This is a genomic window from Clostridium felsineum DSM 794, from assembly GCF_002006355.2.
Classification (GTDB): Bacteria; Bacillota; Clostridia; order Clostridiales; family Clostridiaceae; genus Clostridium_S; species Clostridium_S felsineum.
On sequence record NZ_CP096980.1, the window covers coordinates 346,029 to 461,371 of the forward strand.

Annotated in this window: 103 protein-coding genes, 3 pseudogenes and 2 riboswitches (1 of these 108 only partly in view); of the genes and pseudogenes, 69 read left to right on the plus strand and 37 right to left on the minus strand. The window is 30.1% G+C overall.

Going from position 1 to position 115,343, the window contains the following annotated elements:
• Positions 1-114, plus strand: partial view of a right-handed parallel beta-helix repeat-containing protein gene (locus CLFE_RS01735; RefSeq protein ID WP_077894211.1) — the final stretch only. The gene continues 1,191 nt to the left of window position 1, outside the view; 114 of the gene's 1,305 nt are visible here — the last part of the coding sequence; its start codon lies off the left edge, out of view; the stop codon is at positions 112-114.
• Positions 115-281: 167 nt separating this feature from the next.
• Positions 282-365, plus strand: a riboswitch (cyclic di-GMP riboswitch).
• A 31-nt stretch (positions 366-396) separates the two neighbouring features.
• On the plus strand, positions 397-837 hold the full coding sequence (locus tag CLFE_RS01740) for a hypothetical protein (protein ID WP_077894210.1): 441 nt from the start codon (positions 397-399) through the stop codon (positions 835-837).
• A 206-nt stretch (positions 838-1,043) separates the two neighbouring features.
• Here CLFE_RS01740 and CLFE_RS01745 read toward each other — a convergent pair whose 3' ends face one another.
• Together CLFE_RS01745 and CLFE_RS01750 are read right to left on the minus strand one after the other, a co-directional pair.
• The gene (locus tag CLFE_RS01745) at positions 1,044-1,562 is read right to left on the minus strand and encodes a nitroreductase family protein (protein ID WP_077851440.1); all 519 of its coding nucleotides are present in this window, start codon (positions 1,560-1,562) and stop codon (positions 1,044-1,046) included.
• Positions 1,563-1,611: 49 nt separating this feature from the next.
• Complete coding sequence (locus CLFE_RS01750) at positions 1,612-2,862, minus strand: siderophore synthetase (RefSeq protein WP_077894209.1); 1,251 nt, start codon at positions 2,860-2,862, stop codon at positions 1,612-1,614.
• A 154-nt stretch (positions 2,863-3,016) separates the two neighbouring features.
• Between CLFE_RS01750 and CLFE_RS01755 the strand changes: the two genes are divergently transcribed.
• Together CLFE_RS01755 and CLFE_RS01760 are read left to right on the plus strand one after the other, a co-directional pair.
• The gene (locus CLFE_RS01755) at positions 3,017-4,375 is read left to right on the plus strand and encodes an MATE family efflux transporter (protein ID WP_077894208.1); all 1,359 of its coding nucleotides are present in this window, start codon (positions 3,017-3,019) and stop codon (positions 4,373-4,375) included.
• A 69-nt stretch (positions 4,376-4,444) separates the two neighbouring features.
• On the plus strand, positions 4,445-5,086 hold the full coding sequence (locus tag CLFE_RS01760; protein WP_077894207.1) for a TetR/AcrR family transcriptional regulator: 642 nt from the start codon (positions 4,445-4,447) through the stop codon (positions 5,084-5,086).
• Here CLFE_RS01760 and CLFE_RS01765 read toward each other — a convergent pair.
• Positions 5,060-6,073 (minus strand): LacI family DNA-binding transcriptional regulator, encoded by a 1,014-nt coding sequence (locus CLFE_RS01765; protein ID WP_077894206.1) that lies wholly within the window; start codon positions 6,071-6,073, stop codon positions 5,060-5,062. The genes CLFE_RS01760 and CLFE_RS01765 overlap by 27 nt on opposite strands.
• Positions 6,074-6,201: 128 nt before the next feature.
• Here CLFE_RS01765 and CLFE_RS01770 point away from each other — a divergent pair, with 128 nt between their 5' ends.
• The 3 genes from CLFE_RS01770 to CLFE_RS01780 all read left to right on the plus strand — a co-directional run bounded on the left by CLFE_RS01770 (position 6,202) and on the right by CLFE_RS01780 (position 9,243).
• Entirely contained in the window at positions 6,202-7,164 is a 963-nt protein-coding gene (locus CLFE_RS01770; protein WP_077833609.1) for an L-lactate dehydrogenase, read from the plus strand.
• A 167-nt stretch (positions 7,165-7,331) separates the two neighbouring features.
• Complete coding sequence (locus CLFE_RS01775; protein WP_077894205.1) at positions 7,332-8,048, plus strand: ABC transporter ATP-binding protein; 717 nt, start codon at positions 7,332-7,334, stop codon at positions 8,046-8,048.
• 16 nt (positions 8,049-8,064) lie between these two features.
• The gene (locus tag CLFE_RS01780; protein ID WP_077894204.1) at positions 8,065-9,243 is read left to right on the plus strand and encodes an ABC transporter permease; all 1,179 of its coding nucleotides are present in this window, start codon (positions 8,065-8,067) and stop codon (positions 9,241-9,243) included.
• 224 nt (positions 9,244-9,467) lie between these two features.
• Here the strand turns inward: CLFE_RS01780 and CLFE_RS01785 are convergent, their stop codons facing one another.
• Entirely contained in the window at positions 9,468-10,661 is a 1,194-nt protein-coding gene (locus CLFE_RS01785) for a S8 family peptidase (protein ID WP_077894203.1), read from the minus strand.
• A gap of 130 nt (positions 10,662-10,791) precedes the next feature.
• Between CLFE_RS01785 and CLFE_RS01790 the strand changes: the two genes are divergently transcribed.
• Positions 10,792-10,983, plus strand: a complete 192-nt coding sequence (locus tag CLFE_RS01790) for an FmdB family zinc ribbon protein (RefSeq protein WP_077833605.1) — start codon at positions 10,792-10,794, stop codon at positions 10,981-10,983.
• Positions 10,984-11,033: 50 nt separating this feature from the next.
• Here the strand turns inward: CLFE_RS01790 and CLFE_RS01795 are convergent, their stop codons facing one another.
• From CLFE_RS01795 to CLFE_RS01810, 4 genes are all read right to left on the minus strand, one after another.
• A complete protein-coding gene (locus CLFE_RS01795; protein WP_077833604.1) occupies positions 11,034-11,465 on the minus strand; it encodes a DMT family transporter in 432 nt (143 codons plus the stop codon).
• Between the two features lie 50 nt (positions 11,466-11,515).
• A complete protein-coding gene (locus CLFE_RS01800) occupies positions 11,516-13,543 on the minus strand; it encodes a thioredoxin domain-containing protein (protein ID WP_077894202.1) in 2,028 nt (675 codons plus the stop codon).
• Positions 13,544-14,010: 467 nt separating this feature from the next.
• Positions 14,011-14,481 (minus strand): dUTP diphosphatase, encoded by a 471-nt coding sequence (locus CLFE_RS01805; RefSeq protein WP_077833599.1) that lies wholly within the window; start codon positions 14,479-14,481, stop codon positions 14,011-14,013.
• A gap of 219 nt (positions 14,482-14,700) precedes the next feature.
• Positions 14,701-15,249: a 2'-5' RNA ligase gene (locus CLFE_RS01810; protein ID WP_077850822.1), complete on the minus strand. Its 549-nt coding sequence runs from the start codon at positions 15,247-15,249 to the stop codon at positions 14,701-14,703.
• Between the two features lie 143 nt (positions 15,250-15,392).
• Between CLFE_RS01810 and CLFE_RS01815 the strand changes: the two genes are divergently transcribed.
• The 6 genes from CLFE_RS01815 to CLFE_RS01840 all read left to right on the plus strand — a co-directional run bounded on the left by CLFE_RS01815 (position 15,393) and on the right by CLFE_RS01840 (position 20,966).
• Positions 15,393-15,554, plus strand: a complete 162-nt coding sequence (locus CLFE_RS01815; protein ID WP_077833597.1) for a DUF1540 domain-containing protein — start codon at positions 15,393-15,395, stop codon at positions 15,552-15,554.
• 236 nt (positions 15,555-15,790) lie between these two features.
• Positions 15,791-17,047, plus strand: coding sequence for a UDP-N-acetylglucosamine 1-carboxyvinyltransferase (gene murA, locus CLFE_RS01820; RefSeq protein WP_077833596.1), 1,257 nt, complete (start codon positions 15,791-15,793; stop codon positions 17,045-17,047).
• 32 nt (positions 17,048-17,079) lie between these two features.
• Positions 17,080-17,865: an MBL fold metallo-hydrolase gene (locus tag CLFE_RS01825; RefSeq protein ID WP_077894201.1), complete on the plus strand. Its 786-nt coding sequence runs from the start codon at positions 17,080-17,082 to the stop codon at positions 17,863-17,865.
• Positions 17,866-18,116: 251 nt separating this feature from the next.
• Positions 18,117-18,617, plus strand: coding sequence for an SEC-C metal-binding domain-containing protein (locus tag CLFE_RS01830; protein WP_077833594.1), 501 nt, complete (start codon positions 18,117-18,119; stop codon positions 18,615-18,617).
• A gap of 94 nt (positions 18,618-18,711) precedes the next feature.
• The gene (rlmH, locus tag CLFE_RS01835; RefSeq protein ID WP_077850824.1) at positions 18,712-19,191 is read left to right on the plus strand and encodes a 23S rRNA (pseudouridine(1915)-N(3))-methyltransferase RlmH; all 480 of its coding nucleotides are present in this window, start codon (positions 18,712-18,714) and stop codon (positions 19,189-19,191) included.
• Positions 19,192-20,555: 1,364 nt separating this feature from the next.
• Positions 20,556-20,966: a peptide deformylase gene (locus CLFE_RS01840; protein WP_077894200.1), complete on the plus strand. Its 411-nt coding sequence runs from the start codon at positions 20,556-20,558 to the stop codon at positions 20,964-20,966.
• Between the two features lie 236 nt (positions 20,967-21,202).
• Here CLFE_RS01840 and CLFE_RS01845 read toward each other — a convergent pair whose 3' ends face one another.
• Together CLFE_RS01845 and CLFE_RS01850 are read right to left on the minus strand one after the other, a co-directional pair.
• Positions 21,203-21,439: a hypothetical protein gene (locus tag CLFE_RS01845; protein ID WP_242951659.1), complete on the minus strand. Its 237-nt coding sequence runs from the start codon at positions 21,437-21,439 to the stop codon at positions 21,203-21,205.
• Positions 21,440-21,463: 24 nt separating this feature from the next.
• The gene (locus tag CLFE_RS01850) at positions 21,464-22,120 is read right to left on the minus strand and encodes a pentapeptide repeat-containing protein (RefSeq protein ID WP_077894199.1); all 657 of its coding nucleotides are present in this window, start codon (positions 22,118-22,120) and stop codon (positions 21,464-21,466) included.
• Positions 22,121-22,746: 626 nt separating this feature from the next.
• Between CLFE_RS01850 and CLFE_RS01855 the strand changes: the two are divergent.
• Both CLFE_RS01855 and CLFE_RS01860 read left to right on the plus strand, forming a co-directional pair.
• Positions 22,747-23,014: pseudogene (locus CLFE_RS01855) on the plus strand (23S rRNA (pseudouridine(1915)-N(3))-methyltransferase RlmH); the annotation flags it as partial.
• Positions 23,015-23,667: 653 nt separating this feature from the next.
• A complete protein-coding gene (locus CLFE_RS01860) occupies positions 23,668-24,078 on the plus strand; it encodes a peptide deformylase (protein ID WP_077894198.1) in 411 nt (136 codons plus the stop codon).
• An 88-nt stretch (positions 24,079-24,166) separates the two neighbouring features.
• Here CLFE_RS01860 and CLFE_RS01865 read toward each other — a convergent pair.
• Both CLFE_RS01865 and CLFE_RS01870 read right to left on the minus strand, forming a co-directional pair.
• Positions 24,167-24,898 (minus strand): annotated as a pseudogene (locus CLFE_RS01865) (IS256 family transposase); the annotation flags it as partial.
• A gap of 242 nt (positions 24,899-25,140) precedes the next feature.
• Complete coding sequence (locus CLFE_RS01870; RefSeq protein WP_077833590.1) at positions 25,141-25,686, minus strand: DUF3231 family protein; 546 nt, start codon at positions 25,684-25,686, stop codon at positions 25,141-25,143.
• 645 nt (positions 25,687-26,331) lie between these two features.
• Here CLFE_RS01870 and CLFE_RS01875 point away from each other — a divergent pair.
• From CLFE_RS01875 to CLFE_RS01915, 9 genes are all read left to right on the plus strand, one after another.
• The gene (locus tag CLFE_RS01875) at positions 26,332-26,730 is read left to right on the plus strand and encodes a MerR family transcriptional regulator (RefSeq protein WP_077894197.1); all 399 of its coding nucleotides are present in this window, start codon (positions 26,332-26,334) and stop codon (positions 26,728-26,730) included.
• A 131-nt stretch (positions 26,731-26,861) separates the two neighbouring features.
• Entirely contained in the window at positions 26,862-27,686 is an 825-nt protein-coding gene (locus tag CLFE_RS01880) for an EFR1 family ferrodoxin (protein WP_077894238.1), read from the plus strand.
• Positions 27,687-27,774: 88 nt separating this feature from the next.
• Positions 27,775-27,942 (plus strand): hypothetical protein, encoded by a 168-nt coding sequence (locus CLFE_RS01885; RefSeq protein ID WP_169850975.1) that lies wholly within the window; start codon positions 27,775-27,777, stop codon positions 27,940-27,942.
• A gap of 447 nt (positions 27,943-28,389) precedes the next feature.
• Positions 28,390-29,343, plus strand: coding sequence for a DUF5067 domain-containing protein (locus CLFE_RS01890; protein ID WP_139356189.1), 954 nt, complete (start codon positions 28,390-28,392; stop codon positions 29,341-29,343).
• A gap of 244 nt (positions 29,344-29,587) precedes the next feature.
• Positions 29,588-30,490 carry a helix-turn-helix transcriptional regulator gene (locus CLFE_RS01895; RefSeq protein ID WP_077894195.1) on the plus strand — a complete coding sequence of 301 codons (903 nt, stop codon included), beginning with the start codon at positions 29,588-29,590 and terminating at the stop codon, positions 30,488-30,490.
• 66 nt (positions 30,491-30,556) lie between these two features.
• Positions 30,557-30,997, plus strand: a complete 441-nt coding sequence (locus tag CLFE_RS01900) for a GyrI-like domain-containing protein (protein WP_077894194.1) — start codon at positions 30,557-30,559, stop codon at positions 30,995-30,997.
• Positions 30,998-31,030: 33 nt separating this feature from the next.
• Positions 31,031-31,903, plus strand: coding sequence for an SPL family radical SAM protein (locus tag CLFE_RS01905; RefSeq protein WP_077894193.1), 873 nt, complete (start codon positions 31,031-31,033; stop codon positions 31,901-31,903).
• Between the two features lie 96 nt (positions 31,904-31,999).
• Positions 32,000-32,161 carry a GNAT family N-acetyltransferase gene (locus CLFE_RS01910; protein WP_242951658.1) on the plus strand — a complete coding sequence of 54 codons (162 nt, stop codon included), beginning with the start codon at positions 32,000-32,002 and terminating at the stop codon, positions 32,159-32,161.
• 53 nt (positions 32,162-32,214) lie between these two features.
• Entirely contained in the window at positions 32,215-32,655 is a 441-nt protein-coding gene (locus CLFE_RS01915) for a GNAT family N-acetyltransferase (RefSeq protein WP_077894237.1), read from the plus strand.
• A 192-nt stretch (positions 32,656-32,847) separates the two neighbouring features.
• Here the strand turns inward: CLFE_RS01915 and CLFE_RS01920 are convergent, their stop codons facing one another.
• On the minus strand, positions 32,848-33,627 hold the full coding sequence (locus CLFE_RS01920) for an acyl-CoA thioester hydrolase/BAAT C-terminal domain-containing protein (RefSeq protein WP_077835912.1): 780 nt from the start codon (positions 33,625-33,627) through the stop codon (positions 32,848-32,850).
• Positions 33,628-33,657: 30 nt separating this feature from the next.
• On the minus strand, positions 33,658-34,338 hold the full coding sequence (locus tag CLFE_RS01925) for a TetR/AcrR family transcriptional regulator (RefSeq protein WP_077894192.1): 681 nt from the start codon (positions 34,336-34,338) through the stop codon (positions 33,658-33,660).
• A gap of 78 nt (positions 34,339-34,416) precedes the next feature.
• On the opposite strand from CLFE_RS01925, the pseudogene CLFE_RS01930 reads away from it, so the two are divergent.
• The 10 genes and pseudogenes from CLFE_RS01930 to CLFE_RS01975 form a co-directional block, all read left to right on the plus strand.
• Positions 34,417-34,806: pseudogene (locus CLFE_RS01930) on the plus strand (RrF2 family transcriptional regulator); the annotation flags it as partial.
• 96 nt (positions 34,807-34,902) lie between these two features.
• Entirely contained in the window at positions 34,903-35,439 is a 537-nt protein-coding gene (locus CLFE_RS01935; protein WP_077894190.1) for a hypothetical protein, read from the plus strand.
• 65 nt (positions 35,440-35,504) lie between these two features.
• Positions 35,505-38,078, plus strand: coding sequence for a leucine-rich repeat protein (locus CLFE_RS01940; protein ID WP_077894189.1), 2,574 nt, complete (start codon positions 35,505-35,507; stop codon positions 38,076-38,078).
• 133 nt (positions 38,079-38,211) lie between these two features.
• A complete protein-coding gene (locus tag CLFE_RS01945) occupies positions 38,212-39,069 on the plus strand; it encodes an AraC family transcriptional regulator (protein ID WP_077894188.1) in 858 nt (285 codons plus the stop codon).
• Between the two features lie 152 nt (positions 39,070-39,221).
• Complete coding sequence (locus CLFE_RS01950) at positions 39,222-39,725, plus strand: cupin domain-containing protein (protein WP_077894187.1); 504 nt, start codon at positions 39,222-39,224, stop codon at positions 39,723-39,725.
• 212 nt (positions 39,726-39,937) lie between these two features.
• The gene (locus CLFE_RS01955; RefSeq protein ID WP_077835110.1) at positions 39,938-40,279 is read left to right on the plus strand and encodes a PadR family transcriptional regulator; all 342 of its coding nucleotides are present in this window, start codon (positions 39,938-39,940) and stop codon (positions 40,277-40,279) included.
• Positions 40,276-40,998: a DUF2812 domain-containing protein gene (locus CLFE_RS01960; RefSeq protein ID WP_077894186.1), complete on the plus strand. Its 723-nt coding sequence runs from the start codon at positions 40,276-40,278 to the stop codon at positions 40,996-40,998. The genes CLFE_RS01955 and CLFE_RS01960 overlap by 4 nt, the downstream gene beginning before the upstream one ends.
• Before the next feature lie 114 nt (positions 40,999-41,112).
• Positions 41,113-41,937 (plus strand): linear amide C-N hydrolase, encoded by an 825-nt coding sequence (locus CLFE_RS01965; protein ID WP_077894185.1) that lies wholly within the window; start codon positions 41,113-41,115, stop codon positions 41,935-41,937.
• Positions 41,938-42,105: 168 nt separating this feature from the next.
• Positions 42,106-42,690 carry a TetR/AcrR family transcriptional regulator gene (locus tag CLFE_RS01970; RefSeq protein WP_077894184.1) on the plus strand — a complete coding sequence of 195 codons (585 nt, stop codon included), beginning with the start codon at positions 42,106-42,108 and terminating at the stop codon, positions 42,688-42,690.
• Positions 42,691-42,787: 97 nt separating this feature from the next.
• Positions 42,788-43,819 carry an epoxyqueuosine reductase gene (locus tag CLFE_RS01975; RefSeq protein ID WP_077894183.1) on the plus strand — a complete coding sequence of 344 codons (1,032 nt, stop codon included), beginning with the start codon at positions 42,788-42,790 and terminating at the stop codon, positions 43,817-43,819.
• Here the strand turns inward: CLFE_RS01975 and CLFE_RS01980 are convergent.
• Complete coding sequence (locus tag CLFE_RS01980; protein WP_077894182.1) at positions 43,816-44,706, minus strand: LysR family transcriptional regulator; 891 nt, start codon at positions 44,704-44,706, stop codon at positions 43,816-43,818. The two genes, CLFE_RS01975 and CLFE_RS01980, sit on opposite strands and share 4 nt — an antisense overlap.
• 219 nt (positions 44,707-44,925) lie before the next feature.
• Here CLFE_RS01980 and CLFE_RS01985 point away from each other — a divergent pair, with 219 nt between their 5' ends.
• The 7 genes from CLFE_RS01985 to CLFE_RS02015 all read left to right on the plus strand — a co-directional run bounded on the left by CLFE_RS01985 (position 44,926) and on the right by CLFE_RS02015 (position 51,668).
• Positions 44,926-46,872: an oxidoreductase gene (locus tag CLFE_RS01985; protein WP_077894181.1), complete on the plus strand. Its 1,947-nt coding sequence runs from the start codon at positions 44,926-44,928 to the stop codon at positions 46,870-46,872.
• 138 nt (positions 46,873-47,010) lie between these two features.
• Complete coding sequence (locus CLFE_RS01990) at positions 47,011-47,571, plus strand: TetR/AcrR family transcriptional regulator (protein WP_077894180.1); 561 nt, start codon at positions 47,011-47,013, stop codon at positions 47,569-47,571.
• 14 nt (positions 47,572-47,585) lie between these two features.
• Complete coding sequence (locus tag CLFE_RS01995) at positions 47,586-48,680, plus strand: radical SAM/SPASM domain-containing protein (RefSeq protein WP_077894179.1); 1,095 nt, start codon at positions 47,586-47,588, stop codon at positions 48,678-48,680.
• Between the two features lie 66 nt (positions 48,681-48,746).
• Entirely contained in the window at positions 48,747-49,421 is a 675-nt protein-coding gene (locus CLFE_RS02000; RefSeq protein ID WP_077835103.1) for a methyltransferase family protein, read from the plus strand.
• Positions 49,422-49,586: 165 nt separating this feature from the next.
• On the plus strand, positions 49,587-49,997 hold the full coding sequence (locus tag CLFE_RS02005; RefSeq protein WP_077894178.1) for a cupin domain-containing protein: 411 nt from the start codon (positions 49,587-49,589) through the stop codon (positions 49,995-49,997).
• A gap of 115 nt (positions 49,998-50,112) precedes the next feature.
• A complete protein-coding gene (locus CLFE_RS02010; RefSeq protein ID WP_077894177.1) occupies positions 50,113-50,928 on the plus strand; it encodes a MerR family transcriptional regulator in 816 nt (271 codons plus the stop codon).
• Positions 50,929-50,990: 62 nt separating this feature from the next.
• Positions 50,991-51,668: a DUF554 domain-containing protein gene (locus CLFE_RS02015; protein ID WP_077894176.1), complete on the plus strand. Its 678-nt coding sequence runs from the start codon at positions 50,991-50,993 to the stop codon at positions 51,666-51,668.
• A 9-nt stretch (positions 51,669-51,677) separates the two neighbouring features.
• On the opposite strand, the gene CLFE_RS02020 is transcribed toward CLFE_RS02015, so the two are convergent.
• Positions 51,678-52,046 (minus strand): winged helix-turn-helix transcriptional regulator, encoded by a 369-nt coding sequence (locus CLFE_RS02020; RefSeq protein WP_077851756.1) that lies wholly within the window; start codon positions 52,044-52,046, stop codon positions 51,678-51,680.
• A gap of 122 nt (positions 52,047-52,168) precedes the next feature.
• Here CLFE_RS02020 and CLFE_RS02025 point away from each other — a divergent pair, with 122 nt between their 5' ends.
• A complete protein-coding gene (locus CLFE_RS02025; RefSeq protein WP_077851757.1) occupies positions 52,169-52,822 on the plus strand; it encodes a flavodoxin family protein in 654 nt (217 codons plus the stop codon).
• A 107-nt stretch (positions 52,823-52,929) separates the two neighbouring features.
• On the plus strand, positions 52,930-53,646 hold the full coding sequence (locus tag CLFE_RS02030; RefSeq protein WP_077894175.1) for a 4Fe-4S double cluster binding domain-containing protein: 717 nt from the start codon (positions 52,930-52,932) through the stop codon (positions 53,644-53,646).
• A 38-nt stretch (positions 53,647-53,684) separates the two neighbouring features.
• Here the strand turns inward: CLFE_RS02030 and CLFE_RS02035 are convergent, their stop codons facing one another.
• Both CLFE_RS02035 and CLFE_RS02040 read right to left on the minus strand, forming a co-directional pair.
• Positions 53,685-55,280: a histidine kinase N-terminal 7TM domain-containing diguanylate cyclase gene (locus CLFE_RS02035; protein ID WP_077894174.1), complete on the minus strand. Its 1,596-nt coding sequence runs from the start codon at positions 55,278-55,280 to the stop codon at positions 53,685-53,687.
• Between the two features lie 24 nt (positions 55,281-55,304).
• Positions 55,305-56,906, minus strand: a complete 1,602-nt coding sequence (locus CLFE_RS02040; RefSeq protein WP_077894173.1) for a diguanylate cyclase domain-containing protein — start codon at positions 56,904-56,906, stop codon at positions 55,305-55,307.
• A gap of 234 nt (positions 56,907-57,140) precedes the next feature.
• Between CLFE_RS02040 and CLFE_RS02045 the strand changes: the two genes are divergently transcribed.
• From CLFE_RS02045 to CLFE_RS02065, 5 genes are all read left to right on the plus strand, one after another.
• Positions 57,141-58,274 (plus strand): hypothetical protein, encoded by a 1,134-nt coding sequence (locus CLFE_RS02045; RefSeq protein WP_077894172.1) that lies wholly within the window; start codon positions 57,141-57,143, stop codon positions 58,272-58,274.
• 54 nt (positions 58,275-58,328) lie between these two features.
• Positions 58,329-58,784 carry a hypothetical protein gene (locus CLFE_RS02050; RefSeq protein WP_139356188.1) on the plus strand — a complete coding sequence of 152 codons (456 nt, stop codon included), beginning with the start codon at positions 58,329-58,331 and terminating at the stop codon, positions 58,782-58,784.
• Positions 58,768-59,682: a hypothetical protein gene (locus CLFE_RS02055; RefSeq protein WP_077894170.1), complete on the plus strand. Its 915-nt coding sequence runs from the start codon at positions 58,768-58,770 to the stop codon at positions 59,680-59,682. The genes CLFE_RS02050 and CLFE_RS02055 overlap by 17 nt, the downstream gene beginning before the upstream one ends.
• 447 nt (positions 59,683-60,129) lie before the next feature.
• Positions 60,130-62,946 (plus strand): hypothetical protein, encoded by a 2,817-nt coding sequence (locus CLFE_RS02060; RefSeq protein ID WP_077894169.1) that lies wholly within the window; start codon positions 60,130-60,132, stop codon positions 62,944-62,946.
• 225 nt (positions 62,947-63,171) lie between these two features.
• A complete protein-coding gene (locus CLFE_RS02065; RefSeq protein WP_169851002.1) occupies positions 63,172-64,377 on the plus strand; it encodes an IS256 family transposase in 1,206 nt (401 codons plus the stop codon).
• Positions 64,378-64,599: 222 nt separating this feature from the next.
• Here CLFE_RS02065 and CLFE_RS02070 read toward each other — a convergent pair whose 3' ends face one another.
• Positions 64,600-65,619: an FtsZ/tubulin family protein gene (locus CLFE_RS02070; protein ID WP_077835090.1), complete on the minus strand. Its 1,020-nt coding sequence runs from the start codon at positions 65,617-65,619 to the stop codon at positions 64,600-64,602.
• Between the two features lie 450 nt (positions 65,620-66,069).
• Here CLFE_RS02070 and CLFE_RS02075 point away from each other — a divergent pair, with 450 nt between their 5' ends.
• Positions 66,070-66,894, plus strand: a complete 825-nt coding sequence (locus CLFE_RS02075) for a MerR family transcriptional regulator (RefSeq protein ID WP_077835089.1) — start codon at positions 66,070-66,072, stop codon at positions 66,892-66,894.
• 208 nt (positions 66,895-67,102) lie between these two features.
• Here the strand turns inward: CLFE_RS02075 and CLFE_RS02080 are convergent, their stop codons facing one another.
• Positions 67,103-67,867, minus strand: a complete 765-nt coding sequence (locus CLFE_RS02080) for a DeoR/GlpR family DNA-binding transcription regulator (protein ID WP_077851765.1) — start codon at positions 67,865-67,867, stop codon at positions 67,103-67,105.
• Positions 67,868-68,029: 162 nt separating this feature from the next.
• Between CLFE_RS02080 and CLFE_RS02085 the strand changes: the two genes are divergently transcribed.
• The 5 genes from CLFE_RS02085 (at position 68,030) to CLFE_RS02105 (ending at position 72,568) form a co-directional block, all read left to right on the plus strand.
• Positions 68,030-68,818 (plus strand): Cof-type HAD-IIB family hydrolase, encoded by a 789-nt coding sequence (locus CLFE_RS02085; RefSeq protein WP_077894892.1) that lies wholly within the window; start codon positions 68,030-68,032, stop codon positions 68,816-68,818.
• A gap of 186 nt (positions 68,819-69,004) precedes the next feature.
• The gene (locus CLFE_RS02090; protein ID WP_077894891.1) at positions 69,005-69,958 is read left to right on the plus strand and encodes a metallophosphoesterase family protein; all 954 of its coding nucleotides are present in this window, start codon (positions 69,005-69,007) and stop codon (positions 69,956-69,958) included.
• 110 nt (positions 69,959-70,068) lie between these two features.
• Positions 70,069-71,508, plus strand: a complete 1,440-nt coding sequence (locus tag CLFE_RS02095; RefSeq protein ID WP_077894890.1) for a WD40/YVTN/BNR-like repeat-containing protein — start codon at positions 70,069-70,071, stop codon at positions 71,506-71,508.
• A 146-nt stretch (positions 71,509-71,654) separates the two neighbouring features.
• On the plus strand, positions 71,655-72,188 hold the full coding sequence (locus CLFE_RS02100) for a biotin transporter BioY (protein ID WP_077894889.1): 534 nt from the start codon (positions 71,655-71,657) through the stop codon (positions 72,186-72,188).
• A complete protein-coding gene (locus CLFE_RS02105; protein WP_077832870.1) occupies positions 72,185-72,568 on the plus strand; it encodes a DUF1284 domain-containing protein in 384 nt (127 codons plus the stop codon). The genes CLFE_RS02100 and CLFE_RS02105 overlap by 4 nt, the downstream gene beginning before the upstream one ends.
• A gap of 45 nt (positions 72,569-72,613) precedes the next feature.
• Here CLFE_RS02105 and CLFE_RS02110 read toward each other — a convergent pair whose 3' ends face one another.
• Together CLFE_RS02110 and CLFE_RS02115 are read right to left on the minus strand one after the other, a co-directional pair.
• On the minus strand, positions 72,614-73,375 hold the full coding sequence (locus CLFE_RS02110; RefSeq protein ID WP_077894888.1) for an alpha/beta hydrolase family protein: 762 nt from the start codon (positions 73,373-73,375) through the stop codon (positions 72,614-72,616).
• 73 nt (positions 73,376-73,448) lie between these two features.
• Positions 73,449-73,991 (minus strand): phenolic acid decarboxylase, encoded by a 543-nt coding sequence (locus CLFE_RS02115; protein WP_077894887.1) that lies wholly within the window; start codon positions 73,989-73,991, stop codon positions 73,449-73,451.
• Between the two features lie 123 nt (positions 73,992-74,114).
• Here CLFE_RS02115 and CLFE_RS02120 point away from each other — a divergent pair, with 123 nt between their 5' ends.
• The 3 genes from CLFE_RS02120 to CLFE_RS02130 all read left to right on the plus strand — a co-directional run bounded on the left by CLFE_RS02120 (position 74,115) and on the right by CLFE_RS02130 (position 77,409).
• Positions 74,115-74,657, plus strand: coding sequence for a PadR family transcriptional regulator (locus CLFE_RS02120; protein ID WP_077832873.1), 543 nt, complete (start codon positions 74,115-74,117; stop codon positions 74,655-74,657).
• Between the two features lie 2 nt (positions 74,658-74,659).
• A complete protein-coding gene (locus CLFE_RS02125) occupies positions 74,660-75,595 on the plus strand; it encodes a tRNA dihydrouridine synthase (RefSeq protein WP_077832874.1) in 936 nt (311 codons plus the stop codon).
• A 31-nt stretch (positions 75,596-75,626) separates the two neighbouring features.
• A riboswitch (Lysine riboswitch) is annotated at positions 75,627-75,802 on the plus strand.
• A gap of 161 nt (positions 75,803-75,963) precedes the next feature.
• Positions 75,964-77,409 carry an amino acid permease gene (locus CLFE_RS02130; protein ID WP_077832875.1) on the plus strand — a complete coding sequence of 482 codons (1,446 nt, stop codon included), beginning with the start codon at positions 75,964-75,966 and terminating at the stop codon, positions 77,407-77,409.
• Between the two features lie 58 nt (positions 77,410-77,467).
• Here CLFE_RS02130 and CLFE_RS02135 read toward each other — a convergent pair whose 3' ends face one another.
• The 5 genes from CLFE_RS02135 to CLFE_RS02155 all read right to left on the minus strand — a co-directional run bounded on the left by CLFE_RS02135 (position 77,468) and on the right by CLFE_RS02155 (position 83,256).
• A complete protein-coding gene (locus CLFE_RS02135; protein ID WP_077894886.1) occupies positions 77,468-78,250 on the minus strand; it encodes an SDR family NAD(P)-dependent oxidoreductase in 783 nt (260 codons plus the stop codon).
• 28 nt (positions 78,251-78,278) lie between these two features.
• Entirely contained in the window at positions 78,279-79,115 is an 837-nt protein-coding gene (locus tag CLFE_RS02140; protein ID WP_077832877.1) for a methyl-accepting chemotaxis protein, read from the minus strand.
• 81 nt (positions 79,116-79,196) lie between these two features.
• Positions 79,197-80,798, minus strand: coding sequence for a glycoside hydrolase family 43 protein (locus CLFE_RS02145; RefSeq protein WP_077894885.1), 1,602 nt, complete (start codon positions 80,796-80,798; stop codon positions 79,197-79,199).
• Entirely contained in the window at positions 80,795-82,147 is a 1,353-nt protein-coding gene (locus tag CLFE_RS02150; RefSeq protein ID WP_250944710.1) for a glycoside-pentoside-hexuronide (GPH):cation symporter, read from the minus strand. Before CLFE_RS02150 ends, CLFE_RS02145 begins: the two co-directional genes overlap by 4 nt.
• Positions 82,148-82,332: 185 nt before the next feature.
• Complete coding sequence (locus CLFE_RS02155) at positions 82,333-83,256, minus strand: DUF2935 domain-containing protein (RefSeq protein ID WP_077832879.1); 924 nt, start codon at positions 83,254-83,256, stop codon at positions 82,333-82,335.
• Positions 83,257-83,432: 176 nt separating this feature from the next.
• Here CLFE_RS02155 and CLFE_RS02160 point away from each other — a divergent pair, with 176 nt between their 5' ends.
• Positions 83,433-84,446 (plus strand): tocopherol cyclase family protein, encoded by a 1,014-nt coding sequence (locus CLFE_RS02160; protein WP_077894884.1) that lies wholly within the window; start codon positions 83,433-83,435, stop codon positions 84,444-84,446.
• Here the strand turns inward: CLFE_RS02160 and CLFE_RS02165 are convergent.
• The 3 genes from CLFE_RS02165 to CLFE_RS02175 are packed head-to-tail and all read right to left on the minus strand — an operon-like array spanning position 84,439 to position 86,310.
• Positions 84,439-85,356 carry a tetratricopeptide repeat protein gene (locus CLFE_RS02165; protein WP_077894883.1) on the minus strand — a complete coding sequence of 306 codons (918 nt, stop codon included), beginning with the start codon at positions 85,354-85,356 and terminating at the stop codon, positions 84,439-84,441. The two genes, CLFE_RS02160 and CLFE_RS02165, sit on opposite strands and share 8 nt — an antisense overlap.
• A gap of 13 nt (positions 85,357-85,369) precedes the next feature.
• Positions 85,370-85,948: a GDSL-type esterase/lipase family protein gene (locus CLFE_RS02170; RefSeq protein WP_077832882.1), complete on the minus strand. Its 579-nt coding sequence runs from the start codon at positions 85,946-85,948 to the stop codon at positions 85,370-85,372.
• A complete protein-coding gene (locus CLFE_RS02175; RefSeq protein WP_077894882.1) occupies positions 85,945-86,310 on the minus strand; it encodes a winged helix-turn-helix transcriptional regulator in 366 nt (121 codons plus the stop codon). Before CLFE_RS02175 ends, CLFE_RS02170 begins: the two co-directional genes overlap by 4 nt.
• Before the next feature lie 127 nt (positions 86,311-86,437).
• Here CLFE_RS02175 and CLFE_RS02180 point away from each other — a divergent pair, with 127 nt between their 5' ends.
• A complete protein-coding gene (locus tag CLFE_RS02180) occupies positions 86,438-87,349 on the plus strand; it encodes a PhzF family isomerase (RefSeq protein ID WP_139356220.1) in 912 nt (303 codons plus the stop codon).
• A 59-nt stretch (positions 87,350-87,408) separates the two neighbouring features.
• On the opposite strand, the gene CLFE_RS02185 is transcribed toward CLFE_RS02180, so the two are convergent.
• Positions 87,409-88,461: a hypothetical protein gene (locus CLFE_RS02185; protein WP_077894880.1), complete on the minus strand. Its 1,053-nt coding sequence runs from the start codon at positions 88,459-88,461 to the stop codon at positions 87,409-87,411.
• Positions 88,462-88,641: 180 nt separating this feature from the next.
• On the opposite strand from CLFE_RS02185, the gene CLFE_RS02190 reads away from it, so the two are divergent.
• Positions 88,642-89,250 (plus strand): TetR/AcrR family transcriptional regulator, encoded by a 609-nt coding sequence (locus tag CLFE_RS02190; RefSeq protein ID WP_077894879.1) that lies wholly within the window; start codon positions 88,642-88,644, stop codon positions 89,248-89,250.
• Positions 89,251-89,275: 25 nt separating this feature from the next.
• Positions 89,276-89,896, plus strand: a complete 621-nt coding sequence (locus CLFE_RS02195) for a DUF998 domain-containing protein (RefSeq protein WP_077894878.1) — start codon at positions 89,276-89,278, stop codon at positions 89,894-89,896.
• A 47-nt stretch (positions 89,897-89,943) separates the two neighbouring features.
• Here the strand turns inward: CLFE_RS02195 and CLFE_RS02200 are convergent, their stop codons facing one another.
• The gene (locus tag CLFE_RS02200; protein WP_077894877.1) at positions 89,944-91,332 is read right to left on the minus strand and encodes an MATE family efflux transporter; all 1,389 of its coding nucleotides are present in this window, start codon (positions 91,330-91,332) and stop codon (positions 89,944-89,946) included.
• A 247-nt stretch (positions 91,333-91,579) separates the two neighbouring features.
• On the opposite strand from CLFE_RS02200, the gene polC reads away from it, so the two are divergent.
• Complete coding sequence (gene polC, locus CLFE_RS02205) at positions 91,580-95,935, plus strand: DNA polymerase III subunit alpha (protein WP_077832889.1); 4,356 nt, start codon at positions 91,580-91,582, stop codon at positions 95,933-95,935.
• Positions 95,936-96,072: 137 nt separating this feature from the next.
• Positions 96,073-98,958, plus strand: a complete 2,886-nt coding sequence (locus tag CLFE_RS02210; RefSeq protein ID WP_169851009.1) for a DEAD/DEAH box helicase — start codon at positions 96,073-96,075, stop codon at positions 98,956-98,958.
• Positions 98,959-99,025: 67 nt separating this feature from the next.
• Here the strand turns inward: CLFE_RS02210 and CLFE_RS02215 are convergent, their stop codons facing one another.
• Entirely contained in the window at positions 99,026-99,901 is an 876-nt protein-coding gene (locus CLFE_RS02215) for a HAMP domain-containing sensor histidine kinase (protein WP_242951702.1), read from the minus strand.
• 166 nt (positions 99,902-100,067) lie between these two features.
• On the minus strand, positions 100,068-100,748 hold the full coding sequence (locus tag CLFE_RS02220; RefSeq protein WP_077832891.1) for a response regulator transcription factor: 681 nt from the start codon (positions 100,746-100,748) through the stop codon (positions 100,068-100,070).
• 509 nt (positions 100,749-101,257) lie between these two features.
• Here CLFE_RS02220 and CLFE_RS02225 point away from each other — a divergent pair.
• Complete coding sequence (locus CLFE_RS02225; protein WP_077894875.1) at positions 101,258-103,639, plus strand: ABC transporter ATP-binding protein/permease; 2,382 nt, start codon at positions 101,258-101,260, stop codon at positions 103,637-103,639.
• Positions 103,640-103,701: 62 nt separating this feature from the next.
• On the opposite strand, the gene CLFE_RS02230 is transcribed toward CLFE_RS02225, so the two are convergent.
• Positions 103,702-104,214: a GNAT family N-acetyltransferase gene (locus CLFE_RS02230; protein ID WP_077894874.1), complete on the minus strand. Its 513-nt coding sequence runs from the start codon at positions 104,212-104,214 to the stop codon at positions 103,702-103,704.
• A 377-nt stretch (positions 104,215-104,591) separates the two neighbouring features.
• Between CLFE_RS02230 and CLFE_RS02235 the strand changes: the two genes are divergently transcribed.
• The 4 genes from CLFE_RS02235 to CLFE_RS02250 all read left to right on the plus strand — a co-directional run bounded on the left by CLFE_RS02235 (position 104,592) and on the right by CLFE_RS02250 (position 109,218).
• Complete coding sequence (locus CLFE_RS02235) at positions 104,592-105,185, plus strand: hypothetical protein (RefSeq protein WP_077894873.1); 594 nt, start codon at positions 104,592-104,594, stop codon at positions 105,183-105,185.
• Between the two features lie 463 nt (positions 105,186-105,648).
• The gene (locus tag CLFE_RS02240) at positions 105,649-106,023 is read left to right on the plus strand and encodes a BlaI/MecI/CopY family transcriptional regulator (RefSeq protein ID WP_077894872.1); all 375 of its coding nucleotides are present in this window, start codon (positions 105,649-105,651) and stop codon (positions 106,021-106,023) included.
• A gap of 62 nt (positions 106,024-106,085) precedes the next feature.
• The gene (locus CLFE_RS02245; protein WP_242951700.1) at positions 106,086-107,660 is read left to right on the plus strand and encodes a M56 family metallopeptidase; all 1,575 of its coding nucleotides are present in this window, start codon (positions 106,086-106,088) and stop codon (positions 107,658-107,660) included.
• Between the two features lie 187 nt (positions 107,661-107,847).
• Entirely contained in the window at positions 107,848-109,218 is a 1,371-nt protein-coding gene (locus CLFE_RS02250; RefSeq protein WP_077894870.1) for a methyl-accepting chemotaxis protein, read from the plus strand.
• A gap of 64 nt (positions 109,219-109,282) precedes the next feature.
• Here the strand turns inward: CLFE_RS02250 and CLFE_RS02255 are convergent, their stop codons facing one another.
• On the minus strand, positions 109,283-112,255 hold the full coding sequence (locus tag CLFE_RS02255) for an LPXTG cell wall anchor domain-containing protein (protein ID WP_077894869.1): 2,973 nt from the start codon (positions 112,253-112,255) through the stop codon (positions 109,283-109,285).
• Positions 112,256-112,390: 135 nt separating this feature from the next.
• Positions 112,391-114,898, minus strand: a complete 2,508-nt coding sequence (locus tag CLFE_RS02260) for an alpha-L-arabinofuranosidase C-terminal domain-containing protein (RefSeq protein ID WP_077894868.1) — start codon at positions 114,896-114,898, stop codon at positions 112,391-112,393.
• Positions 114,899-115,343 lie beyond the last annotated feature (445 nt).

Below are 115,343 nucleotides of genomic sequence, written 5' to 3' on the forward strand. Positions count from 1 at the left end.
AGTGGATATTTTGATAATGCTATATCATCAAAAGTGGAGTCACCGTTTTATAATGTTATAGGAACTGATAATACAATTAGTTTAATACCTCAACCAACATCACTTAACAAATAAAATTAAGTAATATTAACAATTTAAGGAGAAACGTCAGAAAAATTCATGCGTTTCTCTTTTTTTCTGCAAAAAACGATAAAAAAATATATTTTTTTTAAAATTACCTATTAAGTAAAAAGAAAAATATACGAAAAGAATATTGTTAAGAGTTTTACAAGGGTAAAAAATTAAGCGTTGGAAACTATGAAGAATTCCCTTTACTTGGGCACCTGGGAAATTCGGAGTTAGTGGTGCAACCGGCCAACAATAATTAGGAATTAATTATTGGAGGAGAGATGCAAAGTGAAGATTTTTAAAACCCTTATTCTTAAGAAACATAATAACGATAAAGGGGGTGGATGCGTAAAAACCCAAAATAATGATGTTTCTTCGAAATTTATGGATTTAGGATATTACAAAAGTAATTTTCAGGGTATAAATAAATTAGATAGAAACATTGAAGGTTCAAATGTAAAGGGTATTAGAGGATTCAATGAGAATTTACAATGGTATGCAGAGGGTGTTGAAGAATTTAATGAGATTTTAGATTTGAGTGAAGATGGTATTAGAGAATTTTATGAGATTTTGAGATTAGATAATAAAACAAGGGAATTTTATGAGAGTTTAGATATAGAAAGAGAAAAAACAGTAGATACAATTAAAAAACATAGAATTAATGTCACCAATAGTTTGGGTTCTGTAGTCGTCATCCCCACCGGAAACAATATTTATAAAACCGTATGATTTTTTAGATTATATACAAGGTAACTTATTAATTAAGAATTATCCCAAGCTATACTATCCAAACATATTGATGATAATTAATCACATTAGTAATATTATTATTGATATCGAAGATTTAACATCTATTTTGGGTGTACAGTTTTTAAGAATATAAAAAGAGGAAATAAGCTTTATTTAAGCTCATTTCCTCTTTGTTTTTATGGGTTTTAATATTTGTTGTTATGAAGTTTGTTATAAGGTAAGTTTTCATCAGTATAAGCAGGTCTTTTTTCATCTGGATAGCCTATTCCTATCATACATTCCACTTTTAGATTTTCAGGTATGTTTAAAAGTGCCTTTATAAAGTCTTCAGTAGTTTCGTTTTCATTTCTATCTCTGTTTCTTACATGACACCAGCAAGAGCCAAGACCAATAGAGTGAGTTGTAACTTGAATTAAAGTTGAAGCAATAGAGGCATCCTCTATATAAGCATCAGTAACTTCTGGATTTCCAACAACAACAATAACTAAAGGAGCGCCTTTAAGAAATTGACTTCCCATTTTTCTTGCAGTAGAAAGTTTTTCAATTAAATTTCTGTCTGTAACAGTTATGAATTCCCAAGATCTTTTACCCATAGAAGTTGGAGCTAAGAGTGCAGCCTTTAGAATAGTATTAATTTTTTCTTTTTCAATTTCTTTATCCATATATTTTCTTATGCTTCTTCTAGTTTTTAATAAATCTATCATTTTTTTACCTCCATTAAGTTTATATGAAAATTATAACATTTAATTGTTTTTACAGTAAAAGTTCATTATCAAAAATAGTGAAGAAATCATTGATATTTTTCTTGTCCTCTAGGGTACCATATAGGTTTATGCTTAAGGTAATAGTATTATCATAAGTTGTTGCAGCTAACTGAAAATAAGGTTTATATTTTATGGAGCCACATATAAAAGTATTTTGTATCTTAGTTCCATTAAAACAAAGCCTTTTACTATCTATAATTCCTATATTGGTCATTCCTATAAGGGGATTATTAAAATGAGAGGATAGTAATTTTTTCAATCTAGTATAACTAAGTACTTTGAAAAGAAGAGAGATTTTAACAAGACCATTTAAGCCAATGAAATTCTTCTTTTTCAAATTCATATTAGCATTCACTTTTTTTGCAGTATCGTAGAAGGTATCATTGTCTTTACATTCAATTGTACTTATAACTGTAGAAGTTAAATTACAAAGGGAATTTATATTCCTTGATTTTAAATGCTTTCTCATATCTACAGCAACAGAAATGCTTAGTTTTTGATTGTTTAAAATTTTATAAATTACCCTGTAAAAGGCGGCAAGGAGTACATCATTTATAGTAAACCTATTAGATTTGCAGTAGGTTATAATGTTTTTAAACCTATTACTATCTAAGGTATGTGTTAATATAAAAGCATTAAAAGACTCTTCTTCCTTCATAGGAAATTTTAAATCAATAAAGCCGTTACTTTCATGATTTTGAGTTATAAAACTTTTAAACTTATTAATTAAGTTAAACTCATTAGTTATTAACTTAATACTTCGATTACCATCTAGCACCAAAGTAGGGGAGTAATCAATATTAGCTATAAGTTTAGAGTATATGTCACATAAAGTATATAGGTACTTTTTAAAGCCAGCAGCATCACATATCATATGATTCATTAGTATAGCAAGCTTATGATTTTCTGATTTAAGTAAATAGGCTTTAACTTGAACTTCTTTTGCCTCATCAATTTTAGAAGTTAGCAATCTATTGAACTCATCTTCGGTAGTAGTAAGAGTTAGAATATTATCAAAGTCTATATTAGAGAGTTCTTCCCAATATGGTTCTGGTACGTTTTCTACATATCTGGTTTTTAAAATAGGAACTACGTCTAGAGTGGTTAATAGTGCTCTTTTCAGAACATTTACATTGATTTTTCCATCAAAATTTATAACGCAGTGTAGAACATGATCATTAAATTTATAGGTTTTAAACAGAAATTGAAGTTTATCAAAAATTTCAGCTTTAAATTTCATATAAAATCTCCTTTAGAGTGTAATCAATAAAATAATTATACTATAAAAGAATGGATTTAAGGAAAAATATTCAATAAAATAATTGACTTAAGTCAGTCAAAGAGTTAAAATATAATTGACTTAAGTCAGTCAAAGAATTTTAGGAGGAAAAAATATGTCTAAAGTTAATGAAATAGAAAATGAACAGGTTAAAAAACTTTTATTTAAATTTTCAATGCCAGCTATAATAGCTATGTTAGCAAATGCACTTTATAATGTTTGTGATAGATTATTTGTAGGTATGGGCGTAGGGGTACTTGGAATATCAGCTATAAGTATAGCCTATACTGTAACTTTAATAATAATGGGGTTTTCTATGTTAGTTGGATTAGGAGCAACTTCTCTTGTATCAATAAAATTAGGAGAAAAGGATACAGAGGCCTGTGAGAATATTGTTGGCAATACCTTTGTCTTGATTTTTATAGTATCAGGTATTTTAATGATTTTAGGATATGTTTTTTTAACACCTATTTTAGTATCGCTGGGGGCAAAGGGTAAGGTTTTATATTATACAAAAATATATACAGAAATAATAATACTAGGAATTCCATTTCAGGTTTTAAGTTATACAATGAATAACATTTTAAAAGGACAAGGAAGAGCTAAGAGAGCAATGGTAAATCTTTTGGTATCAGTTATTTTAAATACAATATTAAATCCGCTATTTATATTTGTATTTAAGATGGGAATAGCAGGATCAGCTTTAGCAACTGTAATTTCAACAGCAATTTCATCAACGCTTCCAACAAGTACCTATTTTACTAAAGGTGCGCTCATAAAGATTCATGTCAAGAATTTAAAGCTTAGAAAGAATATAATTAAGGAATCACTAAGTATGGGAATCTCGGGGTTTATAATGCAAATTTCTATGAGTTTAATAGTTATTATAATAAATAAACAATGTTTAGTTTATGGAGGAGATAATGCAGTAGCTGTTTTTGGAATTTTAAATAGCTTTAGCCTTCTAATATATATGCCTATATATGGTATAAGTCAAGGTATGCAGCCTATAATAGGATACAGCTATGGAGCAAAAAAACATGATAAATTATTAGAAACGCTTAAACTCTCAACAATATCTGCAACTATTTTTGCTGTAATAGCGTTTATTGTATTTGAAGTGTTTAGTAAAAATATTTTTTCTGCTTTTGCAAAAGGAACAGAGGCAATAATAAATATGGGAGTACCAGCAATTAGAATGTATTCAATAAGTATTCCTTTGTTTGGCATAATCATTATTTTTTCCACTTACTTTCAATATATAGGTAAAGCTAAGTATGCAATAATATTAACTTTACTTAGACAAGTGATAATTATTATACCCTTACTTTTTATAGTACCTAAGTTCATGGGTAGAAATGGGATATGGTTAGCAAATCCTATAACAGATGTTATTACAGCGATATTAGCTATTGGTTTAGTATACTTTGAAATAAAAAATATAAAAGCAGTAAAGACACAACTTTATATATAGAGGATTTGACTTATGTCAATCAATAATATATAATTTCAATCAGATTTATATATTAGGGAGGCCTTTTACGTGAGAATATCAAAAAATCCAGAGGAAAGAAAAAGTGAACTCATGGATGCAGCTGAAAAGTTGTTTGCTACCGTTGGATATAATAAAACGTCGGTAAGTGATATAGTTAAGAAAATTTCTGTTGCACAGGGTACTTTTTATTACTATTTTAAATCTAAAGAAGATATATTTATAGCTATTTTTGCTAGAAAATCAGATATTATTTTTAGTAAAATAAAAAGAGAATTAGAAAATGAAAAGTCAAATGCAATGGATAAGTTAATAAAAGCAGTAAAAATATATATAGAGGGTAAAAGTAAAAAATCTGATATTGATGACAAACTTATTGAAGCACTTCATTTAGAAGAAAATGCAGGACTGCATTATAGAACCATTATTTATACTATAAAAACTCATCTTCCTTTATTTGCAGATATAATAAAGCAGGGAGTTAAAGAAGGATTATTTAATACAGAATATCCAGAGGCAGTAGCAGAACTTTTAATTACTCAAATTAATTTTACCCTTGATCCAGGAGTTTTTAGACTTGATATGGAAACAATGCTGAATAAATCTGAAGCATTAATCAATATTATAGAGAAAGTTTTGGAAGTACCTAAAGGAAGCTTTATAATATCACTTACAGGATTCTCTGATAATTAAAGGTGCATCAAAGGTAAGTGAAGTTGGATTATAAATTTTTCCATTAAGTAAGTCAGATATAAGTTTTATAGAACCTTCTGCCATTTTTTCAATAGGTATATCAACTATAGTTATGGAGGGATTGCTAAATTCAGTGTAGTCATTGTCAGTCATGCCTATAGCTATGAGTTCAATATCGTCAGGTACATTTATTTTTTCTTTGTTTAGTACGTTAATTACACCTAGAGCTATGCTGTCGGAATTGCAGAATAATGCTTTAGGTGTATTTTTTAATTTAAGAAACTCTTTTGCAGCATAGGCTCCTCCTTTTATAGAATTATCAGAGCCTATTATATAATCTTCCGATAGTTCAATTCCATAGTTTTTACAAGTTTCTATAAATCCTTTATTTCTATTAGCCATAGATAAATTTAAAGATTTTGTTAGTATAGCGCCAACTTTTTTATGGCCATTCTTATTAAATAAATCTGCAGCTATTTTTCCCATATTATAATTATTAACATTTACAGAAGAATATTTTTTAGAGAGTCTGTTAAATAATATTATAGGTAGATTTAGGGAAGTATTGTTTAGATACTCTAAATCACAATTTGATACATTAGCAATAATTGCAGCATCAAAGCTATTCTCACTCTGAATACCTTTTTCAAGATGAAGACAGTTGGTTTTATATGGGCAAATAACAACATTATAGTCATTATCTGATTTTGTAAGTTCACTATAAAGTCCTCTTAAAAAGCGAGACATTATATTAACACTAATGTCTGAAGACCAATATAATGCTATTGTAGGCTTACTACGAGAGTCTTTGCTTCTAAGCTTTCTAGCTGCAATATTTGGGTGATAATTTAATTTTTTTACAGCGTCCATAACTTTTTTTTGAGTTTTTTCTGATATATTTCGTTTTGCCGAATTACCATTTAAAACTATGGACACAGTACTTGGTGAAACACCAGATAATTTTGCAACATCCTTTATTGTAGACATTTTATCACCCATTTCTTTAAAATCTTATTATATATTTTTGCACATTTTTACCTAAAAGTAAATAATATTGACTTGGGTATAACGTTATACTAAAATTATAGTTAGTATTTAACGAAGGGGGCAAAACAATGAATTTTGTTAAAAATAAGTTAGTCGTAGTTGGTGCAGGTATGGTGGGATCAGCAGTTTTAAATTCTGTACTTTCACTTAATCTTTTATCAGAAGTTGTTATTGTAGATATAAATGATAAAAAAGCTCAAGGAGAAGCGCTTGATGCAAGTCATACCACTTCTTTTGCATATAGTCCTAATGTAAAGGTTAGGGCAGGAAGTTATGAAGACTGCAAGGATGCTCAGATAGTTGTTATAACAGCAGGACCAAGCTTAAAGCCAGATGATAAATTAGATAGACTAGTTCTTGCGGATACAAATGTTAAGGTTACTGATTCAATAATGAAAAATATAGTAAAGTACACTAAAGATGCAATTATAATTGTGGTAACAAATCCAGTTGATATTGCAACGTATTATTGTCAAAATAATTTTGATTATCCTAAGAATAAGATAATGGGTACAGGAACACTTCTTGATACTGCACGTATGAGAAAAATTATTGGAAAGAAATATAATGTGGACAGTAAAAATGTTCATGGTTATGTTCTTGGAGAGCATGGTGGTTCTTCATTTACATCCTGGAGCGATGTTAATATTGCAGGAATTCCTTTTGATAAATTAGATGATATTTTCAAAGTAGAAGCACACGCAGATAAAGAACAAATAGACACTGAAGTTAGAGATTCAGGAATCGAAGTTCTTAAACTTAAGGGATATACAAGTGCAGGCATTGCAATGAGCGTAAGTAGACTTGTAAAAGCAATACTTTTAAATGAACAAAGTATTCTTCCAGTTTCATCAACACTTGAAGGGGAATATGGTATAAGTGATGTAGCATTGAGTATACCATGCGTTATAACTTCTAATGGAATAGAAAATAAGCTTGAAATTCCATTAAGTGAAGATGAAATTGATAAGTTAAATAAAAGTGCTGATAGTTTAAAAGAAATAATAAAGGGACTTAAAGATAATAAATAGGTTAATATATATAAGAGCATGTATTTTTATAATATGTGCTCTTTGTTTTTATAATTTTTATTAAAAAGTGACTTAAGTAACTTTTTGAATTACTTAAAGGACTACAAGGTTGTACTAGAATTTTATAGAATATATTCATCGGAAATAAATTTGAGGAGGATAAAGTTATGGTAGAAGTTAAAGGGCTTACAAAGAAGTTTAAAAATATAACGGCCGTTGATAATATAAGTTTTGAGGTTAAAGAGGGAGAAATTGTTGGACTTCTTGGTGAAAATGGAGCAGGAAAAACCACAACTCTTAGAATGTTAGCTACAATGCTAAGGATAACAGAGGGCAAGGCAATTATAAATGGATATGATACTAAGAAGGAAGCTGATAAGGTAAGAGGGGAGATCGGAATACTTTTTGGAGGCGAGGTTGGAATTTATGACAGACTTACAGCAAGAGAAAATATTATGTATTTTGCAGAATTAAATGGAATGTCAAACAAAGTTGCTAAAGAAAGTATAGAAAATTTAACTAGAAGTCTTCAAATGGAGGAGTACATCGATAAGAGGGTGGGCAAATTTTCCAGAGGCATGAAGCAAAAGGTATCAATCGCAAGGTCAATAGTTCATAATCCTTCAGTAGTGCTTTTTGATGAACCAACTACAGGATTGGATGTCAGTGCTTCAAGAATTGTTCAAGACTTTATATTACATTGTAAAGAGGAAAATAAAGCGGTGGTTTTTTCTAGTCACAGTATGCCAGAGGTAGAAAAGCTTTGTGATAGAGTTATTATAATTCATAAAGGAAAAATAGTTGAGCAAGGAAATATTGAGGCACTTAAAAAGAAACACAATAACAATAATTTAGAAGAAGTATTTTTAGAGTTAATAAAGTAGGTAAGGGGGAGATAATATGAAAAATACTACAATGATAGTTTTTAAAAAGGAAATTAAGGATATATTTAGAGATAGAAAGACGATTATTTTCAGTATACTTGTGCCAATGCTTTTACTTCCGCTGATATCATTTTTTATGTCTAATGTGGTTAATAAGAGTGAGAAAAATGTAAAAGAAAACTTGAAAATTGCCATAGTGGATAAGGGAAGTAGTTCGCTTGGAGGTTATTTAAAGAAACAAAAAAATATAAAAATAGTTAAATCGAACAATATAAAAAGCGATGTTAAAGATGGAAAAATATTAGTAGCTGTAACTATTCCAAAGAATTTTGATGAGGAGCTAAAGAAAGATACTAATACAAAAATCACTTTAACCTATGATAATTCTAGTACAGATGCTATGACAGCCTATGATATTATTAATTCTTATGTAGATGGATATTCAAAGTCAATAGTGTCTATGAGGCTTACTAAAAGAAATATAAATCCAGAAGTATTAACACCAGTAAAAGTTAATGTAGATAAAACTCAAAAGGATAGTGGAGCAGGAGCACTTATGGTTACTATATTAGTACCACTTTTATTAATGTTATATAGTGCAACTGGAGTTGTCGGACCATCTGTTGACTTAGGAGCAGGAGAAAAAGAAAGAGGAACTCTTGAACCACTTCTTACAACTAAAGCAAGTAGACTTTCAATATTATGGGGAAAGATTTTAGCAATAAGTGTGGTTGGAATAATAATATCCCTAGCATCCCTTGTTGGTGTATGTATTACTATAAATCAAAAGGGTGGAATGTTTTCAAGTGGAAGTGGTATAAATTTAGGATTAGAGACTATAGTACTTATAATGATTCTTCCAATTATAACTACAATTGTTTTTGGAGCTATTGAACTTGCTATAAGTATTTATGCAAGATCCTTTAAGGAAGCTCAAACTTATCTAAGTCCTGTAACTATTATATCTATAGTTCTTGTTTATTTAGTAATGATGAAAGATCCTAAGAATATAGAAATGCTTTATTTCAATATACCAATAACAAATGCAACCTGTCTAATAAAAGAGTTTTTAGTAGGAATACACAATTACACTCATATAGCAATTACCTTTGGTTGGATGATTGTTTATTTAGTAGCTGCACTTTCCTTTGCAAGATATATGTTTAATAGGGAAGAAGTTATATTTAGATCATAAATTATAAGATCCCCGAAATTATTAATTTCGGGGATAATATTTAGACAAATGATTTAACTAGAGTATACAACATGATAATTGGTTTATATAAAAATCTTTCTAGATAAATCATTTGATTGCAAAGTTGTTTATAAATAATATGTGCAAATTTCAAAAATTAATTCATGAATTACTGAAAAATAAAACATGTATATAATGTAGAAATATTTAAATATTACATATATTTAATTTAATAGAGAATTTATATCTATTAATCCTGCACCTTGCTGCCATTTTGGAATTTTAAGAAGATTGCAAGATGTTTTTAATATAGAAACTGCATCTTTATAAGATAAGTCTGGAGATTTCTCGAATAATAAGGCTAAAGCAGCGCTTACATAGGCAGCACTACAAGATATTCCCGTATATTTAGTATACGGTTTTTTTAATTCTCTAGGGTATATTTTTCTGTCGTTTCTCTCTGATATATAGCTATCATCGCAATTAAGTGAATTTAAATCTGTGCAAGGAGCACATAAATTTGGTTTTTCTAGCGCTGTAAGTGGGCCTGAAGCGGAGTAAGTATAAGATTTAAAACCTGAATGAATATTTATTCCGGACACTGTTACACAATGAGGCAAGGCTGCTATGGAACGTATGGAACTTTTAGTATTTTTATTACTTCCGCTTGGTAAAACAATAACTATATTTTTATCAGCCGCTGTTTTGAAGGTTTGTGAAAACATAGATAACAAAAATGAATTTTGAAAAAATCCCTCAAAGGGTAGACAAATTATTTTTATATTATGTTCACTACTTTCGTTTATTAAAATCTCTAATGCTGATAGCACTGAAGAAGTATACGCTCTACCGTTTTTTTCAAAAGCTTTTATCATGTATAATTTTGAATTATAGGCAAGTCCTTTAATGTCGCCTTTAGAACTTTTACCACTTCCAGCTATAAGCCCACTCATAAAGGTACCATGTCCGTTATCGTCATAAGGGTAATTTAGTCCATTTATTAAATCAACAAAGTTATCTATTTTAGGCATAGGGTATTTAAGGTCATAATGAGGATACACACCAGTATCAACAATACCAACACATACGCCTCTTCCAGAAAAGGTTGTGCTATTTTTTAAGCTAGAAGTGTAGTTTGAGGAAGATTCTGAGGCACATATAAAACAAAAATCATCAATGGTTATATAGTCAACCTCTGGATACTCTATAAGCCTTTTTATTGCATTTGAAGATATATCAGCAGATATACAATTATTAAGCTTTACAGAGTGAAAAATTGTACTTTTGTAGGATTTTAGTCTAGAAAGTATTCTATCTTGAAACTTTTTGCAGTGAACTATAACTCTTATGGATTTGTAAGTATTTTCATCAAGTATAGTTTTAAGGTTTGGATCTAATTTGTGTTTTAAAGATAACATAGTATTTCCTCAATAAAGTGCTATACTATATTATATTAACAAATTAAATAAATGACATTGTTTATTTGAATTTATAAAGCGAATGAAATATAATTAAGGGGAAATTACATAAGAAAGGGGAAGGATATAGGTGCCATTAATAGACTATAAATGTTCAAATTGTGGAAATCAATTTTTTGAGATAGTAAGCAGTCCTGATGAAAAAGCTAAATGCCCAGAGTGTGGTAGTGAGGATTCAGAAAGAATATATAAAGGTAAGTTTTACGGAAAAAATGGAGGCAATTGTACGGGAAACTGTGCTTCATGCGGAGGATGTCATTAGAAATTTAAAGCTAAACTTATTAATAACACTGTATAAGTTTAGCTTTTTAATTATCCCTTTATCTTAAAGAATATTATGCCTGCTAGCATAAGGATAACCCCTATGATTTTTGTTGTGCCAAAAGTAATTTTATCAGTATCAAATAAACCCAAAAGGTCAATTAAGGCAGCAGACAATAATTGAGCAACTAATATTACACTAATAGAGTAGGTAGGACCCAGGGAAGATACTCCCATCATAACAGTAAAAATAATTGCAGCACCAAGTATTCCACCTGTTAAATATAATTTATTAGCAGTCATAATCTGCTTGAAGTTACCATTTCCATATATTAAACAAATCACAAGAGTTACTAAAAGAGCTGTGCCTTGAACCCATGCATTCGTTTCCCATAAGCCTATTTTTTCACTAAGTCGAGTATTGAAAATTCCCTGAAGACTCATGCAAATACCAGAGATTATAGAGCATATAATGCCAATCATAAAAAATCACCTCAAGTATATTTTTACCTAAGGTGATTAAATTTATTATATCAAAGTAGTTTTTTTAAATCATTTATGTTTGTAATTGGATGTTTACAAGAGAAATTCTCGCATATATAAACAGTTGGTTTATTATCTATGGTAATATAATCAGAAATAAAACTACAGGTATTCTCTAAAGATTTATCACCTTTTATATAGTAAATAAATGTTGAAAGAGGATTATATTTTTCATTAATTATGTTAAGAAATTCCTTTGATTTACTATCATCACAGGATGAAACTAGAACAATTTCCTTGGATTTATTTTGTAAAAATAATATTGAAAGCAAAGAAAAAGAATATTGGATAGGAAAGTCTTCTATTTCCTCATTAAAAGCTTCAAGTAATTCTAAACACTTATTTTCTAAATCATAATTTCCTGTTAATCTAGATAATCTTATAAGATTTAAAGCAGCAGTAGAATTTCCTGATGGTAGTGCTCCATCATATATCTCTTTTGGTCTTAGTATCAATTTTTCACTATCAGTTCCGTAAAGGAAAAGTCCTTTATTCTTTTCATCCCAAAAGTACTTTATCATATCATCATTTAATTTTATAGCCATTTCTATATATTTTGCTTTATGAGTAGCTTCATAAAGCTCTATTAATCCCCATATAAAAAAAGTGTAGTCTGTTAAATAACCTTTTATATCAGCTCTGCCGTTACGATAACTTGATAGAAGTCTTCCATCTTCATTAATTAAGTTATTAAATATAAAATTTGTTGCTTTTTCAGCTGCGTTAATATAGGTCATATTTTTGAAGCTTTTTCCACCAAAAGCCATAGCTGCAATCATTAATCCATTCCAAGAGGTTAAAATCTTATCGTCCTTATGAGGATGAACTCTTTTTTCTCTGTACTCAAATAGCTTATTTCTACAATTATTTAAAAAATCTTTTTCCAATTCTACATCAGAGGAATTAATTAAATTTAGTATGTTTTTTCCTTCAAAGTTACCTTTATTTGTTACATTGAAATGTTTTGAAAATTTCTCACCAGCCTCTTTTCCAAGGATGCTAATTATTTCATCTTTAGACCATACATAAAATTTGCCTTCAATTCCTTCTGAATCGGCATCTTCACCGCAGTAAAATCCACCTTCATTGGAAGTCATATCCCTTAATATGTAGGTAAATATCTCTTCCGCAATATTTTTGTACTTATTATTATTTGTTATTTTAAAGGCTTCAATATAAGCATAAACTAAAAGTGCATTATCATACAGCATTTTTTCAAAGTGAGGGACAAGCCAAGTATCATCTACAGAATATCTACTAAAACCATAGCCAATATGATCATATATTCCGCCGCTATACATTGAATCTAAAGTTTTAAGTGCAATATTAAGAGCGGTTTTATTATTTGATAGATAGGAGTATCTCATTAAAAAAATTAAATTATGTGGAATTGGAAATTTTGGAGCAGATCCTAAACCTCCATGTATATCATCAAAATGTTCTTCAAATAGAGAAAAAGCTTCATTTAAAATTTCGGTTGATAGCTTTTTTGAAGTAGTTTGATGATGTGCATTTAGAGTAGCTACAATTTTATTTCCTATAGTTAACAGTTCTGTTTTGTTTTGAGTCCACTGATAAGCTATAGTTTCTAAAATACTTATCAGTCCTTCCATATGCATGTTGTCATTTTTAGGTATATAGGTTGCTGCAAAAAACGGTTTTTGCTCAGGTGTCATTATTATGGTTAGTGGCCACCCCCCACTACCTGTAAGAGATGAACATACTTTCATATAAATTTCATCTATATCAGGCCTTTCCTCTCTGTCTACTTTAATTGAGATGAAATTTCTATTTAAAATTTTAGCTACATCATCATCTTCAAAGCTTTCTTTTTCCATTACATGACACCAATGGCAAGTACTGTAGCCTATACTAAGAAATATTGGTTTGTTTTCTGATTTTGCTTTTGAAAATGCTTCATCACACCAAGGGAACCAATTTACTGGATTATGGGCATGTTGTAGTAAATAAGGAGATTTTTCATTAATCAATTTATTACATTGTATATTAGCTAACACGCTTATATCATCTTCCTTTCACTATAAAATATTTATCTTTTATTATTTGTTATTAGCTTATTAAATATTACATGTAATAAAGAAACCTTATTTTAATTATTAATATGATGCCAATTTTCAATTATTGGAATTATGGAAAAGGAGTATGGTTTTTGGGTAGGATTTAGCTTTAATTATTTTGCCATGAATCTTTTGGGTATTAGTAAGAAAAAAGGAGATTTGAAAAATTTAAATAAATATAAAAAGGGATGATTATAATAAGTTTGTATGCATATTAAAATATTATTTGTAAATGAATTGTCTATTTATGAGAGTATTATAAGATAGGGGGGTACAAAGAGCTATAAACGTATGAATTATAAATTGAAAGTCCTTAGGTATATAAAAAAATGGCGATTTTTCTGCAATTATTAATATGTAAGATAGTCTTGCAGAAAAATCCCTCGTAATTATCTCAAATAATAAAATTACATTTGCCTTATAAGTTCAGTTTTCTCTATATATTCATTTTCAATTTCAGAGTCATCAAAGCCTAAATTCTTACCTAGATTTATGAAATCTTGAAAAAGAGTTATATAGTTATCTTTTGAAGAGCATATTACAAAATCATTTATATCGATGAATAGACCTAAAAATTGGTCAACCATATTGGGAGAGAAGCTTGAATCAGGCAAATTAAATTCAATATACTCCTTATCGAGGCCGATACTTAGAATAAAATGCAAACAATTTATGTATTCTTTTAAAATTGCATTTCTTTCGCATTGAACTTCATTATTCCAATAATTAAAACATCGAGTTTTACCTGCAAGTTCACCAAATTGCACTTGAAGAGCTAAGGTTTTTTGTGAATATAGATTTTCATTAGATAAATTTCTTTGATTTATTAGTGTTTTGTCTAAATTTTTTTGTAAATGAAAAAGCTTATTTAAATTCATGAAAATGAGCCGCCTTTCTTTTACTCTTAGTATACTTATTATTTTATATTAAAGTTGAAAATAAGAAAAGCACTCCTAAACGATTACAATAAAAAACTTTTAAAATTGTTTGAAATTTATAAAAAGGGAAACAAAAATAAAAGGCACATAAACATAACAATATATTAAAATATTTTCACGTTTATATACCTTTATAATTATAATCAAATGAGGAGAATATTAAAAATCTCTAAGTTGATATTTTTTTACTAAATACATTTTTCTATGTCCTGCCATTTTACAAAGATCAAAACTTTCAATTTTTAAAAACGAGTAGTTTTTTTCTGGAATAGTTTCTAAAGTAGCAGCAGATTCTTGTTCTAGAATGTTCTTAAGTTGATAGTTCCCATTAGCAAGAGGAATAAATAAGTTATATTCCTTATGGGGCATTGAAAACTTAAAACCTCCGTAGTGAAGCTTTTCGTTAGTATTTCTAATTATTCTATTTATGTAACCTTTGTTTTCAACCTTTAAAGATACCATTTTACTTGATGAATTATATGCTAAATGTATTTTGTCTATTTGTACTTTGAACTTCTTATATATAGAGAGTTCATCTTTTATGATTGAGTCTAATTTATCAAGATTGGGTTCATCTAGCATCTGAAGAGAAACGTGAAGGTTTGGAATTCTTTTATATAATTTATACTTTTTACAGGCATTCCTTTGGATGGTTTCAACGTTTAAATAAGAGTCTTTTGTAAATGAAGCAATTAAACAATATTTCATCAGTATCCTCCACAATAAAATAAACTATAGTCTAAAAAATTTCTAATTACTATTATAACATACATAATAATAATTTGCTTAGAATAAAATCTACATTTTTTGCAATAATAATTTTGTACTAAAATTTTAAGGAGGGATTTTTCATGGATCACAATTCAAGTATAGGATGTAATGTTTCAGAGTGTAAATTTCATTGTAAGGATGACAATTACTGTACATTAGATCAAATAAAGGTAGTTAAGCATAGTAGCAGAGCTCAAGAGGTTGAGCATACAGATTGTGGAAGCTTTAAAGTAGAAGGTTAGTATAAAAATAAAACTCTTATAAAATATAGTAAAAGTGTATAAAAAAGTTACCCAAAAGTGTTAAAAAATGAGGGTAACTTTTCTTATTGATGTTAAATAATTGTAATTATATAAAAAATACATATAATGTTTTAAAATATTAAACAAGTATGATATAATATACTTTGTGATTGTGGGCAAAGAAATTTAACGAAAAGTTTACATAGATAAAAAAATTAATAAGGATGGATATTGTAATGGACAAGTTAGTTGTTAATGGAGGTAATTCTCTCTTTGGGAGTGTTGAAATCGGAGGAGCCAAAAACGCTGCAGTAGCTATACTTCCAGCAGCGATAATGGCAAGCCAAGGAATTAGTTGTATTGATAACATACCAGATATTCAAGACATTCAGCGTCTTGAAAGAATAATAACTAGTTTAGGCTGCAAAGTAAAGAGAGTGAAAAATACTCTTGAAATAGATAGTACTAGTGTTACTAGTGTAGATGCAGATACTGAAGATGGAAGCAAAATGAGAGCATCATACTATCTTATAGGTGCGTTACTTGGAAGATTTGGAAAAGCAAAAGTAGGTCTTCCTGGAGGCTGTCCTATAGGAGTTAGACCTATAGATCAGCATATTAAAGGATTTGAAGCGCTTGGTGCAACTGTAAAAATAGTTCATGGAACATTAGAAGCAGAAGCAGAAAAGCTTGTAGGAACTAATATATATTTTGATGTAGTTAGTGTAGGTGCAACTATAAATTTAATGCTTGCGTCTGTTTTTGCAGAGGGAACTACTGTGCTTGAAAACGCAGCAAAAGAGCCTCATATAGTTGATGTAGCCAATTTTTTAAATAGTATGGGAGCAAATATAAAAGGAGCAGGTACAGATGTTATAAGAATAGCTGGAGTTGAAAAACTTAAGGGCTGTAATTATAGTGTTATACCTGATCAGATAGAAGCAGCTACGTATATGATAGCAACAGCTGCATGTGGTGGATGTGTAACAGTTAAAAATGTAATACCAAAACACCTTGAGTCTATTTCTGCGAAGTTGATAGAAATGGGAGCAGATGTAAAAGAAGGAGACGATTATGTAACAGTAGAGTCACATAAGAATCTTAAGGGAGTTAATATAAAAACTCTTCCTTACCCAGGTTTCCCAACAGATGCTCAACAGCCAATGAGTACGTTACTTTCTATTTCAAAAGGTAGAAGTATAGTTAATGAAAGCATATGGGAAAGCAGACTTAAACATGTGGATGAGCTTAAAAAGATGGGTGCTAACATAAAGGTAGAAGGAACAGTGGCAATAATAGACGGAGTTGAAAAGCTTACAGGTGCTAATGTTAAGGCTACAGATTTAAGAGCTGGAGCAGCTATGGTAATTGCAGCATTAGCAGCAGAAGGTGTAAGTGAAGTGTCATGTATAGAACACATAGACAGAGGATACCCTCATATAGAGGATAAGTTTAGGGAACTCGGAGCGAATATAAGAAGAGAAAAAATATAAAGGACAATCATTGTCTAAGGTAGAGGATAATTATGAAATTTTGTTCACTTTATAGTGGAAGCAGTGGTAATAGTATATTTGTTGCGTCTGATAACTCGAAAGTACTTATAGATGCAGGACTTTCAGGAAAAAGCATAGAGAAGGCTTTAAAGGAAATAAATGAAGATCCGCATGATATAGATGGTATTTTTATAACCCATGAGCATTCGGATCATATAAAGGGTGTAGGAGTGCTATCAAGAAAGTACAATATACCCATATATGCAAATGAGCTTACATGGAAAGCAATGATAAATAACATAGGAAAAATAAAGGACGATAATATAAAGATACTATCGCAAGATTACATAGAGATAAAAGACATGAATGTTTTTAATTATAAGATACCTCATGATGCAGCTGCGCCATGTGGATATAAGGTTATAAGTAATACCAAATCAGTTTGCGTAGCAACAGATTTAGGGTATTTTTCCGAAGAAGTAAAAGCTACAATAAGTGATGCAGACGTAATTCTTCTAGAAAGTAATCATGATGTGGAAATGCTTAAATTTGGGCCATATCCATATCCGTTAAAAAGAAGAATTTTAAGTAATGTGGGTCATTTATCAAATGAAGATTGTGGTAAAGCTATTGTGGATATAGCTAAAAAAGGCAAGAAAAAAATTATCCTAGGGCATTTAAGTAAAACTAATAATTATCCTGATTTAGCATATAAAACAGTTGTTAATGAACTTAATGAAAACGGCATAGAAATAGATGGAGATATTTCTATTAGTATGGCAAAACGTGATATGCCTAGTAATTATATCGAATTCTAAGGTGGGTAGCTTTAACAAAATATTATCCTTTTTAGTAAAAAATATTAATAAATAGTGATGATATTAGCATTTTATATGGAAAATATGACATATTTAAACCTAGAAACAAGAAGCGTGTAAAATACTCAAAGAAGTTGACTAAATACTCAAAAACAAGTAAAAAATAATAAATCTTGGTTTCTATGTAAATTGAAAAGATTTGGAATTGTTATTATAATAATAGTAATATTAAGTCAAAAGGAGAATTAATTATGAGTTTATACAAAGATTGGACAGATAGAGTTGTGGATTATGTTAAACATAAAGGAGAAGCAGCGTTCTGGAAAGATTACGGCGAAGTAGAAGGTAATATATATAAAAAGCTTCTTGCAAGTCATAAAAAAGAAGTAGAAGGAACTATTGAAGCATTAGCTGCTGAATATGGTTCAGATTCAATATTTTTTATGGGTTTTCTTGATGGGATAAATGAAAGTATAAAAGAACCTTTAGATCTTGAAAAGCTAGAGGTAACTTCAAATATAAAATTCGAAATTGATTATGAAAAATTATATTTCAATATGTTAGAAGCAAAAGCAGAGTATTTATATGAGCTTCCTCAATGGGAAGGAATCTTCTCAAAGGAAAAGAGAAAAGAAATAAAAGACAGCTGGAAGAACTCTAAAACATACGTAAATAAAAACAAGGTTGGAAGAAATGATCCATGCCCATGCGGAAGTGGAAAGAAATATAAGAATTGTTGCGGAAAAAATTAGTACATAGTTAAATTTAAATGAAAAATTAGTATATATAAAAAGTGATAGATTTTTAGTCTATCACTTTTTGAGTATGTATAGTAAGGAGTCAGAGATGAATATAACACTTATAACAGTAGGAAAACTTAAGGAGAAATATTTAAAAGATGCAGTAAATGAGTATGCCAAAAGACTTCAAAAGTATTGCAAATTAAACATTATAGAACTTCAAGATGAAAAAACTCCAGATAGAGCCTCTGAAAAGGAAGAATTGCTTATAAAGGAAAAGGAAGGCGAGAAAATACTTTCTTCTATAAAGGACAATTCTTACGTTGTTGCTATGGATTTAAAGGGTAAGATGTTTTCGTCAGAAGAGTTCTCTAGTTTTATAGATGACTTAGGGGTAAGAGGAAATAGCAATATTGATTTTGTAATAGGTGGATCGCTTGGGCTTTCTGAGGCTGTTTTAAAAAGAGCAAATTATAAATTGTGTTTTTCAAAAATGACTTTTCCTCATCAGCTTTTTAGGGTTATGCTTTTAGAGCAGGTTTACAGGGCATTTAGGATTAGTAGGGGAGAACCATACCATAAGTAGACGTGAATTAATTTTTTCTCAGTACGTTAAAAAAAGCTTATAAACCTAAAATTGAAATTTCAAGAAAACTAATAACTTTAAATAACTCGCATACGCTCAGACAGATTTAAAGTTCTAAGCCTTCATGAAATTACAATTAAGATTTATTAAGCTTTTTTTAAATGCACATTCGAAAAATTCAATTCACTGGAGAGATGGTTGTATGAAGGGTGAGGTTGTAAGGGGAAAGTATATGGAGAGAGGGACTGTTCGCTCATTGCATTCGCGGAGGCGTGAACTGGGTGAGAGAATAAACTTCGAGGAAAGATAATAACTTTAAATAACTCGCATACGCTCAGACAGATTTAAAGTTCTAAGCCTTCATGAAATTACAATTAAGATTTATTAAGCTTTTTTTAAATGCACATTCGAAAAATTCAATTCACTGGAGAGATGGTTGTATGAAGGGTGAGGTTGTAAGGGGAAAGTATATGGAGAGAGGGACTGTTCGCTCATTGCATTCGCGGAGGCGTGAACTGGGTGAGAGAATAAACTTCGAGGAAAGATAATAACTTTAAATAACTCGCATACGCTCAGACAGATTTAAAGTTCTAAGCCTTCATGAAATTGCAATTAAGATTTATTAAGCTTTTTTTAAATGCACATTCGAAAAATTCAATTCACTGGAGAGATGGTTGTATGGGGGATGAGGTTGTAATGGGAAAAGTATATGTAGAGAGGGACTGTTCTCTCATTGCATTCGAGAAGGCGTGGACTGGGTGAGAGAATAAACTTCAAGGGAAGATAACAACTTTAAATAACTCGCTGCCCGTAACAGATTTAAAGTTCTAAGCCTTCATGAAATTACAATTAAGATTTATTAAGCTTTTTTTAAATGCACATTGGAAAAATTAATTCACTAGAGAGATGGTTGTATGAGGGATTGAGGTACTGTTCTCTCATTGCATTCGAGAAGGCGTGGATTGGGTGAGAGAATAAGCTAAGCTTCAAGGGAAGATAATAACTTTAAATAACTCGCTGCCCGTAACAGCTTTAAAGTTTTAAGCTCTCATGAAATTACAATTAAGATTTATTAAGCTTTTTTTAAATGTACATTCGGAAAATTCAATTCACTAGAGAGATGGTTGTATGAGGGGTGAGTTTGTAAGGTAGATAATAAAAGGCTATCCCTTACAACTGATACGGTGATCCGTATTATGTAAAAGGTATTAAACCCAATATGTCTTGTAGGCATAATAAAACATTCATGCAAGGTGATGGTTATTGTGAATACTTAATAACTGCTGAAGGTTAATATTTTTTGATTTAAGTATTCAAGAGTAGTGTGGAAAATTAGTAATTAAAGAATAAAGGGGTAATAAATTATGGTAAAGCCAATTGTAAAAGATATATTATTTTTAGGGCAAAAATCAGAGGAGACTACTAAAAATGATATATCAGTAGTTGATGATTTAATGGATACATTAAGAGCAAACTTAGAGATTTGTGTTGGGCTCGCTGGTAATATGATTGGAGTAAAAAAGCGTATATTGGTATTTGCGATAGGAAACTTTATTGTGCCTATGATAAATCCAGTTATATTAAAGAAAGAAAAGCCTTATGAAATAGAAGAGAGTTGTTTATCTTTAATTGGTTTTAGAAAAACAAAGAGATATGAAATGATAGAAGTGGAGTATCTTGATAGAAACTTTAAGAAGCAAAAACAAGTGTTTACTGGATTTACAGCACAAATAATTCAACATGAAATGGATCATTTTGAGGGGATAATAATCTAAGTGAATGGTTAAAACTTGAAGTTAAAATAATATTAATTATATTGTATATAGGGAAACATGGAATTATTTGTTTATGGTAAGGTGAACCATATCATAAATAAAGTAGACTTCTTTAAAACCGTTGATATCAATAGTTTTAAAGACAAGAATGTTTAAAGTCATAGCATAAACTAAATAAATTATATACTAAATAGTAGTGCCATTTTTTACAGGCAACTACTATTTAGTACTTCTTGTTAATAAATGTAAAACATTAAATATTCACTATCTCCATTTTGAAGCAAATAACTATTAAAATCCTTATGCCATTCGGCAAACCAAGTTCGCATGCGTTTAACCTTTTCTATATCATCAACGTCTATTTTACCTGTAAGATTAGAACCCTTCTTATTAAGTAAGGAGATTAAAGCTACATTTCCTTGAATTTCATATTTGTTTTCTACGTTTTTATAGTTCGTATTTATAAAAAGCACCTATTTCGCTATATATTAATTGGATTAAAGAGTTCCATCTACCTTATATTTTTTAAGTAGTTTGATTACATAACTTAAGGTGTGAAAAGATCTATTTTGTTGAACTGCAATGATATTTAAACCTTTGATTAACGTTGCTTCATCAAAGATATTTAATAAAATCATTAAACTTAATGGGTTGAAGGTTCCCTCTTTTGTATCAAGAACTCTTGCCTTTTTTACATATTCATTTTTCATTACGGTTTCAACAGCCTTTGCAAGTTCTGCACTAATTTCTAATTGAGGCATTTCATGAAAAATTTTAATATTTGGATTTTTAGAATCTAAATTTCTAGCTTTCTCAATATCAGTGGATAAAAATATAGTATTGTTAAATTTGGCATCTTTAAAATTAACTCCATCTAAATTTGCGGAGTCGAATATAGTATTTTCAAATACAGCATTGCTCATACTGCTCCCTTTTAAATTTGTGCCAATGAATTCTGACCATCTAAAAGTACACTTAAAAAAACCACATGACTTAAAATGCGCACCCCTAAAACTTACATAATCAAAATTTGAATTTGAAAAGTTGGTATTATAGCAATTGCTTCTCTGAAGATTTTGATACATAAAGTTCTTATCTTTCTTCTCTATATTATTGTAATGAAAGTTCCCCTTAACACTTTGATTCCTAGCCATTTCTACTGTTACCTCCATGGCAAATTTATTTTTGCCTTTTATTATTTTAATATACAAACTTTTAGTGATCCATTTTAAGTACCTACCAATGTTCTATTCATTATAATTGGTAAAGTCAGCATATTTTGAAATCTAGATATAATTATATACTATCTTTATAAATAAACAAAATAAATATGCACTTAAACAAATACTTTTGTAGCCACAAGGGCATTACTTGCGGCAACACAGCTTCAATTTGCACCAATATTTGTAGAGAGATAAAGTGTTTAAAAATTCACTTGCAGTAGTTACGGAAAACCATACAATAAGTGAATTGATTTTTTCTCAGTACGTTAAAAAAAGCTTATAAATCTAGAATTGAAATTTCAAGAAAACTAAGAACTTTAAATAACTCGCTGCCCGTAACAGATTTAAAGTTCTAAGCCTTCATGAAATTACAATTAAGATTTATTAAGCTTTTTTTAAATGCACATTCGAAAAATTTAATTCACTGGAGAGATGGTTGTATGAGGGATTGAGGTTTTAAGGGGGAAACTATATGGAGAGAGGGACTGTTCTCTCATTGCATTCGAGAAGGCGTGAACTGGGGATTTAATGATGTATTTAAATAGTTGGGTTATCTTATAAAGGATAATTTTTATGCTGTTGTTATAGATTTAAAAGGTTAGAAGGATTCGCTAGTTTTATAGATGATTTAGGTATAAGAGGAAACAGCAATATTGATTTTGTCATAGGAGAATTACTTGGGCTTTCTGATGCTGTTTTAAAAAGAGCAAACCATAAGTTGTGTTTTTCAAAAATGACTTTTCCTCATCAGCTTTTAGGGTTATGCTTTTAGATCAGGTTTACAGGGCATTTAGGATTAGTAGGGGAGAACCATACCACAAATGACGTAAATTGATTTTTTCTCAGTACGTTAAAAAAAGCTTATAAATCTAGAATTGAAATTTCAAGAAAACTAAGAACTTTAAATAACTCGCATACGCTCAGACAGATTTAAAGTTCTAAGCCTTCATGAAATTACAATTAAGATTTATTAAGCTTTTTTTAAATGCACATTCGAAAAATTAATTCACTAGAGAGATGGTTGTATGAGGGATTGAGGTACTGTTCTCTCATTGCATTCGAGAAGGCGTGGATTGGGTGAGAGAATAAGCTAAGCTTCGAAGGAAGATAATAACTTTAAATAACTGGCATACGTTCAGATAGATTTAAAGTTCTGGAGCTTCTAAAAATTATAATTAAGATTTAGTAAGCCTTTTTTAAATGCACATTCGAAAAATTTAATTCACTGGAGAGATGGTTGTATGAGGAGTTGAGGTTGTAAGGTGGATAATAAAAGGATATCCCTTACAACTGATACGGTGATCCGTATTATGTAAAAGGTATTAAACCCAATATGTCTTGTAGGCATAATAAAACATTCATGCAAGGTGATGGTTATTGTGAATACTTAATAACTGCTGAAGGTTAATATTTTTTGATTTAAGTATTCAAGAGTAGTGTGGAAAATTAGTAATTAAAGAATAAAGGGGTAATAAAATATGGTAAAGCCAATTGTAAAAGATATATTATTTTTAGGGCAAAAATCAGAGGAGACTACTAAAAATGATATATCAGTAGTTGATGATTTAATGGATACATTAAGAGCAAACTTAGAGATTTGTGTTGGGCTCGCTGGTAATATGATTGGAGTAAAAAAGCGTATATTGGTATTTGCGATAGGAAACTTTATTGTGCCTATGATAAATCCAGTTATATTAAAGAAAGAAAAGCCTCATGAAATAGAAGAGAGTTGTTTATCTTTAATTGGTTTTAGAAAAACAAAGAGATATGAAATGATAGAAGTGGAGTATCTTGATAGAAACTTTAAGAAGCAAAAACAAGTGTTTACTGGATTTACAGCACAAATAATTCAACATGAAATGGATCATTTTGAGGGGATAATAATCTAAGTGAATGGTTAAAACTTGAAGTTAAAATAATATTAATTATATTGTATATAGGGAAACATGGAATTATTTATTTATGGTAAAGTGAATGATATATAGTTTTTAAATCTTTTGCAAATTCCTTTTTATCTTTATCAGCAACATACTTTAATGTATTTCTTACTTGATGAACTATACAAAGTTGATATTCAGTATTTGGAAAAGCTGTTGATATAGACTCCCTTATTCCTGTAAGACCATCTGCACAAAGGATAAGAATAATCTTGAACACCTCTATTTTTTAATTCATTGAGAGTACTAAGCCAATATTTACTGTTTTCATTTTCTCCAATATTTATAGAAAGCACTTCTTTTCTGCCTTCATTATTTATCCTAAGAATAATGTAAGCTGCAAGTTTACGTATAATGTTATTTTCCCTTACGGAAAAATGAACTGCATCAATGAAAACAATTGGATATACTGTAGATAACGGTCTATGTTGCCATGCTTCTATTTTAGGAAGAAGTTTATTTGTTATATTTGAAACCATTCCTTCACTAACTTCAAACCCATATATGTCTTCAATTTGTTCTGAAATTTGCCTGGTACTTAATTCTTTAGAATACATAGAAATGATTTTTTCTTCTATACTAGAAATATCTTTCTGGTGTTTTTGTACTACTTTAGATTCAAAAGAACTTTCTCTATCGTGTGGTACATCTATAGTCATCTCACCATAGTTACTTCGAATCCTTTTTCATTTCTTGAGTTTGTAGTTTCAGCTCGTTCATATGGCTCATAGCCTAAATGCGCGTCCATTTCACCTTCATTCATTAGTTTTACCTTATAAATATCTTTTTTCTTGCTATAATAAAAGGCCTCCTATGATTTTTATTTTCCCATAGAAAGCCTTATGATTTTTATTTACAGACTTTTTTTCACACGCTCCTAGGCGAATCCATTATTTTTAGGATTCGCCTTCTTTTCCTCTACAACTAACATCTTACGTTAGTTAAATAATATAAAAAAAGTAGAAAGCAGATATTTGTATCTGTTTTTCTATTCTTTTACGAACTTGTTATTAATTATTGTTGTTTTGTTTCATGATGAAGTGGTGGTGGAACTAGCCAACCTTTATCTTTCATGATTTGTAATAATGCTGCTCCATCTTTTGCTTTTTTTGCACCCATTTGGCCAAATAATAATCCAACATCTTCACGAATTGATTGACTCATTCCTTGACTACTTGCTACAACACCTGATGCTATATCAGCAGCTACTATATAAGCTATTTGTGCATCTTGCAATCTCGCTCCAACTGGAATTTGTTCAAGGTCTGCTTCAGGTCGTTCTGCTGGTGTGGGTGGAACCGCGATATCGTTATGCTGTAATATTTCTTCTATTTCTTTTATTGATGGTTTGATTGATGATTTAATTACTTGTTTTAAAAATGCTTTTAACTCTTGGTCACCAGTATGATTAATAAAAACTTGATAATTGTCTAATGCACCTTTTGCAACTGATAAAGAGCTCCATAGTCCAAATACTTCTCCATAATGTAGAGGCTCATCTTGAGGATTTCCACTTAAAATTCCCATAATAATATTACTTCCTTTCGTTATTAGATTCATACAACTCTCCTTGTCTTTGAATAATCACAAAACTATTATTTGACTAATAGTAGATTTTATACATATGATGTGGTAGAAGAATTGTTAATTATGGGAGAGAAAGTAAGTAGTAGTAACTACCAAGATGCAGAAGATAAACAAACTGTTTAATAATCGGGTTAAATCGATATTCTTTGATTTTACAGATATTAATACCTTTTACAAAGCACTAAAAGATGTAGGTAGAGTATTTCTTATGGGTACTACACATGTTGGAAAACCAAAAAAGTTATTTTTATGGGGGCAACATGACTATTGAAGTATTATGGAAAAGAATAAAGAATTCGAAAAAATCAATTCACTGGAGAGATAGATGTATGAGGGATTGAGGTTGTAAGGGGAAAGTTAAATGGAGAGATGGACTGTTCTCACATTGCATTCGAGAAGGCGTGAACTGGGTGAGAAGATGGAAGCTTAAAGAAACTAATAACTTTAAATAAATTGTATACACTCAGACAGATTTAAAGTTCTGGGGATTCTTCTTCAGTTTTTGCTATAACAATATAGCAAAAGTATATTATTAGATAATCTTGGAGTTGATATATTTGAGAGTATATAATATTAATTAAGAAAATAGTGTTATTGAAATTGAAAGGAAAGATGTATATGGAAGGTGATTATACTATTGGGGATTTGGTAAAGAAGTTAAACATAAATAAGGAGACTATAAGGTACTATGAAAAAATCGGCTTACTTTCTGAGCCTAAAAAGAATGCAAACGGATATAGAATATATTCAGAAAAAGATATAGAGATGATTAGATTTATATGTATAATTAAAAATTTTGGTTTCTCGTTGAGGGAAATAAGTATATTAATACACGACGAAATATTATGTGGAAATATTGAAGATATCAAAAGGATTGTTGAAGGTAAAATAAATGAATTAAGTGTAAAAATAAATAAATTAGAAGAAACTAAGAAGCTACTTGAAAAAGTTAAGAGAAGTTTATTATCAAAAGATATGGAAGGTTGTAAAGACATGGAGATTTATTTGAAGAAATAGTCTTGACTGTGTACCATAGTACTTAGTCTATAATACCATTAGAGACCAGAATATCCGTTTTAGAAAAAGTAATTTTTTAAATACGATAAGGTGAAAATTACTTGAAAATATTAATAAAAGGAGAGGCTTTTATGGTAATAGATAAGGATACAATACTATATTATTCAGGAACAGGTAATAGTTTTCAAGTAGCTAAGGATATAAATAGTGAACTAAGAGGATTTAAGTTATGTAATATATCTTCAATTATTACAGAAGAGAAAATAAAAATTGAAGGGAAAGTACTTGGAATAGTTTTCCCAGTAGTTTATGCACGGTTACCATTGATATTAGAAAGATTCTTAGAAAAGCTAGAAATTACTAAAGATATATATGTTTTTGCAGTAGCAACCCATGGAGGAGCTCCTGCTGAAGTATTAATTAAATTGAGAAAAGCATTAAAAAATAAAGGTATAGTATTAAATTCAGGCTTTTTAATCCATATGCCAGGAAACAATATTTTCGCATATGGGGCAAATTCTATTAAAAAACAAAACAAGGCTTTTGAAAGGGAAAAGAAAAGAATAAAGAAGATAGCTCATTTAGTTAGTGAAAGAAAAAACTGCAAATGTGAATTAAGTAAAATAATGATTGATACATTAATCGATAGAGTTTTTATTAATATGACAGATAAGATAGTAGGAAATCTTCATTTAAGGGATGAAGATTTTTGGGTTAATGATAATTGTAATAGTTGTAAATTATGTGAAAGAATTTGCCCAGTTAATAACATAGAATTTATTACTGATAAACCAATATGGAATCATAATTGTGAGCAATGTGCAGCTTGTATTCAATATTGCCCTAAGCAAGCCATTCAATGGAGAAATAAAACTTCTAAAAGAAGGCGCTATAAAAATCCTAATATTAATGTGATTGAGATAACTCACTGGAAAGATGGCAGTATGAGGAGTTGAGCTTGTTAAAGTATATGAAGAGAGGGAATGTTCTCTCATTGCATTTGAGAATACGTTAGATTTATATGATATAAAACGTGCAGACAAAATGAAGTATACAAGAGGTAGAGATGTAGAATTACCACAATGCTGCATTTTAAGTGAACATGGGCATTTTCTTTTATATTATAATGGCTTTTTTTATGATAATATACATGGAATTTTTACGGAATATGATTTTTCTAGGTTAGTAGCATATTTAGAAATAAATATTTGATATCATAAATTTAAATAAAAAATAGTAGCCTTCAATTACTAGGAAGGTATACTATTTTTTTTATAGGTAATATTTAAATTTCTAATAAATATTAATGTGGTAAATGTAACATATTATTAATTAAATTACAAATAAAATATACAAATTTTTGAAAAGAACATTTATAACGAATTAAATAAATGTTATAATAAAAATATACAAGAAAAAAGTATTATATTGACTAATTGTGGAGCTGAGTTGTAAAAATTTCAAAGTATAAAACCTATAGCTTGTATATTTTTTAATAGGCTTTTTTTGTTTTTAAATAAATTAAGAATAAAAAGAGAGTCAACAAAGATATCCGGTGAAAAATATAAAACCCTATCCAATATAAAGATAGGTAAAGCTAGATTTTAAGAATTATACAAGACACTAAAAACAAAGGAAAAAGGGAGAAAGATGGACAAAATGAAAATAAAAAAATTATTTCAGGTATTTACTATTATTTTTGCTAGTTTTATGCTACTAACGGCTTGCACTAGTGGGAATAAAGACTCAGAAGCAAAACTATGGGACTCTAAAACCAAAACTTACACTGATGATGTAGTGAAAATGACATATATCAAAACTCGAGTGCACGATATTGAGTATAATGCTTGGGAGGAAAATAAGGATGTAGACCTTAAGACTATTAACCTTGATGGAAAAGATAGAATTGCAGTCCGTGTTTATTGGAAGTTAGAGAATAATTCTGGAAGTACAATTTCTTTTAAAAGACTTTATGCGCACGCCATTAATGGTATTCCTTCAGTCAGTTCTGTAACCCAGGGTGGTAAAAAAAAGACTTTGGTACGTATTACAACTAGTGCTTGGCCAATTGAAAAAGGATATGATAAAAGCCACGAAGATTTGAAGCCTGGTGAATCCGTTAAGACATTTGATACGTATATACTAGATGATACAACAACTCCAATTGTAGTTTATTTTAATAAGTATGGAGAAGACAAAAGCGAGGGCAGTTATAAGATAAGTTGGGAAGGATCACAAATTACTACTAATCAATTAACATTAGATGCTATTAATAACTCAAATAAAATGGCAGAAACCAATAAAAAGAAGGAAGCAGACATAGATGATAAAATTACAAAAGTCTTTGATGGTATTGCAGTAGATAAGGATGCTAAATCAACATGGACAAAAGCAGATTATGATGCACTGGTAAAGGACTATGGTTCTGGTACTAAGCTGACAGATATTATTGCGAAATACCCACATCCTAGTTATAAGTATAAGGATGGAGGAGATATTTCGTTGCAATATGGAAAGCCAGAAGGTGATAATTTTGTATCTCTTAGTTTTCAACGAATAACAGGAACGTCTGATTTTGAATTGGTTAGTAAAAAAGAAAATGGTCTAAGGTAAAAACAAAGGTAGAGTAAGGTAATTATTCAAATTTAATAAGCCTCAGTAGTGGTATAGTTTGACTGCTACTGAGGCTTATGGTTTATGTATTTTTTACTAAAATCATTAAGCTATATATAAAAAAAGTATTAGTGTATAATTACAATATTGAAGTGGTGTTTAATTATCACCTATTTTAATTGAATACAGTTACGGTGGGGCAATAGTATAAATCAAATCCATATATAACAAAGGGGAAAGCATTATGCAAGTAAATAGATTATTTGAAATCATATATATTCTTTTAGAGAAAAATATTGTAACAGCAAAAGAATTATCAGAACGATTTGAAGTATCGCAAAGAACTATTTATAGAGATATTGAAGCACTTTCTACAGCAGGAATCCCAGTATATATGAGTAAAGGAAAAGGTGGAGGCATATCTATATTACCGAACTTTATATTGAATAAAGCTATACTAACAGAAGAAGAAAAGTCAGAAATATTATCATCTATAAGAGCTGTTAATGCTGTGAGTTTTAATGCTTCGGAATCTGAAAAGGTTCTTAGAAAGTTAAATAATATGTTAGGTGAAAATGATACTGATTGGATAGAAGTTGATTTTTCAAATTGGGGAAATGCAGGAAAAGAAGTGGAAACTTTTAATAATATTAAAGCTGCAATATTAAGTAAAAAAGTAGTAAAGTTTGATTACAGCAGTGGGAAGGGTGAAAATATTAGTAGGGAAGTATGCCCATTAAAGTTGTATTTCAAGGGACAAAGTTGGTATATGTATGGATATTGTAAAATGCGAAAAGATTATAGATTTTTTAAATTAAGAAGGGTGAAAAATTTATATATGATAGAAGAGAGTTTTAATATGAAATCGCCAAAAAATATAAAGAAGGAAGATAATATTTTTAATGATGAATTCATTACTTTAAAAATGAAAATTTCTTCTAAAATGGAGTATAGAATATATGATGAATTTGAAGATTTTAAGAAGCTAGATGATGGAAGTTTTATTGTTACTACTAAATACCCAAAGGGGGAATGGCTTTTTGGTTATATATCTTCATTTGGAGAGGAATGCGAGGTTTTAGAGCCACAAGAAATAAGAAAAGAAATAAGAAATAGAATTAAAAGAATGCTTTTTAATTATTCTTAATATGACATGTAGTTGTCATATTAAGCTTAGTATAATAACCTTATCAAATATATGGAGGTTATGAATATGAAGTATGAGATTGTTAGCTTAAAAGAAAAAATAGTAGTTGGGGTTAGTGCTATTACAGGTAATGATGATCCTAATATGGGAAAAACTATTGGAGGTCTTTGGGAAAAGTTATATCAAGGTGGTATTAATAGAACAATAAGAAATAAAGTGAATGAATATGCTATAGGACTTTATTCAGATTATGAAGATAATAAATATTTAGTTACAGCAGGAAATGAGGTTAGTAAGGCTGAAAATGAAGGGCTTACAATAAAGAAAATTCCTGCAGGCAAATATGCTAAGTTTTCTATTGAAGGACATATGGAAAAAGCGGTTGCAGAAGCTTGGAATAAAATTTGGGAAATGGATTTAGAGAGAACCTATAAAGCGGATTTTGAAGAGTATTTGAATTCAGATTTTGATAATGCTAAGATTGATATTTATATTTCGCTTAAATAATAACAGATGGTTGTTTAGAAAGGAGTTACGATTATGCATAATGTATTGGTAAAGGGGATACTATCCAGTAGTAATGGAATGAATATTTATAGAGGATGTACTCATGGATGTATATATTGTGACTCCAGAAGTCTTTGCTACGGAATGGGCCATATTTTTGAAGACATAGAGGTTAAGGTTAATGGGCCACAGATATTAGAGGATACGCTTAGGAGAAAAAGAAAAAAGTGTATGATTGGAACTGGTGCAATGACTGATCCTTACATTCATCTAGAAGAAAAACTTAAAAACACAAGAAAATGTTTAGAGATAATTGATAAGTATGGATTTGGATTATCGATATTAACTAAATCAAATAGAATATTAAGAGATTTGGATTTGCTAAAAAGTATAAATGATAAAGCAAAGTGTGTTGTGCAGATGACCTTAACAACTTATGATGAAGAATTATGCAAGGTTATTGAGCCAAAGGTTTCTACAACAAAAGAGAGATTTGAGGTTTTAAAGATAATGAGGGATAACAAAATTCCTACAGTGGTTTGGCTAAGTCCTATTTTACCTTATATAAATGATACAGAGGAAAATATAAGGGGAATTTTAGATTATTGTATAGAAGCTAAAGTTAAAGGAATTATAGTATTTGGTATTGGATTAACCTTAAGAAATGGAAATAGGGAATATTATTACAAGAATTTAGATAAGCATTTTAAAGGTTTAAAAGAAAAATACATAAGACAATATGGTAATAGTTATGAAGTAATAAGTAATAACCACAAAAAACTTATGAAAATTATTAAAGAAAGCTGTAATAAGAATAATATTGTTTGTGACATAAGAGAAGTTTTTAATTATATAAGAACTTTTGAAGAGAAAAATAATGAAGTACAAATGGGTTTTGATATATAGGAAATTTAAAATTAGAGTGAAGTTACTATGTTATAATAAAAGAATTAAATAAGTTATACGCAAAAGACAAATAGTAATTTCAAGAGGTGATTTTAAATGATGGAATTAAGAACGGATCGATTGATAATACGTAGATTTTCAGAAAATGATGGTGAGGATTTATACGAGTACTTTTCCAACCCTAGAGTACTAGAGTTTGAACCATATAAGCCATTTACAAAAGATGAATCTTTTATGCAGAAGCAAAAAGGCATGTGAGTGACGAAAGATTCCTTGCCGTATGTCTAAAAGAGGGAAAGTGGTGGAGAAATATGGAGTTAGAGGTAACTAAGTTATCAGAAGAATATTTGGAGGAATGTGTAGATTTATTTATAGATACATTCTCAAGAGAACCTTGGAATGATGAATATAATTCAAGAGAACAGGTAAAGGATTTTTTTATAAACCATATGAAAAATAATTACTTTTTAGGATATGTAGGCTTGATAGATCAAAAAGTTATAGCGTTAAGTATAGGAATGAAAAAGCCTTGGCTTTATGGATTGGAGTATTACATAGATGAGTTTTGCATAGGACATGATTTTCAAGGAAAAGGTATTGGAAGTTTGTTTTTGAAAAATATAGAAGAGTTATTAGCTGATGATAAGGTAGAAGGGATGATACTTAATACAGAAAGAGATTATCCTTCTTATGAGTTTTACAAAAAAAATGGCTTTAAAGTTATAGGGAATTTAATTGTTTTGGGAAAATAATCAATTGTAGAAGCTGATTGATGAATTAGCAAAAGGAAAAGCAATTATAAGATTTTAAGGAAATGATGATCAATAGAGAAGAACACTGATTCAATATATAAAACAATCAGTGTTCTTATTTTTGGAAAGTTATGACATTAATACAAAATGCATAAGCAAAACTTCTGCAGATAAGTGTATGACTTATTTAAGTCATTTTACATTTGTCTTTAAATAACTTATTATTTCGCTGACTGATTCTTTATACCATAAAAAGTAATGCCCTTCTAAGTTTAAAGGAATGTGCTTAATATTATCTTTACTTTTGCTATTTTTCACTAGGGTGTTGCACATATTTTTACTTGGCCAATATGTATCATTTTCAGATGAAAGTAGCATTACTTTACCTTTATAGTTATCGAGATTTATTAAGGCGTCTGGATTAAAATTTTTTTCTATGGAAGTTTCATGACACTTGCAGAAATTTTTGTTCTTTGCATAATTCATGGAAGTTTCATCAAAAGAAAATTTGATATAGGGTAATTCTTTATTGTTAAAAGACCACGAAGATTTTGGCGGTACTTTATATATGCTGAAAAGATCTTCTGGCAAGCCTTGAAAAACATATGAACTAGGAACTGTTGCTATAGTAATTGCTGATTTTATATAATTTGTTAATACTAAAGCGGCTTCGCCACCTTTAGATTGACCTATAATAATTACTTTATCATCAGGAATATTCTGTTTTTCTTTAATAAAGTTTATAGCATTTTCGAAATATTCTATTGGCACCATTTCTAAAGACTTTGGAAGTTCTCCAATTCCATAGTATGCTAAGAATAAAATATTAAAGTTCTGCTTTAAATAATTTAATAAATCATCACTTATATTAGTTGGAAGCCCAGGTAAGCTACCACTCATAATAACTACTAATGGTTTTCCTTCATTTTCGTAAAAGTCTGCATAAATTTTCTTTGATCTATATTGTTCCATTTTTAAATACCTCCGTATAATACTAATTTTTTATCCAAGAAGTTCTTTGTAATCTGAATTAATAACTTTCTTTATATATTTATGTACATTCTCAGCTTTGTGATTTATATTTAAAGCCTTGAGATGATAAGTGCACAAAGAGAAAATTATATCTTCTATACTGCATTTAAGTTTTTCATCAAGCCAATTGCTTATTACACCAAAGATACTATGTGTAAGAAGAACTGAGGTTATTTCTATATTGTCTATAATGCACAAATGATTTTTTCTTAAATGTTCTAGCATCGTTTTTAAATAAAAAGATGTTCTGTCTAGTATTTCTGAACGTTTTTTTTCAAATGATTCATTAATTCCCATAGATTTCACAAATAATATTTTAGCAAATTCTTTATTTTTGGCGTATATACATACTGCACTTGTCATTGATCTTGTAAATTGTTCGATTATATTGTCTTTTGAAAACTTTGAACTTTCAGAAGCAGCTTCTATACTCATATTTGAAATTTCCTCAAAGATATGTACTAATATCTCTTCTTTAGTGCTAAAGTAAGAATAAAAAGAGCCTACAGATATAGAAGCTTCATTAGTAATGTCTTTTATAGAAGTATCTATATAGCCCTTTTTTGAAAAAACATCTGCAGCTGCTTTTAAGATTGCTTTTCTCTTTAGTTCTTTTTTATCCTCTGTTTTTCCTAAAATAATATTATCCATAAAATTCACTCCCGAAGTAAATGATTGAATTTGAATTCAAATTCATTATAAATCCAAAAATATAGGTTGTCAATATAAAACAAGGTATATACAAAATTAAGAAAAGCATATATTGTGAAGTCAATTCCAGGAGTTAATGGAGGATATGGGTTGGCACGTAATCCAGAAGACATATCATTTTGGGATATAGTTGAAGCAGTAGAAGGGAGTTCTCCATTATTTCAATGTGCGGAAATTAGACAAAACGAGATATTGTTAGATAAGGATAACTTACCGGATACACATACAAAGTGTCCCTGCTTAATAAAGGTAGTTATGTTGGAAGCAGAGGAACAGATGAGACAATATTTAAGGACTAAGACTTTAGCGTGGCTGCACGAACAAGTAAAGAAAAAGCTTCCTGATGAACATAGTAAAGCGACAATTGAGTGGTTTAAGAATGTTAAGTCAAGGAAATCAGGGAGTTAGAAAAGTATATTTTGGTATGATAAACCGCACCCAAAATATTTCTAAATTAATTTTTCCTAGTACGGTAAGCTAGATATCAAAAGGAGAAAACAAAATATGAATATTGGTTATGTAGCGGTTGAAACATTTATTCCATGGAAAAAGTATAAGCAGTGGAGCAGACTTTTTCAAGTGAAAGAGATTATTTCGCTTGATTGTGCCTTATGCCCAAGTATTGTTAAGGATAGAGATATTGAGAGTAAATACAGATGTTTCCCAAAATACGGATTTTATTATGATATTCTAAATAATTTAAATGTACTCTTAAAGAATGTTGATAATAGAGAAGAAAAACAGATACTTGCAGTTGTAAGAAAACCTAAATATGATTGTAGTAATGTTTTATTGGATAAACGTTTTAAGTTTTATGGATACGACCTTATTGAGGATTCTACTAGAATAAGTGCTCTCACTAACTGTGGAAGATTTGATAAAGCTTTTAGTTCAAATGATATTTCTGAATTTGGTCTAATTAAGGAATATAAAAAAGCTAAAGAAATTCAATCATTACTTTTAGAAAATTATCCTGATGAGGAACATGTAGATTGTGTTTTGTGGGGTATATGGAGAATGGAAGATAATAGTCGTAGATAATTGCATTAACCTTATATGTATTTCATCGATAACTAAGATGATATATAAAATAAGGAGGAGTGCGTGTGAAATTCAACCAACTAATGAAAAAAGTAATGAATAACGCAAAAAATATGAAAACAAGCACAGTATCATTAGTGCTTATCTTTACAATTTTATTTTTGAACATCAATTTTGTAAAGGTATCAGCAATAACTATTACAGGCACAGATGTAAATGGTTTCTCATGGCAATCTGATGATGGAGTTACATATTCAATAACAGGTTATAATGGGAATAATACCAATATTACTATACCAGGTTCTATAGATGGGCATACAGTCACCAGTATTTCAAGTAATGCTTTTAATGGGAATAATGATATTAAGTATAAATCATTAACCAGTGTAACAATTCCGAATACTGTTACTAGCATAGGAAGTTTTGCATTTTATTACTGCTCATCTTTAGTAAGTATATCAATACCAAATAGTGTAACGACTATAGGAGATAGTGCATTTGCATATTGTATTTCTCTTCCTAATATAACACTTCCGACTAATCTTAGTAGCATAGGAAATTCTACTTTTCAGGATTGCAAAGCCTTTACAGGAATAACAATTCCAAGTAGTGTTACAAGTATAGGACATCATGCTTTTTTAGAATGTTTAAACCTTACCAGTGTAACAATTCCTAATAGTGTAGCAACTATTGGAGATAGCGCTTTTCAAGACTGTAAGGTACTTAATAATGTGGTAATGCCTGATAGTGTAATAAGTGTAGGAGATTATTTGTTTTATGATTGTTGGGCTTTAACAAATGTAAGGTTATCAAGTAATATCACAAGAATTAGCAACTTTATGTTTTATAGATGTTGGAACCTTGCAGGTATAACACTTCCAAATGGTATTACAAGCATTGGACAAAGTGCTTTTGAAGAGTGTGAAGTTCTTTCAAGCATAACAATTCCAAGCAGTGTTATAACAATTAAAGGTCGTGCTTTTCTTGCGTGCAAGGTTCTGTCAAACATAACAATTCCCAATAGTGTTAGAACTATAGAATTTAATGCCTTTGCCCACTGTTATGCTTTTACAAATATAATAATTCCAAGTAGTGTAACTAGTATTGGTGATTATGCATTTTATTATTGTACATCTTTAGCAGAAGTAACCATACCTCAAAGTGTAACTAGTATTGGTTTTTTGACCTTCAATAGTTGTGACCCAAATTTTAAGATAAAGGGTTTTATGGGTTCTTACGCTCAGGTTTATGCAAGCAGTAACTCCCTATCATTTGAAGAATTATCAATACCAAGTTATACAGTAACATTTAACAGTGAAGGTGGAAGCGTCATACAAAGTGTACAGGCAAATGATAATAGTTTAATATCAGCACCAGCAGTACCAATAAAGGCAGGATATACATTTGGAGGTTGGTATAAGGATGAAGGATTTACAAATGTATGGAACTTTGCAACGGATAAGGTTACTACAGCTACAACACTGTATGCAAAATGGACAGCAATTCCACCCGAAGAGATTTATACAGTGACATTTAATAGTGATGGTGGAAGTGTTATAGAAAGCGTACAGGCAAATGATAATAGTTTAATACCAGCACCAGCAGCACCGACCAAGACAGGATATACATTTGGAGGATGGTATAAGGATGAAGGATTTACAAATGTATGGAACTTTGCAACGGATAAGGTTACTACAGCTACAATACTGTACGCAAAATGGACAGAAATTCCAAAGGTAACCTACCAAAGTCACATACAAAGTATTGGTTGGCAAAACTGGTTTAGCAATGGAGAGATTTCAGGAACAAGTGGACAATCATTTCGACTAGAAGCAATGAAAATAAAGCTGGAGAACGTCGATGGAGGAATTGAATATCGCACGCATGTACAGAATATAGGTTGGATGAATTGGGTTAAAGATGGAGAACTAAGTGGCACAGAAGGTAAGTCATATCGCCTTGAAGCTATTGCTATTAGGCTTACTGGAGCGGCAGCAAATACGTATGATATATATTACAGAGTTCATGCACAGAATATAGGTTGGATGGATTGGGCTAAAAATGGAGAATCAGCAGGTACATCAGGATATGGTTATAGATTAGAAGCTATACAAATTATGCTTGTACCTAAAGGAGAGACAGCTCCTGGACAAGTTAGTACTCCCTTCGTTGATAAAAATGCACCACATCCAAATGTCATTTACCAAAGTCATGTACAAAATGTAGGTTGGCAAAACTGGTCAAGCAATGGAGAGGTTTCAGGAACAAGTGGAAAAGCATTTCGACTAGAAGCAATGAAGATAAAACTAGAAAATATTGATGGTGGAGTTGAATATCGCACACATGTACAAAATATAGGTTGGATGAATTGGGTTAAAGATGGAGAACTAAGTGGTACTGAGGGTAAGTCATATCGCCTTGAAGCAATTGATATTAGACTTACTGGGGTAGCAGCTGATATGTATGACATGTATTACAGAGTTCATGCACAGAATATAGGCTGGATGGATTGGGCTAAAAATGGAGAATCAGCAGGTACGTCAGGATACGGTTATAGATTGGAAGCTATACAAATTATGATTATACCTAAGGGGGGAGCGGCACCTGGGCCTACTACAAAGTGTTTTGTTCAGAAGTAAATTAAAAATATCATAATATTAATAAGTTATAATATAAATAGTAATCCTTTAGGCAAGACAAAATATAACATAAAAAGTCGGGAACAACCATTTGAAAAGATATAAGATATATGTACAGACAGGGGTGATTATTATGGAGTGGATTGAAGGAATCGGTGAGGCTATCAATTACATTGAGGACAATATTACTGAAGAAATACCAATAAAAGATATTGCTAAAAAGGTACTTATGTCTCCCTTCTATTTCCAAAAAGGGTTTGCAATGCTTTGTGGTTTTACAGTTGGAGAATACATCAGACAGCGAAGACTTACTCTTGCAGGCAGGGAAATTGTTTCTACTGATAAAAAAATTATTGATATTGCACTTAAATATGGATATTCCTCACCAGATAGTTTCACGAAAGCCTTTACTCGATTTCATGGTGTAACACCTAACGCTGTCCGAAAAGATGGAGCAATGATTAAATCATTTGCTCCTCTGAAAATTAAATTTTCATTGGAAGGTGGTTATATTATGGATTACAAAATTGTTGAAAAAGATTCGTTTACTATTATAGGTGTATCAAAGGTGTTTAAATATGATAATGCAACCAAAGAAATTCCACAGTTTTGGAAAGAACATTATGAAACAGGAAAAGGAAAAGTTGTATGTGGAATGTACGGAGTAAACATAGACGAGAGCATGAGTTTAGATGAATTTGAATATTTGATTGCAGACAATTACAATCCGACTATAGACATACCTAAGGGGTTTGTTACAAAGATTATTCCTAAATATACATGGGCTGTTTTTGCTTCTAAGGGACCGATGCCAAAATCCTTGCAAGATGTAAGTAAAAAAATATTCTCGGAATGGTTGCCTAATTGCAAAGATTATGAAATTGCAGCAGGTTATAATATTGAAATGTATACTGATCCGGCTAATTATTCCAAAGGTAGTGAAGATGAAAGCTACTACAGCGAAATGTGGATTCCTGTTAAGAAAAAATAATTATTTATAGAAAAAAGGCATAGTTTAGAGTTTATAGATTCAAATCTATAGATTTATAAACTATGCTTTTTTATTTATACTTTTTAAGAAGCACAGAATTAATGATACAATAAGTTTTGAGGTTAAACTAAACAGGTTTGGAAGGAGAATATATGTATACAGCAGACTATTTTATAAAAAATTTAGACATGATAGCACATCCTGAAGGTGGGTTTTACAAAGAAGTTTATGTTTCAGAGGAAAATATAACAGCAAGAGATTTAAAATCTGATTTTGAAGGTTCGAGAATACTTTGGACAAGTATACATTTCTTACTTCAAGATGGAGAGGTATCTAACTTTCATAGGTTAAAATCTGATGAAATGTGGTATTATCATTCAGGATCACCGTTAACTATCTACATGATTAGTCCAGAAGGAATGCTTATAACTGAGCAGCTTGGACTTAATATTGCACAAGGGGAAAAACCTCAAGTGTTAGTTCCTAAAAATTATATATTTGGATCAGCTATGAATAATAAGGGATATGCTTTAGTTGGCTGCATGGTTTCACCAGGATTTGAATTTAGAGATTTTGAGCTATTTAAAAGAAGAGAGTTGCTAGAAAAATATCCTCAATATAAGGAAACAATTTTTAAATTGACTCAAGATAATTAATATAAAAATTAGATATAAGGTAAGGGGTAAATAAGTTTTTAAAAATACCAATAAACACTATTATTAATGATGTAATGATAGTGTTTATTGGTGTTTTAATTATATTGACTAATAATACAATAGATATAAACTGTTGACATTTATATCATTCATTGATATATTATATTTAATGATATATCAATAAATGATATAAAAATGTGAGGGAGAATTTTATGCCAAGAAAAGACTCGATTGATATTGGAGAATTAACGGATTCTGCTTTTTATATTTTATCAAGTGTTATTGAGAAAAAGCATGGATATTTAATTATGAAAACCATTGAGAAGTTTACTAATAACGAAGTTACTATTGGTCCTGCATCTCTTTATACAACACTTAAAAAGCTGTTAGCAGCAAATTTAGTAGAGTTGAATTGTAGTGAAGATGAAAATAAAAAAGTATATAAAATAACAAGTAAAGGTAGAGATATGCTTGAGAAAGAGATTGAGCGTAAAAAACAGATGATTAAATTTGCGGAGAACTTTTTAAATTATGAGGAGGAGGGAAATTTATGAAAAATAAATATGTAGCAATCAGTGGCTTTTCATTTAGTGAAGAAGAGGATATGGCAAAATTATCAAACTATGCAAAAAGTGGTTGGATACTAGAAGATATAGTGGGAGTATTTTTCTATAAATTGAGAAAAGATAAGCCTCAAGATATAATATATAGCTTAGATTATCAATCAGATGTAGATGATGAATACTTTAATATATTTAAAGAGGCAGGATGGCAACTTGTTATATCTGTTGATAAGGGAACGCATATTTTTGTTGCACAAGCCGGAACTAAGCCTATTTATAGCGATAGAAAATCGGAAATAGATAAATATATAAATATAAGAAATCAAACAAAAAAAGGAACAATATATTCATTAATAATAGGAATCATATTATTAAGCTTATTAGCTTTGTCGGTAATATTTATAAAACCTATATTTTTAATTATTTTAGCATTATTAATAATTGATATAATTATTTTTGTTTTTAGTTATATGCCTTATTTGGCATATAATAGTAGAATCAAGCAAATGCAGAGAAATGGAATGTGTAAAAGTGGAGAGATAGATAATAAAATTTCCTATAAAGTAGATGCTTTTATAGGAAGTATATTTTTAGCGGATGGTATATTTTTTTTAATGAAGAAAAATTACTTTTCAATATTTTTTATAATTTTAGCAGTGTTCAATATTATTTTAAGTATAGTTCATTATAAAAAGTATAGAAAATATTAGTAGTAAAGGTTATGAGTTTACTCTTACTATATATTTTTTTGTATGTAATCCACAATTTGTATTATAATATAAATTGTGGTATTTGCATTTGAAATAAATTTGGAGGAATAAAAAATGTGTACAAGTGCTGTGGTATATAAGGATAGACCTATATATTTAATGAATTTTGATTTTTTTGAAGTAGAATCAAGAATTAGGATTGAAGATAAAGGAGATATTCCTGTATTCTTTTTTGAGATAAACCAAGGAGGACAATTTCTTGAAACGGCTGGAATGAATACAAATGGGTTCTTCGGCAACTTTCAAGGGAATTTATCTGATAGTCATAAGAATATAGTACCAGATAAAAACTGTATAACAATTGATAAGCTTTATAGAGAGTTTTTGAATTCAGATAAATCTATTGAGGAGTTGCTTAATGTAATTGAGAAGAAAACAGTAGTGTATCCACCTATTCCGCCAGAATACAATAAAATGCATAATATGTTTGCAGACGAATTGGGTAATGCTATTATTTTAGAAACTTCTAATGGAAAAAATGATGTGACTAAGATAAAAGAAAATTTTTTAGTTATGACAAATTTTCCGGTAGGTCAATTTAAAAATATTGATTATAAAAAAGTTTCTGGAGTTGGAAGTGATCGATACATAAAAGCGTATGAACATATATTAAGTATAGGTAATGATTTTAGTATGGATAATGCTTTCGATATATTAAAAAGTACGGCTCAAAAAGAAAAGGATTTTGAAACTATAATATCTATGGTGTTTGTTCCAAGTGAATTAAAGGTTTATGTTTCGATAAAAAGGCAGTTTGAAAAGATATGGATGGTAGACATAAGAAGAAAATGTGTGGAAACCTTTCGAGGCTTTGAAAGTAAACATATAATAAGTATTAATAAAGCTGGTGTAAGTATAGAAAGTTTAGATAGTATATAATGTATTATTTAAGATACTCATATAAGGTTAAGTCAGTTTGGATAATTTAAAGATATCTTTATTGGCTTTTTTATTGTTCTTAAAAGATAGTAAAAGAAAAACAGTTGACAAAACAGACTGAATGGTCTAATATTAAGCTAAATAAATTAAAACAAAGGAGATTGCAAAATGGCTAAGACAACTAAGGGAGAACAATCCAAAATAAAACTAATTGAAAGTGCTGCAAAATTATTTTTACAAAAAGGATATAACGGAACAGGTATCAATGATATTTTAATGGATACAGGTTTGCCTAAGGGGTCATTTTATTTTCACTTTGCTAGCAAAAAAGACTTAGCTATTAGTGTTTCAGAATACTTCGAAAAAAAGCTAATAGGATGGGCAATAAGGAATTCAAAAGATAAAAAGTGGGATGAATTCATAACAGATTTATTAAATATAATGATTAAGGGTGCAGAAAATGGAAAACATTACGGGTGTCCTTTTGCAGTTATGGGTTTAGAGATAGCTTTTTCCGATTCTGATATTTCAAAATGTTATTATGAGGCTATGAAAAAAGTAATAGATTTATTTGCTTTGAATCTTGAATATTCTGGAATACCCAAAGATAAGGTATATGAATTAGCCAATAGTGCATTTGCAATATACGAAGGATATTTAGTGTGTTACAGGATTGGTAAGGATATAAATGTTCTAAAGATGATGCAAAAAGATCTTATAAAAGTATATGAGGATTTTAAAATAGATAAATAATATTATGGCATAGTGTTGTCATATATTGAATAAGTAGCTTACAACTAAAATAAACAAACCGGTCTATTCTACTTATAATTTTAGGAGGTTTATTAATATGGATACAATTGAAAAAATGATTCAAAAGAAAGCTTATGAATTAGGGTATGAGAAGTGTGGGATTATATCAATTGATTTGATGGATGAATATGCTGAAAAATTTAATGAGCGTATTGAAAAAGTTCCAGAATCAAAAATGTTTTATCAAAGCCAACAGCGTTTAATAAAGCCTAAAGAGATATATCCATGGGCAAAATCTGTAGTAGTACTTACGGTAGCGTATGGAAAGTATAAGGTTCCAAAGGAATTAGAAGGGATTATAGCTAAGTCATATTTGTTTGATGTGCGTGTAGATAAAAACACAAAAGAGTATCAGAATAATCGCGAATTAGAAAAATATATGAAGGGGCTTGGTTTAAAGGTAGAGACGGATCAAAAATTCGGTGTAGTTGGAATGAGATGGGCGGCTATGCAAGCAGGAGTTGGCATTATTCGTAGAAATAATTTTTTATATACAGAAGCTGGTTCATGGGTTCATCTTGAAGCATGGATAACTGATAGAGAAATGGAATTAAAGGAAACAAATAATGTTCCTCAGTGTCCCAAGTCATGTAATCGCTGTGTAGCATCGTGTCCTACAAAATCTCTTTCTGCACCTTATACCATGTCACCAACTGAATGTATTTCTTTTCTAACTAGTTTTGGAGGTCGTGATTTAACTAAAGAACCATTAAGTAAAACCTTCGGAAAATGTGTTTATGGCTGTGATCTTTGTCAAGATGCATGTCCAATGAATAAGGGAAAGTGGAAGGGAGAAGAGGAATTTCCGGGACTTAAAGAATTAACAGAGTCGTTAACACCAGAGAATATTTTGAATATGAAAGAAGATTTTTATCGAAGGAAGGTACAACCTAAGTTTTTTTATTTATCGGAAGAAGAACTTTGGAAATGGAAGGTAGATGTATTGTGCTATATGCGTAATAATTATAAAGAAGATTATAAAGAACTTATTATAAATGAATGCAACAATGAGAATAGTAAAATAAGTGACATGGCATACTTTATTTGTGAGGAGCTTTCTTTACGTTAATTTGAGGAATTACGGGACAATTCTTGTATAAATTTTCTTATTGCAGGATTGTTATCTGTTTTTCTCCAAGCAGCAATAACGTCAAAGGAATACTCATCGCCTTTAAAAGGTATAAAGCAAAGGGTATTGTTTCTATCAGCTTTAAACATTTTCGGTATTATGGCAATACCTTCTCCTGCTTCAGCCATTAATAATGAGGAGTATATACATTCATAATTTAAAAGCATATCTTTGGATAAATTTTTTGAATTTAAAAGTTTGTTTGCAAAAGCACCGTATCCATTAAAGATTTCATTAGAAGGTAAGAAAATGCGTTCTGAAGTCAAATCATTAATTGATACGTTTTTTTGTTTTGATAGAGGGTGATTTTTACATACTGCTACGCAAAGAATATCTGTATACAATGGATATGTTTCACACCAGAATGAAATATCCTTATCTAAGTTAAGAGTAAGAATTAAATCCACAGTGTTGTTTTTAAGTTGAGGAGGTAGAGTTTCATACAAACCAGCCATTAGTGTTAATTTTGTATTAGGAAATTTTTGCCTAAATGAATGCACAGTAGGAACAAGAAGATTTTTGGTGTGTTCGTATAAATAGCCAATTTTTAATTCTTTTTCAAAATCCTTTATAGAAGTCTTGATTTTCTTAATACCGCTGTCATATTGATTTACAATAGCAGTAGCTTCAACTAAAAATAGTTTTCCTACCTCAGTTAGTTCAACGTTACGATGATTTCTTGTTAATAAAGCTGCACCAACTTCATTTTCTAATGAAACAATATGTTTACTTAACACAGACTGAGTAATATAGAGTTGTTTTGCTGTTTCGCTAAAATTTAAGTTTTTAGAAAGCATAATAAATTCACGTAATAAGTCAATTCGCATTTTATAATTCCTTTCTATTCTCGAATTTTCTGTTATAAGATTAACATAAAACTATAACAAAGTAAATTCATTAGTCATGTTTGGAATAACAAATCACTTTTTTTGAGTTTGAAAATGTTTTCTTATGGCGTTACAATTTAAATGATATTGAGAAAAAATTAACAAGATATTGATGAATAAAGTTTATTATGTACAAAAGTTAAAGGAGGAGTTATTAATATGAAGTCAAAATATCCTAATCTTTGTAAACCAATTACTCTAGGAAATGTTACTTTTAAAAATAGAATGTTCTCAGCACCAGTTTCTCTTCAGGAGATATCACCAGAATTAACTCTTAACCAAGAAAATATCGCTTTCTTTGAATTACGTGCAAAAGGTGGAGCAGCTAATTGTACTATTGGAGTGTCTAATGTACTTGCTTCTGGTAGTGGACATACTAAGGAACTTGCATTAGATAATCAACTAATATTACCGTCATTGGCTCATATGGCTCGTACAATTAAACGCCACGATTGCGTTCCTAATATAGAATTAACACATGCCGGTAAGTATGCAGGTGTTCCAAACTTAGAAAATCCTCATCCTAAATATAAGGCATATGGACCTACATATGAAATAGTTAATGGTACAGTTGTTCGTCAAATGGATGAAGGTATGATTTTAGACTTAGTAGATGCTTTTGGTAAAGGTGCTGCATTAGTAAAAAAAGCAGGTTTTGAAATGCTTATTATTCATGGTGGTCATGGATGGTTAATAAGTCAATTTTTATCTCCTACTAATAATCGTGAAGATAAATATGGCGGAAGTCTTGAAAATAGATTACGCTTTCCTATAATGATACTTAAATCTATTAGGGAAGCAGTTGGACCTGGTTTTCCAATTGAGTTTAGAATGAATGGTCTAGATTATTTCGAAGGTGGATATGGTTTAGATGAAGCTGTTGAAATAGCAAAAGGTATTGAAGACTATGTAGATATGATTCATATTAGTGTTGGTAATCAAGAAGTACAAGAAACCTTTGTACGTACACATCCAGATATGTTTTATCCTCATGGACTTAATGTAGAACTTGCAGCTGAAATTAAAAAGAACGTAAAGGTTCCAGTTGCAGTAGTAGGAGCTATTTCAGATCCAGAAAAGGCAGAAGAAATCATAGCTTCAGGCAAAGCTGATGTGGTTGAAATGGCTCGTGCGCTTATAGTTGATCCTTTCTTCCCAACAAAGGTTAAGGAAGGTAGAGATGAAGATATAAGAAAGTGTATGCGTTGTCATGTGTGTTTTGATACAATCATTAACATTAGAGACGTTGCATGTGCTCTAAATCCTGTAATAGGAGAAGAAGAACTATATTTCTCACCTCCAGCACCACCTGCTAAATTGAAAAAGGTATTAGTTGCAGGAGGGGGACCTGGTGGTATGCAGGCAGCTCTTACAGCAGCTAAGAGAGGACACAAGGTAATACTTTGCGAAGCCAGTGATAAACTAGGTGGACAAATACTTTGTGAAGCGCATGTTGAGTTTAAGAAAAATTATTATGGTTTTGCTAAGTGGCTTCAGTGTCAACTTAAAAAGCAGGATAATGTTGAAATTCGATTAAATACTAAAGTGGATGAAAAGCTTGTAGACGAAATAAATCCAGATTCATTAATTTGTGCTATAGGTGCATATCCTATTGTACCAAGAATACCTGGTATTGAAGATGAAAGAGTGGTATTCTGTGATGAGCTTGCAAAAGATAAACCTAAAATAGGCAACAAGGTTGTTATTATTGGAGCAGGACTTGTTGGATCAGAATCAGCAATTCATTTTAAACGTGAAAATAAAGAAGTAACGCTTATAGAAGCTAGAGGTGATTATGCCATAGATGCTAATCCATTCCATAAGATGGGATTAACTAGAGAATTACGTGAAGGTGTAGATGTAAGAGTTAGTACTTCTGTAAAAGCTATAACTAAAGAAGGTGTTGTAGCAGTTGATAAAGCTGGAAATGAAATTGTATTCCCAGCAGATACAATTTTATGTGCAGTGGGTATGAGATCACGTGCTGATGAGGTTAAAGCTTTAAGAGATAAGGTTATGGAATTCCGTGCAATAGGTGACTGTGTAAGACCTGGAAAAGCAATGACTGCAGTTCATCATGGCCATTATGCTGCTTTAGATTTATAAGTAATTCAATTATATAAAAAATGGACAATGGATATTTTTATCTATTGTCCATTTTTGTGATACTAATGTATTTACAAATAGAGATAAAAATCATATAATAAAACAAGTATAAAACATGTTTGAAAAAGAGGTGGTAATTTGAATAAATCTGATAAAACTAAGAATCAACTTATACAAGCAGTAATAGAATTATTAAGAGAATGTTATGATATTTCAGAACTGACATCGAGAAAAATAACAGAGAGAGCTAAAATAAACCTATCGACTATAAATTATCATTTTGGTTCAAAAGATGAACTAGTAAATATTGCGGTTAATAAGTTAATAGAGGAGGTATCTCACAGCTATTTTAAGGGCAATAATGCTGAAGAAAATCCTAGAAATAAACTTAAAAGTTTTCTGATTAGCATATGTGATATGGTTGTAGACTACAGAAAATATACAAAGGAGACTATTCCGTATATTTTATTGCAAGGCAATTTTAATGAAGCAATTCAAATATTACCATTAGTTAAGGCATGCTTTGAAGAAGGTAAAAGTGATGAAGAATGTAAAATTATTTCATATCAATTAATTTCATTTTTACAGTTGGTATTTTACAGATCGGATGAATTTAAATTATTTAGTGGAGTTAATATTATGAATAAAGAAGAAAGAGATAGATTTATAAACATGCAGACGGATTTATTAATTAGATAAGGAGTTTATTTTTAATGAGAGAGGATTTTAATTTAACACAATATATGAGCGATGGAATTGAGAACATAGTAAAAAATGTTTTGAAATCATCCATAAAAAATCCCAAAGAAACTGCTTTTGTAGTTAAACATGTGCTAACAGTAAAGAATGCAAGAAATAAGAGGATGATGCTTGAAAATAAAGGGGATCATGTGCCACCATTTTTAATGTTAAGTATTTCTACCAATTGTAACTTATACTGTAAGGGATGTTATGCAAGAGTAAATAAAGCCTGTGGAGATAATTTGAATAAAGATGAATTAACAGAGGAAAGATGGAAAGAAATATTTGATGAGGCTAAGGATATGGGTATCTCATTTGCATTACTACTTGGAGGGGAGCCTTTGATGAGAAGGGGAATTATTGAAAAAGCCGCTTCTGTGAGAGAAATAATCTTTCCTATATTCACTAATGGGACTATGATTGATGATAAATATGTAAAGTTATTTGATAAAAATAGAAATTTAGTACCTATGATTAGCATTGAAGGAGATAGATTACAAACAGATAAGCGTAGAGGAATAGGCACATATGAAGCTGTAAGCCATGCTATGAATAAACTAAAGAGAAAAGACGTTTTGTTTGGAGGTTCTGTAACTGTAACAACTGAAAATATAGGGACTGTAACAAGTAAAGAATTTGTACAAGAACTATATAATAAAGGAGCACGAGCATTAATTTATGTTGAATATGTACCAGTGACTAAAAATACAAAAAATCTTGCACCTGGAGATAAAGAACGCAAGAGATTAGAAAAAAATCTTCAAGAATTAAGAACAATTTTTAATGCGATGGTACTTTTATCTTTTCCAGGGGATGAAAAGTATTTAAAGGGGTGTTTGGCAGCAGGAAGAGGCTTTTTTCATATAAATGCAAGTGGTGGAGCGGAACCATGTCCATTTTCACCATATTCAGATGTTAATCTAAAAGAATGTAACTTAATGGAAGCTTTAAAATCACCTTTATTTAGAAAACTTCAAAATAATGAAATGTTGATTGAAGGTCATGTTGGAGGTTGTTTACTGTTTGAAAAAGAAGATAAAGTTAAAGAACTATTGAGACAACAATAGGTGAGAATATTTTATGTTAAAATTGGAATAATATAAATAAGTTTTCTTAAAAGAGAGGTTATATTATTGAAAAATAGTAATTTGTCATCAAAAGTAAAGGTATATGTAGTACCTATTGTACTCATCGTCTTTATGTGGCTTGTTTTATTTGTTCCGGCATTAACAATAAGGTTTTGGCAAGCATGGATTTTTTGGTGTGGCTTTGCTATAATAACTTTTTTTATTACGGTATATTTTACAAACAAAAATCCTGAATTTTTAAAAAGAAGGACTAAAACTAAAGAAAGTAAAGTAAGTGAAAAACCTCCTTCAATTTTAAAGCTATACTATATGGGTTTTATATTACCTGGCGTGGATTTTCATTTTAATATATCAAGGGAACCTGTATGGCTTGTGATTGTATCTAATATAGTTGCATTTATGGCATATATTTTTATATTTTATGTTTTTAAGGAAAATAGTTATGCCTCAACAGTTATACAAGTAGAGAAGAAGCAGCAGGTTATTTCATCAGGACCTTATTCAATGGTTCGTCATCCCATGTATTTAGGAATGGTGATAATATCTTTATTTATACCACTTGCACTGGGCTCGTATATTTCCATATTACCTATGTTTTTTATAATTCCTATAACTACATTTAGGATAAAGAATGAAGAAAAGGTACTTCTAAGGGAGCTTGGGGGGTATAAAGATTACTGCTCAAAAGTGCGCTATCGTTTAATACCACTAGTTTGGTAGGAGAATATATATAGGGAGAATTTCTATAATTGAAGTTCTCTTTTTTTTATATTCTCTTAAAGCTTTCTATTGACTTAAAGTTAGGTTTAAGTATTAAAATGTACTAGTATTAAGAGATTATATGTAAATCATGAAATTTATATAAATAAGAAAAGAGGAAAAAATATGGACAAAAAAGAATTAGAAAAGGTATCTGATTTTTCACTTGGAGAAGAAAATACTGCGTACGCTCAATATTTTATTGGAAAAAGTTATTTGAGTACTTTAAATAAGGAAGAGACATTTATAGCAAATGTTACATTCGAACCAGGTTGTCGTAATAATTGGCATATCCATCATGTTGGAGGACAAATACTTATTTGTGTTGGTGGTCATGGATGGTATCAAGAGTTTGGTAAAGAAGCACAATTGTTGAAGAGTGGAGATGTGGTATATATTGCGCCAGAGATTAAACATTGGCATGGTGCTGTAGCAGATGAGGCGTTTGCACATTTAGCATTATCTGTTCCAGTTGAAGGAGCATCCAACGAATGGTGTGAGCCAGTTACAGATGAAGAATATAATAAATTAAAATAAAATTTTAAATAGAGCTTACAGTATAAATATTTATATGGTAAGCTCTATTTTTATTGTATATAATATTTTTATAAAACTTGTATGTAATTAAGTAAAATACTAATGGGAGAAAATTATGAAAGATTTATTTACAATAGGAGAGCTTTCAAAACTGTTTAATATTAATATTAAGACATTAAGATATTATGATGAAATTAATCTGTTCAAGCCCATATTTGTAGATAGAATGAATAGCTATAGATATTATTCAACAGAGCAATTTGAACAGTTAAATACAATAATATATTTAAAAGCACTAGGTATGTCTTTAAATGCAATAAGCTTTCATTTGAATAAGAGGGGTATTGATAACATAACAGAATTATTAAAAAATCAAAGTGAAATAACAAAAGAAAAAATAAAAGAGCTGCAAAGAATTGAGAAAAAAATTGAAAATAGATTAAGTCAAATCAATTATGCAATACAGTGCAGCAGTTTAGACATGATTCAGGAACTTAAATTTAATAAAAGAACTGTTGTTTTACTAAAACAGAGAATAAAGTCAGATAGAGATTTAGAGTTATCTATTAGAAATCTAGAGAATAACACGAACAAAAGTGCGTCTATTTTTAATGGAAAAGTAGGAGTTTCCATTTCTAAAGCTAAATTAAAAAGTAGAATATTTGAAGAGTATGATTCAATCTTTTTATTTACAGAAGGAGAAGAATATAGTGATAAATTACTAAAAGTATTGCCTAAAGGCATTTATATTACTATTCGATTTAATGGAACTCATAAGAATTCTCCAAAATACTATTATAAACTTTTAAAATACATAGAAGAAAAAGGGTATACAATTGGTGATGATTCAATAGAAATAACACTTATTGATTTTGGATTAACTACTAAAAGATCGGAGTTTATAACTGAAATACAAATATTGATAGAATAATATTGACACTCCAGTTACTGGATACTTTATAATCCTTAATATAAGTTTCTGGAGGTGAAAAAATGATAGGAACTATAGTAAATTGTCTTTCTATTATTAGTGGAAGTATTTTAGGAACAGTATTTAAAAAGGGAATAAAAGAGGAATACAAGGATATAATGCTGCAAGCAATGGGATTGTCCGCAACAGTTATAGGTATTAGTTCAGCGGTTAATTGTATTCCTAAAAGTAAGTATCATGTCGTATTTATAGTAAGTATTGCAATAGGTGGACTAATTGGACAAAAGTTTGATTTAGAGAAAAGACTTGATAATGTTGGAGCAAGGTTTTCAGAAAGTAATTTAGTGGAAGGGCTATCTACAGCTATATTACTATTTTGTGCAGGCACATTGTCAATCTTAGGACCCCTTGAAAGTGCCCTAAAAGGTGATAATACATTACTGTACACAAATTCTATGCTGGATGGAATTACATCAATTGTTCTAGCCTCAAATTTCGGAATAGGGATAATGGCTTCTTCAGTTATATTATTTTTATGGCAAGGATTAATTTATCTATCAGCAAATGTAGTATCAGTATATATAACTGCGGATTTATTAAATGAAATATCGATAGTAGGTGGGATACTAATATTAAGCTCGGGATTAAACATATTAAAAATAAAGAAAATAAAGGTTTTGAATTTATTGCCAGCATTATTTATTCCAATTATTTTCTTTATTATTAAAGGATTAGTGTAGATATTGAGTCTATTTTTTATCATCAATTTCCATTTGTTCTTTTCCCCAGTCATACAATGCATTTAAAGCAGGAAGTAAGTCTTTACCTCTTTCAGTTAAACAATACTCAACTTTAGGAGGAATAGTATTATACTGCTTTCTTATTATGAGTTTATGTGCCTCTAATTCTTGTAGGGATTTCGTGAGCATCATATTGGTAATGCCAGTTACGCTGCGTTTTAGTTCGTTATATCTAGTAACTTCATTTTTAGCAAGATGCCACATAATAGGTAGTTTCCACTTTTGCCCTAGTATATTAAGTGCATATATTACTGGGCATTTTGATTCATATATGTTTTTTCCCGGTAATGATGTATTATAAAGTATAGTTTTATCCATATCAAAAGCTCCTTTTAAGTTAATAGTATCCTTTTTATACTTACACAGAAAAAACTGCATACTTGTCTATTTATGTTCATATTGATATATTAATTATATCAATATGAAGGGGAGTTTTAAATATGAAGATTTATGCAATTAACGGAAGTCCAAGAAAAAATAATAATACAGCGACATTACTTAAAAAGGCTCTAGAAGGCGCAAAACAATCTGTAAAAAATAAAGAAGTCCAAACAGAAATTATTAATTTATACGATTATAATTACACAGGCTGTAAGAGTTGCTTTGCATGTAAGAGAATTGGCGGAAAAAGCTATGGAAAATGCGCAGTAAAAGATGACATCTCAGAGGTTTTAGAAAAGATTTCCGATGCTGATGCACTTATTTTTGGATCGCCAGTATATTTAAGCAGCATAACAGGACAACTGAAATCATTTTTAGAAAGATTAACTTTTCCTTATTTAGTGTATGATAATTCATATTCATCAATCGCACCAAAGAAAATGCCAACAGCTTTTATTTATACAATGAATGTTAAAGAAGATGTTATGAAGAAAATAGGATATGAATTCAATTTCAGAATGATTGATGGCTTTATTGAAAAAGTATTTACAAAGCCATTGGTAATGTATTCAAACGACACGTATCAATTTGATGATTACTCAAAATATAAGGTTGAATGTTTTTCAGAAGAGGACAAAGCTAAGACTAGAAAAAATCAATTTCCTTTAGATTGTGAAAAGGCATTTAAGTTAGGAGAAAGTCTAATAAAATAATACAGTCAAATAAAGAAGAGCTTTCCTTAAAAACTTTAATAAAATAAATTATACTAAAGGAAAATTTTTGGTATAATGGTATTATTATGATTTCAAGGGGAGTGAATATGGAATTATTAGATAAAATAAAAGAGTTAGGCGATATACATGCTATTGATTTTATTGGAGTAGCAGGACTAACTAAAGTTAAAAATGACATAAAGGAAATAAGTGGTTCCTTAATAGACGAATATCCAAGAGCTTTATCTATTGGAATAGTACTTCAAGATAGCATTGTGGATCTTCTTTCTGGCAGTGATAATTATGAAAATGCACTAGAAAATAAGATACATGGTTATGATGTAATAATGAACAGACTAGATAACTTTGCATCAATAGTAGGATCTGTAATACAGCGTAATGGATATAAGGCAATGCCATTACCCGCATCAGAACGTATAGACAGTACTAGAGTCTGTGCATCATTATCTCATAAGCTTACTGCTAGATTAGCTGGATTCGGATGGATAGGTAAAAGCTGTCTTCTTATTAATCCTAAATACGGTCCGCGCGTAAGGTGGACATCAGTATTAACGGATGCTCCTTTTGAGGAGAATAAAGAAATATTAGAAGGTAGATGTGGAGACTGTAATAATTGTGCAAAAGCATGTCCATCAAAAGCAATACTTGGCAGAAATTATGTAGCTGATGAGCCTCGTGAAGTAAGACTTGATGTAAGAAGATGCGAAGAACACCTTTCAAAGCGCAAACAAGAAGGAAAATTTGAGATTTGTGGTAAGTGTATGTATGCGTGTCCATTTGGAATGCAAAAAATTACGTTGTAACTCATTATAATAAGTTACAACGTAATTTTTAGATAAATTTATCTTACTTTTGATTTTTTTTTATCTTCATACATTAATATATCTGCAATTCTCATTAATTCATCTAAATCCCTATTGCTTTGAGAATAAATAGATGTACCCGCTGCAATACCTAAATTGCAAATACAGCCATCAATATGCATGGGGCTAAGAAATAAAGTTTTTATTTTATTAATTCGTTCATTTATAGAGCTTGTATCAGATACAATAAGAACAAACTCATCACCGCCCATTCTGGCTAATACATCTTCATCATATGTACAAAGCTTAAGACGGCATACTGATTCAATAAGAGCCTTGTCTCCAATGTTATGTCCAAATTTATCATTGATAGGTTTAAAGCCGTTTAGATCCATAAAAATAACTCCAAAATCCTTACTTGTCTGTTCATATTGTTTGATTTTTTGCTTTATATTCTCAAAAAACAGACGTCTGTTTGCAATTCTAGTAAGAGGATCAAAATTAGCTATTTTATATAATTTATCAGCTGTTTTTCGATATTTACTATTTACAAATTTTAAGTTATCTTCAATCACTTTTATTTCAGTAATGTCTTTGAAGGTAATCATTATACCGAGAAAACCGTTAATTCTATCTTCTGCTGTTGATGCAGAGAAAAGTGAATTTATGACTTCACCTTTAGAGGTGATTACATTCAGCTCTTTATTTTTAAATTCTTTGGTTTCTAATAACTCCATAAGAATTTTGTTATTTATATCTGTATTACCTAATAAAAACTCCACCAAGTTTTTATTTTTCAAGTAACTACTAGAATAGCCTAAAATATTTTCGGCAGCAGGATTTGATCTAATAATCTTAAAGTTTTCATCAAGCACCATAACAGGATCCATAATTGTATTAATAATTAGTTCAGGAGATGCAATGTGATGTATATCAAACATGTTATATCTTCTTATTATGTATATAAAAAATAAAATAAATACAATGGTAAATAGATTAGCCATAGGTGGCAGAAAATTATCTATAAGTGGGTAAAAGAAATCAGTAATAGATCCTAACATTAAAATTGTAGCGTCAACCAATATAAATATTCTTGCTTGTTTTTTTTCACCAATATAATTGGAGTTTTTTCCCCATTTGTATAAGAGAAAAAAAGCAAAGTAGAAATAACAATACAAATATAATAAAGTAACCCAATATAGAATTGAATTTGTAGAATTAACATAAGTCCAACCGAGGCCACTTGAGCTTTGAACTAAAGCTTGAACTAAAGCTGTATTTTTACTAAAAAGACTTATTAATATTAAAATTGCTGGAACTAAGTAAAAAATAAAATAATGATATTTATTTTTAAAAATGGTATCTCTTTTAGTAAGAACAATAAAGAAATAAAGAGTAAATGCTGGAAAACAGTACATACCAATGAGAGCAAGTTTGTGCCATATTAAAGCAGTGGAACTATTGGGAGCAATATAAAAAAACACGTAACAGAGATTCCATTCCCCTAAAGCTAAGCAAACCCAAAAAGAATACTTATTCAACTTGGACCGTATAGGGCTAAATTGAATAGAATAAATTGACAATAATAAAAAAAGAACAAAATTTCCATAGGAAAATAAAGATAACAAATTCATATTAGGTCCTCCGTGTTTTTATGTTTAAACTCTGATGTTTTTGTTTTTTAGTTTGTCAGAATACATTTTAGAATCAGCGGTTTTTACTAAAGTGTTGATATTTTCATTGCAAATTGCGAATGTAGAGTACCCTATGGAGATACCAATATTTAGCGACTTTTCTCCCACTTTTATATTTGCTTCAAAGTTTTTTCTTATCATATTAATTTTATCATCAATTATTAATTTGGATGGTGAATTTGGTATAAGAATTACAAACTCATCGCCACCTAATCTGGACAAGATTTCAGGCTTTTTTATACAATCTTTTAATCTATTGGCAGCAGTTTTTAAAATATAATCACCGATATCATGGCCATAATTATCATTAATTTGTTTAAAACCATTTAAATCCATATAAATTACAACAAAATCTTGTTTGTGTCTTTTGTAGGAATTAGCTAACTTACTAAGCTTACTAAAGAATACTCTCCTGTTTGGAAGTCCTGTCAATAAGTCGTAATTAGCAGCTTTAAATAGATTAAATACAAGCTTTTTATATTTATAGTTACTGATTCTTAATTGATTTTCTATAGCTTTCCTGTCGGTAATGTCTTTGAAGGTAATAATATATCCTAAAAACTCATTGTACTTGTTTTTAGCCACTGAAGTAGAATAAATAGTGCTGATTAGTCTACAATCAGAGGTTAAAAGGGTTGCCTCTTGATATTTAAAGGGTTTATTAGAAAGAAACAGTTTTTTCTTGAATTCATCGTAATCAGAATTTGCAAGAATATAACTAAGTTCTTTATGTTCAATTTGTTTAAAGGTGTAGCCTAATAAATCTGTAGTAGCCTTATTTATTTTTATTATCTTGTAATTAGCATCAAAAACTAGTACAGGGTCTTTTATAGTGTTTAAAATAGTTTCTGCTGTGACAGTGTTTGCATCAGAAAATAAGTTATAGCGCTGAATAGCTACAAAACCAGTAACTGCCAATAGCACAATTATAATATTTGAAATAGGTGGTAAACGAATACCAATAGTAGGAGCTAGTATATCCGTGTATACACCAATTATTAATGTTATAGAAGAAACAATAAGTAGAGCCCATGCTTGTCTTTTTTCTGAAAAGTAGGGAGAGAGTTTACCCCATTTATATACCAATAATAGGCCATAAACGATAAAAGTTATTAAGTAGGCTGAATATGACCAAAACCATAAATCATTGGATCCAATATCAGTCCATCCAAAGCCAGCAGGATTTTTTATAATAGTTACTGCAAGTAATAACTTGGAGCTAAATATATTTTTTGTTAAAAAAATTATTGGAATTATATAAATAGCAATAATAATTTTTTTTTGCTTTGATTTATTAATAAATTTAGTTAATAAAAGAAAGAAGTGCAGTGCAGTTGCAGGAAAAGTAACCCATCCAATGCCTGCTAATTTATACCAAAATATTGCATTAGCTATAGTAGGAGCTGTATAAAAAAAAGTATCACCAAAGCACCAAATAGCCAAACTTGTAAAAACTAGCATAAAAGGAAGGGCTAATTTTGATTTACGAATATGTCCAAAACTATATAACGCTCCTCTTACGAATAGAATAAAGTTGGTAAAAGAAAGCATTGATAGTATATTCATCAATATCACCTTTCAATTCCACGAATAATTGTTTTTGTGGAAACATTATATCATATTTTGTAGAAGATTAGAATATATATATTTAATGGAACTTTATACGCAAAAAATATAATAATGGAGTTTTAAATTAAAAAAATGCGCTTAATATGCATTCGACAAAAGTAGCCTTACAGAAAAGCATATGTTAGAATGGTTAAGTAAAGTAGTTTACATCAATGGAAGGCAGTGGAAAATGTGAAAGCAAATATAATAAACAAATTAACAATCCAATTTAATGAACATTTTTATGAAAAAAATGAAGTATATTTAACTATTGCTATAAAATTTGGGTTTTGCACAAATAAAATGCTAATATTACCACAGAAGGAAACAAGGACTTTTAATAAGGCAAGTGGAAATGTATTAATAAAATATATACAGCTAGAAATGAAGGAAAAATACAATATTAGTGTTAAAGGTAATGTTAAAACGGGTATGATATATCTTTCCATAAAAACAAAGGTGAAAAATATGGACTATGAGGGTATGTGCTTGTTGAAAATGTTATATAAGGATAAAATAGATGAAAATATGTTTAGCATAGCTAAAGGAGTTGCAAAGAAAAGATTTTTTAATAATTATAAGGATGTTAAATTTAGAGCCTATTATAGAATGATGGAATTTGTTAATATCAACAAGGGATTCGTTTTAGGAAATTTAACAAAAGATTTTTTAGATATAAGCCTAAAGGATTTTAGGGATTTTTATGAAGAAGTTGTAGTACCTCAAAATAGTATACTTTTTGTTAATGGAGATTTGAGCGAATTAGATAAAAGTAAAATTTTGAAGTTTATAGAAGGCATTGAAACAAATGAAAGATATATTTTTTCAGCAATAGAGCTAGTAAATGAATACTTGCAAACTAACATGCATTTAATTGAGTCGGCTGAAGAAGCTATAGAGATTGGAGCAATAAACTTTAAGTTTTTTAATGAAAACATAAAAATGCTTGAAAAACAACTTCTGCTTGAAATACTAAGTGAAATTATATTTAAGGATAAGGGAAAGGTTTTGGTAGATGAGTTTGATAACAGTTTACTTTATTTTAATTGTAAGCTGGATAAATATAGCTTAAAGCTTTTAGATTATCTAAATGAGGAAACTATTCAACAAGCTAAAACAAATGCACTGTACAAGCTGTCTTATATTTTAAATAACATGCCTTATGTATTTAATAAGTATTGTATTGATTTGTATTCAAAAGGAATTGATATTGCCGAGTATTTTGAAGTTTTAAGCAAATGTGATTATAAATTAATAACAGATATATATGTAAAAGGAAATTTAAAAATAACAGATGGACAACTTGTTTATACAAAGCCTTTGTAAGCAGTAATTAATTATTCCATGGTGATAATTAAAAGATAGCGGAGAGTGATACAAATGAAGAGATTTGGAGGCTCGTGGTGGGTGTTTGCGCTAATAGGAACTGCTAGTGCATATTTAAATCCTTATGTTGGTATGTTCGGGTTATTTAACTTTGTGGAATTTTTTATATTGATTTGCATGATGATAAATATTGTTTTTAGGGTCAAAGCTTTTGAAAAGAATGGATATGATAATAGATTAAGGATAGAAATTAGAGCAGCAGGTATTGCTATTTATATTATGGCTATAGCATTTTTCTTTTTAAATCTATTTGCAAGTGGAGTTGTATTTCTTTTGGCATTTACAGATAAAAATCCAGCTACTCCTTTTCGAATTTGGAGTAATCCAGATAGTATGAGTGTAATATTGTTATTAATAGAATTTGTATTCTGTATATTATTATTAGTGTCCTTAATATGTAAAGGAATCACTATAAGGAGGTTAGTAAAGAATCATGCAAAGAATTTTTAAGTTATGGTGGCTATTTGCATTAATGGGCATTTTAGTAGTTAAATTAAATCCTTATGCTGATTTCCTTGCAGGAATAAATGCAGCAGAATTATTTGTTTTAGCATTAATGGAGGTAGCTAATTTTGCCTTAAAACAAAAGGAATCACAATATAGGGAAGCAGTTAGGCTGATTACAGCTATAGAATATGGAACAGCTTGTGTATTTTTTATTTTAAAAGTAATCACGGGAATACTAGGCGTAACTTTGATTAAAGAAGCATATACTTTAAAGCCTGATAGTATTTTTGGCAATCCGGATAAGGTGAGTTTAGTACTATTTGTAATATCTATGATTTGTAATGTAGTTGTGCTTTTAACGTTTATATACAAAAAAAGAGAATCAAAAAAATCTAGTAGCAGTAGAGTTCATGTTAATAGAGAAAAGTATAAGAAAATAAATAGACTATGTTTTATAGGTATAGTGATTTCATTGCTTGTGGGCTACATTAATCCTTATGAACATTATATAAGCTTCTTCGTGAACTTATGGTATCCTCTTGCTTTATTTATTTATTTAATAAATATAAAAGCTGCGACCAAAGCGGCAGAAAGTAAAATTTTCAAAAATGAACTAAATGCATTAGGACAAAATCATCTCAAAACTTTTTATAGTAAAAAAATTAAAATATTTATGATAGCAATGCTATGCTTTCTAAAAATTGTTTGGGCTATAGTAGAATATATTTTTTATATAGATAAAACGGACTTATCAATAAATCTTTTTAAGAATGATTTTTTAATGAAAAATGCATTTTGGATGTTCATATTAGCTACAATATCAGAAATAGTTGTTTTAATTATATATAGTATAAGGATTTGGAAGGAAAATAAAGAAGAAGTAACTGTTATATGTTCATAGAAAGTTTAATAAACTTGACGCAGAAGTTATATCTATAATTTTATAAAATAGAGAATGTAAATGATATTAATATGATTATTTATATTCTCTATTTTTATACAAATATTAAAAAAGTTATCTATTTTTAATTTAGTATAAAAGATAAAAATTAACGATGAAAATATAATTAAATTTAAAATATGATATAATAATGTTTATATTCAATATTTTGTAAATACAATATAATGCAATTTAACGTTAATATGTGAATTTTATAGAATAAAAACATGAAATGTAGAATTAATTGTAACAAAATAATTGTTAAATAAAATAATAAATAGTAAAATAAATCTTAGGAAGCGTTTCATTATGAGAAGCAAATTTAAAAGAAGGTTGATGTAAAAGAAATCTCATAGAAAGGGAAACGTTACACTCACTAATCATGAGGATAAAAAAGGAGATGAAAAGGTGGAAACAAAAGCTAATAAAAATACGCTAGAGATTATATTGGATAAAAAGTATGCAATTAGGCCATTTATGACCACAGACGAAATTAGAAATTCCAATTTAATGGAGATAATGGACGAGAAAAGCAAGATAAGCATTGAGGAAAAATTACCATACCCTATTTATATAAACCATGATGTAGATGGTGAAGAATTAATGCTTAAGCTAGAAATCACAGATGAAAAATTAAGCGGTATTTATATCACTGTTGAAAGGGACATGACATCTGAGGAATATCATAGTGGTAATATAGGAAATTATGCAGTTGTGGGCAATAAGCAAATTCCTAAATTAGCAGGTATAAATCAAGTAGAGTACAGAAAAGTAAGAGAATTATGTAAGATATATGGCAAGTTCCCAAGTGAGGGTAATTTGACTAGAAGCATAAAAAGCTTACAGGATAAAATAAAAAAGGTAAGTAATGAAATTGAACCTATTAATGCAGAAAAAGCAAAGCTAGAAGAAGTTATAAATGCATTCAAGGCTATTGATGAAATATATTCAAAATATGAATCCTCAGGCTTTGATGAGAACATATTAAATGAAAATTTAGAGAACATAGCGAGATATGAAAAGACTAAAGAGACTTTAAAAACAGAAGGCATAAAAGATGAAGTAGAGTTAGCAAAAAGAATTGAAAAATACGAAGAAGATATAGAGAAGTTAGAAAAGGTTAGAAACAATCTTATTTGGGAAAGCAATCAAATTTCAGACTCTTATATAGCATATCAAAAGTATAAAGAGATAGGTGCGAGAAAATTAAGAGAATTGAAAAAAGAATTTATTTGCAATCTTAAAGCTAAAGATGAATTAAAGAGTATATGTGCATATGATAAAGATAAAGTTACACAGTATTTCTATGATGAAAAAATAAAAGTAATAGATACAAATATAGAAAAGTTAAACAAAGAAATTGATGCAATAGGTATTGTAGACGAGCTTGAAAGCGATGACAATATAGATTATTTATTAGAAAAGATAAGCAATAATGAAAGATATACTAAAAAGAATCATCCTATGAATGATGTAAACAGAGAAAATGAAATAAATAAACTTGTTAGAAGTTCAATAGAGGATATTAATGAAAATCTATATGCTGATTTAAATGCTATAAGTGAACTATATAATATCGAAAGCAGAATGGTAGGAATTCAAAAAGAAATAGACTTAAAGAAAGACTTAATTGAATTACAAAATGAAGTAAAGGTTTTACAAGAAGCTAAAGCAAAACTAGAAATACTAGATAAGTACAAACCTATTATGGTTACTAGAGATAAGCACAAGGATAATGAATTATTTAAAAACTCCTATGAGAAAAAATATGAAAAAGAAATAAAAGAATACAATAAAGTTGAAAGTGAATTGAAATCACTAGGAATAAGTAATTGGGATGACTATAACAAAAAACAAAGTAATCATGATGCTAAGGAACAAGAGCTTCTAAAAACTAAAAAAATATCAGATAAATCAGGATTGGATAATGTAAGAGTTATAGACAAAATTACAAAATACAAAAGCAGAAGAGACGATATCATAAAGAACAACAGCAACTTGTTATATATTGATATAGACGCTTATTTTGAGCATAAAGTTAAGAAAGAAGAAGGAACTAAAGTAGTACGTGAAAGTAAAAGTGCTCGAAGAAGAAGAGAAGATTTTGATAAGATTTTAAAAGAAGTAAAAAATGTAGATGAAAAAGTAAAACCTAAGGAAGAAACAAAGGAACAAGCAAAAGAAGAACCTAAGGAAGAAATAAAACCTAAGGAAGAAATAAAACCAGTTGTAGAAGAAGCACCAAAGAAAATTGAAAATGATATAAAGAAAAATGAAGAATCTAATAAGACACTAAAAGCAGCAGAAGATGTAGGTAAAGTAAAGCAGCAGAAAAAAGAAGTTAAGGAAGGTAAGGCAAAACCTGCACAAGCTAAGAGTCAGGTTAGTAATGCAAAGGTTAAAAAGCAAAGACCAAAAAGAACCTTTGATCAACTAAAAAAAGAACTATTATGTACTCTTAAAGCTAAAGATGAATTGAAAATTATTTCTGAGTACACTAAGTATGATGAAGTGAGGAACTTCTGTGAAGGAAAATTAAAGCAAATAGAAACATCTATAAGAGAAGTAGAAAAAGAAATCAGTACTATGGGTGTTTACGGTAAAAGTAATGTTGATGACAAAATAAATTATATGAAAGAAAAATTTGTTTTTATGTCTCAAGTATACAATTCATCAGATAGAGAAAAATACTTAAAACAATATAATTCATTGAAAGAAAATCAAGTAAGAGAAGCTGTTAAAGAAGCAATAAGAGAAATGGATTTAGATACAGCTAATGAATTTAAAAACATAAATGAGCTATATACTATCGAAAGCAAATTAGCAGAAACTCAAAAGGGAATAGATTTAAAGCAAGAAATAATTAGCATAGAGGCTGAAGGAAAGTTATTAGAAGAAGTTAAAAAGAAGATAGATATAGTAGGAAAATACAGTTACTTTGCTGCTTTTGCTAGTGATGCATTTTACGGTAATGCATATGCAAAATCTTTCGAATCACAAATTGAAGTATATAAGAAAACACAAAAAGAATTACAGGAATTAAAAATAACTAATAAAAAACAATTTAAAGAAGCTAAAAAAGCATATGACATTAAAAGAAAGAAATTATCAACAGATAAAAATGCAGAACAAGTTATGAACCTAAATGTAAATAAAGAAATAGAAAAAATAGAGGGTTACAGAAGTAAACAAAATGATATTATTAAAAAACTTCAAACTGTATAAGATATAAATTTAACTCTCAATACTAATAAAACCTTCCAAACTAATAATTTTAGTTTGGAAGGTTTTACACTAAGTTTGGTAAATATTTTTGAATTTTGTATATCAAAAAACGAGCATGTGAAGAAAAGTCTGTAAATAAAAATAATAAGGCTTTCTATGGTAAAATAAAATCATAGGAGGCCTTTTATTATGGCAAGAAAAAAAGATATTTATAAGGTAAAACCAATGAATGAAGGAAAAAGAAATATTATATCAGCTCTTATAGACGAGTATGATATTCAGTCAGCTGAGGATATTCAGGAAGCTTTAAAAGATCTATTAGGTGGAACTATTCAATCTATGCTTGAAGGTGAAATGGACGAGCATTTAGGCTATGAACCATATGAACGAGCCGAAACTACAAACTCAAGAAATGGGAAAAAACAAAAAAGAATTCGAAGCAAATATGGTGAGATGAATATAGATGTACCACAGGATAGAGAAAGTTCTTTTGAACCTAAAATAGTACAAAAACACCAGAAAGATATTTCTGGTATAGAAGAAAAAATTATTTCTATGTATGCTAAAGGATTAAGTACCAGACAAATTTCAGAACAAATTGAAGATATATATGGGTTTGAAGTTAGTGAAGGAATGGTTTCAAATATAACCAATAAACTTCTTCCTGAAATAGAAGCATGGCAACATAGACCTTTATCTACAGTATATCCAATTGTTTTCATTGATGCAGTTCATTTTTCCGTAAGGGAAAATAACGTTATACGTAAGCTTGCAGCTTACATTATTCTTGGTATAAATAATGAAGGCAGAAAAGAAGTACTTTCTATAAATATTGGAGAAAATGAAAGCAGTAAATATTGGCTTAGTGCTCTCAATGAATTAAAAAATAGAGGTGTTCAAGATATCCTTATCCTTTGTGCAGATGGTCTTACAGGGATAAAGGAATCTATATCAGTAGCTTTTCCAAATACTGAATATCAACGTTGTATAGTTCATCAAGTAAGAAATACATTAAAGTATGTTTCTGATAAAGATAAAAAAGAATTTGCAAAAGATTTAAAAACTATATATCATGCACCTTCTGAGGAAATTGCATATAAGCAATTAGAAGAAATCACTGGAAAATGGGAAAAACATTATCCTAACTCAATGAAAAGCTGGAAATCAAATTGGGATGCTATTAGCCCTATTTTTAAGTTCTCTGCTGATGTAAGAAAAGTTATTTATACTACAAATGCAATCGAAAGTCTCAACAGCACATATCGTAGATTAAATAGACAAAGAACTGTATTTCCAAGCGATACATCACTTTTAAAAGCTTTATACCTTGCTACTTTTGAAGCTACAAAAAAATGGCGTTTGCCACTAAGAAATTGGGGTAAAGTGTACGGTGAATTATCCATTATGTATGAAGGACGACTTACTGAATAAAAAGCTTAATATGCCAAAAACGCCTGTTTTTAAAGGCGTTCTTGACATACATATTTTTAGAATGTATATTTAAAACAAGATAGAAAGTCACTTTTGACAATCTTGTCTTTTAAAACTTACCATAGAAAGTTATTTTACAGAAAGAATTTTACACTCTCCAAAAAACGCTCCCTTAAGTATCATGGAGCGTTTTTTGGATATATAGAATTTTAATAAATAATATTATTCGAAATTAAATTCTAATGGTTCACCTGAATCAGCATTGTCATCATCATCAAAATCAATAATAACGCTTCTTGCTTTTTCTCTAGCTTGTTTTCTTTTTGATTTGTCATCTAAAGCTAATTTTATTAATTTGATTGATTCAGTAGGAGTTTCACATCCTCCAAGAACAATTACATTAAATGAATTGTTGTAAGTTACATATGTACTTCTATAAACTTCAAAGCACTTGCTGATTTCATTTGCATCATAACCGTCCATTTTTACGTTTATACCTAAGTAATCACAATCATATACGTCAGGTTGTGAGAATACACTGTTCTTTATAGCGAAATCTATAGCTGTTTTCGCATCCTTTAAACCATCGTAAAGTTTTAAAACAACACCGGCACCAGCGGCTGTATTTATTCTGAAGGAGTCTTTTTTATCGATATTTCCATCTGCATGTACTCCCATTAAGTTATATGCTAAATCTAAACTTTCAACTACTTCATTATTTATTTCATTATAAGTGTTTCTTTTATTATTATCTACAAATTTTATGTCATTAATTAAATTCATAACGCTGTTTATGTCGTTCCAACATTCTAATGTATTCTTGAATGCTAACTGATCTTCTGATAAACTTGGTAAAATTCCTACTACATTAAATTTAGCAGTAGGTATAGCAGAAGCAGCGATTTGAATAAAAGTTTTTATTGCTCCAGAGCCTGTTCCACCAGCAAAACTTGCAAATATAACCATAACTTCTGTTTGAGGATATTTCTTTAACAAAGTTCCTATTGCATTTGCATTGTCCTTTATCATTTCTCTTGATTTTCTTCTATCTCTTCCTGAACCATCAGTGCCAGGATATAGGTAAACATTTTTGTCTATTTCAGCGTTTTTCAATGGTTTAATATCTAACGCACTGCTGTTAAAAAATAAACCATTATAAGAACTGTTTTTGCTTAATAGACCATCTACGATATTTCCAGCACCCTGTCCTAATCCAACTAATAGCATTTTGCTTTTTTCCATAATTAATCTAATCCTCCATTTTTGTACTGTTGTTTATTGTTTTATAAGAAGTTTAATTTCTTAAAACCTTGTTGATTAAATTATGATTATTAGTGCATGTATGTCAATCACCAAGATTGTTTGCAGAAATTAACATAATATTGACAAATTATATTATAATAACATGACTGATTACTATATTTGCTATCAATTAAAATTAATTTATATTAATTGGTTTATGTTATAAGAAATTATAATATAATAACATAATTTTATACTATATTTAAGAATTTTTAAAGTAGAATTATGAATTTTTAAATGAAAATTGTAAAAAATAATGTATTTTTGCGATAAATTATATTATAATGTAATGAGTGAGGCATTAAAGGCATTAGTTCGACCGTGTTTTTGATGGAAATTTATATTGTATTAGATTTAAATTAAAAATTTCGAAAGGGGATTTAAAACATTATGAATTCTGAAGAGAATAATATGGAACTTGAAGAAAATAATATGGAGCCCGAGCAGGTGGATGTTGTAAATAATAGAAGACGTGGTGAAATATTATACTATACAATTAACCAAGTTGCTAATTTGTTAGGACAAGATGAGGGCAGTATTTTGTACTTCACTAATGTTTTTGATGATATTTTAAACATAAAAATATCAGATAAAGAGTTGACATATACTGATAAAGACATAGATAAGCTTGAATTTTTAATAGGATTAAAAAATAAAGGTCTTACTATTAAAGAAATTCAAAAGTATTGTGAAGGATTATCTTTTGAAGGTGAAAAATCAGTAATAGCTAAAGAAGAGGTACCAATGGTATCTACTGAAGATATTTCTGAAACTATTTCAAAAGTACAAAATGAACAATTTGACAATTTAAAAGAGTATATTGATAACAAAATCAGTGAAAATAATGAAGTACTTTCTCAAAACATTGCAAAGTTAATAGAGGAAGCACAAGAAAAACAATTTAAATCATTAAAAGAAGAGTTACTAAGTGAAATTAATTCTAAATTTGAAGCTCAACCTAATTCAAATGCAGAATTAAATGAAGAGGCATATACAAAGCTTGATAAATTAATAACTGAAAAGCTTTCAACAGAAAATGGGTTGAAAGAAGAATTTGAGAAGTTAAGTGAAATGTATATATCTAGAGAAGAAAATATAATAGAGGAAATTAGAAAGTACCGTACTATAATGTCACAAGCATATTCTTTAGAGCAAGAAATGGACAAAACTAAGCCTGGTTTCTTATCTAAGATATTCTCAGGTAACGATAAATAACTTGCAATAACATGTAATAGCTGTAATTAAGGATAATTATAGGGCAGAGGCATGTTGTGTATTTATAAAATTACATAAGCATTTTAATTTTTTGAATTGATAATAAAAGATTACATTAGGAAATCACTTCGTTAGTAATCTTTATTTTTTATGATGTAATAAGCCTGAGATATTATAATAGTAATGTCTCAGGCTTATTATATTAAAACTACAACAAAATTACATCGTATTGATTAAGCAAGGTTAATATATTGGTATCAGGTTCTACTTCAGTAATGATACTGTGAAAATCAGATATATTTGAAAAATTAAAGGTCCCATCTAATTTAAAACGTTCATTAGGAGCCATTAAATAGGATTCTTTAGATATACTCATAATTGCCTTTTTGGTGCCTGCATCTTCAGAAAGGCAAGTACTAACAGTTCCATTTGTAAGGTCTATTCCACTACAGCCTAGAAAAGCTTTATTGCAGCGATAAAGCTTAATTTGCTCAATTGAATGAAAACCTATATTCCCACCCACAAAGCTGTTGTAATCACCACCTATAAAGATTACCTTCAGTTTTAAATCTAAATGAAGTAGTGAAGAGATTTCAACCATATTTGTTATTAAGGTAATATCCTTATTATTTTGTATAAGCAATTTTGTAAGAAGATAAGAAATACTAGAAGTATCTAAAAAAACTGTATCCTTATCATAGATTAACTTATATATTTTTTTAGCTATTATCATTTTCAGATCTATATCTTTTTCAACTCTAGTATATAACTTTTCAGCATTTACTAAAGTACGTTTTATACTAATTGCACCACCGTAAGTACGCTGCAAAAGATTATTCTTTTCTAAAACTTGAAGATCTTTTCTAATCATGCTTTCACTTACGCCAAATCGTAGACTTAAATCTTTTACCAGTACTTTACCGTCCTTAGTAAGTAAGTCTAATATATGCTTGTGTCTTTCTTCAATAAACATAATTTCCTCCAAAGCTGTTTTAAGTTACCTTTATTTTAGCAACTATAATACTAAAATGCAATTATAGTGTGATTGACAATTAATAGTAAGTGGGATAGAATGATATTAAATGATAATAAGTAATATTAAATAGGAATTAAGGCATAAGGAAGGGATACTATTATGAGAAAAGCAGTGTTTTTTGATATTGATGGAACTTTATTAGATTGTTTAAATGGAATAGATAAGATTACTCCGAGAGTAGAAAAAGCTATAAGAAGACTTAGGGCAAATGGAGATTATGTCTTTATAGCCACAGGAAGGCCGTTCGCTTTTTTAGATGATGAGCTTCTTAACTTTGGCTTCGATGGCTTTGTTTATACAAATGGTTCATATGTAGAAGTTAATAAAAATAACATATACAAGCAAGCTATGGATAAAGAAAGTTTAAAAAAGATTATAAATAATTTTGAAAGATTAAACGTTGAATATATATTGCAGGGAGAAAAGTACTCTTATACAAGAGCGGAATATAAAAAGCTTCATGCCTTTTATGATGAATTTGATATATCTAAAAAGTACATTTTGAATGATTATAATATAGATGATATAGATGTGTACAAGGTAGAGATGGTGTGTGATGATGAAAAAGGTATACAATATTGTTTATCATTAGAAGATGAAAACTACAATTATATTTATGATGAAGATATAAAACACCTCGAATTATATTCTAAAAACAATAGCAAGGCTTCTGGGATATTAAAGGTGCTTGAATTTCTAGATATCTCTGTTGAAAATAGCTATGCCTTTGGTGACGGAAAAAATGATATAGAAATGTTAGAGACAGTAGGATGTGGAATAGCCATGGGGAATGCGGGGGATTTTGTCAAAGGTTTCGCTAAAGAGGTTACGGATACGGTTCAAAACGATGGAGTTGCCCTTGGTATAGAAAGATTTATTTTGTCGTAAGTTATCTCAAATTTAAAGAGGGTTGTGATAAGCATTTAATTGAAGTGGACGTTAAACAGCAGCTTAAAATTGCTACTTCTTTTTTTAAAAGTACAACGCTCAATGATATTGACTTAGAGCCTACTTTAAGTGATAACATGTTTATTATGGTACATACCAAATAAACCACAAGAGAAGGCGATGAAAATGAAAAAGCTTAAATTGATAATTACTGGAATCATCATAGTTATTATATTAGCAGTAATAGCGATATATATTTATATACCTAAAACTATTTCCAAAGTAAAGGTGAAGGCAAAGCCCAAAGCACAGCTAACTTTTGCAGTACTTGGAGATGTTCACAATAGAACGGACAACCTTCAGAGAGCTATTAATGATCTATACACAATAGATCAAGATATTGATGCATTAATATTAAACGGTGACACTGTGGATCAAGGAATCGAAAGCCAGTACGATTCAGTAAAAAAGACTCTAAAGCGAAATAAAGATATATTACCTAAAACAATTATTGAAAACATAGGAAATCATGAATTTTTTGATTATAATATAGGGACAAATTCAAAGGCACAAGTTAAAACATTTATAAATAGATACCTTGGATTTTCTCAGGAAAAGAAAGTGTATCATGACAAATGGATTAAGGGCTACCATTTTATATCACTTGGGTCTGAAGATGGTAAATCTAAAACAACGAATTCCACAGAAGCATCTATATCAAATGAGCAACTAATCTGGCTTAAGGAAAAATTAGCTCAAAACTATACAAAAGGCAAACCTGTATTTGTATTTTTACATCAAAATTTAAAGCCATTCTGGAACTGGCAGGGAGTTAAGCAAAGTGAAGAAATTAATGAAATTCTATCAAAGTATCCAGAGGTAGTGTTATTTACATCCCATACTCACGCTGATTTAGATAAGAATAGTGTATTAGAAAATCAGCCATTTACAATGGTTCATGCAGCAGCACTTCAATATACGCTTATACCAGAAATAAATAGTAGAGGTGTAATAACAGATATAACTAAAAAACAATATATTAAGGGTTTGTACATTGAAGTTAATGGAGATAAGGTTATTATTAAGGGAAGAGATATTAAAGAAAAACAATGGATATTTACAAAGGCTATTACTAAATAAATTAATATATTAATGTAAGTTTATTATGGCAACATATAGTAAGTTATTGTATACTTTCAATATATAGAGGAAATTTAAAATTCCTCAATAAAAGATAATGGAGTAAAGCAATGAAAAAATATAAAAAAATTACAAAGAATCAATTAACTTTATCCATAATAAATTGTTGTGTATTTGTGTTAGTTTATTTTGTTTTCTTTTACGAACTAAATATTTTATGTAAGTATGGAAGAGTAGGTAAAATTACAAATATATTGTTTGGATGTTTGGTTTTCTTTATAGTGTGGCTAATAATGTTAGTGACTAGGCTTGTGAAAAGGCCTAAGAATACATTGGCAGAGGAAGAAGAGAAGGGGGAAGAATACTCAAGGATAAAGAATAAATTCACGCTTATAGCTTTTATACTTGCAATTTGTGTAACGGGCTTTTATGGAACTAAAATATATAATAGTGGGACAAAATATAATGGAAAATTAGCATGGTATTTAGAAGAACTAAAAAATAAAAGACTAGCAAATTTTCAGCATGATAACATATATAAGGATGGTATAGAAGGTATTATTCAGGATGTTAATGAGAAAGTACACATGCCTAAAAAGTTATATATGGTAAATAATTTTACTATGAAATTTGATTCAAATGGAAAGATTTTATCCTTCGATACATTTTTATATGGAAAAAATGATAAAGGTAAATTACAAACTTATTTAATTAGTTATGATAGAAACAAATCAGATAAGATTATAATATACTTAAATGGTTATGCTAAACCAGATTACAATAAGGATAAGCTACTAGAACCATTTTTTACGCTGATGAAGAAAGCTCCACTTAAAAAAACAGTAAGTAATTGGAGCGAAAAAGCTTATTCTATTAATTATCATGGGAGAAAGAGCTTTTCAAGCAACGTTATTTACCTTGATTCAAAAGGTAAAATAATTGAAAATAGTGACATGAACTATAAAATGGTCGGATACACCTTATCTGTATTTGTACCAGAGAAATTAAATGAATACCAACCAGTAAGGTACAGTTTAATAGAGGGTGCAAATAAGGAAATAGTAGAACCGTATAATGAAGAAAATTCTCACGAGGAAACTAATTCTTCAGAGAAGTTTTATCTATCAAAAAAGGTTGGATATAGGCTGGAAATAGTTGCAGCAGCAGCTGGCAGTAGGTCTTATGCTTTAGAAAAAACCACTGATAGAGTTAATTGGACAACTATAAATCAAGATCCATTTAATGGTGACATTGGTATTGCAAGTGGAATAACTTTTTTAGACAGTAAGCTTGGTTTTCTAGGTTTATCTTTTTCGGGAGGTTCAAGGGGAGAGCTATACTGTACAAATGATGGAGGAATATCGTATAAAAAGGTGAATTTTACTTCTATAAAAAAGGATGCGTCCTTTGATTTACCGACAATGCCATATAAAAAAGGTGGAAAGCTTTATGTTTTAATAGGAAAAGGATCTGATGGTGATAAAACTAAAGAGTTATATCAGTCTACGGATGAAGGAGTAACCTGGAAATACATAAAAGATGTACCTTAAAGATAAATTACTAAAAAGCTTCCTAAGAATTATGTCAAAGGAAGCCTTTTTATTTTTAGGTATATTGACAGCAGGAGAAATCAGTATATAATTATATTGTAAACTATAATGAAAAATATAGTTTACAATAAGAAGGGGGAGTAACTATGAAGATGTCAACTAAAGATTTAATATTATGTGCTTTATTTGCAGCAATAAGCTGTGTTCTATCTCAAATATCTATTCCAATTGGAACTGTACCAATTACGATGCAAGTAATGGCAGTTTATCTTGCTGGAGTAATATTAGGAGCAAAACGTGGTTTTATATCACAATTAGTTTATGTGGTTCTTGGGGCAATTGGGGTGCCCGTTTTTGCTGGCTTTTCAGGTGGTATTGGAGCGGTTGTAGGACCTACAGGTGGATTCATTATTGCATTTCCATTCATGACTCTCATTGTTGGATATGTTTCTGATAAATATAAAAAAAGAATACCTATTATAATATCAATGGTGGTTGCAAGTGTATTTTGTTATATACTTGGATCAGTATGGCTTGCACTTATGACTAAGATGTCCTTTTTAGCAGCAATTAAAGTTGCGGTTTTGCCATTTATACTTTTTGATATAATTAAAATTATCATTGTTTCTATAGTAGCCGTTAGTATAAGAAATGGGATAAAGTCAGGGGGATTAGCATGATAAGGTTAAGACCTCATCATATTATGTGTTTTCAAGGATATGAAGGAAAGGGATATAGCAAAGATTTTATTGAAAATATGGACAAAATATATGAACAACTTGAGGAAAAATCCAAAGTAAAAATTGTTTTTTCTACAGATGATGTATGCAGAAAATGCCCAAATAAAAAACTAGAGAATATTTGTGAAACTAATGATAAGGTAGTAAGTATAGATAGTAAAGTTATTAAATATCTAATGTTAGAGGAAAGAGTATATACATATAAGGATCTCATAGTTAGATTGAAGACAAATATAAATGAAGAAATAATGCAAGATATTTGCGGAAGATGCGCATGGTATACAAATAGTAAATGTAAAAACAATATTCTGAATCTATAAAAGTATATTAAAAAATCAGGTGAGATTAACACCTGATTTTTTTAGTTAGTTAACCTTTGAAATAATGAAATTAACAGCTAAGTCTACAGCTTCATCTAAATTATATTCAAAGCCATGATCTTGCTTTTCAAGTAAATGTAAAGCGCTGTTAGCATAGCTTCCGTAGTATCTTTTTGAAGCAAATGGGTCAACAACTTTATCAGAAGTTCCATGTATAAGGCATACAGGACCTTTATATTGACTTGAGACTTCATAAATTGGTAAATGTTGTGCTGTGCTAAAATATTGGCTTCTTAAAGGTTTATTATTACTTGTAATTGTAATATATTCTGGTATATGTTTTGGATCATAGATTGTACCCATAATTGTACCCTTTAAAGCATCATCCTTTAAGGTTGCAGCTGGTGCCATTTGTACAAGACAAGTAATATCATCAGGATAATAACCGGCGGTCATACCAGCCACAACACCACCTTGAGAATGGCCCAAAAGACTAATATTTTTAACAAAGTCTAATTTTTTTACATAACGTAGAACCTCACCTGCATCCTCTAATTCATTTGGAACAGTCATGTCTTCAAATAGACCATCGCTATCACCATGACCGTTAAAATCAAATCGCAAAGAGACAATATTGTTTTCTAAAAGTTTTTCTGCAAGTGCCAACTGTAGTTTTCTATTACGATTTGAAGTAAAACCATGCATTATGATAACAAGAGGATATTTTTTGTTTTCTTCAAGAAAAGGATATTCCAAAGTACCAACTAAATTTAAGCCTGCTCTTTTTATATTTACAATCTTTTGCATATAACTAATCCTTTCAAAACATGTTGCGTTTACTTAATTATACCGTATATACGATTACTGTTAAAAGGAATAATTACTTCTTTATTTTCTTGTAGTCTTTATCAAAGTACTTTCCAGCACGGATATCATCAGTCATACCTTTATAAGGAGCTTCACTGATAACTTCATTATTATCTTGTCCCGCATTTCCCATATAAGTTATAGTTGCAAATTCAGGAACTACATATTTGGGATAAGTTTCATATTTTACGCGTGATTCTTCCATTAAATCAATGTGTTCATTTTGATAAGTCACAGTGATTTCTGGATGTTCGTGAACCCATTTTGGGAAGAAGATAACTCCATGTAACTTTCCTTCGTTTGGCATAAAATCTAAAGCTACATCAGTACCAGTTGGTTCAGTCCAAGTTATTTTGAATACTCCATCTGTTAATTTTACAATGTTTGCTTCTTGGTCAGTTACCCAACGACCAGCAACCATACCACCATGTATACGATAATCAACAGTATGATCATTTTTTGCATACCATTCATATTCCCAACCATTATCATAAGTATAAATAAAATGTGTTCCTAAAAAGTCATCTAAATCTTTAAATATTTTCTTCTCAGACATAATAATTCCACCTTTCATGTTACATGCATATAAACATGTACTTCAAAACATGTAATTAAAGACATGTTTATCTTATAACATTTATGATATACTTATAATATAAAATTGTCAAGGGAGATAATTATGATTAGAAAGAATATGCTTAGGTACATTATTTTAGGGCTGTTAGAAAAGCAAGAGTTGAGTGGTTATGATATTAAAAAGATATTTGAAGAGGAGATAGGTGAATTTTGGAGAGCAAAGCATAGTCAGATTTATCCTGAGCTAAGAAAATTAGAAGAGCAAGAGTTAATATGTTCACGAGTTGAAATAGTAGGAAATAAACTTGAAAAAAAGTATTATACACTTACTAAAGAGGGAGAAGTAGAGCTTCAAGCTTGGATTTCTTCAGGAACAACAGAGTTATTAGCAACTAAAGATGAATTTATTTTGAAATTATATTTTGTTCATCATAGTAAGGATGTAAGATTAAAAGATATGTTTGAAGAACAAATAAAATTACATAGTGAAAAGCTGGAACATTTAAAGCTTAGAATGAAAACAATTTTTGAAAGAGAAGAATATAAAAAAGAGAATTATGGACACTATCTTATATTAGATCATGCGATTATTAGGGAAGAAGGATATTTAAATTGGCTTAAAAAACAGTATGAGGAGAGTTTATAATTATGAAATACTATTTTGCGCCACTAGAAGGTATTACAGGATACATATATAGAAACGCCTATGAAAGGTTTTTTGGAGGTATGGATAAATATTTCACACCGTTTATTGTGCCAACTAGTAGTGAAAAATTAACCTCAAGAGAATTAAGAGATGTACTGCCAGAGAATAATAAAGTACCTTTTTTAGTTCCTCAAATACTAACTAATGATGCTGAAAAGTTCATTTTTACAACTGAGAAATTGATGAGGTTTGGATACAAGGAAGTTAATTTAAATTTAGGCTGTCCATCAGGTACAGTTGTAGCTAAAGGTAGAGGTTCAGGGTTTCTAAAAAAGAGGAAAGAGCTAGATGAGTTTTTAGAAGAGGTATTTTCCAAGTCAAATGCTAAAATTTCTATAAAGACTAGGATAGGGAAAGATTCTCCAGATGAGTTCTATGAGCTTATTAAAATATATAATAAGTATCCTTTAGAGGAGCTTATTATACACCCAAGAATACAAACTGATTTTTATAACAATAAGCCTAATATGAAGGTGTTTAAGGATGCTTTAGCATTAAGCAAAAATAGGGTGTGTTATAATGGCGATATTTTTAAGGTAGAGGATTATAAAAAACTTACAGAAGAATTTTCAAATTTAAATACTGTTATGCTTGGACGTGGGATTATTTCAAAACCTAATTTATTAAAAAATATTAACAACGTTCATGATTCAGACAAAGAAGTATTGAAAGAATTTCACGATACAATTTATAAAGAGTATCAAAGCTTTCTTTCAGGAGAAAAAAATGTATTATTTAAAATGAAAGAGGTTTGGTTTTATATGATACATTCCTTTAAAGATAGTGATAAATATTTTAAAAAGATACGTAAAGCAAATAGATTAAACGAGTATGAATTAATTGTATCAAGGCTTTTTAAAGAATTTGACTTGATTTAAAGTATAGTGTATACTAAAAAAATAAGTGAATAACTGAGGTAGAGGCGCAGACTTTAAAAGTAAAATTGTTGAGGTAAGCACAATGAAGCAGTTTGAAAGGAAAGGTTGCCGAAGCATATGATTAACGCTTTAAAATCATATTGCTGGGTTTGTATAAAATATATACAAAACTGTCACAAATGGAAATTGTGGAGAACTATCATTTTTGTGGAATTAACGTATATTTGTACGATTGAATATGTGTTTAAGTGCCCTGAGTGTAGTCTCAGGGCACTTTTTAGTTTAGTTACAAATAGAATTAATCTACTTTTTATGTTCGACTTAGTTAATTCGCTTATCGGAAATATAACCGATAGGGGGAATAAAAAATAAATACTACAAAAGAAACAAATTCAAATGAAGTTAAAAGAGGTCTTAAAGCAAGGCATCTTAATATGATTGCTATGGGTGGAGCCATAGGAACAGGAATATTTGTAGCACTTGGTGATACCATACATCAAGCAGGTCCAGGAGGTGCACTTGTTGCATATGCTTGTATAGGGGTTATGGTTTACTTTTTAATGACAAGCTTAGGAGAAATGGCTACTTTCATGCCAGTGTCAGGTTCATTTGAAACCTATGCTTCAAAGTTTGTTGATGAATCCTTAGGCTTTGCGCTCGGATGGAATTACTGGTATAACTGGGCTATTACTGTTGCAGCAGAGATGGTAGCAGGTGGATTAACAATGAAATTTTGGTTTAAGGGTGTACCACCAGCTATATGGAGTATTGGGTTCCTTGTATTAATAGTTGCCTTAAATTTATTGTCAGTAAAGGCATATGGAGAATCAGAGTATTGGTTCGCAGGAATTAAGGTAGCTACAGTAATTATATTTTTAGTTGTTGGGGCGGCAACTATTGTAGGAATACTAGGAGGTCATGCAGTAGGTTTTAAGAACTTTACAATTAAAGATGCACCGTTTGTTGGGGGTGTAAAATCTATTTTCATGATATTCTTAATAGCGGGCTTTTCATTTCAAGGTACAGAGCTTGTTGGTATAGCAGCAGGAGAGAGTGAAAACCCTAAAAAAACAGTACCTAAGGCTATTAATACAATTTTTTGGAGAATTTTAATTTTCTACTTAGGAACAATATTTGTTGTAAGTGCAATAATTCCTTATACAGAGGCGGGCGTTGGTACAAGTCCATTCACTTTAGTATTTCAGAAAGTTGGTATTGCAATTGCAGCAAGTATAATGAACGCAGTTATTTTAACATCTGTATTATCTTGTGGAAACTCTGGTATGTATGCTTCTAGTAGAATGTTATATGCTATGGCTAAGGAAGGAAAAGCACCCAAAGCGTTAGGAAAGCTTAATAAAAGAGGAGTTCCTGTAAATGCACTAGCACTAACTACACTAGTTGCATCAGCTTGCTTTTTAACAGGAATTTATGCTCAAAGTACTGTATATGTATGGCTTGTTGCTGCTTCTGGACTTGCAGGCTTTATTGCTTGGGCAGGTATAGCAGTTTGCCATTATCGTTTCCGTAAAGCATATGTTGCACAGGGACATGATTTAAATAAGCTTATTTATAAGGCAAAGTTATTTCCAATTGGTCCAATAATAGCGTTAGTATTATGTACGGTAGTTATTTTAGGACAAGGACTTACTTACTTTCAGGCAGATAAAATAGATTGGGGCGGAGTAATATCCTCTTATATAGGCTTACCATTATTTATTATATTATGGGCTGGATACAAGATTAAACATAAAACAAAAGTTGTTAATATACATGAAATAGATTTGAATGTTAATACTAAAGATTCAGAATAAGTTGTTTAAATAAAGATAAGAGTCATACCAGTGATTTTGGTATGACTCTTAATTTTGTTCAAGCTTTTGATAACAATTTTTTCACAGATGTATCCACAGAAGTTTCTATAACTAATCCACCATCAATAACTAATGGAGTTCCATTCATAAAGCCTGCTCTTGGACTACAGAAAAAGGCTACCGCATATGCTATATCCTCTGGTTTTCCAACTCTTGCTTCTGGAAGGTTATCCTTAGAGACATTAATAACGCCTTTACACATTGGAGTTGGAATTATACCAGGTTGTACTATATTAACGGTTACACCTGAACCATCAAATTCTTTTGCTAAAGAATATCCCATACCAACCAATCCATGCTTTGCAACTGCATAATTCATTTGTCCTGCAAAGCCATGATATCCAGCAACAGATGAAATTAAAACGATTCTTCCGTATTTTCTCTTACGCATCCGATCACCGCAAGCCTTTACACAGTTAAAAGCCCCAAACAGATGAGTTTTAATAACTGCATCAAAATCTTCTAAAGGCATTTCAGTAGAATATTTTAAAGGTGTAGCATTTCCAGCATTAGATACCAGTATATCTATTTTCCCATATTTTGAGTAAACCTCATCTACAGCTTTATTTACTTCACTGCTATTCGATACATCAACGCTGTAAGTTTCTACTTTTCCACCCTTTGAATTTATTTCTTTTTTAGTTTCCTCGTTTCTAGTCTTGTTTCTAGCAAGGATTATTACATGTGCGCCCCTATCGGCTAGTTCAAAACTAATAGCTTTGCCTATACCAGAATTACCACCAGTTACAATGGCAACTTGATTTAATAATTCTTTTTCCATAATACGGCCTCTTTTTCTATTTTTAAAATTAATTTATATTTTTAGACAGTGTTAAAAGTTTAGAAGAAAAACTTTTTAGTTTTTCACCTTCAGAAGATAGCTGCATTGCTTCTGAAGTTTGAGTTTCAGCAGCATGCGAAAAAGCATTAAATACTTCTATGATATCGCCTATATTTTTCTTTATTTTTATTAAGGTATCATTTATTTGAGCAGTTGAGTCCTTACTATTTGCAGCAAGCTTTCTTATTTCTTCGGCAATAACAGTAAAACCTCTCCCATGTTCACCTGCTCTTGAAGCTTCAATGGCAGCATTGAGTCCTAATAGATTTGTAGTATCTGCAACATCTTTTATATATTTAATTACGTCATCCATGTAAGTAAGTCCATCTTGCGTTTCGGTAACTATACTATTCATATTTTCACTGCTTCCAGACAACTCCTGAGTATTACTTGCTAGTTCTTCCGAAGAAGCGGCGAGTTCTTTGGAAAACTCCTGCAATTCAGTAACCATTTCAAGGACTGTATTCTGCTTTTCCATTGATACAGCAAAATTTATAGATGCTACCACATTATTAGTATTTGGATTAATTATAGGAATACAGTGGCTTGAAATGGGAAAACCAAAAGCCTCCTTTGGATAATCTACAGACTGTTTTTTTCTTGATAAAATTGCTTTTTCGGTCATATCACCTTTGTTTAAGGTTGAACCTTCACTAATGTTTAATTTGAAGGTTTTTGCTTGAGAGACGGCTACGAATTTTTCTTTATCAGTGATTCCCAAGGCTACATCATCAGAAAATAACTGTGGTAAAGTGGAGCACAGTATTTTTAGTGCTTCCAAAAGTTCGTCATCGCTAATGTTCATTTGTTACATCTCCTTTGATAGTACTTATATACAATATATCGTATATTTTCCAGAAGACATAATAATGCTTTTTATTCTAAATTATAATTCTGTGTAACAAAAATAATCAAAGTCTGCGGGCTTATTACTTCCAGTTATATCAATGCAATTAATCCCGACAAAAGCTCCAGTAAAAAATCCACCGCCTTGTACATAATCATCAGACAGTTTTCTTGATTCAAAGGTGATAGGTATTTTTGACCAGGTTTTGCCGTCAAAGGAATAAAAGTATTCATAAATGTCAGTTCTTACTTCAACTTTAAAATGTACATATTCAACAGTACTAGGTATAGGAATTGTATTATTTTTTAGAGGCATATCAAAGTGAAAGTTGTCACAAGACACAATATCAATTATTCTGCCTTTAGTTTCATTCCAGGTTACTTGTATAGTGGACCAATTCTCGGTATTATAATAACAAGTTAATCCTGCTGCTTGTTGGAAGGTATCAGGATTAAAAGATACACTTGTTGATGCATCAAAATTAAAGGATTGCCATCTTCTTGCTACAAAAGCTTGCACAAAGGTAGATGTTAAAGATTCTTTACCATATAATCTTAAATTACCTTTTTTTGCTTTTAAAGAGGCTATATCTTCTGTAAGTGGAATACGTAACGATTGAAAGTTAATATTTAAAGTTTGGCTATCAAAATCATCTTTTTCTTTATAGCTTTTCTCCCATTTCACCTCTGGAATTTTAGGAGCTTCAACCTCAATAGAGCCTTGTTTGCCACCAACAACTCGTGGCCAACCATCTACCCACTCAATTTTTTGTAATGAAGTTTCACGTCCAAGTGGACAGTATCCCCTTTGTTCAAGCATTGGCTGATTTATAACGGGAAGAGGACGTCCTACCAAATGTGCCAAATACCATTCATCAGTGTGAGTATGAACAAGAGAGGCATGGCCGCATTTTTGTAATGGATTTTTAGGCTTGTGCCATGAAGTTAATAATGGATATTCAGGATCTATTTCGTAAGGACCAGTTAAACTTTTAGAGCGAGCTACAGTTTCTGAATGCTCATAAGTTGTACCACCTTCTGCAGTAAATAGATAATAGTAATCTTTAATGTGATATAAGTGAGGACCTTCTGTGTACTTAATATCAGTTCCTTTATATATAATCTTTGGTTTGCCGATTAATTCCTTTTTTTCATCAGAATATTCCTGAAGAACAATTCCGTAAAAATTATGATTGTAAGTACGTTGATCCCAATACATGTTTACAAGATATTTTTTGCCATCATCATCGTGAAATAATGAAGCATCAAAACCTGAACCATTTAAAGTAATTGGATCACTCCATATGCCATCAATACTTTCACAAGTAGTCAGATAATTATGGCAATCCTTCCACATACCATCAGTTACCTTTACGTCTGTATATATAAGCCAAAACTTTCCGTCATGGTAACTTAAATCAGGAGCCCATATACCACCTGAATTAGGATTACCTTTCATATCAAGAAGTGAAGTTCTATTTAAAGGATGGGCTATAAGATGCCAGTTAACGAGATCTTTAGAATGATGTATTTGGACCCCTGGAAACCATTCAAAAGTTGAAGTTGCAATATAATAATCAGTACCAACACGACAAATACTTGGATCAGGGTTAAAGCCTTTTAAAACTGGATTTTTAATCATATATTTAAATTCTCCCCTCTATTTAATTTACTTCTTTCTTTTAAAGTAGCTATAATATGTTTATATTTTTTATCATCTAAGTTATAGAAAGTAATATCTATTAAAGCTAGTACCATAAGTACAGCAGGAACAACTGTAGCTGTTAGAAGTATGCCTGTTAGTGCATGAGGAGTTTGTGATTTATTAGCAACATATCCAAAGCTTCCAAGTATAATTCCTGGAACTGCACCGCCTAAGGCCATTCCACATTTAAAGAAGAAACCAATGATAGCATAAATCAATCCACTTAAACGTTTTCCTGTAACATATTCTCCATATTCAATTGTTTCAGGAATCAAAGACCACATAAATGCACCAGCAGTTAAGGAGCCTAGTGATGTAATTACACGTGATACTAATATTATTCCTACCATGTGAGTTGGAATGATTAAAAGTGATAGAGTGCCAAGTACAGTTATTAAAAGAGATCCTATTAGTAATGTTTTTTTGCCCACTTTTTTGTTTATTTTTGGTATTAGTGGTATACAAACAAATGCTGGTATTGAACCTAGAACGGTGTACCACTGAACTAAATCAGGACGTCCAACATTATAAGTTATATAATATATTCCTATAGAACTGTTAATTGAATTAATACCAAATATAAGTACAAAGAAAATACTTAAAACAATAAGAGGCCTATTGGTTCTAAATTGCTGAAAAAGATCTGAGAATTTAATTTTATGATCTTGGTTGACACTTTTTATTCTTTCTTTAGTACTGGAAAAACAAAAAATTAGTAAAAATGCACCAGCAACACCTAGTATGCCCATAGTTATTTGCCAGCCTCTTGCTAAACCAAAGGATTTTGCAAAATATGCTGAAAGTACTGGAACGAAGTAGGAAACGATTACACCACCTAGGTTAGCAAAGAACATTCTTACAGAGGTTAAACTAACAATTTCTTGGTTATCATCTGTAATGGCTGAGGTTAAAGCACCATAAGGAACATTTATACAAGTATAAGTGATTGAAAGTCCCACATAAGTAATGTAAGCATAAATTAGTTTGCCCATATGAGAAAAACTAGGTGTAGTGAAACAAAGAAAAGCCAACATAGCAAAAGGAGCAGCTCCATACAATAAATATGGTCTGAATCGTCCAAAGCGTGTATTTGTTTTGTCAACGAAGGTTCCAATAATAGGATCGTTAATTGCATCAATAAATCTAACTATAAGAAACATTACACCAGCTTCAGCTGCAGATAATCCGAAAACGTTTGTATAGAAAAACAATAGATAAATAGAAATAGTTTGATATATTAGGTTACTTGCTAAATCACCAGATGCATAACCTATTTTTTCTCTCATTTTAATTTTTAAGGTTTCTATAATAATCAACTCCTTGAATATATTTGGAAATATTTACACATAAAGTATATCACTATATTCTAACTTTTTCAAGATACTTTAAAAAGTTAGTTTAAAAAGTTTTGATTATAAAAGCTCATTTATGGATTTGACATACATAAATGAGCCTATTTATAATATTGAATTTACAAATTGAAGCTTCGTAAAAGCTGCAAATAGTAATTTGCTTCACGAGTTACATGATCTGCAAGAAGTGGTGCCATTATTGCTTTAATTTTGCAAGCTAATAATCCATTGGTAGCTGAAACTTTAAAGTTCCTAAATTCAGTGACAAGAGCATATATATCTCTAGTTATAGTATTAAGATTAGATGCATTAACCTTTAGAGCAGTGGTTGCAGCTTGAATGTCATTAAATCTTCGAGCAAAGGTGTTTGAAGTATCAAATAAAGTGACTTCAGAGGGATCTAAATAGCCTCGTATAAATTCAGCATGTTCTTTCATTATGTCATTCCAAAAAATTTCTTGATTTATAATACTTTGAGGTGTTGTATCATTTTCTTGTCTTTTTTCAAGCATATTAAGCATACTAATATATGCTCGCTCTTCTTGTATTACATGATCTATATTTGAAGGATATGTGTAGCAAAAAGCTCTGCAGCGTATAATTTGATTCAGAAGACCTGATTGGAAGTTTATAACAGAAGTTACTAAGGCAAGAATAGATCTATTAAGTGTAGAAACTGCAGAAACAATATTAAAAGCTTCCCTATAACCATATCTATAGCCTAAGCTTATTTCTTTTACGGTTATGTCTGTATTAATAGGAACTCCAGTTAAAGCACTAGTGGTTTTTTCAGCAGGTAGTGTAAGAGGAGTTATTATAGTAGATGATTTCATAACTTCACTGCTTATCTTGCCTTGAGATAGAGTTACAGTTCTAGAAAGTAGAGCATCTAGACGTCTATTCACCGCAAGAATTTGAGATAGAGTAGAGACATATTTAGTAGGAAGTGAAGCGCCAGCAATAATGTTATGTTCCTTTACTATTCTTAAAAAGAATAAGTTTAACTGAAGTGAAAGTTGCACGTATTGTTCATTTGATATCATTAATTACCTCTCCTATATATTGGTGAGGATAAATTTTTAATTACCCACATAGCTATAATATGAGTTAAATGGATTAGTGTTACATGTTTTGAGAAAAAATAATATTTAGCTTGAAATACATAATAATAGTTATTATATTAAATAATTTTACTAAAAGTTTGAAGAGAGGTGCTTTGGTGATTAGTAGTAATAAGAGAAATCCAGATATTTATCATGGTAAAAATAAAAAATCAGACTTTTTTGAAGGCTGGTATTTTAAATTTGTGCAGCCACGTACAGGAAATATATATTGTTTTATACCGGGAATATTTAAAGGAAGTCATGAAAATGAGTCATACAGCTTTATTCAAGTGCTTAATGGAAATGAAAGTAGCTTTAAATATTTAATATTTGAAAAAGATAAGTTTAAAGCAAGTACATCTGAGTTTAATGTAAGTGTAGATAAAAGTTCATTTTCACTTAATAAAGTAGATTTGAATATTAATAAAGAGAATGAAAAAGTATTTGGTACCTTGTATTTTTATAATATTATAAGATGGCCAGATAGTAATATTAATCCAGGAAGTATGGGGTTCTATAATTATTTAGACTTTATGCAGTGCTATAGTCAGGTTTGTGTCGTTGATGGATTTATAAAGGGAAAGCTAAATATTAATAATGAAATTATAGATTTTACTGATGGAAAAGTATATATTGAAAAAAACTGGGGAAGGTCATTTCCTTATTCATACATTTGGATTCAAGGAAATTCATTTGATAGAAGGCATGGTTCTGTTACATGTTCTATAGCGAATATTCCTCTTCCTTTTCATTTAAGAAATTTTACAGGTTTTTTAATAGGAATAAATGATAAAGATAAGTTTTATAAGTTTACAAGTATAAATAGAAGTAAATTGTCAATTAGATGTCAGAAGCAAAAAATTATTTTAGAAGCTAACAGTAAAGACCATTGTCTTAAAATTGAAGCGACATATAAAGAAGATGCTTTTATGAAACTGTATGCACCTTGTAACGGACAGATGATACCAATAGCAAGAGAAACTCTTCATGGAAGCTTACAAGTTTCTCTTTATAATAAAGAAAGGCACATGCTTTTTAATGATAAGTGTTCCTACGCAGGTGTTGAGTTTTCTAAGAATTATACAAATTTAATAAATAAAAATAGAAAGGTAGAGAACTCTATTAATTAAGCTTATCAATAAATTCTTTAAAAGCATCTAATTCTATTATTTCCTTTAATTCTTCATCTTCTAAGATATATTTTAAAAAATCAGGATATAATTTTAGCGCCATAATTATGTCATCGCATGACTTATTAGTTTCGTTAATTAAGGCATAAAAACAGCTTCGATTATAGTATAAAAAGTCTACATTATCACAATTATCAATGCCTTCAGATAAAATCTTTATTCCTTCTAGTGTATTTTTATATTTATAAATTACAGCTAAATTTAAGTAACTATACTCATACTCTTTGTTTTTATTAATTGACCTTTTATAGAAATTAATAGCTCTTTCTTCCATACTAAGTTTATAGCAGATTACGCCCATATTAAACAAGGCTAAATAATTGTCTGGTTTTATTCTTAAGGCCTTTGAAAATATATCATAAGCAAGATTATTTTCATTTCGTTCTTCATAAATAGAGCCCAAATTTAAGGTCGCCCAAAAGTCCATAGGAGCTAAAGTAAGAAGTTTTCTATAAGTTACTATGGCTAAATCCTTTAACCCAGAAGAATCATAAGCATTAGCTAGAAAAAAGTAAGCTTTGTGGTAATTGGGATTTATGTAAATAGCTTTACTATATAATTTTATCGCTTTTTTAAAGTCCTCTTTTTCATCGTATATTGTGGCAAGACCATAGTAAGCTCTTTCCTCATAATCATCTAAATTCAAAGCTTCTCTGTAATATTCTTCAGCTTCGGTCATTTTACCTAGGGAGTCATATATTAAAGCTAGATTAATTATTGTATCAATGTCTTTACCCTTTGAAAGTTCATAAGCTTTAGTATATAAATCTAGTGATTTGACTAATTTATTTTCATTAAAAGCTTTCTCAGCTCTTTTTAAATATTCATCAATTTGTATGTGATTTTTCATAAATACACGCTTTCTAGTAAATTATATTTATAAGTGAGGAGTATAGGGTATTAAACATTAATTTATGCCCAATTGTATTTGGATGTAGTCCATCGCTATATAAATCTGTAATATTAGGTTTATTTATTAGGTAATCATAAAAGCTTATAATTGTAATATTATTGTCTTTTGCATAATTTTTACTCCAATTAATGTAGTCCAATAAAATTGAATTGGCTTTTTTATAATCAAGTGAAGCATCCCAATAGATTTTTGCAAGTGATTCGACTATTGGAGGCTGAAGGGCTAATATAGGAGTTATGTTGTTTTCCTTAGCTTCTTTTATAAGTAGTTTAATATTATCCTCAATTAATTCTATAGAATGATTCATAAGCAAATCATTTGTTCCAGCCATAATTATAACGTAATCTGGATTTTCTTCAATAACGTCTTTATGAGATCTTGAAAGAAGACCAGTTGTGGTATCCCCATTTACACCTTTGTTTATTATAGTTACATTATGCAATTTGGTTTTTAAAAGTGATACCCAAGAAGAATTTGAATTCACCCCATATCCGTAGGTTAAACTATCACCAAAACAAACTATTTTCATATAATTCCCTCCATTTTATATCTTTGTCCCCAAAGGCATAATTCATTTAAAATGTGTTCTAGAGATTTGCCCCTGGCAGTAAAGGTATATTCTACCCTAGGTGGGATTTCGGCATAAATAATTTTTTCTATTAGAGTATCTGATTCCAGATTTTTTAGTTCTTGAGATAATATTTTGTGGCTTATGTTTGGAATGTCTCTTTTAAGTTCACCGTAGCGTATGAAAGGTTTGTTTAATATATGCCATAGAATAATTGCTCTCCACTTACCTCCAATAACAGTCATAGCAAAGCCTATTGAGCATTTGAAATCCTTTTGCCTTTTCTCTTGGTTTGGAAATCCATTGTTTAAGTCAGTATCCATAGCAATCCTTCTTTCTAAATGGTAAGTATCTGACTAATAAGTGCATACTTGTAGACTAGTTCCAGTAAAACTATAATCAATTATATAGTATTTAGGCAATAATTTCTATAAAGAGAGGAATAGCTTATTGATGAAAAAATATAAATTGTATCAAATAGATGCATTTACTAACGAAAAATTCACAGGCAATCCAGCAGGTGTAATAACAAATGCAGAAGGATTAGATAATTATGAAATGCAGAAAATTGCAAGGGAACTTAATAATTCTGAGACAGCGTTTATATTTTCTGGGGATAGTGATACTTATGATGTACATGTACGATTTTTCACTCCTAAAAGTGAAGTGCCTATTTGTGGACATGCTACAATTGCAGCACATTATGCCAGAGCATTTGAAAAGTGCCTTAATACTGGGGTAATTAGGCAGAAAACAGGAGCAGGAATTTTACCTGTTGATATAATAAATAAAAATGAAGATTATAAAATTGTTATGACACAAGGAAAAGTTCAGTTTGGGAATATAATTAAAGGAATAAATAAAGACAGGCTATTGAAAGCACTTAATATAAATAATTATGATTTATTAAAAGGATATAAAATTCAAATTGTTTCAACAGGTCATTCTAAGGTTATGATTTGCGTAAAAGATATTAATATTTTAAATAGTCTAAATCCCAATTATGATGAGCTTTCTAAGTTAAGTAGTGTTATCAATTGCAATGGATATTATGTATTTACTAAGCCTTCTGAGGAAGATGATATTTTAGTACATGGAAGAATGTTTGCACCTGCAATAGGTATTAATGAAGACCCTGTGACGGGAAACGCAAATGGACCATTAGGTGCATATCTTGTGCATCATAAGCTTGTTAATAGCAATAATTCTACGTTTAAATTTAAGGCAAAGCAAGGAGAGGCTATGGGAAGACCAGGTATTGTTTACGTGGAAGTAAAGGCCAAAAATGGAGAACCAGTAGAGGTAAAAGTTTCAGGACAAGCGATAATAGTTTTTAAGACTGAACTTATATTGAAGGATTAAAAATAACTTATATATGAATAACATGTACTGCCTTCATATATAAGTTAAGCTTTAAAATATTAGTTTGAGTTAAAAACTCTTGAAAAGGAACCAGTATAGTTTTTTCCTTTGTAAGTAGCAGATATATCAATGTTTATAGCTTGTCCAGAAGGTACACTAGCTGGAGAAACAGGTATTAAATGAGTACCATCAGAAGTGGAGCCACTTTCTTGTACATCACCTGTTGGCAAATGAAGGGTCATTGTGTATTGAGCAGATTCTGAACCTACAAAGTCGTAATATATACCAGTTGGACTACCAGCATAAGTCATAGATCTAATTCCAAAGCCCGCTGGAGTAGGTGGCCCTGAATTTAATTGAACTGAAAACCAGCCGTTAGAAAAGCTCACAGTATAGTTTGGAGCATTAGAATTTGTAGCTGAAGGTGCAGTAGCTGATGGCTTTGGAGGATTTACGCTTGAAGTAGTAGTTTGGGAACTATTGTTTTGTGAAGTTCCATTTGAAGTCTTTATAGGTTCATTTTGGGCAACTAAAGGTGTGGTTTCTTTAGTCTCCACAGGAGTATTTAAGGCTTGTAGTTCCTTAGTGTATGTAGTTTTTAAGTTTAAAGCGTCATTGTTATTTTTGTCAATTTTTAAAGCACTATCAAGAAAGTTAATTGCAGTATCGTATTTTTTATTTGAGGCTTCGTTTTTGGCTTTTTCTATAGTATCCGTTACATATAGTTTATTAGCTGTTACTATTTTTGCTTGAGATATACTATATCTTTTCTTATCGCACTTTTTAACTTTTTTAAATATGTAAGTAGCATCAAGGTATTGCTTTTTATTAAAGAGAGTCAAAGCAGAGTTAAAATCTTTTTTTGATTGTTTTAATGTAGAAGCTAAACTGATTTCAGAATTGATAAGGGAACTATCAGAGGAATAAAATCTACTGGATTTTAAATTTTTAAAGGCTTTAATTGATGAGTCATATTGTTCTTTTGACAATAAATTTTCTGCACCTTTTAAGTTAGTTTTATAAGAATGATAGCTGTAGCCATATACAGATAAAGGTACACCTAAAGAGCAGGTTATAATTAGGGCTGCTGCAATTTTAATCTTGTTTTTCATTTCATATACTCCAATTCTATAATATTATATTTACTATAACATGCATAAAGCCACAATAACAATAATATTTAAATAAAAACTAAATTACCTATAATTCAAAAATATGGTTGACGATACTAACAATTGATAGTATTATTAAAATATAAACTAACAATTGATAGGTTTAAAATGGGAGATAATATGGAATCAAAAAAAAATACTAAACAAAATATATTTGAAGAAGCAGCAAAATTATTTGCTAAAGATGGATATAATGGTGTTTCTATGAGGCAAATTGCACGAGAAGTAGGAATAAAAGAAAGTTCTATATATAATCATTATAAAAATAAAGAAGAGATTTTGAGTAGTTTGTTTGACTATTTTGCAGAAACTCTAACAAAATACAGACCTAGTGAAGAAGAGATTGAAAAAATGCTTAATTACATGTCAGTTGCAGATGTTTTTAAACAATTAATTATTGGGCTAGGAAAGACTTTAAACGGTACGTTAGATACTATTGCAAGGATAATATATACTGAGCAGTTTAGAAATGAAAAAGCAAAAAAAATCATGCTTGATAACTTAATAAAGGAGCCATCGGAGTTTGCAGCGAAGGTTTTAAGAATAATGCTTAGAAAGAAATTGATAAGGGAAATTGATATAGAATTGATTGCACGTGAATATAACTACGCTCTTTTAGCTATAACCTTTGAATATGCACATGCAGTAAGCACTGGTCAGGACACATCTCCTATAATTAAAAAGATGTTTGAGCATGTAGAGTTTATATGTAATGCGATAAAATACTAGTTTAGTGTTAAAGGGGATTTTATGTATGAGGAAAGGGATATTTATAACAGGAATCATTTCACCAATAATATATGTTTTATATGTTATCATTGGTGGAGTTCTTTGGAAGGGATATAGTCAAGTAAAACAGCCAATAAGTGATTTGTCTGCAAGCGGAGCTCCGAACCTTGGTATGGTCAATAATTTTGGCATGCTATCTCAAATATTTGGACTGATTTTTGCAATAGGCGCATTTATTTACTTAAAAAAGCTTAAGATAAAAAGTTTGAATATATCAATGCTTCTACTTATAGCTGAGGGGGTAGTAAGTATTTCATATTCTTTTTTCCCAGAAGATATGAAGGGAGCTACTCTAACTTTTACAGGGATTATGCATTTTGTTGTAACTGGATTAATAGTTCCCATAGTTATTTTAATGCCATTGTTTGCAGGCATTGCATTTAAAAAGTTTAATGAGTACAAAAGATTTTCAACATATTCTATAATAACTTCAATAGTTATATTTATTTCAGGTATATTATCTGTTGTTGTAATGGCAAATGATTTTCCCTTCTTTGGAGTTGTTGAAAGGATTAATATAGGAGCACTACAATTATGGATACTTTTATTTGCTATTAAGCTCTTAAATATGAAAACTGAAAATTAATTAAAAGTCTACGTTGTTCGTTGTAATAAAAAATGTAGACTTCTATATTATAAGTTGAATTTTTTCTTCCAAGCACCACTTAAAAAGCGCATAAAAAGAAGTAAAAAACGAAATACATTGTCACATATCATACAAATCCATACTGCTTTTAAACCTAAATGAAATTTATATATGCATACAGTTGCCGATAAAATTCTTACTCCCCACATGGATATTATTGATACAAATACAGGAGTTTTAGTATCACCCATTCCGTTAAATATTCCTTCAAGCATTATGAGTGCCCCAAATAAAGGTTCAGACACAGCTACAAGTCTTAGGATGGAAGCACCAGATTTAATTACTAAAGGATCATTTATAAAAATAGACATAATAAAACTAGGAAATAAAAATAAAATAGTACCGGTTATAGTCATTACAATAGTAGCCATTGCTATAATAGTAACAGACATTTGGTGTAATTTCTCTTGGTTTTTTTCACCTAAAGCATTTCCAGCCAAGGTTGATGCAGATGATTGCATACCGAAGCCAGGAATATAGAAGGCTTCTTCGGCAGTTAAGGCAATTGAATGAGCAGCAAAGGCTAAAGTTCCTAACCTAGTTACAATAGAAGAAAAAACAACTTGACCAAGGCATGTACCCACATGTTCAATAGTTACAGGGAAGCCTACTTTAATACACCTTCCCATAACTTCCATATTAAGTTTGATTTTTTCACCCTTAGGGGAAACCAGCCTATTTCTATATAGTGCAAAAAGCATTAAAAGACCACTTATAGTATAAGCTACAGCACCAGCAATAGCAGAGCCTACTATACCTAAACCTGCGCCATGGGTATGAATCTTTAAACCTCCAACAGATATAGTTTGATTACCGTAAATTAATATGCAATTTAGAAGGATATTAATTATATTCATAATAAGGTTTACTTTCATAGGTGTCTTCATGTCACCCGTAGCGCGTAGAACGGCACCAAAAATTATAATAGCAACACGAAACAGCATAGGAATGCATATTATACCAAAATATAAAGATGCATTTTTTTGAATTTCAGGAGAGGCACCTAGCCATTTGGGTAAAAATGGGCTTATGGATAAAGTTATTATGCCCATAACTAATCCTAATACAATAGTAATTATGATAGATTGAACAGCAGCTATTTTTGCTTTCTTTAATTTTTTTGCGCCTATGCAGAAGGATATGTAAGATAGTATACCTACGTCCATAGCAAAGGCAGGGCTATTTATAAGCCAAGTTACTGTGGTTGTAAGCCCAACAGCAGCCGAAGCCTCAGCACCAAGCCTACCAACCATAGCGGAAGATACATACTGCACTGTAGTTTCAAGAGCTTGTTCAAGCACAGCAGGCCAGGATAAGGCAAAAATAGATATAATCATTTCTTTTCTTTGGTTTATAGTTTTTGTAATGTTTAACATAATGTTTCTCCGCACTTTTTAGATTGATTATATATTGATGATAAGACATTTTTTACTATATGGTCAAGTGAATAGGATAAATATGATAGAATATACATAAGATTAAAAGATGCTTTGTATATTTTTTCTACATGACAAAGAGTAAGTATTTCTATTATAATAATAAAGTGAAACTAGTTTAATTGATAAGATATTTTACACTATTAAAAGTACTAAAAATTTTGGAGAGAAGGTTAAGAAAGTTAGCATGAAAAGAATAAAAGAAATTTTTAGTGACTATGGAAATGGTAACATAAATAGTGCTGTAGTAGAATCGGTAGTCTTAAAGAAGAAAAGTAAGACATTAGAAATGAAAATAAGTTCCGATAGGTATATCGAAATAAGAGAATTTCAAAGGTTTAATAGCTTCATAAAAAAGAGGTTTAAACTAGATGATTCTGTGATTGAGGTAAACTATCTTGATGGAACCAATAAAAAACCCATAAAAGATGAAATAAAAGATATTGTGCTTTCTATGACAGATAAACATCCTGTTTTAAAAGCATTAATAAATAGTAGTAAATGTGAAGTTGAAGAAAATACTATAAATTTCAAATTTAAGATTGCAGCAGCAGATTTTTTTAAGTCTATGAATTATGATAAAAAGCTTTATAATGCAATAAAAACTCTTTATGGTGCAGCCTATAATATAAATTTTGTTGACAATGTAAGTAGTGAAGAGTTGATGCTTCAGCAAGAGGCTAGAGATCAAGAAATGCTGGCAATTTCAAAACAAATAAAAGAGGCTATGGGAAGTACTACTCAAGCTTCTGTAGAACCAGCTGTAGTCAGGGAAAATACATATAAAAAAGAAGAAGGTAAAGAAGAAGGCAAGGGTAAAAAAGTTGATTCTTTATTGATATTAGGAAGAAGTTCTAAAATTAAAGAAAATGTTATAAAAATAACTGATATCACGCCTGATGAAGGAAAGGTAGCTATAGAAGGTGAGATATCAAACATAGAAACAAGAGAGCTAAAAAGTGGAAAGACTTTGGTTTCATTTGATTTATACGATGGATCAAGTTCTATGACCTGCAAATCTTTCTTAAAACCAGGTGAAGACGGTGAAGTTATAGGTAGGCTTAAAAAGGCTAAAGGCGTTAGACTTGCAGGGATTGCTGGATACAGTAAATTTTCAGGGGAAGTTGAGATGATTTCTAATACAATAGTAGAAACTGGTGGTATTAGAAGGGCTAAAAGACAAGATAATTCAGAGCTAAAAAGGGTAGAACTTCACATGCATACAAAGATGAGTCAAATGGATGCTATGACAAGTGCAACAGATTTGATAAAGAGAGCTATGAGTTGGGGAATGAAGTCTATTGCAATAACAGATCATGGTGTTGTTCAGGCATTTCCAGAAGCACATAAGCTTTTAGGCAGAGATAATCCTGACATGAAGATAATATATGGTGTTGAAGCGTATCTGACACCTGATAAGAAGCCTGCAGTAATGGATGATAAAGGGCAAAGTATTGATACTACATATTGTGTTTTAGATTTAGAAACTACAGGTTTTTCACCAAAGACTGAAAAAATAACTGAAATAGGAATTATGAAGTATGAGGGTGAAAAGGTAGTAGATAAGTTTAGCTTATTTGTAAATCCTGAAAAACCTATTCCAGCAAGGGTTGTGGAAGTTACTAACATAACTGATGATATGGTTAGAAATGCTGAAACCATCGATAAGGTTTTCCCTAAAATGCTCGAATTTATTAAGGGAACTGTTTTGGTTGCCCATAATGCAGCCTTTGATATTGGATTTTTAAAGCATAATGCTAAAGTTTTAGGATATGAATTTGATTTTACCTATCTTGACACGTTATCCTTAGCACAGGCAGTTTTTCCACAGTATAAGAGTTATAAGCTTGGTAGAATTGCTAAGAATCTAGGAATAAAGGTAGAAGTTGCACATAGAGCCTTAGATGATGTTGATACAACTGTTAAGGTATTTAGTAAGATGCTTGAAATCCTTAAGGAAAGAGGAGCCAAAACACTTGCAGAGGTTGATATATATGCTTCAGATGAAGAGTCTAGAAAAGAGGCGTATAAAAAACCTAGAACTTATCATGCAATAATACTAGCCAAGAACTACGTAGGTTTAAAAAACTTATATAAATTAGTATCTTATTCGCATTTGAATTATTTTTATAAAAAGCCTCGTATATTAAAGAGCCTTTATAGAAAATATTCAGAGGGGCTCATACTAGGAAGTGCGTGTAGTGAAGGAGAGCTTTTTCAAGCAATACTTCTTGGAAAATCTGATGAAGAATTAGAGGCTATTGCTAAGGAATACGATTATTTGGAAATACAACCTTTAGGAAATGATGATTATTTAATAAGAAATGGGCAATTACCAAATAAGGAAGCTATAAAAGATATCAATAGAAAAATTGTAGCATTAGCAGAGAAGCAAAACAAACCTGTAGTGGCTACTGGTGATGTTCACTTTATGGACCCAGAGGATGAGATTTATAGACGTATACTTGAAGCAGGTCAAGGTTTTAAAGATGCTGATGAGCAAGCACCATTATATTTAAGAACTACAGAAGAGATGCTTCAAGAGTTCACATACTTGGGAAGAGAAAAAGCTTACGAGGTAGTAGTTACAAATACCAATAAAGTATCTGATATGTGTGAGAGGATCAGTCCTATTTCACCAGAGAAATGTCCTCCTCATATAGATGGATGTGAACAAACAATAAAGGATATAGCATATGGAAAGGCCCATGAGCTTTATGGTGAGAAGCTTCCAGAAATTGTTCAGCAGAGATTGGATAAGGAACTTGAATCAATCATAAAAAATGGTTTCTCTGTAATGTATATTATAGCTCAAAAGCTTGTGTGGAAATCCAATGAGGATGGATATCTGGTTGGATCTAGAGGATCTGTTGGATCATCCTTTGTGGCGAACATGACAGGTATAACGGAGGTAAACTCTCTGCCACCACATTACAGGTGCCCTAAATGTAAGTACTCTGATTTCTCAGATTATGGGGTTAAGAATGGTTTCGATTTACCTGATAAAGTTTGTCCTGTTTGCGGCGAGAAGTTAGATAAGGATGGTATGGATATACCTTTTGAAACCTTCCTAGGGTTTAATGGTGATAAAGAGCCAGATATAGATCTTAACTTTTCAGGAGAATATCAAGCAAAGGCACATAGATATACTGAAGTAATTTTTGGTAAAGGCACAACCTTTAAGGCTGGAACTATAGGTACAATAGCTGACAAAACAGCTTTTGGATATGTTAAAAAGTATTATGATGAAAAAAATATATCGGTGAATAAGGCTGAAATAATAAGAATTTCAAAAGGATGTACTGGAATAAAAAGAACTACAGGTCAGCATCCAGGTGGAATTATAGTTGTTCCAAAAGGAAGAGAAATATTTGAATTTTGCCCTGTACAGCATCCAGCAGATGATCCGAATTCTGATATTATAACAACACATTTTGATTATCACTCTATAGATCAGAACCTTTTAAAGCTTGATATACTTGGGCACGATGATCCTACAGTTATAAGAATGCTTCAAGATATAACGGGAGTAGATCCTCAAAAGATACCACTAGACGATAAGGAAACAATGTCTTTATTTTCATCTACAAAGGCTCTTGGAGTAACAGAACAGCAGATAAACTCCAAGGTTGGAACTTTCGGTATACCTGAGTTTGGAACTAAGTTTGTACGTGGAATGCTTGTTGACACAATGCCAACGACCTTTTCTGATTTATTATGTATATCAGGACTTTCACATGGTACTGATGTATGGCTTGGAAATGCTAAAGATTTAATTGATCAAGGAATAGTTACTCTAAGTGAAGCTGTTTGTACTAGAGATGATATCATGATCTATCTTATAAAAAAAGGCTTGCCGCCAAACACTGCTTTTAAAATAATGGAGCTTGTACGTAAGGGAAAAGCTTTAAAGGATCCAGAAAAATGGGCAGAATATGAAGCTTTAATGAGGGAACATGAAGTGCCAGAATGGTATATAGATTCATGTAGGAAGATAAAATACATGTTTCCTAAGGCCCATGCAGCAGCTTATGTAATGATGGCATTTAGGATAGCTTGGTTTAAAGTGCATATACCTAAAGCTTATTATGCAGCATACTTTAGTATAAGAGCAAAAGCTTTTGATGCGGAGTTTATGATTTTTGGAAAAGAAACAGTTAAGCAGAAGATGAAGGAAATCCAAATGATGGGTAATGATGCAGGTCCAAAAGATAAAGATATGTATGACGATTTAGAAATAGTTTTAGAGATGTATGAAAGAGGTTTTGAGTTTCTTCCGATTGACTTATATAAATCTCATTCAACAAGGTTTTTGGTAGAGGAAGAAGGTTTAAGACCACCAATAAACAGTATATCTGGTATGGGAAATGTAGCAGCAGATGGTATATATAACGCTATGCAAGAGGAAAAGCCAATAAGCTCCATAGAAGATTTAAAGAAAAGAGCTAAAATAGGAAATGCTGCCATAGAGTCACTTAGAAAGTTTGGATGCTTAAAAGGTCTTCCTGAAAGCGATCAATTAAGCTTTTTCGATACATTATAAATTTAAAAAGAGAATTCTAAAAAAATAGAGTTCTCTTTTGTTTCTTCATAGATTAAACAAGTGGTATAATATGGTATAGTATATAGCTATATATTTTATTATTTTAAAACTTTGTGCACTTAAGAGGAGGTGACTCGTTGAAGTTAAATGAACTCAGAACAATGTTACTGGAAACTGCATCTAAAGCTAGAAAAGAAGAGGGAAAAGATGCTTTTGAAAAGGGTCTAGTTACCTATTTTAAAGGCAAAAGAATAGAAGATATATATCATATTTATAGTAGAGTTAAAGATAAAGTTAGACCACTAGAATTTAATACTCATATAAAAGTGAATTTAGTGACAAAACATGTAGAGGTGGAATGTACTTGTGATGAATTTAAAGAATTTAAGTCAAAGGGATATACATTAAAATGTGGTCATATAACGGCTACTATGTATAAATTTATTAGTCTCCTACCAAGGTCTACTTCTGAAAAAAATATTAAGAAAGATACAGCATTAGAAAGTGAAAGGTTACTCAAACTTATTAGAAAAAAAGGAAATGAGGCTGAATATTATGAACTTTATAAGGGCTTTAAAGAAAAAAAGCTCATACTTCAGCCTAATGAGTTAAGAGGATTTTTAGATAAAGTAAAAAGTAAAAAGCTTAAATTTAAGTTTGATTATATAGAATTTGTAGTACCTATTTTACATAAAGATTTGCCATTAACCTTTAATTTAAAGGAAAGAAATAACTCTATAAGTTTAACAACTCATAAGAGGCTCCCAATATCCTTAAATTCTAATAACGATGTTTACTATTTTAAGGATGAGCTTTATTTACCTTCGAAGGATCAAATCGAAAAATATATTAATATTCAAGATAAATTAGAGAGCTTTAAAGAGATTATATATAGGAAGGATATAGAAAATTATATAAAGTTAGTTTCATATTTGGGCAGTATTTCTAAGGACATTAATATCAATGAAGGACTTAAAAATTTTGCGTCAAGCATGCTGCGATGTGAATTTTTTGTATATGAAGAAAAAGATAAAATTTATTGTGACGTACTCTTAAAGTATGGCAATATAAAAATAAATATATTAAATAAGAAACACAATGTTTTAAGGGATTACAAAGAAGAAGAAAAACTTATTATGAAAATTGAAAAAAATAGTTTTATTAAGTGTGATAACAGATTTATGTTTATAGGTAAGGATGAAGAACTATTTAATATATTAAAAGGGAATGAAAACAGTATTTGTTCTTTAGGTAAGGTTACCTTAGGAAAGGAACTTAAAGATTTAAAAATATATAATTCTAAATTTATTAAAGCTGATTTATATAAAAAAGATGGATATTATGATTTCTCCTACAATATATGTGAAATAGATAGAGAAGAGTTACGCGAAGTATTTGAAGCTTATAAGGATAAAAAGAAATTTTATAAGACAAAGGGAAGAAATTTTTTAGATTTTCAAGATGAAGGAATGAAAAGCTTTCTTAATATGGTTGAAGTATTAAAAATAAATGAAGCTTCAGATTACGGCCAGCTTCATTTAGAAGAAAGTAAGGCTTTATATGTTTACGGGAATATAAAAAACAATGGATTAGCTTTAATAAAGGATTTTGATGAGCTTGAAAATAAGCTAAATAATATAAGTAGTACTAATATAGAAGTATCTGAGGATTTTAATGGTACACTTAGAGAATATCAGGTTAAAGGTTTTAGGTGGTTTAAAGCTTTAAGTGACTTGGGTTTTGGAGGGGTGTTAGCTGATGAAATGGGACTTGGAAAAACAATTCAAGCTATAGCATTTCTATTAGCAAATAAGGATAAGAGAAGCTTTATTGTTTGTCCAACATCGTTAATTTATAATTGGAAAGAAGAAATTTTAAAGTTTGCACCTAAATTAAAGGTCTTAATATTGCACGGTGCAAATAGAAAAAAAGAAATGAAAAGTATAAAGGACTATGAAGTTATTATAACAACCTATGGAACTTTAAGAATGGATATAGAATTTTATTATAACATTATTTTCGATTATTTTATTATTGATGAAGCACAAAATATAAAGAATCCAAAAGCTCAAAATACCAAGGTTATAAAAAGAATAAAAGCAAAGACAAGGTTTGCGTTAACAGGAACACCTATTGAAAACAATTTGATAGAGCTATGGTCTATATTTGATTTTATAATGCCTGGGTATTTGTATTCCAAGGAAAAATTTGAAGAGAAATTTTATTTAGATGAGGAAAACTTAAGAAGTCTTAAACTTTTAATTGAACCTTTTATTTTAAGAAGAACTAAAAAAGAAGTAGTAGAAGAGCTGCCAGATAAAATAGAAAAGAAATTTTTAATAGAAATGACACCATCCCAAAAGGCTGTATATAGTAATTATGTAAAGAACGTAAAGGCCATGATGAAAAGTAACAAAGATGGTAAGATTGAGATATTTTCATATTTAACAAGGCTTAGGCAAATATGCCTTGATCCCTCTATTATATTTGAAGAGTATAAGGGTGGAAGTGGAAAGCTTAAAGTTGTGCTTGAAATAATTAAAGAGCATGAAGGTAAGCTTCTTTTGTTTTCACAGTTCACTTCAGTATTAGAAAAAATTGAAGAACGCTTGAAAAAAGAAAAAATAAAATTCTGTCATTTAGATGGTAAAACAAAACCTAAGGATAGAATTAAAATGGTCAATGAATTTAACGATGATAAGAGCATAAAAGTATTTCTAATATCACTTAAGGCTGGTGGTACAGGTCTTAACTTAACTTCGGCGAATTTGGTTATTCACTTTGATCCATGGTGGAATCCTGCGGTAGAAAATCAAGCTACAGATAGAGCTCATAGAATTGGGCAAAAGGACGTGGTGGAGGTTATAAAATTGGTAGCCAGAGGAACTATAGAGGAAAAAATTATAGAACTTCAAGAAGATAAAAGAGAATTAATAGATAATGTTATTACAGGAGAACTTAAAAGCAGTAAACTACTTAATGGTATTTCAAAAGAAGAGCTTATTAAATTATTTGATAGATAGTGATTTGTTTTAATTTATCAAAAGCCTAAGCTTTAACTAAAAGTAATTAGGCTTTTGATTTATAAATTTATGAATCAAAAGGAGAAGTGTTTTGAAGTTTAATTATAAAAGTTGTACCTTTATCAGGTTCACTTTCAACAGATATTTGTCCATTGCATAACTCTAATATTTTTTTTACAAGTGTAAGACCTAAACCGTTGCCTTGAACAGATCGATCCTTATCGCTTTGGTAAAATTTATCAAAGATATGTTTTTGAGTGTCTATTGACATACCTATACCGGTGTCAGAAATTTTGATTTCAACCCAGTCAGATAATTGATTTAGGGTTATACAAATGGTTCCGTTTTGGGGAGTGAATTTAATAGCATTACTTATTATATTAATCCATATTTGCATTAATAAATCTTCGTTACCATAAAAAATTATAGAGTTAAGTTCAATATCAAGATTTATATTCTTTTCATTCCACTTATTTTCAAAAAATAATAAGGCATGTCGTATTTGTTCATCTAATCTATAAGTAGTTTTTTTTACGATGATTTCTTGATTTTCAAGCTTTGATATTTTTAATATATTACTTGATAGGGTAGATAGCTGCCTGGTGCTTTCTATAATCATTTTTGTATATTCATCATGTTCAATTTCAGATAAAGATTTATCTTGCAGCAGCGTTGCATATCCTTCTATAGACGATAATGGAGTTTTAAATTCATGAGACACATTAGCTATAAAATCATTTCTTAACGTTTCAATACTGCTTAATTCTTGAACCATAAGATTAAAATTATTAGTCATTAAGGTTATTTCTTTAATAAAATGATTGTTAGGAATTCTCACATTAAAATTACCCTTTGAAACTTCATTTAAGGCAGTACTTAATTTAATTATTGGAGTTAGAATTTTTCGACCAACGAATAATAATACTATTGTACTTATAAGCATACTAATAAGCAGTAGTGTAAAAAGTGGATATAAGGGGTTGGAGTTGAATAGGGTTGTATGGCCGAATGTATTTAATGCATATATAATAAATACAACGCCTAAGAAAGAGAAAAACATGGTTGTAAATATAATAAAAGCAAAGTAAAACCAAAGCTTATAGGAATGTTTATGCTTCAACATTTTTTACCACCTTATAACCAAGACCTCTTACTGTGACAATTTCGAAATCCGTACAATCCTTTAAGCGTTCACGAAGCCTATTAATATGAACATCTACTGTTCTTTCATCAGAATCTGAATACATTCCCCAGATTTCATCCATAAGTTGTTGACGAGTGAATATTTTATTAGGATATGAAATGAGTTTATATATGAGGTTAAATTCCTTTTGCGGAATAAGCATATCCTTTTCGTCAAAAGAAATAGTCAAAGCATCGTAGTTTAAAGTGGTTTTTCCACAAGTTATTTTTCTTTCATGGGCTATTTTTGCACGTCTTAACAGAGCGCCTACACGCAAAATCATTTCATGCACATCTATGGGTTTTACCATATAATCATCAATTCCAATGAGAAAAGCCTTACGTTTATCAACAAATTGTTCTTTTGCAGTTATTATAAGTATAGGAAGGTTATAATTTGAATCCCTTAAGTTTTTGGTGAGTTCATAGCCATCCATATTTGGCATCATAATATCAGATATAATTAAATCAATATATTCTTTATCTAAAATTTCAAGTGCAGTTACTCCATTATTAGCCGAAACTGCATGATATCCATTCCTTTCAAGAACTGTACAAAATAATTTCCTTAGTTTATCATCGTCTTCAACAACAAGTATATTGAACATCAGACTTCCTCCTTTATTCTTAATAGAGCTATTATACACTAGAATTAATAACTAAATATAAACTTAAGCATAATGTAAGAATTTTAGTGCGTTATATATAAACGCATAAATGCTAATACATTCTGATTCATAAAAGATTCTAAGGTCGAAGCTCTTTAGTAGGAATATTTTATGATCCATAATGCAAGAATTTTAGTGCGTTATATATATATAAACGCATAAATGCTAATACATTCTGATTCATAAAAGATTTTAAGGTTGAACCTCTTTAGCAGGAATATTTTATGATCCATAATGCAAGAATTTTAGTGCGTTATATATAAACGCATAAATGCTAATACATTCTGATTCATAAAAGATTCTAAGGTCGAACCTCTTTAGCAGGAATATTTTATGATCCATAATGTAAGAAATTTAGTGCGTTATATATAGTTTATATTTAGTTTATATTAGAATGATATACTCCATTTTATAAATTATTTAAAGGAATACTAAGGAGGTACAAATAAATGCTTCAATTGAAAAATGTGGCCAAAAGCTATGTCACTGGAGACTTTACACAAGTTGCACTTAATAAAGTTAGTCTTAATTTTAGAAAAAGTGAATTTGTAGCAATTCTTGGGCAAAGTGGTTCTGGTAAGACTACGCTTTTGAATGTAATTGGTGGTCTTGATAAGTATGATAGTGGAGATTTAATTATAAATGGGCAGTCTACAAAGAACTTTAAAGATAAGGATTGGGATGCTTACAGGAATAACAGTGTGGGTTTTATATTCCAGAGTTATAATTTAATTTCTCATTTAAGTATTGTAGATAATGTGGAGATGGGAATGACTTTAAGTGGTGTTTCTAGCAGTGTAAAGCATAAGAATGCAGTAGAGGCACTAGAAAGAGTGGGTTTAAAGGATCATTTGCATAAGAAACCAAATCAGTTATCAGGTGGACAGATGCAAAGGGTAGCAATTGCTAGAGCATTAGCTAATGATCCGGATATCATCTTAGCAGATGAGCCTACAGGAGCATTAGATACTGAAACAAGCGAACAAATAATGGAGCTTATCAAAGAAATAGCTAAGGACAAGCTTGTTATTATGGTTACTCACAATCCTGAATTAGCTTATAAGTATGCAAATAGAATTGTTAATTTTTCAGATGGAAATATAAAATCAGATAGTAATCCTTTTGACAGTGAGGAAGTTTTAGAAGGTTATAAACTAAAAAAGACAAGTATGAGTTTTGTTACAGCTTTAAAGCTATCAGGAAAAAATATTTTGACAAAGAAATGGCGTACAGCAATTATTTCCTTTGCTTCTAGTATTGGTATTATTGGAATTGCACTTGTTTTAGCTTTGTCCAATGGCTTTAATAAGCAGATTAGTAGCTTTGAAACTGATACAATGTCAAATTATCCAATAACTATTGATAAAACAGCAATGAATCTTCAAATGTCTAAACCGTCGTCTGAAAAGGTGAATTTAAAGAAATATACAGGAAAGAAAAATATATACTCGTACGATTCATCTAAAGATAATCAGGCGCATACTAATGATATAACACAAAAATATATAGATTATTTAAATAAGATGGACAAATCTCTTTTAGATGGAGTTACCTATACAAGAAGTATCAATATGAATATTTTAAAATTGAATGCAGATAAGGCTACGTTGCTTAATACTTCAAAGGTTAATTTTCAAACCTTCCCAAGTAACCCTGATAAGATAGAAAGTAATTATCTTAAAGAAAATTATGATTTACTTGATGGTAGTTATTCAAGTAATAAGACAGACCTTATGCTTGTAGTTGATGAGTATAATAGACTTGATACTTCAATGCTTAAGGAACTAGGGATTGATACTCCAGACGGAAAAAGTATTAATTTTAAAGACATAATTGGAAAACAATATAAGCTTATTATGAACAATGATTATTACGTAAAAACAGGAAATATTTATACAGTTAATGGTGCTGCTACAGATTTATCTAAGCTTTATAACAGTGACAAAGCAGTAACTTTAAAAATTTCTGGAATAGTTAGAGCAAAAGAAAGTTCAAAAGCAGCTTCTCTTTCTTCAGGAATTGCATATTCTGATGAGTTGGCTCAACATTTTATCAATGATGCTGTTAACTCAGAAGTAGTAAAGGCTCAGCAAGGCGCAGATTATAATGTACTAACAGGTGGTATGTTAGCTACTGATTCTACAAAGGCAAGCCAAGCTAATAGTATGAAGCCAGGAATGAATGCAGGTATGGGAAGCGGAAGCATGAGTGCAAATATTGCACCAGAAACTAAAGATAGTGTTCTTGCATCCCTTGGAGCAACAAGTATTCCTAAATCTATTGCATTATATCCAAAGAACTTTGAAGCAAAGAAAAGTATAAAAACTTACTTAGATAAATGGAACAAAGGACTTAAAGAAAAAGATAAAATAGAATATAGTGATTTGTCAGCTACTATGACAAGCTTAACTGGTGGAATTATGAATGGAATTACCCTTGTACTTGTTGCCTTTGCAGCTATATCACTTGTAGTTTCCATGATTATGATAAGTATTATTATCTATATTTCAGTTCTAGAAAGAACAAAAGAAATAGGAATCTTACGTGCATTAGGAGCAAGAAAAAAAGATGTTTCACGTGTATTTAATGCAGAAACGTTTATTATAGGTGCGTGCTCTGGATTAATGGGAATAGGCATTGCGTATCTACTTACAATACCAGCTAACTCAATAATTTATAGTGCTACAGAGCTTAAAAACGTGGCACAGCTTAAACCATCACATGCAATTACCCTTGTTATAGTAAGTGTAGTACTTACTATGATTGCAGGAATTATTCCAGCAAGGATGGCAGCTAAAAAAGATCCAGTGGAAGCACTCAGAAGTGAGTAAATAAACAAATCATAAAAAATATCCACAATTGAAATTAATAATCCACAATAATGGAGCGAAAATCACTCTAATTGTGGATTATTTTTTAAGTTTAGTATATAAGAAAATCCTTTAGCTGTCTTTTTATATTTTTTGAACCCAACTTTTTCAAAGGTTTTCTGAGAGCCTATATTGTAGTGATATATTTCGTTAACATATATTTTATCATAACCGAGGAATTTAGCTCTTTTAGCTAATGTTAGTATGACCCTAAAACCAATTCCCTTATGCCTATAATTTTTATTGCCTATAACTATGGGCATGTCTTCTTTAGAGAAAGTCACGTCACCTATTGGTATATATTTATTTTCAACTTTAAATTCAATGAAATATAGTTCCCCCTTATTATTTAAGTAATAGTACATTCGCTTGAGTTTTGCTTCATCGTAGGGTGTCTTTTTACCATCAACTAGTATCAACGTTTCTAAGTCCTGATACCATTCTAGAGCAAAATCATATTTATCGTGAAATTTTGCTAAACGAAGGATTTCATCAATGTAAATATAATCAGGTTGAGGAAATACTGAAATGTTCATAAGAACCTCCTAGTTTTATTTATTATGTAATTTTATAAACAGTTATAATAACCTTTATACAAAGTTTAATATTAATACTAATTTTATAAACTTATGTATAATATTATCAGAGTATATTGCTTATAAATCAACAAAAGTAGAAATAAAATGTTTAATTATTCATGAACTTTCACGTTTTAAGCATAAGGACATTATTATGAATTGGATATCAATTATTTGAATTTTAATGTAAGGTGTTAGAAAGTCTCGATAGTGAATAAATCACATATAAAAAGGAGAATAATTATGATTTCTAAATTTAAGAAAAGAACAATAGTAGGAGTATTAGTAGTGGCTGCTGTAGGTGCAGGTGTTTTAATAAATGAAAAAAATTAGGGGTGGACAGCAATAAAACAGTTGAAACAAAAACGAACACAAAGATTACAAATAAAGAAGCTGTTTCAAAAAGAGATACCATTTCCCAAAAGGATATTGATAAAAAAGATAGTAAGGTAGTGCTGAAAACTACTAATCCAGATGAAAAACAAACAAATACAGTAACTAGTAAAAAGCTAAATGTAGCGCAAAATAATACGAAGAAGAAGAAAAATAGAACAGCATCAATAGGAAGTAATATTAATAGAAATACATTACCAAATAGTGAAAGTAGTAAATTTACAACTAGGAATTCTACTAAAACTAATCAAAATGAATATGCGGCTCAGCAAGCAGCAATTGCAACTATAAATTATGAAGAAAATTCAAGTAAAATATCATCTGTTAAAGAAAGTCAAGGCGGTGATGGTTACGCTAACTTTTCTGATGGAGATATAGGCGCTACTGTATTTACTAATACTGTAACAAAAAACGGTAAAGAATGTTATACTATTCGTTTAGGTAGCAAATCAATGAGAGCCAACGGTGGCACAGGAACTATAGATATTTTATATGTTGCAAGGATGGGACTGTATATCGTAATAATTAAAATATAATACGAAGAAAAGCTGTCACATTAAAAATAGTGTGACAGTTTTTTTAAAAGAAATATTGGTAGTACATATTTAAACACATATAATTTATTATAAAATTTAAAATTGGATGTAATTGGGATCAATGAGTAAAATTCATTGGTCATTTTCTTATTAGAATAAAATAGGTCAAAATAAGAGTGTCAGTTACACATGATATACAGAGATTCAATTTATTTTCCATATACAACTTGTTTGAATATTTAAGTAAATTATGATTTTTCCAATCAGTAGATAATAATTCGCTAAATACTCATAACAACCTTTCAGTTTTATAGCGATTTTTCAAATATTAAAAGTAATAATTTTCTTTAAGGATAAATGACCCTGATGATGAAAAATATTCATTTTTTGTATTGACAAAATAGGACTACAAGTGTAGTCTATAGATATGGATTACACTTGTAGGTGAAAGGAGTGAAGTTATTTGAAAAGTAAAGTTAAAATATCAGATGCTGAATGGAGTGTTATGCAAGCTCTGTGGAAAAATTATCCTGCCACTTTTTCTGAAATTGTAGAAGGGCTTAATGAGGAGTGTGAGTGGAGTCCAAAGACAGTTCACACACTTATATCTAGACTTGTTAAAAAAGGTGCTGTTAGTACAATAAAAGATATGAAACCTTACAAGTACTCACCATTAGTCACGGAAGATGAGATGATGAATTCAGAAACAGAATCATTTATAAATAAAATATACCACGGTTCTGTTAACTTGTTTGTTTCAAATTTCTTAAAAAAACAAAAGTTAAATAAAAACGAGATATTAGAATTAAAAAAAATACTAGATGAAAATATGAAGTAGAGGAATTGATAGGCATGCATATAATTTTGTCTTTATTTATTGAGACACTTAGGTTGTCTATTATGGCTGCGGTAGCGGCTCTTATTATATGGGTTATAAAATTAGTTTTAAAGAATAGAATGAGTCCAACATGGCATTATTATATTTGGCTTATTATTTTAATTAGATTGATATTGCCATACTCGTTAAGTAGTCCAGTAAGTATATATAATACTGTTAATATTGACAGAAGCGTTTCTAAAAATATTATAAATTCAAATAATACACAAATGATAAGTAATCAAACTACCAGCTACATAAAAGTTAATAGTAATAATGATTTTATTAAAGATAAAAAGCAAGATATATTAAAAATATTAAGTGTAGTATGGATTGTTGGGATAGTAATAGGTGTTGTATATTTGTTTTCTGTATATTTGATTTTCTATTCTAAGATTAGAAAAGAACCTGAGTATAGAGAAGTTGAAATTTGTGACCTCTTAGAAGAATGTAAGAAGGAAATGAAAATAAAACGTAATATACAGATAAAAAAATCCCAAAGTGTGAAAACGCCATGCATAACTGGTTTTATTAAGCCATGTATACTATTACCAGATTACATTGCTTATAAATTAACAAAAGAGGAAATAAAATATGTAATTATTCATGAACTTTCACATTTTAAGCATAAGGACATTATTATAAATTGGATAAGTATACTATTGAATCTTATCCATTGGTTTAATCCAATATTGTACTTTTCCTTTAAAAAGTTAAAGCAAGATTCTGAAATAGCTTGCGATGCTAAGGCATTAAGCTATATAAAAAATGGAGAACGTAAAGAATACGGTAAAACAATTATTAATTTGATAACAATTATTTCAACTTTTGATGTAAAACCTTGGGAAGTTGCAATGGTGAATAAATCAGAGATAAAAAGGAGAATAATTATGATTTCTAAATTTAAGAAGAGAAGAATAGTAGGAACAATAGTAGGAGTATTATTAGTGGGAGCTGTAGGTGTTAGTGTTTTAACCAATGAAAGAAGTTTAGGGATAGGCAGCAATAAAATAGCTGAAACAAAAGCAAATACAAAAGTTACAAATAAGGAAGCTATTTCAAAAAAAGATACTGATAAAAAAGATAGTAAGGTAGGGCTGGAAACTACTAATCCAGATGTAAAGCAAGCAAATGCAGGAGCTAGTACAAATGCAAACATAGCACAAAATAATACAAAGAGGCAAAATGAAACTGCATCAATACAAAATAATGCCAATAAAAAAGCATTACCAAATAGTTCAAGTAGTAAACCTACAACTGAGAATACTGCTAAAACTACTGATAATACTAAAACTGATGCCAATACTAAGAATAATCAAAGTGAATACACTCCTCAGCAAGCAGCAATTGCAGCTATAAATTACGGACAAGACTCAAAGAATAGAATATCTTCTGTTACAGAAAGTCAAGGTGGTGATGGCTATGCTAACTTTTCTAATGGAGATATAGGCGCTACTGTATTTACTAACACTGTAACAATGAACGGTAAAGATTGTTATACTATTCGTTTAGCTAGTAAATCAATGAGGGCCAGCGGTGGTACAGGAACTATAGGCATTTTACATGTTGCAAAGGATGGAACTGTATATAATAATTAAAATATAAATAAGAAGAAGATCTGCCATACTAAAAGTAGTGTGGCAGTTTTTTTGATGCAAAAAAATATTGGTAGTACATATTTAAATGCACATAATTTGTGCTAAAATTTATAAAAACACCAATAATATGGTATAATTCTATTATAAACTTATGTAGTAAGTCAATGATTTTAGGGGAGGAAGAAAAATGAGCATTTTTAATACAAAAAGGGGAAAAAGCGAACTTGAAGAGAAATCTGATTGTATTAGATGTAAAGACTTAATAAATGCAATAGAAAAGGTACTTCTAGGGGATTACAGCTGTGTAAAGGAAGAAGATATAGGCAATAAGCAGATTGCTGAACTATGGAACAAGTTACTGAATAATTTAGTTCGTGAAAATGCAAGTATGGTATTAGCTATGAATGAAATGCTTAGTACTATATCTAAAATGGATTCAGTAAAATTGATGGTTAATAGCATAGATAAAGAGACGGAAGCTTTAAATAGTATGGTAGAAAGCAGCGATAATTTAAATACTTCCTTTGAAGAAGTGGCAGCAATATCTGAAAAAGTTTCTCAGGCTGTTAATGAAACACATAAGGTTTCTAAAGTGGGAATAGAGGATATTACAAATTCAATAAATGCTGTAAAACGTTCATTTGAGGAAGTAAAAGGAATAGAAAAAGAAATGAATACAGTTAAAGATAAAACGAATGCTATTAATGAAGTTGTGAGCATAGTGGAATCAATAGCAGAACATACAAATCTACTTGCACTTAACGCTGCGATAGAGGCTGCAAGGGCTGGAGAACAAGGAAAAGGTTTTTCAGTAGTTGCATCAGAGGTTACAAAATTATCAGAGAATACTAAAGAAGCTGTTACGGAAATTAAGAAGTATATAGTTGAGCTTCAAAATAGTACTAATTCATCTGTAGAAAAAATAAGTCAAACCTCACTTCAGCTTGATAATGGTATAAGCTTAGTTGATAATGCACTTAAATCTATTAATAACACAGATTCAGCTATTACATCTGTAAACGAATCCATTAGCCAGGTATCTGCTAATGTTAAGGAAGAAACAGGAGATGTTCTTGGGTTTACAAAATCAATAGGAGAAGTTTTTGATGAAGCAAAGTTCTTATCTGAAAATTGTAAGCTTACGGGTAAAAAGGTATATGGATTGAGTAAGTCAATAGATAATATTAGGAAGGAAATAGCTAATAAAAAATGCAAATTAGAACCTAAGGAAAAATTCAATATTTATAAAACTGATCATGAGTTTTGGAGATGGCGTGTTTATAATGTGCTCTTAGGATATGAGGATAACAATTTAGAGAATCTTGGCAAATATAAATCCTGTAGATTAGGTAAATGGTACTATGGAGAGGAAAGTAAAGAGTATAAAAATAATGAATACTTTAAACGATTAGAAAAAGTTCATAGTGATTTTCATAAATATGGAGTTGATGTATTAGAGGATTACAGAAAAGGAAATATAAAATCTGCTGAAAATAAACTTATAAAAGTTGATGAATGTTTAGAGGAAATTGAAAATAATTTGGATAAGTTATCCTAGTTTAATAAAAAGAAGATAGTATAGAGTTTTGAATTAAGTCTCTATACTATTTTTTAATTTTAAATTATGCTTTTCTTCTCTTTTCAAAGACTAAAACTATACCTCCAAGGGTAATAAGAATTAATCCTAAAGTAGCCAGTGTAGTTGTGTCCATCATTGAACCTGTTTTTGGAAGTTTCCCTATAGTATTAGCAGTCATTTTTGAATTGTTGTTTGTGCCTGTACTAGCATTGGTAACATTCCCTATAGCAGTACCAGGTTGATTGATTTTTTCCATTATAGCAAAGGTACTTAAATGAGGGGTTGTAACTGTAACGCAAGATGAAGATGAGTCGTATAAAGCGTCAGATACAAACTCCCAACTATTTGTAAGGGTATTAAAATAGTAAAGTCCAAGATTTTTTGTGTTAACTCCATTTAAATCCTCTGAATTAAGCTTAATCTTAAAGGTTATTGGAGAATTAAGGACGTGAGTCTCATTTCCATCAATATATAGCTTTATATCAAAAGGGTTTCCAATCATTTTTAGTGTATTTCCTGTAGCTGCTCTAAGTACAGTATCTGAAATAGAAGGTGAAGTTTTAGCAATCTGAATACTGTTTTTAGAATCTTTAAAAATAGAAGAAGGAAGAGTAGCCTTAAAGCTTCCATTATCAAAATTAACTTCACTTGTATACGTTTTTGCAGCATCTACGGGAATAGAACAGTTTCCGTTAACAGAAGTATAAGAACCATTATTATTTATAGCTGCTTGTTTATCAGGAATATTAGGAGTTCCAGTAACGTCTGTAACATTTGAAAAATCTGATAGGTTGCAGCCTTCATTTGACTTTAACGTATCTAAAGCTCTCATAAAGTCCCCTTGAATTATGCTTCCATCAGCATTTCTGTCAAAACTCTTTGGAACAGTAATGCTTTTAAAGTTAGAAGCTAAAAGTTCTTCACCACTTTTATTTTTAGAAGTTATACCGTTATAAAAATAATTATCATCACTTAAATTTATATCAGGAACACTGTCAGAATCAGCTTTTGATGTTCTAAATGAAAGGTTATTTTTAGCTGAATACTGAGGTGCAGCACTGTTAAAGTGAAGAAAATTAAAGTTTAGCTTTCCGTTATTAAAGGAAGTACAATTTTCAAAGGTATTAGCAGGATCGAAGTTGCTTGTAATACCATCACTAAGGTTATTAAAAGATAGACAGTTTCTTAAAACATGCTTAACAGGTAAGCCTTCACCACCCATTTTAAAACCATTTCCATCACCTAAAGTTTTAGTACCGTTTGAAAGTACCCCGTTATTATAAGCAATAGAATTTTCTACAGTGACAGCACCTATTGCACCTGTTTCAAGTTTTGAGAATAAATCATAACCATCATCACAATTGTTGTGAGAAATACAGCCTCTAAAAACGTTTCCTACACCACAAGTGAGCTTTGCAGCAAAACCATCAGCATTATTTTGAGATGGATCTAAATTATCGTGTGAAGTACAATCAAGTACAAGATTATATGATGGCCATTTATCAATTTTATCACTTGAATTTCCGCTTATTTGAAGCCCAGTATCACCATTTTTATAGGTGTTTACTTTATATACAACATTATGGTTTCCTGAGATTCTAAAGCCAGTTGAAACGGCATTTGTAACATCAACACCACTTATATTCCAATAATTTCCATTAAGATTAAAACCACTGTAATTATTGAAATTAAGAACGGGCATCTCTCCTGCGTAAGCTGACATAAACTTTGGATTATTATACGTTCCGCTGTTGTTTTTGTCTATGGTAATAGGAGCTTTTAAATTATATGTTCCACCACGAAGAACTATTTTTTGACCACAGCTTAAGTATTTAATAGCTGAAAAAATATCTATAGGAGAAGCTAAAGTTCCATCTCCACTAGCTGTAGCGTCTGGAGATACATAAACTTCACTATTTTGCGTTCCGTATTTTTTTAGTGTTACAGTATATTTGTTTTCTATAGGATTTGAACTTGTTATATTTTGTGTTTTGTCAGGTGTGTACAATACGTCAAAGGTATTATCTCCTGAGGTTAAAGTTGTATTTTTAAAAAGAGAATTGTTATTATCAAGTGCACCATTAAAAATTTCTTCACCATTTTGCTTGATATCTACATTTCCCTTAACATTTGCTGAAAGATTAAGATTATAATTTGAATCACCTGTATTGGAAGAAGAAGTCATATTTATTGAAGGAGTTACAGGTGGAATAGGTTTTGTTGGCTCTGGTTTTGCTGGAGGATCAGTTGAAACATTGGAAGTTGTAAAATCTATATTGGAAACAGTTATAGAAGAAACACGGGCAACGAAAAATCCAACATAAATATGGTCTTTGTCCCTAACCTCAAGTTGTTTTGGCCTATAATAAATTTTCTCTGTACCATTATTTACATTTACCTGATAACCAGTGTTAGTTTTTTTCATTGTTAATTTATAAGTAACTGTACCATCATTACTAGGACGATCAGCAAACTTAGTTACATCCTCCATAGTAGCACCAGCACCTGTGCCATCAGTAACATTGTTTCTGAATACAGATTGAATACATCCACCGTAGCCTCCTACTAATACCATATTTGATGGAAAAGCATCTGGATTTTTATCTTGTCCTACAGCATCTCTAGCCATAATTCCAAAGCCTTCTTGATTATCAGGTTTTGGTTTGGCAAAAAAATTTACTTTTACATCTGCCGTTAAAACAAAGTTTTTAGAAGGATCAACGGAAGTGTAATAATAAGAAATTCCATCATGAGAACCAGTTATTTTTCCTCCAGCATGAGTGCCGTCGGCAGTTCCGGCGGTTAAGGTTACAGCTTTATTTGAATCATCTGTAACTATGCTATTGTAACCGGTATCAGTGGTTTGTCCAAAAGTAGCTTGCTTCCAATCAGTAGGATTATAATTAGAAGTAGAAGCAGCATGGGCTGTACTTATGTAATTAGGTAACAGCGTAGAAGTCATTGTTAACGTTAACATTAAAGTCAAACACTTACTCTTAATAAATTTTAGTTTCATAGTAAGTCCCCCCCTCTTATGTTATATTATACAATGTAAACCTTTTAAATTTCAATATAAACATTGTAGAGAATTGAATATTTATGTAATAAAAAGGCAACTAGCTTTGAAGCTAGTGCCCTTATCATAATGAAATTATTTTAGTTTAATTCTTATAACAGATACAGAATATTTATCAGCATCATAATCGAAGCTCTTGGATATATTATTTAGCTTTTTAGTTTTAATAGAAACATTTTCTGGATTATCAAAGGAATTTACATCCTTAGGTGTATTTCCAGACATATATTCTACAGTAGCAGTTGAAGATAACTTTTGACTTCCGTTTATATTGATTTTTACTTTTTTATCTTCATCAGCTACATTTACTACTTTGGCTATTAATTCATTTGTTTTTGAATCGTAGCTAGTAGAAGTATATACGTCTGTATCTCTACCTGGTTCTGTAAACTGGTTAGTTAAAGTACCATTTACGTAGCAGCTTACTTTATTTCCATCGACTACTATCTTTATTTTATAATCTTCTCCAGTATTTACAGTGCCATATTTTTGATCAGCTTCACTTATAGTTGTTTTGTTGCCATCAACTTCCTTTTCTACAACCGTTTTTGTATTTCCCCATCCGCCTATATTATACCAGTAGAAGTTTGAAGAATCTTGAGCACCAAATCCAACAAGGAAGCCTTCTTTTCCACCTAATTTTTTAGCGTCAACCTCTAAGGTGTAATTACTCCAAGTGTTGTTCTTTGTTAAAATTCTGCAATTATCAGCTATTTGATCAAGCTCTAACTTACCGTCTTTTACAGTCCAATTTCCATTAGCGCTATTCCAATTGCCAGTGTCAGTATCGAAGTTATCACTAAATATTTGTTTTCCTGTAGCATTATCAGTAACTTTTACATTATCGTATTGAACTTGGGTTGACCAGCCTCCAAGAAGTATACCGCCTTTGATGTCATTATTTCTTGGCACTTGTGGTTTAACAAGATCTTCCTTAAGCTTTTGAGTTCCTAAATTAGTACTAAATAATTTTTGAACATTATAGTTTGGCGTTACGTAGTTAGTACTGCCGTTAAACCAAATCATATCTGGAGACCATTGGTAATCATCTGCCTTAGCAAATAAAGGTGCATAGGATGCCATTTTTACTACATCTGAATTTCTCTCGAGACCAGTTAAATAAGCACCTTCAGATAAAGCTGATTTTAAAGTATTGCTTTGAGATGCGTACTCTCCAACAAATACTTTATTACCATTTCTATCATACTTGTCATATCTATTAGTATTAGCTAAGAACCAATCAGGAGACATATAGTAATGCTCATCAACTACAGTTTTAGGTGCTTTCTCCTTTATCCAATTCCAGTTATCATCAAAGGTTGAACCAGATGCACTTGGACCAGCTGTTGATATTAAGGTTATGCCTGGACATTTTTGACTTAACACTTTTTGGAAGGCTTCAAATCTCTCATGATATTGAGGACCCCATTGTTCATTACCTATAGCCATATATTTTAAATTGAATGGTTTTTTATGACCTGCTTCTATTCTTTTCTTGCCCCAATAAGTAGAGGCATCACCATTAGCATATTCAACTAAATCAACTGCATTTTGTATATAAGGATCAAGGTCAGGACCGACTGGAGCCATATAATTTGGTACTCCGTTAACACCTCTTGCTTGGCAAGTCATACCACAATTTAGAACAGGTACAGGAGCAGCACCTATATCTTCACATAATTGAAAGTATTCATAAAAACCTAAACCGTAAGATTGATTATAGCCCCATAGATTTGTGTTCTCCTTTCTTTCTTCTACGTTACCAATAGTATCTTTCCAATTGTACATTTCCTCTTTACTGTTACCTTCAACTACACAGCCACCTGGAAACCTTAAAAATCTAGGCTTTAAATCTTTAAGTCTCTCTACTAAATCTTTACGTAGGCCATATTTCCTATTTTTATAGGTATCTTGAGGGAAAAGTGAAATCATGTCTAGGTCTACTTTTCCTGCATTAGTTATAGATACAGCAAGTTTTGCGTTAGAAGTATCCTTTGTAGCTTTTAGGTGACCATCATATTTCTTCCAACTATTATTTATTTTATTTATGGTTTTTGCTTCAGAAATAGCATTTCCATTTTCATCTTCAAGTTGAATTGTTATTTTACTTCCCTTATCAACATTACGAGCCCAGAAATAGAAATCGTAATCAGCTCCGTTTTTTACAGTTATACCTTTATAACCGCTGTTAACAAGTTTTAAACTACTGTTATTATCAGGACAGCTCACTTCAAGATAGTGAGTATTATTGCTGTTTAGTGGGTTAGCAGTACATACTTCAGCAGTAGAGGAAGTTGATCCTGTTTTTACTATGTTCCAAGAAGATAAAGCGTCTTTAAATTCAAAGGATTGATTTTGTAATAGCTCAGAATACAATCCACCATCTGCACCATGATTTATATCTTCAAAAAATAGTCCTGTTAGCATATCACTTTCATTAAATAATTTATCATCAGTATTTATATTTAAAGTATAACCGTCATTAGTAGTAGGGGCTGCCTTTGCACTAAGACCTGTGTAGCCTAGTACAGCACCAGTTGTAAGAATAGTTGACATAAGAATTGTAAGATATCTCTTTTTCATAATAATCCTCCTTTAATGTAATAGGACTCATTAAATTATAAGTACCTATACAATATAAAAATAAAATTTAACAGTATTAATTTTCAAGCAATACTTTAAGTGTATAGTAAAAAACGACAATGCTAGGAGACTCGTTTTTTATATGCACAGTAAAGGTTTTCATTAGATGGAATTTAATTAGTTAAATCTAACTTTTACAATGAGGTCACTTTTATTATACACCCACAAAATGTAAAATCAAGTATTTAATATAAAAATATACGTATTAAACCATTAAAACTTTAAAATTAATACGTATAAATATGTAATGCATAATATAATTTTTTTGTAAGAGGAAAGTTTTAATTATTAAAGGTTATGTTTTAAATATGAAATATAAAATTTGAAATGAAAATAGAACATTGACATATTATTAAGAAAAGAATATACTTGTAATTATAAAAAT

Coding starts and splice junctions, on each gene's coding strand:
- CLFE_RS01745 (WP_077851440.1), bottom strand. CDS start 1,562: ATGATAGATTTATTAAAAACTAGAAGAAGCATAAGAAAATATATGGAT.
- CLFE_RS01750 (WP_077894209.1), bottom strand. CDS start 2,862: ATGAAATTTAAAGCTGAAATTTTTGATAAACTTCAATTTCTGTTTAAA.
- CLFE_RS01755 (WP_077894208.1), top strand. CDS start 3,017: ATGTCTAAAGTTAATGAAATAGAAAATGAACAGGTTAAAAAACTTTTA.
- CLFE_RS01765 (WP_077894206.1), bottom strand. CDS start 6,073: ATGTCTACAATAAAGGATGTTGCAAAATTATCTGGTGTTTCACCAAGT.
- CLFE_RS01770 (WP_077833609.1), top strand. CDS start 6,202: ATGAATTTTGTTAAAAATAAGTTAGTCGTAGTTGGTGCAGGTATGGTG.
- CLFE_RS01775 (WP_077894205.1), top strand. CDS start 7,332: ATGGTAGAAGTTAAAGGGCTTACAAAGAAGTTTAAAAATATAACGGCC.
- CLFE_RS01780 (WP_077894204.1), top strand. CDS start 8,065: ATGAAAAATACTACAATGATAGTTTTTAAAAAGGAAATTAAGGATATA.
- CLFE_RS01785 (WP_077894203.1), bottom strand. CDS start 10,661: ATGTTATCTTTAAAACACAAATTAGATCCAAACCTTAAAACTATACTT.
- CLFE_RS01795 (WP_077833604.1), bottom strand. CDS start 11,465: ATGATTGGCATTATATGCTCTATAATCTCTGGTATTTGCATGAGTCTT.
- CLFE_RS01805 (WP_077833599.1), bottom strand. CDS start 14,481: ATGAATTTAAATAAGCTTTTTCATTTACAAAAAAATTTAGACAAAACA.
- CLFE_RS01810 (WP_077850822.1), bottom strand. CDS start 15,249: ATGAAATATTGTTTAATTGCTTCATTTACAAAAGACTCTTATTTAAAC.
- CLFE_RS01815 (WP_077833597.1), top strand. CDS start 15,393: ATGGATCACAATTCAAGTATAGGATGTAATGTTTCAGAGTGTAAATTT.
- murA (WP_077833596.1), top strand. CDS start 15,791: ATGGACAAGTTAGTTGTTAATGGAGGTAATTCTCTCTTTGGGAGTGTT.
- CLFE_RS01825 (WP_077894201.1), top strand. CDS start 17,080: ATGAAATTTTGTTCACTTTATAGTGGAAGCAGTGGTAATAGTATATTT.
- CLFE_RS01830 (WP_077833594.1), top strand. CDS start 18,117: ATGAGTTTATACAAAGATTGGACAGATAGAGTTGTGGATTATGTTAAA.
- rlmH (WP_077850824.1), top strand. CDS start 18,712: ATGAATATAACACTTATAACAGTAGGAAAACTTAAGGAGAAATATTTA.
- CLFE_RS01840 (WP_077894200.1), top strand. CDS start 20,556: ATGGTAAAGCCAATTGTAAAAGATATATTATTTTTAGGGCAAAAATCA.
- CLFE_RS01850 (WP_077894199.1), bottom strand. CDS start 22,120: ATGGCTAGGAATCAAAGTGTTAAGGGGAACTTTCATTACAATAATATA.
- CLFE_RS01860 (WP_077894198.1), top strand. CDS start 23,668: ATGGTAAAGCCAATTGTAAAAGATATATTATTTTTAGGGCAAAAATCA.
- CLFE_RS01870 (WP_077833590.1), bottom strand. CDS start 25,686: ATGAATCTAATAACGAAAGGAAGTAATATTATTATGGGAATTTTAAGT.
- CLFE_RS01875 (WP_077894197.1), top strand. CDS start 26,332: ATGGAAGGTGATTATACTATTGGGGATTTGGTAAAGAAGTTAAACATA.
- CLFE_RS01880 (WP_077894238.1), top strand. CDS start 26,862: ATGGTAATAGATAAGGATACAATACTATATTATTCAGGAACAGGTAAT.
- CLFE_RS01885 (WP_169850975.1), top strand. CDS start 27,775: ATGAAGTATACAAGAGGTAGAGATGTAGAATTACCACAATGCTGCATT.
- CLFE_RS01890 (WP_139356189.1), top strand. CDS start 28,390: ATGAAAATAAAAAAATTATTTCAGGTATTTACTATTATTTTTGCTAGT.
- CLFE_RS01895 (WP_077894195.1), top strand. CDS start 29,588: ATGCAAGTAAATAGATTATTTGAAATCATATATATTCTTTTAGAGAAA.
- CLFE_RS01900 (WP_077894194.1), top strand. CDS start 30,557: ATGAAGTATGAGATTGTTAGCTTAAAAGAAAAAATAGTAGTTGGGGTT.
- CLFE_RS01905 (WP_077894193.1), top strand. CDS start 31,031: ATGCATAATGTATTGGTAAAGGGGATACTATCCAGTAGTAATGGAATG.
- CLFE_RS01910 (WP_242951658.1), top strand. CDS start 32,000: ATGATGGAATTAAGAACGGATCGATTGATAATACGTAGATTTTCAGAA.
- CLFE_RS01915 (WP_077894237.1), top strand. CDS start 32,215: ATGGAGTTAGAGGTAACTAAGTTATCAGAAGAATATTTGGAGGAATGT.
- CLFE_RS01920 (WP_077835912.1), bottom strand. CDS start 33,627: ATGGAACAATATAGATCAAAGAAAATTTATGCAGACTTTTACGAAAAT.
- CLFE_RS01925 (WP_077894192.1), bottom strand. CDS start 34,338: ATGGATAATATTATTTTAGGAAAAACAGAGGATAAAAAAGAACTAAAG.
- CLFE_RS01935 (WP_077894190.1), top strand. CDS start 34,903: ATGAATATTGGTTATGTAGCGGTTGAAACATTTATTCCATGGAAAAAG.
- CLFE_RS01945 (WP_077894188.1), top strand. CDS start 38,212: ATGGAGTGGATTGAAGGAATCGGTGAGGCTATCAATTACATTGAGGAC.
- CLFE_RS01950 (WP_077894187.1), top strand. CDS start 39,222: ATGTATACAGCAGACTATTTTATAAAAAATTTAGACATGATAGCACAT.
- CLFE_RS01955 (WP_077835110.1), top strand. CDS start 39,938: ATGCCAAGAAAAGACTCGATTGATATTGGAGAATTAACGGATTCTGCT.
- CLFE_RS01960 (WP_077894186.1), top strand. CDS start 40,276: ATGAAAAATAAATATGTAGCAATCAGTGGCTTTTCATTTAGTGAAGAA.
- CLFE_RS01965 (WP_077894185.1), top strand. CDS start 41,113: ATGTGTACAAGTGCTGTGGTATATAAGGATAGACCTATATATTTAATG.
- CLFE_RS01970 (WP_077894184.1), top strand. CDS start 42,106: ATGGCTAAGACAACTAAGGGAGAACAATCCAAAATAAAACTAATTGAA.
- CLFE_RS01975 (WP_077894183.1), top strand. CDS start 42,788: ATGGATACAATTGAAAAAATGATTCAAAAGAAAGCTTATGAATTAGGG.
- CLFE_RS01980 (WP_077894182.1), bottom strand. CDS start 44,706: ATGCGAATTGACTTATTACGTGAATTTATTATGCTTTCTAAAAACTTA.
- CLFE_RS01985 (WP_077894181.1), top strand. CDS start 44,926: ATGAAGTCAAAATATCCTAATCTTTGTAAACCAATTACTCTAGGAAAT.
- CLFE_RS01995 (WP_077894179.1), top strand. CDS start 47,586: ATGAGAGAGGATTTTAATTTAACACAATATATGAGCGATGGAATTGAG.
- CLFE_RS02005 (WP_077894178.1), top strand. CDS start 49,587: ATGGACAAAAAAGAATTAGAAAAGGTATCTGATTTTTCACTTGGAGAA.
- CLFE_RS02010 (WP_077894177.1), top strand. CDS start 50,113: ATGAAAGATTTATTTACAATAGGAGAGCTTTCAAAACTGTTTAATATT.
- CLFE_RS02015 (WP_077894176.1), top strand. CDS start 50,991: ATGATAGGAACTATAGTAAATTGTCTTTCTATTATTAGTGGAAGTATT.
- CLFE_RS02020 (WP_077851756.1), bottom strand. CDS start 52,046: ATGGATAAAACTATACTTTATAATACATCATTACCGGGAAAAAACATA.
- CLFE_RS02025 (WP_077851757.1), top strand. CDS start 52,169: ATGAAGATTTATGCAATTAACGGAAGTCCAAGAAAAAATAATAATACA.
- CLFE_RS02030 (WP_077894175.1), top strand. CDS start 52,930: ATGGAATTATTAGATAAAATAAAAGAGTTAGGCGATATACATGCTATT.
- CLFE_RS02035 (WP_077894174.1), bottom strand. CDS start 55,280: ATGAATTTGTTATCTTTATTTTCCTATGGAAATTTTGTTCTTTTTTTA.
- CLFE_RS02040 (WP_077894173.1), bottom strand. CDS start 56,906: ATGAATATACTATCAATGCTTTCTTTTACCAACTTTATTCTATTCGTA.
- CLFE_RS02050 (WP_139356188.1), top strand. CDS start 58,329: ATGAAGAGATTTGGAGGCTCGTGGTGGGTGTTTGCGCTAATAGGAACT.
- CLFE_RS02055 (WP_077894170.1), top strand. CDS start 58,768: ATGCAAAGAATTTTTAAGTTATGGTGGCTATTTGCATTAATGGGCATT.
- CLFE_RS02065 (WP_169851002.1), top strand. CDS start 63,172: ATGAATGAAGGAAAAAGAAATATTATATCAGCTCTTATAGACGAGTAT.
- CLFE_RS02070 (WP_077835090.1), bottom strand. CDS start 65,619: ATGGAAAAAAGCAAAATGCTATTAGTTGGATTAGGACAGGGTGCTGGA.
- CLFE_RS02075 (WP_077835089.1), top strand. CDS start 66,070: ATGAATTCTGAAGAGAATAATATGGAACTTGAAGAAAATAATATGGAG.
- CLFE_RS02080 (WP_077851765.1), bottom strand. CDS start 67,867: ATGTTTATTGAAGAAAGACACAAGCATATATTAGACTTACTTACTAAG.
- CLFE_RS02085 (WP_077894892.1), top strand. CDS start 68,030: ATGAGAAAAGCAGTGTTTTTTGATATTGATGGAACTTTATTAGATTGT.
- CLFE_RS02090 (WP_077894891.1), top strand. CDS start 69,005: ATGAAAAAGCTTAAATTGATAATTACTGGAATCATCATAGTTATTATA.
- CLFE_RS02095 (WP_077894890.1), top strand. CDS start 70,069: ATGAAAAAATATAAAAAAATTACAAAGAATCAATTAACTTTATCCATA.
- CLFE_RS02100 (WP_077894889.1), top strand. CDS start 71,655: ATGAAGATGTCAACTAAAGATTTAATATTATGTGCTTTATTTGCAGCA.
- CLFE_RS02105 (WP_077832870.1), top strand. CDS start 72,185: ATGATAAGGTTAAGACCTCATCATATTATGTGTTTTCAAGGATATGAA.
- CLFE_RS02110 (WP_077894888.1), bottom strand. CDS start 73,375: ATGCAAAAGATTGTAAATATAAAAAGAGCAGGCTTAAATTTAGTTGGT.
- CLFE_RS02115 (WP_077894887.1), bottom strand. CDS start 73,991: ATGTCTGAGAAGAAAATATTTAAAGATTTAGATGACTTTTTAGGAACA.
- CLFE_RS02120 (WP_077832873.1), top strand. CDS start 74,115: ATGATTAGAAAGAATATGCTTAGGTACATTATTTTAGGGCTGTTAGAA.
- CLFE_RS02125 (WP_077832874.1), top strand. CDS start 74,660: ATGAAATACTATTTTGCGCCACTAGAAGGTATTACAGGATACATATAT.
- CLFE_RS02135 (WP_077894886.1), bottom strand. CDS start 78,250: ATGGAAAAAGAATTATTAAATCAAGTTGCCATTGTAACTGGTGGTAAT.
- CLFE_RS02140 (WP_077832877.1), bottom strand. CDS start 79,115: ATGAACATTAGCGATGACGAACTTTTGGAAGCACTAAAAATACTGTGC.
- CLFE_RS02145 (WP_077894885.1), bottom strand. CDS start 80,798: ATGATTAAAAATCCAGTTTTAAAAGGCTTTAACCCTGATCCAAGTATT.
- CLFE_RS02150 (WP_250944710.1), bottom strand. CDS start 82,147: ATGAGAGAAAAAATAGGTTATGCATCTGGTGATTTAGCAAGTAACCTA.
- CLFE_RS02155 (WP_077832879.1), bottom strand. CDS start 83,256: ATGATATCAAATGAACAATACGTGCAACTTTCACTTCAGTTAAACTTA.
- CLFE_RS02165 (WP_077894883.1), bottom strand. CDS start 85,356: ATGAAAAATCACATACAAATTGATGAATATTTAAAAAGAGCTGAGAAA.
- CLFE_RS02170 (WP_077832882.1), bottom strand. CDS start 85,948: ATGAAAATAGTTTGTTTTGGTGATAGTTTAACCTACGGATATGGGGTG.
- CLFE_RS02175 (WP_077894882.1), bottom strand. CDS start 86,310: ATGGATACTGACTTAAACAATGGATTTCCAAACCAAGAGAAAAGGCAA.
- CLFE_RS02185 (WP_077894880.1), bottom strand. CDS start 88,461: ATGAAAAACAAGATTAAAATTGCAGCAGCCCTAATTATAACCTGCTCT.
- CLFE_RS02190 (WP_077894879.1), top strand. CDS start 88,642: ATGGAATCAAAAAAAAATACTAAACAAAATATATTTGAAGAAGCAGCA.
- CLFE_RS02195 (WP_077894878.1), top strand. CDS start 89,276: ATGAGGAAAGGGATATTTATAACAGGAATCATTTCACCAATAATATAT.
- CLFE_RS02200 (WP_077894877.1), bottom strand. CDS start 91,332: ATGTTAAACATTACAAAAACTATAAACCAAAGAAAAGAAATGATTATA.
- polC (WP_077832889.1), top strand. CDS start 91,580: ATGAAAAGAATAAAAGAAATTTTTAGTGACTATGGAAATGGTAACATA.
- CLFE_RS02215 (WP_242951702.1), bottom strand. CDS start 99,901: ATGCTTATAAGTACAATAGTATTATTATTCGTTGGTCGAAAAATTCTA.
- CLFE_RS02220 (WP_077832891.1), bottom strand. CDS start 100,748: ATGTTCAATATACTTGTTGTTGAAGACGATGATAAACTAAGGAAATTA.
- CLFE_RS02225 (WP_077894875.1), top strand. CDS start 101,258: ATGCTTCAATTGAAAAATGTGGCCAAAAGCTATGTCACTGGAGACTTT.
- CLFE_RS02230 (WP_077894874.1), bottom strand. CDS start 104,214: ATGAACATTTCAGTATTTCCTCAACCTGATTATATTTACATTGATGAA.
- CLFE_RS02245 (WP_242951700.1), top strand. CDS start 106,086: ATGGCTGCGGTAGCGGCTCTTATTATATGGGTTATAAAATTAGTTTTA.
- CLFE_RS02250 (WP_077894870.1), top strand. CDS start 107,848: ATGAGCATTTTTAATACAAAAAGGGGAAAAAGCGAACTTGAAGAGAAA.
- CLFE_RS02255 (WP_077894869.1), bottom strand. CDS start 112,255: ATGAAACTAAAATTTATTAAGAGTAAGTGTTTGACTTTAATGTTAACG.
- CLFE_RS02260 (WP_077894868.1), bottom strand. CDS start 114,898: ATGAAAAAGAGATATCTTACAATTCTTATGTCAACTATTCTTACAACT.